Here is a 114,635-nt window from a genome sequence, read left to right on the forward strand (position 1 = left end):
GTCGCCGTACTGGTCACCGAGACAGTGCCGTCGTCGATCGTGGTCCAGGTGGCGGTGACGGTGCGGGCGGTGTTCACCACGACGCGGACCCGTCCGTTGCCCAGGGCATCGTTGATGACGAGGATCGGGGCAGCCGCGCCGGTCGGTGCGGTGTCGAGACGGAGCCAGCCGGAGATGGCGAGCCGGTCGCAATCGGGGAAGTTGATCGTCCCAGTCGCGCCGGCCGCTGTCGCCGCGGAGACCAGCGCCCGTCCGTACAGGCCGGTGGTGAAACTCGCCGATGGAGCGACTGCGAGGTCTCTACCGTACGTGCCGAAGTCGTCGGCGGTGTCGTGGTCGAACGGGTAGATCGCCAACTGGTGGTCGATCTGCTCGGCGGCGATCAGAGTCGGCCAGTACGTCTCCTCGACCGGGTCGTTCCACCAGCGCAGGTCGTCGATGATCCCGTTCAGTGCCTCGGTGCCGGTGAGCGTGTTCCGCCCGGCCTCCATGACGACCTCGGTCGCGGAGTAGGTGAACGCGGCCGTGGCGTTGACCGACAGGACCTCGACACCGTCGACGGCGATCGTCACGGTGTCGGTGGCCGGCGTCGCGTCGTACACGACCAGGACGTGATGCTCCAGACCGTCGCGGATGCTCGTGCTCGTGCTGTACGTCGCGCCCGCGATCCTCGCCTCCACGTTGCCGCTGGAGTTGGACGCGTAGACGGCCCAGTTGAGGGTGCTGCTGCTGGTCGCGGACGCGATGCAGCGGGGTGCGGCGGTGGTGTCGTTGAGTTGGATCCACGCGGCGACCGACAGCCCGCCGTCGGTGTTGAGTGGGTAGAAGTCCTCTCCGGCCCTTGGCGGCCGGACCACCACATGCAGTGCGCCGCCGGTGCAGTTGAGGCCGTTGCCGTACCTGGCCGCTACGAGGGCCGCCGATCCGACGATCGTGCCGGGCAGGAAGTAGCCGGCGACGTCTCGCACCGTCGTCCCGTCGACCGTGTCCGCGTTGAACGTGTAGCCCGCTGCCTGCGCCACGGTCTACCCGGCCCGGCGGACCCGGACGGTCACCGTCAGATCGGCACCCGAGGCCGTCGATCCGACCTGGTCGACATCGACGGTGAGATAGTCGCCGGCGGTCAGCGCGGTGACGTCCGGCGGGTCGCCGGCGTCGGTGTTCGTCCCGGCCGCGATCGTCGGCCGCTTCCCCTGATCGGTGTAGATCGTGGTGCCGTTCTTGTTCACGTCGACGACCAGCGCGGCGCCGGTCGGTGCGGTGTTCACGGCGGCCCGGACGGTCTCGACGACGTATGCGTCTTCGAGGTAGATCCGCGACTTGCCGGTCGCGACGGCGACGGCTCCGGTCACCGAGAACGTGTACGCCTCGATCGGTACTGCCAGGACGCCGTCGATGGTCAGACTTCCCTGGACGTGCATCAATACTCCCCCCACCGGCGGCCCCCTGCCGTCCGGACGCACGAGCGTACGGGATCAGTGAGGGCTGTAGCCAGGCCAACGGGGCGCACCTAGTCTGGAAAAGTTGCTGAGCGGGCCGGGGAGGGGCGGGCGATGCCGGTGGTGAAGGACGAGGGTGCGTCCTTCTGGGGAGGGCCAGACAGACTGCGCGGTCGCCGCTCCGAGTGCGCAACGCTGGATGAACTGATTTCCGCTGTTCGCTCGGGCGAGGGGCGTTCGCTGGTACTGCGCGGTGAGGCCGGGGTCGGCAAGTCGGCGCTCCTGGGCCATGCGATGACGAGAGCCTCGGACCTGCGGGTGCTCCAGGTGGTCGGCGTCGAGTCGGAGATGGAACTGGCGTTCGCGGCGTTGCACCAGTTGTGTACGCCGATGCTGGATCGACTGGACCGGCTTCCGGCTCCACAGCGTGATGCGCTGACCACGGTCTTCGGCCTGAGCAACGCCGGGCCACCGGATCGGTTCTTCGTCGGACTCGCCGTACTGAGCCTGCTCTCCGAGCTCGCGGAGGAGAGGCCGCTGCTGTGCGTGGTGGACGACGCGCAGTGGCTGGACCGGGCGTCGGCGCAGGTCCTGGGGGTCGTGGCGCGGCGGCTGATGGCCGAGCCGATCGGCCTCTTGTTCGCAACGCGTCAGTCCGGGGTGGAGCTGCGGGCCCTGCGGGAGCTGGAGATCGCCGGACTGCGGACCGACGAGGCGCGGGCACTGCTGGAGTCGGCCGTTCGGTTCGGGCTCGATACGAGTATCCGGGACCGGCTCGTGGCCGAGACCGGCGGGAATCCACTGGCGTTGCTGGAGCTGCCGCGAGGGCTGACCGTGGCGCAGTTGGCGGGTGGCTTCGGGCTGCTCGGCGCACAGGCGCTGTCCGGGCGGATCGAGGACAGCTTCCTGGCGCGGATCGCCGCGCTGCCCGAGCCGACCCGGTTGCTGCTCCTGGTCGCCGCAGCGGAGCCGGTCGGCGACCCGCTGCTGGTCTGGCGAGCGGCCGAGCGGCTAGGGGTAGGGGGCTCGGCGGCGGCCGATGCCGAGGCCGAAGAGTTGCTCGTGATCGGCGAGCGGGTGGCCTTCCGGCATCCGCTCGTGCGCTCAGCCGTCTACCGATCGGCGACACCAAAGGATCGCCGGGCCGTGCATTCCGCGCTGGCCGAGGTGACCGACGCGCGGATCGACGCCGACCGCCGGGCCTGGCATCTGGGTACTGCGGCAGCCGGACCGGACGAGAGAGTCGCTGCAGAGCTCGAACGGTCGTCGGGTCGTGCGCAGGCCCGCGGTGGGCTTGCCGCCGCGGCCGCGTTCCTGCAGCGGTCGGTCGCGCTGACAGCAGAGCTCGAACGCCGTGCGGAGCGTGCACTGACAGCCGCGCAGGTCAGCCTCCAGGCCGGAGAGCTCGATGCGGCGCTCGGGCTGTTGACGACAGCGGAGACCGGGGTACTCGACGAGTTCCAGCGTGCGCGCGCCGACCTGTTGCGCGGCCAGATCGCGTTCGCCTCGGGTCACGGCAGCGACGCGCCTCCGCTGCTGCTGAAGGCTGCGAAGCAACTGGAGCCGTTCAATCTTGACCTCGCCCGCGAGACCTACCTCGACGCCTGGGGAGCGGCGCTGTTCGCCGGCCGGTTGGCCACGGCCGGCAGTCTGCTCGAGGCGTCACGCGCCGCCAGAGCACTCCCGCCCGCCGACGCCCCGCGTCCGTCCGATCTGCTGCTGGACGGGCTGGCGCAACTGGTCACCGAAGGGCGCACGGCCGCAGCGCCGATGCTCCGGCGCGCCACGGACGCGTTCGCTGCCAAGGACCTGTCCGCGGCGGACAACTTCCGCTGGGGATGGTTGACCACGGTGCCGTCCAACGTGCTGTGGGACGACGAGAGTTGGCACACGATCAACGCTCGCCAACTGCGGCTGGCCCGCGATGCCGGCGCGTTGGCGCGGCTGCCGATCGACCTGACCGCACACGCGATCCAGGTCACCTGGCGCGGTGACTTCACCGAAGCCGATGCGGTGATCGCGGAGATCGATGCCGTCACCGATGCGACCGAGACCCGCATCGCGCCGTACGGCGCCATGCTGCTCGCTGCCCTGCGCGGACGGGAGAGCGAGGCGACGGCGCTGATCACGTCGGCCGCTCAGGATGCGGCCGATGGTGGGCAGGGGATTGGCGTCCAGTACTCGCAATGGGCCTCGTCGATCCTGTTCAACGGACTCGGTCGCTACCCGCGGGCGCTGGCTGCGGCGCGTCAGGCCGGTGCGGACACGCCGGAGCTCTTCCTCTCCGCGTGGGCACTGCCCGAGCTCATCGAGGCCGGTGCCCGGAGCGGTGAACAGCACCTCGCGGCCGGCGCTCTCGACCGACTGGTCGATGCGACCGCTGCGGCGGGCACGGACTGGGCGCTCGGACTCGCGGCGCGCTCGCGGGCCCTGCTGAGCGAGGGCTCCGTCGCCGAAGGCCTGTACCAGGAGGCGATCGATCGCTTGAAGCGAACGCTCCTGCGCCCGGAGCTCGCCCGCGCGCATCTGCTGTACGGCGAGTGGCTGCGCCGCCATCGCCGCCGCGTCGACGCGCGACGTGAGCTACGGACCGCGCATGAACTGCTCACCGCGATCGGCATGGAGGCCTTCGCCGAACGGGCCCGGCGCGAACTGCTGTCGACCGGCGAGACGGTCCGCAAACGGTGGGTCGGGACGAAGCGCGACGAGCTGACGCCCCAGGAGAAGCAGATCGCCCTGCTGGCCCGTGACGGCCTGTCCAATCCGGAGGTCGGTGCCCGCCTGTTCCTGAGCCCGCGCACAGTGGAGTGGCACCTCCGCAAGGTCTTCGCGAAGCTCGCGATCAGCTCCCGCCGAGAACTTCGCGACGCACTTCGCGGCGCCGAGTCCTGAGGCCCGCACAGAGGCCCGCACAGATGGAGGAACGATGACGGACAAGACCTTGGACGGGCAGACAGTCGTGGTGATCGGCGGGAGCCTGGGCATCGGCTTCGAGACCGCGCGGCTCGCGCGGGCGGAGGGCGCCAGCGCGATCATCACGGCGCGCTCGCTCGAACGTCTGCAGCAGGCCGGCAAGGAGCTCGGGGCGGATGTCGCCGCGTTCGACGCGACCGACTTCGACCAGTTGGAGACCTTCTTCGGCGACCTGCCCACCCCGATCGACCACGTCCTGGTCACCGGCCCCGGTCCGTACTACGGGCTGCTCGCCGACATGGACTTCGATGAGGTACGCCGTGACCTCGAAGCCCACCTGCTGCTACCGATGCACGTCGCCCGCCTCGCGGCCACCCGGGTCCGTCCAGGCGGGTCGCTGCTCTTCATGGGCGGCACCGGCGGCCGTCGTACGGCGCCCGGCCTCGCATCCATCGGGTCGCTGACAGCCGCGGGGCCGGCTCTGACGAGGAACCTGGCCGTCGAGGTGGCACCGGTCCGGGTGAACCTGATCGCGGCCGGCTTCGTCGACACCCCGCTGTCCGCGACGATCCTCGGCGACCAGCTGGAAGCCCGTCGTGAGCAGCTCCGGACCACACTCCCGATCCGTCGCGTCGTCGGGCCCGTGGACATCGCCAACCTGGCGATCCACCTGATGGTCAACACGGCCATCACCGGCGCCACCATCGACATCGACGGCGGCCAGCAACTCGTCGAAGGCTGATTCGGCTATCCGAAGGTGAACACGTACGCCTCGACGCCGGCTTCGTCGAACCTGATCTCCACGGTCCGCTCGAGGACGGCGTCGTACTGGCGCACGAGCTGGTACATGCGGCCCTCGCGCAGTACGCCGTTCCCGTCCTCGTCGACGTCGACGCCGTGGGATCGGCCCGGCGGCTCGCCGTCGAGCAGCACGCGGAACGGGACCGCGTCCGATGCACCAGGAGCCAGCACCAGGTGGGCATCCCGCGCCTGGAACCGGAAGGCGATCCTCCCGCCGGGCTCCTCCAGTACGACGAACTCCGGCCGAACCGTCCACCGGCCGCCGAGCGCCCAGCTGTTGAAGGCGAGCCGCTCCGGCAGTTGGTGGTCGTGGCGGTCGTCGAGCCCGGCACCGCCCGGCAACTGCCCGCCGCGCGCGTAGCCGAGGTAGGTCTCCGGCGTGCGCAGTTGGTTCCAGTCCGCCGGCGCCTCGACGCCGGTGCCGACCACGGACGCCGGTTCGCGCTCGATGCCGAGAAGTCGCTGGATGCTGCGCTCCGACTCGACGTAGCGTCCTTCGCCGAAGTGATGATCGCGGATCATGCCGCGATCGTCGGCGAAGTACAGCGCCGGCCAGTAGTGGTTGTCGAAGGCGCTCCAGACCCCGTAGTCGTTGTCGAGGGCAACTGGGTGGTCGAGTCCCCGCTCCTTGACCGCCTGCCGCACCAGATCGGTCTCGTGCTCGAACTCGAACTCCGGCGTGTGCACACCGATCACGATCAGCCCGTCGCCGGCGTACGCCTGGGACCAGGACCGCAGGTACGGCACGGTGCGGAGCCAGTTGATGCACGTCAGCGTCCAGAAATCGACGAGAACGACGTGCCCCTTCAGCTCGGCGGGACCGAGCGGCTCGGAGTTGATCCACCCGGTGGCCCCGCCGAACGAGGGCAGTTTCTGACCGCGGAACATGACGACCTACGACACCACGCCGACGCGCGCCGCGTCACGATACGGGGCCAGGAACGTGGTCAGCGCCGCGAGCAGTTGCTCGGGAGCCTGCTCGGCGGCCCAGTGGCCGGAGCCGGGGATGACCACGCTCTGTACGTCGTTCGCGGCCGGCCCCATTCCCTCCGCGACGTGCCGACCCCAGCTGTTCTCGCCGCCGATCCCGAGCACGGGGATCGTCAGCTTGTGCTCCTTGCGCTTCGCGTTCTGTCCCATTGTCACCTGCCACGCGCGGTAGAACCCGAAGCTGGCGCGCAGTACGTCCCGGTCGCGGTTGTAGAGGCCGACGTAGTACTCGATGGCGTGCTCGGGCGGCGTCGTCCCGCCGCCCTGGATGGTGAACTCGTAGCGGTAGTAGGCATCCGCGTTCGCACCGACCATGTCGATGATCAGCTCGTCGTCGACGCGGTTGAACGGGATGTGCCACAGCTTGTCGTTGAGCAGGTCGGGGACGAAGAGGGGCGGACTGTCGGCGACTCCGGGTGGTCCAGGCACCTCGACGACGGCGAGGGACTCGACCCGGTCGCGGTAGTCGGCGGCCAGCGCGTAGCCGATGATCATTCCGGTGTCGTGGCCGGCCACGGCGAACCGGTCATGTCCGAGCGCATCCATCAGCGCGGCCAGGTCGGCGGCCAGTGTGGCGGCGTCGTAGCCGGTCTTGGTCTTCTCGGTCAGCCCGATGCCGCGCTGGTCGACGGCGATGACGGTGAAGTCCCGGGCCAGCGCCGGCATCACCTCACGCCACGCGTACCAGTTCTCCGGCCAGCCGTGCACCAGCAGTAACGGCGGACCATTGCCGCCGACGACCACGTGCTGGCGGAGTCCGCCGGCATCGATGATGCGGCTGGTGAACGTGTCGGTGAAGCCTTCCGGCAGTTGCGGAGCCGCGGACACCGATCCAGGATCTGTCGTCGTAATCGATTCGGGTGCACTCATGGAAGTCCCCTTCGCAGGCGAGGTCTGGTGACGACGTGGATCACCAGCGTCGCCGTTGTCCGCGCCTGCTCGCGCCGGTCGAACACCCTGGTATGCCCGTGATCGTGAAGACCAGGGACTCTTCCTCCGAAACAGGCGCATGATCAGCGGTATGGATGATCTGCAGGAGATGGTGACGGGCTTCCGGGTCTCTGCGGCGCTCAGTGTGGCGGCGGAGCTCGGAGTGTCCGACGTGCTGGCGGGGGAGAGCCGCACGGTCGCGGAGCTGGCGGCCGTCGTCCAGGCCGACGAGGAAACGCTGGGGCGGCTGATGCGCGCGCTGGTGGCCGTCGGGGTGTACGCCGAGCAGGACGGGACGTACTCCAACACCGCGATGGGTGACCGGCTGCGGTCCGACGTACCGGGGACGTTGCGGCCGTTGGCCCGGATGCAGCAGGACCCGGCGCTCTGGGCGGCCTGGGGCCACCTCGCTCACAGCGTGCGCACGGGTGAGAACGCATTCGAGGACCTGCAGGGTGTCGACGTGTGGGCTCACCGGCAGAAGCATCCCGAGTACAACGCGATCTTCAACGACAACATGACGGCGTTGAGCTGGTACGTCGGGAAGTCGGTCGCGTCGGCGTACGACTTCTCCGGGGTCAGCAAGGTCGTCGACGTCGGGGGAGGGCAGGGGATCCTGCTGGACGCCGTACTGAACCAGCACGAGCACCTGCAGGGTGTCGTGTTCGACCTGCCTCATGTTGTGGCGAAGGAGCCACGATCCGAAGCAGTCGCATCGCGGTGGTCGGCCATGGCGGGCAGCTTCTTCGAGGCGGTTCCGCCGGCGGACGCCTACCTGATCAAGTCGATCCTGCACGACTGGCCGGACGACCGCTGCGTGGAGATCCTCCGAACTTGCGCCGCAGCGCTCAACCCCGGCGGCGTCGTCCTCGTCGTCGAGCTCGTCCTGGACCGGCCGGGCCACGAGGTGGTGGCCGCGTTCTCAGACCTCAACATGCTGGTCCTTCCCGGCGGTCGCGAACGCACCGAAGCCGAGTACGCCGCCTTGTTCGCAGCCTCCGGCCTCCACCTCAACCAGGTCATCGACACCGGCACCCGCATGTGCATCCTCGAAGCGGTCCTCAGGTGACGTCGACCTCCTGGACCTGAGCGAGTGGTGTGCTCAGGACCGCCAGCGAGCGCGCGAACAGATTGCAGACCGCGAACGGGACAAGGAGGGCGGCGTAGCAGAGCACGCCGACGGTGGCACCCAGGTGGTCCACCAGCAAGCCGACGAGCAACAGGCCGAGCCAGACCAGGGACTGCGCGGCGAAGTTGGCCACCGATCCGACCCGGCCGACGAACTCGTCTGGCACGAGACTGGCGAGGTACGCCTCCCACACCGAGACAGTCGGCACCGACGCGAATACGAAGAGCGCGGCGACGAGTGCGATCTGCCACTGCTGCGGCGACACAGCTGCCAAGGCGAGGGTGACGACGTACACCCACCCGCCGATCAGGAACACCCGCCGGGACCCGACGCGTTCGAGGATCCGACCGGCCAGGACGGCTCCGAGCAGGCCGCCCACCAGGACCATCGAGTTGATGACGCCGATCGTCCGTGGTCCGGCGCCGCGTTCCTTCAGCAGGACGATCAGCAGGAGCAGGAACGAGTTCCCGACCATGTTGGTCACCGCGACCCACACCATCGTGTACCGCAGGAACGGCGTACGACGGACTACCCGGAGACCACCGCGCACGTCGGCCAGGAAGCTGGGCCTGCGCCCGGATTCGTCCGACCGCGGCTCAGGCCCGAGCGGTCGGCGGACGAGTGCGGAGAACAGCGAGCCGAGCAGGAACGTGACCGCGTCGAGAGCGAACGGCAGCCAGCGCGCGAGCGTGTAGAGCAGTGCGGCGAGGGGCGAGGCGATGAGTTGGGCCGCTTGGTGGAGGCCCTGTTCCTGGGCGGCCCGGGCGGCGAATTGCTCACGCGGCACGATCCTGCGCAGCGCCGGCAGTTCCGCACCCGAGGCCACCCCGACGAGGAGGCCGGCGACCAGCCCGATGGCGCCGAGCACGGGGATCCAGACGTGCCCGGTCCAGATGGTGATGGTGACGCCGGCCATCAGGACGGCTTGCACCAATGGAACGCCGACGAGGATCAGGCGGCGGCTGACCCGGTCGGCCAGCGCGCCGCCCCACAGCGTCGTGATCAGCAGACCGATCCGCCCGGCGGCGGCGATGACACCGGCACCGAACACAGAGCCGGTCCCGAAGACCACGAGCAACGGGAACGCGACCACAGACACGTTGCTTCCGAGGACCGAGAACGCTGTCCCGGTCCACCAGCTCAGGTAGTCCCGGTTACGCCAGAGCGAGGGACTCGTCCGGTCGGCCACCCGCGCGACGGTACAACTCTTCGGGTTCAGGCCAGGCCGAAGGAGAGCAGCGTGATGCTGTGGGGTGGGAAGTCGTAGCCGGCGTTGGTCAGGTCGAGTACGCCGCGGTCCCTCAGGGCGACGTTGTCCGGGCTGCTCAGGCTGTTCGAGGCCAGTACGTCGTCCACGTCGACGCCCAGATCCCGGACGGCAACCCGAGCCGGCAAGCCCTCGGCGCGACCGTCGAGCATGAGGTCGGCGCGGATGGTCGCCGTACGGTGGCGGTTGATCACAGCCAGCCGCAGCGAGCGGCCGTCCTCGGTCTGCGTCGCCGAGACGTCGAGGTCGGGCACGGTGCCGCTGCGAGTGCGGAACTCACCGGCCGCGTCGCGTGCATCACCCTGCCGTACGGCGGCCAGCCGGCCGGATGACCGCACGTCGGCGGTGAGAGCGACTGGGCCGAGGTGGTTCTGGTACAGGTCCCACACGTGGTACGTCGTGGCCCGTATGGCGCCACCCGGCCGGGCGACGATGACCCCGTTGGCGTTGAGCAGGTTCACCGTGTTCGCCATCGTCACGGGTACGTCGTGCGCGCTGGCGCGATGCAGTGCGTGGAAGACGCCCGCATAGAAGAGCGCATCCGCCAGGGCGCGTGGGCTCCACCGATTGACCCGGTGACAGCGCTCGGTCGAGAGCCCGTCCACGTCGCGCTCGATCGTGCCACCGTCGTCCGAGGCCTGTGGCTCAGGCCAGGTGTCCGGCTCGACGTGACGGATGTTCCACTCGTCCAGCGCGAGGCCCAGCGGCCGTTCGATTCCGTGCTGCGCGGCCAGGCCGGCGACGAGATCGGCGTACGTCTGGATCTGCTGCTCGAAGTACTGCGCCTGGGCGACGATCGCGTCGTACTCGGTGTCGCCGTCGACCAGTTGGGTGGTCGCGCCGTAGAGGTGGAAGGACAGGTAGTCGATCTGGTTCCCGACCGCCTTCAGGACGGTGTCGGTCCAGCCGCGCCGGTCGTCGGTGAGTCCGACGCCGATGAACTTGAGCGACGGGTCGACGGCGCGCATGAAGCGGGCGTGCTCGGTGGCGTCGGCGGCATAGGCCTCGGCGGAGCGATGACCCATCTGCCAGCGGCCGTAGACCTCGTTGCCGAGACCCCAGTACTTGACCTTGTACGGATCCGGGTGCCCGTTGGCGGCCCGCTTCCGTGCGTACGTCGTGTCGCCGCCGTAGTTGGTGTACTCGACCCAGCGGACCGCATCGTCGACATCACGGCAGCTGTGGGCGAGATACGGCTCGGTGCCGACTTCGGCGCACCAGGCGAGGAACTCGTCGGTGCCGAAGTGGTTGTCCTCCTCCTCTCCCCATGCGAGCTCGAGCCGCCGCGGCCGCTCGGCGCGCGGCCCGATCCCGTCCTCCCAGTGGTACGGCGAGGTGAAGTTGCCGCCCGGCCAGCGGACCACCGGGAGGCCGAGCTCGCGGCACAGCTTCACCACGTCCCGGCGCAGGCCGTTGCGCGCGTCCGGATCGTCGTACGCCAGGGATGAGCCTTCGTCGAAGACGCCGCCGTCGATGTTGCCGAAGAACGCCGACTCCAGGAAGTGGCCGTAGATCAGCGGGTCGATCGTGCTGCGCCGGTCGGTGCGGATGTCGATGGTCGCTGTGGTCGTCACGGGTGCGGGTTCTCCTCGTCCAGGGAGCTGAGGGCGGTGTCGTAGGTCTTCGCGCCGACTTCGAACATCGACGTCATCCAGTGGTAGAAGTTGTCGCCGCGATCCCGCAGCGTCGCGTACAGCCGGCCCATCAGCTCACGCCGTACGCCGGCCAGCTCAGGGTGCTCGTAGCGGTTCTGCAATTCGTGCGGATCGGTCGCCAGGTCGTAGAGCTCGTTGCCGTCGGCGGGATTGACGATCAGCTTGTAGCGGTCGGTGCGGATCATCCGCTGCGGGTACGGGAAGTGGTGGCCGTGGAACTCCGCGACCACGGCATCCGGCCAGTCTGCCGGTCGGTCGCCCGCGATCAATGGCAGCAACGACCGGCCCTGGTAGTAGTCCGGGACAGCGAGTCCAGCGAGCTCGAGGAACGTCGGGGTGAGGTCGGTGAGGGTGGCGAAACCGTCCTCGGTCCGAGCGGGCGGGTTCCCCGGAATCCTTGCCAGCAAGGGGATCCGGTAGATGTCGTCGTACATCGCCGGACCCTTGTCGTGCAGCCGGTGCGACCCGGTGAACTCGCCGTGGTCCGCGGTGAAGAACACAGCCGTGTCATCACTGAGCCCGAGCTCGTCGAGTACGGCGAGGATCCGGCCGACCTGCTCGTCGATCAACGTCACATAACCCCAGTACGCCGCGATCAGCTCCCGCCAGGTCTCCGGCGAGAGGCTGTCGAACGTCCAGTGCGAGGAGTAGTGCTGCTGCACTCGGGGTTTGTTGGCGAAGGTCTCCGCGATCGAGACCGGCAGCTCGACATTCTTCGGGTCGTAGCGGTGGTAATACGCCTCAGGCAACAAATACGGGAGGTGCGGGCCGAACCAGTTGCAGCCGAGGTAGAACGGTCGTCCGTCCTCGGCGTACCGGCGGAGCTGCTGAATGGTGCGCTCGGCAAGGAAGTACTCGAAAGTGGCTTCCACTGGCTGGTCGAGGATGCCGGCGAGAAGGTTACCTGGCTCGCCGTTCGCGAAGGTGCCGCGGACGGGGGAGTGCACCGCGAAAGGGGGATAGCCGTTCTCTGTCAGGTACTGCAGGTAGTCGGGGTGCTGGACGGCGTTGCCCCAGCCGGCGTAGTGCTCACCGTCGTACCCGAAGTCCTTCGGCCCCTTCACCTTGCCGACGTGCCACTTCCCGACGTGCCCGAGCTGATAGCCGGCCTCGCCGAGCAGCGACGAGAACGGCGGGAACATGTCGTCGTCGAGCTCCTCGCGGTAGCCGACGTTGCGCTCGTAGTTCGCCAGCAGCGTGTGCTTGTAGGGGAGTACCCCGGTCTGAAGCGTGGCCCTGGCCGGGGTGCAGATCGCGGTCGGGGTGAAGCCGTTGGTGAACAGCGTGCCGGCGGCCGCGAGCCCGTCCAGGGCGGGGGTCTCGCACACCCGGTTGCCGTAGCAGCCGAGGGTGTCCAGGCGGTGCTGGTCGGTCATCAGGAGCAGGATGTTCGACGGCACTCGGTCTCCAGAGCTAGGGGTCATTGCTTCACCGCGCCGGCCAGACTCTCGACGAACTGCCGCTGCAGTACGACGAACACGGCCACCACCGGTGCCAGCGACAGTACGGCGGCCGCGGCCATCCCGGCCCAATCCGTGTCGTTCTCGCCGACGAACGCGGACATACCGACCGCCAGCGTGCGTAGCTCGGGATGACTGAGGGTGAACACCAGCGGCAGCAGGTAGGCGTTCCAGGCGGCAAGGAACTGCAGGATGAACACGCTCACCGTGATCGGCTTGGCCAGCGGCAGCATGATCCGGAAGAACACCGTGAGCGGTCCGGCGCCGTCCATCCGGGCCGACTCCTCCAGGTCCTTCGGGATGGTCCGGAAGAACCCGGCGTACAGCAGCGTCGCGGCCGCGTGACCGCCGGCGCCGAGTCCGAGGACAACGCCGAGGTGTGAGTTGAGCAGACCGAGTTGGTCGGTCAGCTGCGTGACCGGGATGATCGTGTAGCCCTCCGGCAGGAAGAACGTGACCAGGAAGACGCCGATCAGGACCTTCTTGCCGACGAAGTCGTACCGCCCGAGCACGTAGCCCGCCAGCGCGCTGCGCATGATGACCAGGGCAACCGTGCCCAAGGTGATCAGCACGGTGTTGAGCATGTACGACGAGAACCCGACCTCCGACCAGGCCCGGCTGTAGTTCTCCCACACCGGTGCCTCGGGCAACAGATTCAGGCCCTTGCCGAAGATCTCCGGATTCGTCTTCAGCGAGCCGGAGACCAGCCAGAGGAACGGGTAGATCCAGACCGCGCACAGCAGCGCGAGACCGGTGCCGATCAGCCAGCGAGAGCTTCTGGTCGTGGTCATGCCATCGCCCGCCGTGCCGCCCGGATCCCCAGCGCCTGGGCGATCGCGAGTGCCATCGTGAGCAACCCGAACAGGACGGCCGCGGCCGATGCGTAGCCGAGCTGCGGGACCGTGGCGCCGAACGCGGTCCGGTAGATGTAGACCTCGACCACCTCCGAGGAGAACGCGGGACCGCCGCCGGTCAGCGTCATCACCAGATCGAAGACGTTCAGGGCACCGACCATGTCGATCAGCGTGATCACCACGAGGAACGGCAGGAGCAGCGGCAGGGTGACGTACCGGAATTCCTTCCAGTTGCCGGCGCCATCGATCCGCGCGGCCTCGTAGAGCTCGTTCGGGATCGTCTGCAACGCGGCCAGCCAATAGATCAACGTGATGCCGAGCCACTTCCACACCCAGACACCGATCACGCTGTACAGCGACATCCCGGACGAGCCGAGGAAGTCGACCGGGCTGTCGACCAGGGCCGACTTCACCAGCGCCAGGTTGACCGGCCCGCCGGCGTCCAGGATCAGCGTGAACACGACGCCGACGATCGCTCCGGTGGTCACCACCGGCAGGAACAGCAGGGTCCGGAAGAGTCCGCGGAACGGCGTAGTCCGCCGGTTCAGCACGATCGCGAGGAGCAGCGCCAGACCGACCCGCAGCGGGACCGCGATCGCGAGGAAGACGAGCGAGTTGCGGAACGAGTTCCAGAACAGGTCGTCGGCCCAGAGCAGCTCGAAGTTCGCGAAGCCGATGAACGTGCCGACGTCGGCGAACCCGGGCCAGTCGAGGAACGCGTACCACCAGCTGGCGACGAGTGGATAGACCGTGTAGAGGCCGTACCCGACCACCGTCGGCAGCAGGAACAGGTAGATCCACCAATCGTCCCGCATCCGCCGCCAGACGGTACGCCGCTTCGGCGCCGGAGTCGGCGGCTTCCGTCGTACCGGTGCCCGCGTGGTGACGGTCACTTGTAGCTGGCCTGGGTGTAGTCCTGACCGGGCTGCCAGTTGCCGAAGACCCAGTCGTCCTCGCTGACCTCCGCGCCCTTCTTCTTGGCCGCGTCGATCGCGCGCTTGCGTTCCTTGGTGGCCTTGTCGGCGTACTGCTGGAGCGCAGTCTTGTAGTCCTTGGTCGAGCCGGTCAGCACGGCCTGGACGATCTCACCGGGGCTCGGGTGCACGTCGCGCATCTCGGCCAGTGCCTTCGCCACACCGCCGTTGCGGACCTCCGGCACGGGCCCGATCCGCACGTCCTGCTGGAAGAACGAGACGTTCTTCTTGTACGCCGGGTGGACGTCGGCCTTGTCCACCGAGTCGAGCAGGATCGGCGGCTGGTCCATGCGAGTGGCCAACTGGGCGGCGAAGTCGGCCGTGGTCATCTGGAACAGCACGTCGGCGGCGACCTTCGGGTTCTTGGCCTGGTCCGAGACGAAGAACGAGCCGGACGCGGGCGCGACGTACACCGTGCCGCGTTGCGTCGACGGCGCCGGGATCTGCCAGGCGCTGATGCCTCGCTTGACGGCCGGCGACTCTTCGACCATCAGACCACCGATGAACCACGGGCCCCACGGGAACAGAGCGGCCTCGCCGGCGGCCCAGCGGGCGCGGGCGTCGCGCGGACCGAGTGAGGACGACGCCGGATGCAGTACTCCGTCGGCCTTCAAGGCGAGCAGGAACTCCATCGCCTGGATGAAGGGCTCGCTCGCGACGGCGATCTCGCCGGTCTTCCAGTCGGTCTGGCCGGGTGCGCCCGCCATCTGGGCGAAGGCGGTCAGCTTCCCACCCAGGTAGTCGGTGTCCTTCATCGGCAGCAGGAGGCCGTGCACGGAGTCGGGCGTCTTCTGGTCGAGTGTGCGGACCGTGGCGCGGTACTCGTCCCAGGTGGCCGGCGACTGCTCGGGATCCAGACCGGCCTGCTTGGCCAGCGCGCTGTTCACCCACGTCGTCGAGTCGTGCCATCGGCCGCTGAAGACCGGGAACGTGTACACCTTCCCGTCGAAGCGATGGATCCCGTCGTACAGGTAGTCCTTCATGGGACTGTTGCCGAGATCAACGAAGTCGCCGATCGGGTGGAACCAGCCGTTGGTGACCAGCGCCGCGACGCTGCCGCTCAGGCCGGCCGTCGAATGGACGTCCGGCAACTGCTTGCTGCGCCGCGCGAGTTGCAGCGCCTGGCCGAGGTCGGCGGGATCGAGCTGACGGCGTTTCACCGTGACGTTGTCGTGTTTCTGGTGGTACTCGACGAACAGCTTCTTCTCGAACAGTTCGGTCAACGGCCTGAAGTGGTCCCACCAGTTGACGGTGATCGGGCCGGTGGCGTCGGTCGGATCGGCGCCGGCGTTCTGGGCGCTCTGGCCGCCGCCGGTGCAGGCATTGAGCAGGGGAAGGCCGAGGGCGAGGCCGCCGGCGGTGCGCAGCAGTTGGCGTCGGGACGGACGGGACGGTCGGGGCGTGGTCGAGGTGCTCATGGCGAGTGCCTCCTCAGGGCAGGGCTCAGCCGAGGTCGGGGATCCGGTCCCGCGTGGCCGCAGCCTCGTCGGGATCGGCGGGGGCGGCCGGATAGCCGGCCAGAAGCGCGGAGCGCCGGAGTACGAGGGCGATACCGCCGCGCGCCGCATCGTCGTGGCCTAGCGCGGCGGGAGCGATCTGCAGCCCATGCCGTACCTGGTTGTGGGTGTGCTTGCGGACGGCATCACGGATCGGGTCGAGCAGTGACGCACCAGCCGCGGCCAGTTCGCCGCCGATGACCACTGTCTCGGGGTTGACGGTGTTGCACGCCGCCGCCAGGACCTCACCGATCCTGGTGCCGGCCGTCGAGATCACCGTGCGTACTGCGCGATCGCCGTCGGCCAACCGGCGCAGTACCTCGTCGAAACGGCGTACGCCGCACTCCTCGAGAATCGCGGCGAGTGAGACGTAGCGCTCGAGGCAGCCTCGACCGCCGCACACGCACTTCGGACCCCGGGGATCGACGGTGATGTGGCCGAGTTCGCCGGCCGCGCCGCCGGCGCCGGAGAACAGATGGCCGCCGAGGACCAAGCCGCCGCCGACGCCGTACGAGAGCCGCAGATACAGGACGTTCTGCAGACCTGCGCCGGCGCCCCAGATCGCCTCGCCGAGCGCGGCCAGCCGGGTGTTGTTGTCGACGTACACAGGTACACCGAAGCGTTCGGTCAGGCCGTCGCGGACGAGATGGATGCGGGTGGCTCGGCTCGGCTGCCGGTGTCCGCCGGTCTCGGACACCGGACCGACCACCCCGACGCCGACACCGGCGAGGGCGGACAGCGAGATTCCGTTGTCGGAGGCAAGCGTGTCGGCCAGGTCGAGTGCGAGTTCGAGCCGCTTGGACCACGGCGTGCGTTCGGAACAGTCGGTGCCGGCAGAGCCGACGACCTCGTGCGCGACGTTCGCGATCGTCACCTGGATGAAGCGATGACCGAGGTCCATGCCGAGCGCGAGCCCGCCGGAGGCATTCAGTGTCAGCTGCGTAACCGGGCGCCCGCGGCCGCGACTGGTGGTGTCATCGATCGCGGTCTCGGTCAGTGCGTCGGCCGCCAGCAGCTCCTGGACGATCGACGACAGTGTCGCCCGGGACAGGCCGGTTCGCTCCGCCAGCTGGGCGCGGGTCATCGCGCCCTGCGTGCGCAACACCGTCAGCACCCGATCCTCGTGGGTCTCCCGGAGCAGGCGCAACGGTCCGGCGGTGTCCTTGGCCATGGGGAGGACTCTGGGCCGTGTCCACGTTTTCTGTCAAGACCTCGGAATTAATCCCCGCAGATTAATTCCGAGGTCTTGACGTAAAAACTCCACCGGCCCCAGACTGACTGCTGGCCTAGCTGTCGGGGTTGCGAGTGACGAAGCCGGTTTCGTAGGCGACGACGACGGCCTGGACGCGGTCGCGGATGCCCAGCTTGGTGAGGAGCCGGGCGACGTGGGTCTTCACCGTCGTCTCGGCCACCACCAGTTCGGCGGCGATCTCCGCGTTGGACAGTCCACGCGCGATCAGCCGCAGTACGTCGAGTTCGCGGTCCGTCAGGGCGGCGAGTCGCTCGGGAAGCCCGTCCGGCTCGACCGGTTCGACGAAGCGCTCGACCAGTCGTTGGGTGATCGACGGCTCGATCAGCGAGTCACCTGTCGCGGCGGCACGCACGGCCGCGACCAGCCGGCTCGACGGGGAGTCCTTGAGCAGGAACCCGGCCGCACCGGCGCGTAGGGCTCGGTAGACGTACTCGTTCTGGTCGAACGTGGTGAGCACGACGATCGTGGGCGGGTCGGGACGCCGGCGGATCTGCTCGGTCGCGGACAGCCCGTCGAGCTCGGGCATCCGGATGTCCATCAGGATCACGTCGGGCCGGACCAGTTCGGCCTGCCGGATCGCCTCGGTGCCGGTGTCGGCCTCGGCGACGACCTCGATGTCTCCCTCGGCCTCCAGGATGACCCGGAAGCCGGTGCGGACGAGCGTCTGGTCGTCGGCGACGAGGACGCGGATCTTGTCGGACACACCGCGATTGTGCCCTGCCGGGTCATCCCTGCGGAGGACCTCGCCCGCGAACAATCGTCCTCGCGGCAGACGTGGGCGACGTGGCCCGCCTCCTAACGTCACGGTCATCAGGGTCGGTCCGGCCGGCCCACGGGAGGGAAGGAAAGACCGATGAACGGAATCTTCAAGGGGGTCCGGCCCCTCGACTACGTGCTCGCAGTACTGATGACCGTGGCCGGCGCGTTGCTGATGTACGGGAACATCGAGGCAGTCTCGGACGACCTGCCGCACGCGCAGTCGTCGACGACGTGGGCGATGCTGCCTGCCTTCGTCCTCGTCACGCTGCCGATCCTGTGGCGCCGGCGCAACATCGTCGCGGTGGTGGTCGTCACCGCGCTGGCCACGATCGGGCATGTCCTGGCGTTCGGCTGGATCACGCGCTGCGGCGTCGTACTCCCGCTGGCGTTCGCCCTCGCGTACGCCGTGGCCCGGTTCGCCGGTGCCTGGACGAATCACGTGATCGCCCTCGCCGGCATCGTCGTCCTGCAGGTCGCGATGCTGGCCAGGGACGCGTCGATCGACACGATCCTCAGCGGCCTGGCGCTGGCACTGCCGATCACCGGGGTCTTCTACGGACTCGGCCTGCTCGTGCAGAATCGAGTCGAGAAGCAGTCCGCGGGGATGGCGCCGGTCACCGAGCGTGCGGCCGTCTGAGCGGGTCTGCGACGGGGGAGGGGATCGGCGATGAGTGAGGTCTTCCGCGGGATCAAGGGCCGTGACTGGCTCCTTGCGGGAGGCCTCACCGCGCTCGGATCCCTGCTGATGTGGTTCAACATCCATCTGACCGAGGCCGAGGCCGCCAGGTCCATCGCGGAGGGGTCGATGGCCCATCCGGTGAGTTCTCACTCGTTCTGGATGCTTCCGGCGTTCGCCGCCGCCACGATTCCGGTGCTCTGGTGGCGGCGCAACCTCGTCGTCGTCACCGCCGTCTCGCTGGTGGCGATGGCGCTGCACGACATCGTCTTCGGCTGGGTGACGCGTTGCGGTGCCGGGCTTCCGCTCGCGTTCGTGCTGGCATTCCTCGGTGCGTTGGCGGTGGACCGTACGACGGCCCGGATCGTCTGCGCGCTCTCGGCCTTGCTGACCGTGGCCGTGCTGATCGTCGATGCAACCACCGGTCCCGGCGCCGTGGCCATCGGCCTGCCTGTCCTCCTCATCGTCTTCGGGATCGGCAGGGCCGCCCGTCACCGAGCAGTCCTGAACGAAGAACTCGAGATCCGCGAGGGGGAGTTGCGGCGGTTGCGCGACGAGCGGGCGGCGCTGCACGTCGCGGACGATCGAGCCCGGCTCTCGCGGCAGCTCGACGGACTGCTCCAGGAGCGCCTGGCCGACCTGACGACGGCTGCTGAGTCCGCGAGCAGCCTCGAACCGGCGCAGGCAAAGGTGGTGCTGGAGTCGATCGAGTCCGTCAGCCGGCAGACGCTGGACGACATGCGCGAGATCGTCGGCCTGCTCCGCGGCGGCGACGTCGCGCTGGCGCCCGCCCCGACGGTTGCCCACCTCGACGCACTCCTCGCCAGGCTGCGTACGGCGTACTCGCGGCTGACCGTGACGGGGGATCCGAGGGTGCTGCCGGCAACGGTCGAGCTGTCGGCGTACCGCATCGTCGAGCACTTGGTCGCGGCGCTGGCTGACCACGCGGACTCTCCGATCGATGTCGCGGTGCGGTTCGAGGCGGACGCCCTCGTGATCCGTGTGAGCGGGCTGGTGGACAAGCCCGGCGAGCTGAAGGCGGCGACGGTGCGCGCCCGGGAGCGCGCCAAACTGCTCGGCGGCTCGGTCGAGGTCAAGGTTGCCCGAGGCCGCGCCGGCGCGGTGGCACAGCTGCCCGTCCTCGGCTGACTCGGGAGGTGAACATGCGCAGGCTCGAGCAGGCGGCGGTCGTGGCCCTCGTACTCGCTGTGGTTGTTGTGCCGACTGCGATCCACGGCTGGCCGACCACCGTCCTGGGGAACGTGTTCACTGCCCTTCTGGTGGTGGGCGGACTCGCGCTGGTGTGGTGGCGGACTCACCCCCGTGCGGTCGCCGTCGTTGGTGGCCTGGTCTACCTGCTGACTGCCGTACTCGGCGACTACGGCTGGTTCCCTGATCCTTCGTTCGCGGTCCTGGCGTTGCTGACGGCAGTGACTGCGTTGGGCTGGTCCGGCCGGGCGGCGTCAGTGGCGGCGCTGGGGCTGGCGGCGTACCTGTTCGTCTTGTGGCTGGTGCTCGGCGACACCAGTGGGACCGCCTTGGTGATGTTCAGCGCGCCAGGGTTCCTCGCCGGCACCGTCCTGCGGCTGCGCCGGGAGACCGCGGATCGGCTCGCCGAGCGCGGCCGCGAGCTCGAGGAGGAGCGGGAGCTGTACGCCGAACTCGCGCTGCGCCACGAGCGTGCGCGGATCGCCTCGGAGCTGCACGACATCGTCGGGCACGCGATCAGCGTCATGGTCATCCAGGCCGCGGCCGGTCAGCGGCTGCTCGACCACGACCCGGTCCGGGCCAAGGAGGTCTTCGCCGCGATCGCCGAGTCGGCACGGCAGGGACGCGACGACCTGCGGCGGCTCGTTGATTTGCTCGGCGGCACCGAGGTGTCCGGACCGGATCTGTCACTGATCGAGGAGGTCGTGACCCGGGCCGCGCACGGAGGACTCGACGTGTCCTGCCGGTTCGAGGGGGAGTACGACGGGTTGGCCGCTCCCACCGCGCATATCGCGTTCCGCGTCGTACAGGAGAGTCTGACGAACGCACTGCGCCACGCGCCTGGTGCCGCCGTACGAGTCCTGGTCAACGGCTCGGATCGGGCTCTGACCGTGTCCGTCGAGAACGACCACTCGACCCAGGAACCACCAGGACTGTCCGGCACCGGCCACGGCCTCGTCGGTCTCCGGGAACGCGTGCAGGACCTCGACGGCCACCTGCTCGCCGGCCCAACCTCCTGCGGCGGCTGGCAGGTCCAGGCCACCCTGCCGAACTGAGCCGGCTCTGACGGAGCGGTTCGGGCGGCTGATGCGTCAGACGGTCCTGCGGCTGGACCCGGCCGTGTGGTTGGGTTCTGGGCTGAAGGAGGTGGACGTGGCGGGGTCAGGGGTCTTCTTGCTGTCCGTCGTGATCGTCGGTGCGGCCGGCATCATCTGGGCAATCGTCGCGCTCGTACGGCGGCAGCAGTACATCAAGTCGTTGCGGAGTCGCGGCTGGACGTTCGTGAACAGTCCGGCGTTCGATGCCGTGGGCCGGCTCGGCAATCCGCCGTTCGGGATGGGCTTCCGGCGCAAGCCGGACGATCAGATCACCGGCCAGACAAGCTCCGGCCGGGCGTTCCAGGTCATCGAGTACGACACGGAGTACTGGTCGGGCTGGGTCGGGATGGTCACGCTGTCCCGCCGGCTGCCGGAGTTGTGGATCACCGGAGGTCAGACGCAGCCACGGTCCGGCGTCGAAGCAACCGTCATGCAGACGCCGGCGCACCTCGGGCAGGGCTGGCAGGTCGGTGCACTGGATCCGGCGTTCGCGGCAGCGGTGATGACGCCGCAGCTGTGTGAGCGGCTGACCGCGCTGGCCGCGGGCCGGCCGGGCGTGAACCTCAGCATCGACGCCGACCAATTGGTTGTCCTGGATCCGCCGCGCAAGGACGTCGAGCTGCTCGGTCCCTGGCTGGAGCAACTCGCCACCGTCGCCGCGACGATCGATGCCACCCCACTGGACCAGTGGATCCAGCCGGAACAGCCACCGCGGCTGACCTTCTACCACCACCCGGAGTGGTACTGGATCGGCGTCGACGACAGCCTGCTGCAGGTCACTCCGGTGAATCGCTCCGGCCACGATCACAGCACCAGCGAGGTGATCCGCGGCCGTGACGGCGACGGTCCGCCGTTCGTCGCGTTCACACACCACTGGAAGACCACCCGTACCGAGACGTCCACCGACAGCGAGGGCCGGACCCATACCCGGACCGTGGTCGAGAACCACAGCGAACCGATCCTCGGCTTCCAGTTGCCGGCCCGGATGCCGTGGATCCAGGTCGCCCGGCGGGGCTTCGGCCGCGGCATCAGCTTCGAGAGCGAAGACTTCAACAACCAGTTCGCGGTCATCGCCCAGGACACCAAGTTCGCGTACGACGTCATCCACCCCCGCCAGATGGAATACCTGATGGCCAACCCACCGGCGTCGTTCCGGATCACCGACGATTGGGCCTGGTTCGCGCCAGGCACCCACAGCCATGGGGCCATCGCCCACAGCTCCGCCTTCCTCCGCGGCTTCCTGGCCCGCGTCCCGCGCTTCGTCTGGCGGAACCTCGGCCTCGCGGACTCGCCGTACCCGCCGCTCGACCCGGCTCCGACGCACAGCAGCCGCTGACAGACCGCCTTCATCACGGTTGGGTCACGACGGATCAACACGTGTTGCTCGCGATGTGACCGGCGCGACATGCTGGCGGCTCCATCCACGCAACTCGTGTTGATCGGAGGCGCGGTGACGGTGCGGCGCTCGGACGTGGCCCGGTTGGCGGGGACGTCGCCCTCGGTCGTGAGCTACGTGCTCAACGGCGGACCTCGTGGGGTCGCGGAGGAGACGCGGCAGCGGGTGCTGGCCGCGATCGAGCAGCTCGGCTACCGGCCGAACGGGATCGCCCGCTCACTGCGGATGGCCCGGACGATGACGCTCGGCCTGGTCGTCCCGGACAACGCCAACCCCTACTTCGCCGAACTCGCCCGCGCGATCGAGGAGGAGTCGTTCGCCGAGGGATACACGTTGCTGATCGGCAACTCGTCCGAGGACGACGACCGGCAGACGACGTACGTGCAGACCTTCCTGGCTCGTCAGGTCGACGGGTTGTTCCTGGTTCCGGCGCACGGTCCGCTGGGTTGCCTGGAGGATCTGCAGCGCGCGAAGACGCCGTGGGTCACGCTCGACCGTGCGGTGGAAGGGATCGCGCCGGCGGTGCTCGTCGACAACCACGGCGGTGCGTACGCCGCGACCCGGCATCTGCTCGAACACGGCCGGCGGCGGATCGCCTGCCTGGCCGGCCCGCAGGACGTGATGCCCGCGATGGACCGGGTCGCCGGCTGGCGTTCGGCGCTGGCGGACGGCGGCATACAGCCGGATGCGATGACGCTGTGGCATGCGCCGTTCGGCCGGCAGGCCGGGTACAGCGCCGCCCGCACGATGCTCGCCGCGGACGAGCGGCCGGACGCGATCTTCGTGGCCAGCGACGAGCAGGCGATGGGTGTACTGCGTGCCGTCGCCGAACTCGGCCTGGTCTGTCCGGACGAGCTCGCGATCGCGTCGTTCGACGGTGTGGCCGCGGCCATGTACTCGACGCCGGGCCTGACCACGGTCCAGCAGCCGTTCCGCCTGCTGGCGCGGGCGGCGGTGAGCCACCTCGTGCAGCAACTCGGCCCGGGCGAGGTCGACGCGGACGAGGCGAGGACCGAGGTTCTGCCGGTGCAGCTGGTCCGTCGCGGGTCGTGCGGCTGCATCGACCCGACGGGCGGAGACGCACCCGAAACGGAGGACTGAGATGCGTCGATCAGGACTGTGGCACCCGCGGCTGGCCGCGGTGGTGGCCGGTCTGCGACATACCGAGACGATCGTGCTCGCCGATCCCGGGCTGCCGGTGCCACCGGAGGTCGAGACGATCGACCTGGTCTGGGCCCGCGACGAGCCCGCGCTGCTGCCGGTGCTGGCCGCACTCACCGCCGAACTGGTGGTCGAGCAGGCGCTCATAGCCCAGGAGCTGACGGACTCGCGGTTGTTGCGAGGCCTCGACGAACACCTCGGCTCGGTCCCGCTGAAGCGGACCAGCCACGAAGACTTCAAAGTCGTCTGCCGGACCTCGCGGGCTGTCGTCCGCACCGGCGAGACCACGCCGTACGCCAATGTGATCCTGACCGCGGGAGTGCCGTTCTGATGATTCCGGCTGACTACGAAGACCGGGTGTACGCCGGTGTGCTCGGCAAGGTGATCGCCGTCTACCTGGGCCGGCCGTTCGAGGGCTGGCGGTACCAGCGGATCGTCGACGAACTCGGCGACATCACCTACTACGTCAACGACCGTGCGGATCTGCCGCTGAAGAACCACCTGCTGGTGGTCACCGACGACGACATCAGCGGGACGCTGGTGTTCCCGCGGGCGCTGCGCGACCACGGCATCGAGCCGACCTCCGAGCAGGTCGGCCGGACCTGGCTCGACCAGATCGTCGAGGAACAGACGGTGCTGTGGTGGGGCGGGCTCGGCAACTCGACCGAGCACACGGCGTACCTGCGGATGAAGGCCGGCATCCTTCCGCCGGAGAGCGGTGCGATGGCGCGCAACGGTCAGGTGGTGGCCGAGCAGGTCGGTGCGCAGATCTTCGTCGAAGGTTTTGCGATGACGCGGCCGGGCGATCCGCAGGCCGCGGCCGACCTGGCCGAGCGAGCGGCAAGAGTCAGCCACGACGGCGAGGCGATCCATGCCGCGCGGGTGGTCGCGGCCCTGGTCGCACAGTCGTTCGTGGAGCCGGACATGGATCGCTTGCTCGACACCGCCGTCACGCTGATTCCGAAGGACAGCCTGATCTACCGCGTCGTGGCCGACGTGCGCGAGTGGACGGCCGGCGGTGACTGGAAGGCGACCCGGGAACGGATCGAGGAGCGGTACGGCTATCACCTGTACGGCGGCAACTGTCACGTCATCCCGAACCACGCGACGATCATCAACGCCCTCGCGCACAGTGGCGGCGAGTTCGCCCAGGCGATGACGGTGGTCAACACATCCGGCTGGGACACCGACTCCAACGCCGGCAACGTCGGCGCGATCTGTGGCGTCCGAGCTGGATTGGCCGGACTCGACGCCCGACGCGACTGGCGCGGTCCGATCGCCGACCGGCTCTACCTGCCGGCCGCCGACGGCGGATCCTGCATCACCGACGCGGCGCGCGAGGCGTTGACCCTCGCCGGACACGGCCGGACCTGGGCCGGCGAGCAACCGGTGGTCCCGAAGGACGGCGCCCGCTTCCATTTCACCTTCCCCGGCTCGGTCCAAGGCTTCACCGTTGCTGAAGGCAACGGCCAGATCGTGAACCAGGACGCCCGGCTGACAGTGCCGGGTGGAACGACGGTCAGCACACCCACCTTCATCCCACCCGAGGCTCTGGACATGCCGATCTACGGCCTGCTCGCGAGTCCCACTCTCTACACCGGGCAGACCGTCACCGCCCACGTCGACGCGACGGACGACGCCGAGGTCGCGCTGACGATCACGGCGTACGACGAGAACGACGAGCTGAGCACTGTGTCCGGCCCCGCCACCGTGGTGTCGGCCGGTGCGTCGGCGGAGCTGGCCTACACCGTTCCGGACCTCGGAGGCAGGCCGGTCGCAGCTGTCGGTCTGTCTTCCTCGGGCACCGTGCGGTTGGACCGCCTGACCTGGGAGGGTGCGCCCGATCTCACCCTGACACGGCCGGAAGGCGGGACAGTCTGGCGCCGGGCGTGGGTCTGCGCGGTCGACCGCTGGGACCCTCACTGGCCGGAGCCTTTCCGCATCGTGCAGAACCGGGGCACCGGCCTGCTCAGCCAGGGATCACGGGACTGGCAGAACTACACCGTCACCGCTGACGTGACTCCACACTTGGCGGCGTCAGCCGGCATCGCGGCTCGGGTCCAGGGGCTGCAGCGGTACTACGCGCTCGAACTGGCCGACCGGAACACGGTCCGCCTCGTCCGGCACCACACCGTGCTCGCCAGCCGCGCGTACGACTGGGAGTACGGCCACACCTATCAGCTCGCCCTGACAGCGGACGGCGACCGCCTCGTCGCCGCCGTCGACGGCGAGGCTCTGTTCGACCTCACCGACCCCACGTACGACTGCGGCGGCGTCGCGCTGGTGGTCACCGAAGGCCGGACAGCGACTCAGCAAGTCCGCATCACCCCCATCTCCCGCGAGGAGGAATCATGACCGCACGTTCGTTCAGCCGCCGCCGCTTCCTGACCGGTGCGAGCCTGAGCGCGGCTGCCATCGCCGCGCCCGGTGTCCTCACCGCTTGTGGAGGCAGCGACGACAGTGGGGCCGGCTCGGGCAGCGGCAAGGTCGACCTGTGGCTCGACATCCAGGGCGACGCGAACCAGAAGTACTTCAACGAGCAGGTCGCCGCCCTGTTCGAGAAGGCCAACCCGTCGGTCGATCTGAACACGACCTACTACAAGGGTGACGACCTGCGCCGGCTCGTGCAGACCGCGCTGCAGGCCAGGTCCGGGCCTGATGTGGTCCGCGGCCCGTCGGCCACCCAGACCCTGGCCTGGAGCAAGGCGCATGCGCTCGCGGACCTCACGCCGTACGCGGACAAGTACGGCTGGAAGGACAAGCTGTCGGCCTGGGCGATGAACGCGTTCACGACCGACGACAAGCTGTTCGCGCTGCCCATGCGGGTGGACACGATGATGCTCTACTTCAACAAGACGCTGTTCGCGTCGAAGGGCTGGAAGCAGCCCACGAACCGCGACGAACTCGAGGCACTGGCGGCCGAGGCGCATGGTCAAGGCATCACCGCCTTCGGCTCGTCGAACGTGGACTGGAAGGCCGCGGGCGAGTGGCTGATGACGGTGTTCTGGAACCACTACTCGGGTCCGGACGCCTTGCACCAGGCACTGTCCGGCGACATCAAGTTCACCGACCCGGTCTTCGTCGAGGCGGTCGAACTCGTGCAGAGCTACTTCGACAAGGGCTGGCTGGCCGGCGGCGTCGACAAGTACTTCGCCGTTCCCTCGCAGGAGATCGGTGCGAACTTCGGCAAGGGCAAGGTCGCGATGATCCCGCAGGGCGGCTGGTTCATGAGCCAGGTCGGCCAGTACTTCGGTGCCAAGGCGAAGAACGACAACGAGTGGGACTGGATGCCGATCCCGGCGCTGCGGTCCGAGGTCAAGTACCCGTTGTTCGAACTGGGCATCGGCGGGTCGCTCGGGATCAACGAGGCCAGCAAGAACAAGGACGCCGCCGCCACGTTCATGAACTGGTACTACGGTGACCGCGGCGCGGCCCTGAAGCGGATGGCCGACGTACCGGCGACGTACAACATCCCGATCGACTTCGCCGACGCCGACATCCCGAAGAAGATCGACCCTCGCTCGGCCCGCGTGCTGACCTCGCTGAACAAGGCGGTCTCGACGGGTGACTACGGGTACGTCACGTGGACCTGGTGGCCGCCGAAGACGGACGTGTACGTCTACGAGGGGCTCGAGCAGGTGCTGACCAAGAAGATCAAGGCGGCCGACTACTGCAATGAACTCGACCGGCTCTTCACCAAGGAGAAGGCCGACGGCACCATCCCCGCCCTGCCCGCCCAGGGCCCGGCCAAATGACGACCGCCGTCGCCGGCACCGCCGTACGGGCGCCCGGCGCCGCTCGTGCGCGGCGCCGGTCGGCGGTGATCGGCTGGGCCTTCCTGGCACCGCTGCTGCTGCTCAACCTGGTGGTGGTGCTCGGTCCGTCGATCGCGACGGTGTACTACTCGCTCACCGACTGGTCCGGGCTCGGGCCGGCCGAGTTCATCGGCCTGGAGAACTACACCAAGGCGTTCACCGACCCCGATGTCCATCAGGCCCTGCTGCACAACGTGATCTGGTTCGTGCTGTTCGGTTCGGTGCCGATGGCAATGGGTCTGCTGGGCGCCTACCTGCTCAGCCAGGTCCGTCGCCTCCAGGTCCTGTTCCGTGCGCTCTACTTCATTCCGTACGTCGTGGCCAGCGTGGTCAACGCAGCGGTCTGGAAGATGTTGCTGTCGCCAACGAGTGGGATCGGCCACCAGTTCGGGATCGATCATTCGTGGCTCGGTGACACCGCGACGTCGCTGGTCAGTGTGAACTTCGTCGTCGACTGGCACTTCTGGGGTTTCCTCGCGGTGATCTTCCTGGCCGCGATGCAGGGCATCGACCCGCAGTTGTACGACGCGGCCAGTGTGGACGGCGCCGGCAAGTGGCAGCAGTTCCTCTCGGTCACGCTGCCCGGCATCCGCCCGACGATGATCTTCGTGATCCTGATGACGGTGATCTGGACGCTCAAGGCGTTCGACTACATCTTCATCATGACCCAGGGCGGTCCGGCCGGGTCCAGCGAAGTGGTCTCGACGCTGATGTACAAGCAGGCCTTCAACGAGTACTCCGCCGGGTACGCCGCCGCACTCGGACTGTCGATGACCGCCATCACCGCCGTGATCCTGGCCGTCTACCAGTACCTGCGCAAGAAGGGATGGGAGGACGAGTGACCACCACCGTCATCGACCCGGCGACCACCACCCGCGAACCCGGCCCGTCACCCGCCGGCCCCAGGCGATCCCGCCGGCGTGGCTCCGGCGGAGGAGCCGGTGCGTACGTCGTACTGATCGTGCTGGCACTGTTCGCGATCGGCCCACTGGTCGCGGTGGTGTTCAACGCGTTCAAGAACAACGCCGAGATCGGCACCAATCCACTGGCACCGCCGACCTCGCTCAGCCTGGACAACTTCACCGAGGCGTGGACCCGCGGCGACTTCGCCACCACCATGCGCAACAGCGCGATCATCTGTCTCGGCGCCGTCCTCGGCACCTGCCTGATCGCCGGCCTCGCGGCGTACGCGCTCAGTCATCTGCAGGTGCCGGGGAGCGGGATCGTGGTCGGGTACCTGTTCCTCGGCAGTGCGCTGCCGGTGCAGCTGTTCCTGGTGCCGCTGTTCTTCCTCTGGACCCAGTTGCACCTGGTCGACAATCTGTTCGGGCTCATCGTCATCTACTGGGCCACGGACGCGCCGTTCGCCACCTTGCTGCTGAGATCGTTCCTGCTGAAGATCCCGAAGGACTACACCGAGGCGGCCCGGCTGGACGGCGCGTCCGACCTGCAGATCGCCCGCCGGGTGGTGCTGCCGCTGGCCTGGCCGGGCTTCCTGACCGTCGCGCTGATCGTGGCGCTGTGGTCCTGGAACGAGTTCTTCTGGGCGATCACCTTCATCCACGACCCGAAGCTGCGCCCGGTGGCGACCAGCTTCCTCGCCTTCCAGGACCAGCACTCGACCGACTGGGGGATGACGAGCGCCGCGGCGATCTTCATGCTCGGCCCGGTTGTCCTGCTGTTCCTCGTACTGCAACGCCGATTCGTCAGCGGTCTCACCGCAGGAGGACTCAAGTGACGTCACCCGACACCCGTCCGAACCTCGTCCTGATCGTCGCCGACCAGTTGCGCCGCCAGGCCCTCGGCGCGTACGGCGACCCGAACGTCGCCACGCCGAACATTGACGCGCTGGCGGCCGCCGGGACTCGTTTCGACGCCGCGTGCTCGACGTACCCGGTCTGTGTCCCGTACCGGTTCTCGCTGATGACGGGGGAGTACGCGCACACCCGGTTCATCCCGTCGATCGAGTGGCGGATGTCGCCGGCCGAACGCACGCTGGCCGACGAGCTGAACGGGGCCGGCTACCGGACCGCGCTCTACGGGAAGTGGCATCTGTACGGGAACTTCGGCCACTACCCGGGTCACACCGTGGTGAAGACGTCGCGGACGCAGGTGCCGCGGCCGTACCAGGGCCGGTTCCAGCGGTTCGCAGGCTTCGACATCTGCAACGACCCGTGGGACACCTATTACTGGAACGAGGACGATCCGCAGGCCCACAAGATCGACGGGTTCCAGACCGACGGCCTGTTCGACCTCGCCATCTCCGACCTGCACAAGCCATCGGACAAGCCGTGGGCGACTGTGCTGTCGGTGGAGCCGCCGCACCCGATCTTCACCGCGCCACCGGAGTACGTCGAGCGCTGGAAGGACCGCGAGATCATCCTGCGGGAGAACGTTGACACCGGCAAGGACTACAACAAGCGTGGACCGCACGGCCGGGACCTGATCGACGACCTGCGGGTGTACTACGCGATGATCGAGAATCTCGACGACAACGTCGGACGCCTGGTGAGTGCGCTGCGTGAGACTGGTCAGCTGGAGAACACCGTGATCGGGCTGACCGCGGACCACGGTGAGCTGCTCGGCTGCCACGGCCTGCTGGCGAAGCAGCGTCCGTGGGAGGAATCGCTCGGGATCCCGCTGATCCTGTCCGGTGCGGGCATCGCGTCGACGGTGGTGGCAGATCCGGTCAGTACGGAGGACCTGTTCCCGACCCTGCTCGGACTGGCCGGCGTCGTACCGCGTGATCCGAAGCCCGGGCTGGACCTGTCGCCGCTTGCCCGCGGTGACGAGACCGGGCTCGACCGCGAGGGCGTGCTGCTCGAGTTCGTCGCGGAGATGCGGCCGGGGATGCCGTTCCATGAAGAGACGTGGCGCGGCTTCCGGACCAGTCGCTACAAGTACACGGTGCTTGGGGACGCCCATGGCGGAAGGCCTTGGCAGTTCTTCGACCTCGAGGAAGACCCGTACGAAATGACCAATCTGGTCGACAGCGAGAAGCACGTGGACGAGCTCCGGCGCCATCACACGCTGCTGCGGGATCGGCTGGTGGAGACCTACGACCACTACGTGCTCGCGCCCGCGTTCGGTTGCCCGGGTCTGAACGAGTGGGACCCCGAAGCCAAGTTCCAGCGCCGTTTCGGCTGACAGCGTCGCCCTGGCTGACAGCGTCGCTCTGGCTGACAGCGTCGCTTCGGCTGACATCGTCGAGAGGTGAGGCATGATGAAGCTCGCACGTGTGGTCGCCGCGCTCGTCTCGGTCGCGGGGTTGATCGCGGCCGCGCCCGCCGGCGCCGCCAATCCCGGTCCGCAGTACGTCGGAACGGAGTACGACCAAGGTGGTGGCACCCAGGCGATCGACGGCCCGCTGCCGCAGGTCGAACAGCTCGCGGATCAGATCACTCGGACCACCGACGACATGCTGCGCGACCTGGCCCGCGAACGCGCCAAGCTGCCTTATGGGTCGATCGAGTCCGACCACCACGCACCGCCGCAGCTGACGACGTACCCGCCGGCGCCCGGCAGTCCGGTCTCGGATCAGTACTCCGTCACGCTCGGCCAGCGGGGGCGGAGTACGAGCTCGTTCGTCTACCAGGTCGCGGCGCGGAAGACCGACACCAACCTGGAGAAGGACACGTCCTGGACGTCGTTCTCGTTCGCCGGGCCGGTGGCGGTGCGAGTGCACAAGCTGTCCGGCACGGCGACTGGTTGCCTCGTGCGGCCTGAGTCGGCTCGGATCCGCACGCACTTCGCTGATGGGACCTGCTCCTTTGCCCTCACCGCGGCCGCCAACGTCTCGGTGGAGTTCACCCCGAACACGACCAACCCGGTGCTGCATCCGATGCTGGTGTTCGCGAACCCGCCGGAGGTCGACGTACCACCGGCCAGCGACCCGAACGTGTTGTACCTCGGTCCCGGACTGCATCAGCTCGGCACGGTGCAGTTGCACTCGAACCAGACCGTGTACATCGCGGGCGGAGCATGGGTGCAGGGGACGTTCAAGGGTCTAGGCGTTCACAACGTGGTGATCCGTGGCCGTGGCGTCATCGACGGGACGTACCTCGACACCGGTGACCAGGACTCGAACAAGAGCCGGCCCGGGTTGATCGACATCGACTGTCACGATCCTGGCCAGCCTCCACACGCGGCCTGCTCGACGGGGTCATCGAACTCGAGCAACGTGGTGGTCGACGGACTGACCTTCGTCAACGGCCCGCGCTTCAACGTGCGAGTGCTGGGCGACCACATCACCGTGCACAACTTGAAGGTGATGAGCTGGTGGTACAGCACCGACTGCATCTGGGCAGGTACGGCGAGCCTGGTGGAAGGCAACTTCTGCAAGGTGAACGACGACGCGCTGAAGCCGATGACCGGCGACTCGGTGATCCGGGACAACGTGGTGTGGCAGCTCGAGAACGGTGCGCCGTTCATGATCAGCTGGAACATCCTCACCGACCAGGCCGACTTCCATGTCTACGACAATGACGTCATTCACGCCGAGCACTACTGGCTCTCGCCGCAGGCGATCTTCCGCGCCCGGCACGCCACTCCCGGGCACCTGCAGAGGTTCCTGTTCGAGGACATCCGGGTCGAGGACGCGAACTGGCGGCTGTTCTACATCATCTTGGAGAAGCACCCGAAGTGGTACGACCCGGCGCTCGGCTTCGGGCAGATCTCCGGCCTGGTGTTCCGCGACATCACCGCCCAGACGCCGTTCACGATGCCGAACGTCTTCACCGGCGGCGATCCGGATCACCGGGTCTCTGACGTGACGCTGATGAACGTGGCCATGAACGGCACGTGTGTGGCGAACGCTGCCGACGGCAACTTCCAGATCGATCCGGCGACGACCGATCAGGTCCGGATCGTGAAGAGCGCGCACGCCCCCTGCTCGCATCGATGAGAGGAACTCCGTGAGACCGAACGTGGTCGTCGTACTGGCCGATGACATGGGGTGGGGAGACCTGGGCTGCTACGGGTCGGCCATCCCGACGCCGAACATCGACCGGCTCGCTGCCGGGGGCGCTCGGCTCACCGACTGTCACTCGGCATCCGCGGTCTGTACGCCGAGTCGGTACGCGCTGATGACCGGGCGCTATGCGTGGCGTGGGCCGCTGAAGAACTTCGTACTGATGGGACACGGTCCCGCACTGATCGAACCGGATCGGCCGACGATGGCCAGTGTTCTGCGCGATGCCGGTTACACGACTGGTGCCTTCGGCAAGTGGCACCTGGGGCTCGGCTGGCGACATCGTGACGGGTCGGTCCGGGATGCGTTCGCGCCCGGTGCGGTGTTGCATGACGACGTCGAGACCGACTTCGGACGCGATATCGACTACACGGCTGCGGTGACTGGCGGACCGACCGAGCTCGGGTTCGACCGGTTCTTCGGGATCGCGGGGTCGCTGGACATGCCGCCGTACGCCTTCATCTCCGACGATCGGACGGTCGGGGTGCCCGATCGGGAGAAGGAGGTCTATCTGACTGAGCAGCGGCCCGGGCTGCAGGTTGACGGCTGGCGCGAGGACGAGGCCGACGTACGATTCGTGGGCGAGGCTGTTGATTGGCTGCGGGGGATTGAGCCTGGTACGCCGTACTTGTGCTATCTCGCGCCCTCGGCACCGCACCGGCCGTGTGTGCCACCGGACTTCATCCGTGGTCGTTCCGGTTTGGGGGATCGGGCGGATGCTGTCTGTTTGGTCGACTGGGCTGTTGGTGAAGTCCTGCAGGCGATCGCCGAGCGCGGCGAGACCGAGAACACGCTGGTCGTCGTCACCAGCGACAACGGCGCCCCGATGATCTTCGACGACGACGGCGACATGTCGCAGCACCGTCCCAACGGTGACTGGCGCGGCCAGAAGGGCGATCTGTGGGACGGCGGGCATCGCGAGCCGTTCATCGCCTTCTGGCCGGGGCAGATCGCTGCGGGTTCGTTGCTCGAGGCCCCGATCTGCCTGACCGATGTCCTGCCGACCGTCGCGAGCGCAGCCGGCACGCCGCTGCCGGACGGAGCTGCCGAGGACGGTCAGGACCTGCTCGGCGCACTGACCCGAGGCGAGTCGCTGCCGATGGACCGGCCGGTGGTCCACCACAGCCTCGGCGGCCGCTTCGCGATCCGCTCCGGCCGATGGAAGGCGATCTTCGCACCAGGCTCCGGCGGCGGCTTCTCGGAGCCGTCGATCAGCGCCCTGTTCAGCGCCGGCTCCGGCAAGGCCCACGCCAACCCCGCCTGGGACGCCGACCACCCCGACGGCCAGCTCTACGACCTCTCCACCGACCCCACCGAATCCACCAACCTCTGGTCCACCCAACCCGAGACAGTCACCACCCTCTACACCCAACTCCAATCCATCTGCCAATCCGATTCCAGCGGCCTCCCCTTCGACGTACTGCCCGGCCTTCAGGTGCGGGGATGATCCTGGGTGACGAGGCCGCTGCGGTAGGCGAAGACTACGGCTTGGGCTCGGTCTCGGGCGCCGATCTTGGCGAGGATTCGTTTGACGTGGGTCTTGGTGGTGGATTCGGCGATCACCAGCAGGTCGGCGATCTCGTCGTTGGAGAGACCGTCGGCGACCAAGGCGAGGACCTGTTGTTCTCGGTCGGTCAGGACTGTGAGGACTTCAGCCTCGGCAGAGGTCCCGGGTTCGCCTGAGACGAAGCGGTGAATGAGGTCTCGGGTGACGGCGGGGTCGAGGAGGGCCTCGCCGGCGGCGATGGTGCGGACGGCGTCGATGAGGCGTTCCGGCGAGGTGCGTTTGAGCAGGAAGCCGCTGGCTCCGGCGCGCAGTGCGCCCCACACGTATTCGTCGTACTGGAAGGTCGTCAGGATCAGGATCCGGGAGTCAGGCCTGGTCGCGACCAGGCGTCGGGTGGCCTCGATGCCGTCGATGCCGGGCATGCGGACGTCCATCAGTACGACGTCCGGTGCGTGCTCGCGGCAGAGTTCGACTGCCTGTAACCCGTCCTCGGCCTCGGCGATCACGTCAAGGTCCGGCGCGGTTCCCAGTACGACGGCCAGTCCCGCGCGGAGCAGCGCATCGTCGTCGGCGAGCAGTACCCGGATCGTCATGGCAGCGGAAGCACCGCCCTCAAGGCGAACCCGCGCCCCGGACCGCGGCCCTGTTCGAGCACGCCGCCGCAGAGCGAGACCCGCTCCGCAATCCCCAGGAGGCCGCGCCCCGGCACATGCTGGTCGGGTGGCCCCGGCCCGTCGTCCGCGATCTCGACCACCACGGCGTCACCGTCCCGATGGACGTCGACGGTCGCGGCGCACGGGGCAGCGTGCTTGAGGACGTTCGTCAGTCCCTCCTGGACGATCCGGTAGGCCGACAGATCCAGCGTGCGGGGGAGTTGCAACGCTGGGTCGAGACTCAGAACCACCCGGACCCGGGCGTCGGTGAGCCGGTGCACCAGCTCGGGGATCTGTGCCAGACCGGGGGCAGGATGCGACGCCGGGCGCAGGTTGCCGAGCGCCTGGTCCAGATCCGCGAGCGACTCCCGGCCGGTCTGCTCCATCCCGGTCAGGAGTTCGCGGGCCTTGGCCGGGTCGGTGTCCAGCAGCAGCCTGGCCGCGCCGGCTTGGACGATGAGCAGGTTCACCGTGTGGCCAACCACGTCGTGGAGTTCCCGCGCCACCCGGATCTGTTCCTCGGCGATCGCCTGCTGCCGGGTCGCACGCCGGGCACGCTCCTGCTCCTCACGCCGCCGGGCATTGCTGTAGCCGACCGCCCAGGTAGCGATCCAGGAGAACAGCACGCCCAGTCCTTCAAGAGCCGCGGCATCACGGTTGCCGGCGAAGTAGAGCGCCGTACCGACCAGAGCCATCGGAGGTCCGAGGAGGGCGCGCCGCTTCGTGGCGTACAGGCCGAGCGAGTAGATCCCGATCAGATTGGCGTACGGCGACACCGCGCTGCTGATGCCGGCCAGCGCCTCGACCGACAACCCCACCGTGCCGGCGACGAACCCGGCCAGCGGGAAGGAACGTCGTACGACGAGACCGCCCGCGATCATCAGCGTGAGGACGACGGACAGCACAACCATGGCCGCCCCGCCGTCGACAGGTTCCTGGGTCCGATCGACCACGACCACCGCGAGGAAGACGATGGCGATGGCCGCGTCGACGGCCGGCGCCGGGACCGCACGGGGGCGGGCGAGACGCCGGACCATCGATCGAGAGGGGTTCATGGCACCCCTCGGCTAGCTGATCACCATGGGCAGCAACACCACCAGGAAGAACACCGACTCTACCGAGTGGATGGCGATTCCCATCAGTGCGCTGCGATATCTCTTGGTCGGTCCCGCGGTGAGGAACCCGGTTGCGATGGCGTTCGGGATGACCCACGGCTCGTGCAGGTGGTAGAAGCCGAACAGCACGCTGTTGACGATCCAGTCCGCCCGCCCGAACGCCTTGCCCATTCTCGGCAGGAGGAGCCCGCGGAACAGCAACTCCTCGCCGATGACCGTGTTCAGGAACAGTTCGAACGCGACCAGTGCGTACAGCCACCACGCGTGATGGAACGTCGCCTGCCCGGCATCGGACTCGAGGAAGTGACCGAAGTTCCGCCCGACAGGCCCGCTCGGCCCGAACGGCAGCATGTCCAACGCTGCGAGGGCCAGGGTGAAGACCACGACCCACCACCACAGCCGGCCGCCGCGCCTCGATGCTGTCTGTGGTGGGCGTAGCCACAGGCGGTCACGGACGTTGGTCCACGACGGGTCACGTCGTTCGCGCATCACCAGGATCACGACGAGAACTGCTTGCCACAGCAGTCCGACCGTCAGTGCCGACAGCAGCGTGATGAAGAACCGCCTGGAGGACGCGCCGTCGCCCGCGATCGACGGTGCCACCACCCAGGCCAGGGCGGCCATCGGTACCGCGGCCGCGGCCCAGACGGCCAGCACCATGCCGCGTGAGTACTGCGGGATCGCGGGCACCCGGGTCTGTGTCGTGCTTGTCGTTGTCTGCATGGCCCCTCCTTGCGTCTGATGCAAGGACGGTAGGCGTGCAGCGGTACGGCGTACGTCCTCCCAACGGGGTCAGTTGGCACACCCCTCAGGGGGTACGACCATGGGCTTCCAGGGCGAGGTCTTGCCAGGCGGACCAGGTCTTGAGGCGGTCGGCGTAGAGCTGTTGGGCGATCGGGTGGCCCTGGTTGCCGAAGAAGACGCGTAGGGGCGGGTTGTCGGCGTCGGCGAGTTTGAGGATTGCCTGGCCGGCGGCTGCGGGGTCGCCGAGGTCGAGGGTCTTCGCGTACGCCGCGAAGGTGTCGCGCAGATCGTCGTACCGCGGATCGGGCTGGGCGTGGTCGGCGCCGGCGTTGCCTTCGGTGGCGTAGCCGCCGGGCTCGACCAGGGTCACCTTGATGCCGAAGCCGGCGACTTCCTGGGCGAGGGATTCGCTCAGGCCTTCGAGCGCCCACTTGGAGGCGCAGTACGCCGCGCCGAGCGGGAAGCCGGAGACGCCGGCGACCGAGGAGATCTGGATGAGGTGTCCGCCGCCTTGCTCGCGCAGGTGGGGGATCGCGGCCTGGACGACCCACACCGCGCCGAAGAAGTTGGTCTCGAACTGGTCGCGCAGCTGTTGCTCGGTCAGTTCCTCGACGGCACCGGACAAGCCGTAGCCCGCATTGTTGACAATCACGTCGAGCCGGCCGAAGTGCTGCCGTGTCTGCTCCACGCTCTCGACGGCCGCGGCCTTGCTGGTCACGTCCAGCTCGAGTGGGAGTACTGCGTCGCCGTACTTGACGACCAGGTCATGGAGCGCTTCGACCTTCCGCGCGGTCGCGGCCACCTTGTCGCCACGGGACAGCGCGGCTTCGACGAAGCTGCGGCCCAGGCCGCGCGACGAACCGGTGACGAACCAAACCTTGCTCATGGTGAGTTCCGTTCCTTCGGGGTTCTGAACGACCACCAGATGCCGACGGCATCGATCCCTGTGACAGCTCGGGGGACGTGACGAGCGCCACGCCACGCGGCATGTCACAGGCGGCCGGACTGTCTCGTCTCGGGCTCGTAGGAACAGTCTTGAAAGCGGAAAGGTGATGATCATGCGGGTGTTCGTGGCAGGTGGAACCGGAGTGCTCGGGCGGCGGCTGGTGCCGCAGTTGCTGGCGCGGGGACACCAGGTGACGGCTACCACCACGAGCTCCAGCAAGTTGGACCTGCTGGAGAAGCTCGGCGCCGAGGCCGTCGTGATGGATGGGCTGGACGCCGCGTCGGTCGGAGAGGCGGTGGCCAAAGCTCGGCCCGAGGCGATCGTGCATCAGATGACCGCCATCTCCGTGGCCCACGCGGGCAAGCCGGACATGAAGCACATGGATCGGTGGTTCGCCGGTACGAACCGGCTGCGGACCGAGGGGACGGATCACCTGCTCGCGGCCGCCGAGGCGACTGGCGTGACCAACTTCGTGGCGCAGGGGTACGGCGCCTGGAACGGCATCCGTACCGGCGGCTGGGTCAAGACCGAGCAGGACCCGGTGGACCCGATGACGGGCACGCCGGCCGAGCCCGGAATGGCGGCGATCGGTCACGTCGAGGAGGTCGTGGTCAAGGCGGGCGGCGCGGTACTGCGGTATGGCTGGTTCTACGGGCCTGGTGCTATGGAGGATCTGGTCGAGCCCGTGCGCAAGCGGCAGTTCCCGGTCGTCGGGGGAGGCGACGGGTATTGCTCGTGGGTGCATCTCGACGACGCGGCGAGCGCTACAGTCCTGGCTGTGGAGCAGCAGGCCAAAGGTGTGTTCGACATCGTCGACGACGAACCGGCGCCGGCCAACGTGTGGCTGCCCTACCTGGCCGAGTCCGCGGGAGCGAAGCGGCCGATGCGGTTCCCCAGCTGGCTCGCCCGCCCGCTGGCCGGGGACGTGGCGGTCATGATGATGACCGAGGGCCGGGGGTTCTCCAACGCCAAGGCCAAGCGGGAGCTCGGTTGGGAACTGCGCTACCCGTCCTGGCGGCAGGGCTTCAAGGCAGAGCTGGCATGACGCGTGCCGAGGAGTTCGAAGAGCTGCGACCGTTGCTGTTCTCGATCGCCTACCGGCTCCTCGGCAGCGTGAGCGAGGCAGAGGACGCGGTCCAGGAGACCTGGCTGCGGTGGGAATCCTCGCCGACAACGCCCGCCTCGACCAAGGCGTTCCTGTCCGCGATCGTGACTCGCATCTCGATCGACGTACTGCGGTCGGCCCGCGTCCGGCGGGAGACGTACGTCGGGCCGTGGTTCCCCGAGCCCTTGCTGGCGGACCCGTACCAGGATCCGGAGCGTGCGGCGGAGTTGGCCGACTCGCTGTCGATGGCGGCTTTGCTCTTGCTGGAACGGCTGAGTCCGCTCGAGCGTGCGGTCTTCGTACTGCGGGATGTGTTCGGGTTCGGCTTCCCGGAAATCGCGTCGGCGGTGGAGCGGTCGGAGGCGGCGTGCCGTCAGCTCGCGGTGCGGGCGCGGCGTCATATGGATGCGGGCCGGCCGCGGTTCGAGGCGGACCGCGCCGAGCGCGACGTACTCGCCTCGCGATTCTTCGACGCGTTCAGCGAAGGGGATGTCGACAGTCTGCAGGAGTTGCTCGCAGCCGACGTACGCATGGTCAGCGACAGCGGCGGCAAGGCCCCGCAGTGGGGCACCGGCATCAACGGCGCCGGCAAGGTGGCCCGCCTCCTCGTCTCCCTGGTCGCGCCGTTCACCCAGATCGGCGGCACGGTCGAACCTCACGCCCTGAACGGCCAACCCGGCGCCATCCTGCGCGACCGCGACGGCAAGGTCATCAACACCTGGACCCTGGACATCCAAGCCGGCCGGATCCAGACCATCCGCACCGTCATCAACCCCGACAAGCTCACCCACGTAGGACCGGTAGCCGACTCCTGGTCAGTACTCCGGCAAGCCACGCAGACGCGTCGCCCGCCCACCTCTTAGCCGACACGTCACCCGATCGATGGAAGCCGATCCCTCTGGCGGGTGATCTCGCGCGGCCGTGGTGAGGCAATGCTGCAAGGCATGATCGGACGTTTTCGCCGATGGCCGGAGTGGGGCGGCACGGCCGCGCGGGCATGGGCCGTGGTGTACGGCGCCATGGCCTGCTACTGGATCGCCGGTGGACGCCAAGGCCTTCCGATCGCGAACGTCGAGGGCGACCCGGCGTACGGCGTACCTGCTCCTGGTCCTCCTGTTGCCCTGGGCAACCGTGAAGTCCATCTGGATGCTCGGCGGATCCGCGCTCGGCGTGACTGCAACCGAGTGGACCGCCACGACATCGACGAGCGACCAGTCCTGGCTGAGCCGCGAACTGGCCCGAGCCGGCATCACACCCCCCGACGCCGATCCCGCGCCCTTCACACCCAACGGCCTAGGCGCCATGATCCTGTTCGGCGGCACCGCCTTCACCGCCCTGGGAGCCGCCCTGGCCACCGCCGCCCACTCCTACCACCAACGAACCCGCCCCACCTGCACCTGACGAACCCAACCAGTTTCCCGCGGCGTCACCTTCGTCAGTCCGGCTCGAGGTTGTCGGGGAGTTCTGGTTCGGGGAGTTCGGGGTCTTCGGGGTCGAGGTTGTCGGACCATTGGTCTTGGGGTGGTACCTCGTCGGGTTGCCAGGACTCTGATTCCTTGGTGCCGGTGGGGGTTGGGCGGTAGACCCAGTGCCAGGCCTCGGTGGGGTAGGGGTGGAAGTCGAAGCGGGCGGCGTTGTTGACCAGCCATTCGTGGAACCAGGCAGCGGTGTTGATCTTCTTGAGGGGGCGGCCTTTCTGGGCGATGCCTAGGTCGAAGGCCAGGCCGTCCTGGTGGTTGCTGTAGCCGGGTGCGGCGATGTACTTCTTCATCAGCTTGGCGAGCAGGAGTACGGCGGCCGGGCTGTGTTCGCCGCCGGCCGTGGCCTGCCGGGCCTTCGCGGATTCGCGGTAGTAGTAGGGAAAGCCTCGCTTGCCGCCCTGGCCCTTGCCCTGCCAGATGGCGTACTGCTCGGCGGCCGAGCGGTAGGCGCTGGTGATGCCGACGACGAGGTCGGTGCGGCCCTCCTTCTCCAGGTCGGCGCGGGCCGCCGCGAGCATGCTGATCGCAGCATCGGCGGCTGCTGCGAGCGCCCGATGCCCGCCCTCGACCCGCTTCACGGCGGACTCGGGCAGCGTGTCGACGAACGGTCCCTGCGACAGCGCGACCTGCTTGTCGTAGACGGCTCGCATGAAGGCCAGGAGTTCGGGCGTCGCTTCGTCGGTTCCGTACCAGCGCAAGCCGGCCGAGGAGATCGAGATGCGTCCCGGGGTGTCTGGCGTGGTCGATGGAGTCGTACGGCGCTGCAGGATGGGCCGCACGATGGTGTTCCTGATCTGGAGCCAATCGCGCTGCAAGTCCCGCTCATGCGGGAGGATCTTGCGTCCCAGCACCTCCGGATGCCGGAAGTAGAAGATCACGTTGGTGAGGTCGTTCTCGCTGCGATGACCGGCGGTCCCCAGCAGTGCGACGGCCGCGGCGTACGAACCCTTGCCCAGGGCATCGATCGCGTCGATCGGCAGCCGGAAGAACCTGGCCACCGGATTCTCGGCCTCGCCGAGAGCAGGCTCCTCGTACTCCGGATCGTCAAGCTCGTACTCCGCAGCCTCCGGATCGTCAAGCTCGTACGCCGCAGCCTCCGGATCCTCGTACTCCCGCCCCTCGTCGTACTCGAGGGCTTCCGGTTCGTCGCCGGCTTCCGACTCGAGATGGGCCTGCAACAACTCGAAGAGCTCCAGCTCACGGTCCGGTACCTCGGCCTCGGCATAGCCGCCGAATTCCTCGCCAGCCACGCTGCCCACCCGGAACGGCGAGCCAGCCGCGGGCGTCGGGTCCTCGAAAGCGAACGTCTGGCTCATCCTCATCGCCCCAACCAGCTACGGACCAGGGCCATCAGATCCTTGTCGAGGAAGACCCCACGGTTGGCGGTGACAGTGACCACGCCGGTGGTGGCGTCGGTGACCCGCTGGGCGTCGACGTGTACGCCGACCAGTGACCGCCGCCCGCTCGTGAAGCGGATCCACACCGGTGACCCGCTCTGGCCCGGAGACGTGTCCGCTGTGTAGAGGATGATCCCGGGCCGGGCAGCACTGAAGCTGGCGCTGCCGTAGTGCGACCACATCGTGTTGGCCTGTTGCTCGCGGGTCCACCCTCGCGCCGGATCACACGGATCGCCGTCGCACTTGTCGCCGGGGAACCCGCACACCGTCACCGGCCGGCCGCTGAGGAAGCCACTGTCCAGGGGTGAGAGGTCGGTGAGAGCGCCGTTGTCCGAGCTTCCCCAGTGACCGAGCTGAGCGCCGGAGAGCGCGCGGGACCGGATCGCGGAGGCGTCGCGTTCCAGAGAGACGAGCGCTACGTCGAACCTGCTACCGGGCCGCGGTTGCCGGAGGTAGCGGCTGCTCACCGTGAAGCCGGAGGCCTTGAACCGGCCGAAGGGTAGGTCGGCGCCGTTGCGGGCCGGTGCGACGTACACGGTGTCCGGCCTTTCACCGCGGGCGTTGTAGATGTTGTGCGCCGCGGTCAGCACGTGGCGTGGCCCGACCAGGAGACCCGACCCACGGAACAGCGTGCTCCCGCGGGTGACGTCGAGCGAGCACACCCAGCGGAATGGGACCTGGAGCGTGTCCCGGATCCGGACCCGCTCGTCCGGAGGGATCACCTCGTACTCCGGCGGACCGGCCGCTGGGGTGAACCATTCGGTGACGAACGGCGAGCGCATGGTTGCTACCCCTGACCGTTCTGCGCCGCGAGGGCCGGCGCGGGGGCACCACCGGATGGCACGACGCCCGAGGACGGCGCGGGTGGGACGCCGGGGGAGGCGGGACTCGGGAGCCGCAGTGGCTGCGGCCGGGTCCCGGACGGACGGTCCTTCACCCGATCACCGGTGGCCGACTGCCACAGGTCGATGATGCGGTTCACGTCCTGCAGCAACGCCGCGTTGGTGCCGAGGTTGAGGTACAGCAACTCGGCCTGGGCGCCGGTGGAGAAGACGTTGAGCTCGATCGCGCGCAACAGACCGGACATCAGGTCGGCCAGGTCGAAGAGTTCGCGCGACCTGGCCGCGGGCGTCATCCCGACCTTCGCGGCGATCTTCTCCAGTCGCTCGGCGGGTCCCGGCCCGCGGGCGTCGAGGTCGATGACGATCGGGGTGTCGGAGTCCAGCGTGGTGTGGAAGTAGCTGAGGTACGACACGTAGGCGAACTCCTCGCGCGCCAGCATCCCGCCACGTCGCCGCATCGCCATCATGTCCCGCAATGCGGTGCACAGGAACGCAACGTACTCCCGGTCGGTGGCGTTGGGACCGACGCCGTTGTTGGCGTTCTCGATGCCGAGCCAGACCTGACGCAGCAGCTCGGTCCACTTCTCCCGGAAGCTGCTGTTGACGCCGCCTCCGACGTCCTGCTTCCACACCTCCGGCGTCATGCCCGGCCGGGTCCAGCGGGACGGGATCGGGTGCGGCGGCTCGAGACCGAACATCCGCCAGTACGCGTTGCGCCGGTTCACCCGCTGGTCGGGACGCATCTCGCTGACGATGCCCTGGATCGAGTACAGCGGCGGTTCGCGGAAGAAGAGTTCTTCTGTGGTCCGCAGCCATCGGGTCGAGGCGAGCGTGGCCGGATTGAGCGTCTCGCCGACGGCGAAACGACGTACGACCTCGGCCATGATCTCGAGCATCCCCGTGCATTCCAGGAGGTAGGCGTAGATCAGGTGGTCGGCGATCAGACCGGGTGCGGACGCTGACGGCGGAGCCGGGAACGGGAACGGCACCCCGGAGAACGTGTCGATCGAGCCGGTGGTGATGCCCGACGGAACCGGGAACGGCGCGCCGGTCGGTGAGGGGAGCGGCAGGTCGATCGCGGCGATGATGCCCGGGTCGCCCAGGGCAGGTGTCGAGGGTGACGGCGGGTCGATGCCGATGTCCGGCACGGTCGAGCCCGCCGCCCAGGCCTCGTCGAGCCACCGGCTCAGCTGGAGTGGATGGATGTCGAACAGTTGCTCGGGTGCGGGCAGGAGACGGGCCAGATTGCGGAACATGATCGTCCTCTCGAATTCCTCAGATCGGGCCCAGGCGTGGACCCAGGCGGACGGGGTAGCCGTCGTCGCGGCGCAGTTCCAGGCGGACGATGGGCTGGTCGTTGGTCACCTGACCCAGGTTCACGTCGACGGAGTTGCCGCCATAACCACCGCCGCTTCCACCGCCGCTTCCACCGCCGCTTCCACCGCCGCTTCCACCGCCGCTTCCACCGCCGCTTCCACCGCCGCTTCCACCGCCGCTTCCACCGCCACTGCCGCCACCAATGCCGCCGCCGCTGCCACCACTACCGCCGCTTCCACCGCCGCTTCCACCGCCGCTTCCACCGCCACTGCCGCCACCAATGCCGCCGCCGCTGCCACCACTACCGCCGCTTCCACCGCCGCTTCCACCGCCGCTTCCACCGCCACTGCCGCCACCAATGCCGCCGCCGCTGCCACCACTACCGCCTCGCCGTCCGCTCCGCCGGTCGACGACGGCCGGGAGGTTCACCACCTCGGGGGCCGCCACGGCCGACGTGAAGACGGCCAGCTTGTCGGCGATTGCCGGCGGGTCGAAGATCGTGATGACGGAGTTCGGGCTGTTGGCCCGGCTGGACCGGCTGGCCGTGAACACGAAGGTGTTCGCGGGATCGGGCGGCCGGCGGTCGCGGCCCATCAGTTCCCGGATCGCCTGGTAATCGAGGTGGCTGGAGGCGACGTCGAGCGGCACCTCGGTGGCGAGGGCTCGCGACTTCGGATCCTTGAGGGCCTGCTCGATCGCCCGGAGCGCGGCGAGCAGGTCGTCGAACGGGGGCGTTGTCCCGCCGGTTGTGGCCACGATGATTTCCCTTCCGCACTAAGCGATCAGACGGCCCTCGGCAGCGGCAGTGGGGCCAGACGGGCGAGCCAGTCGTGCAGGCGCGCCGTACGGGCCGTTGCCGCGGCCGGGTCGAGAGGCTGGTCGGAGGTGAGCAGAGCGAGGATCCGCAACGACTCGTTCCGGGCCAGGAATGTCGAGGTGAGGAGCGAGTCGGCCGACGTACGGCGCAGCTCCTGCAGTGCTGAGGGCGACACGCGATTCGGGTCGGCGATGGCACTGAGCGGCCGGCCGCCGAAGGACTTGTAGCTTCGCCGGGTGCAGGCGTCGGCGATCGAGGCGAGGAGCGGGATGCTGGCAGCGGCGATCTGGGCGTCGGGGTCGTTCAAGGTGCGCGGATCGTGCCGGGCCTGCCAGGCTTCGGCCAGGTCGCTCCATGGTCCCGACGGACCGAACCAGCTCCGGCACAGCTGCACGTTGAACATCACCCGGATCCAGGACGGCGGGTGCGGGTCGCCCGGCCTGACGCGGTGCACCGCGGCCGTCGTACCGTCCACCACGTTGGCCAGCGCCGGTACGGGCGACCAACCGGCCAGGGCGAAGGCGCCGACATCGGCGGCGATCTCACTGGCCCAGGTGCTCCACATGCTTGCCAGTACGACGGATTGCGGCGCGACGACCGACCGCAGGACGTCGCGCAGCTCGGCGTTCCAGCCGCACAGGTGCGCGACCTGATGGGTGGTCTCGTGCACGAGGGCGGTCGGGTGCGCGAGGTTGTGCCGGGTGATCTTGATCGCCGCGACCGGAGACAGGCCGCCACGGTCCCAGAGCCGGATACCGGCTCGGAGGACGGCTGCGCCGAGGCCCTTGTCGGGATACGTCAGCGCCGGTGGCGTCTCGATACCGAGCGGCCGCAGGATTGCCTCCATCGCGTCGACCGCGATCGTGTCCAACCCCCGCAGTACCGCTCCCAGGCGTGGAGTGGTGCGTTGCTGTACGGCGTCGCCGTACCACTCGACCGTGGCCTCCACCGCGAGGTAGCGCTGGCGCAGCTGCAAGAGTGCCGTCCGGGCTTGCTCCGGCCGCTCGCTGCTGTCGACGTGCACGGCCAAGGCAGCGCCTTCGGCTTCGAGAGTCCGGATGGAGGAGAGCAGCCGCTCGCGCAGCCGGAACCGCAGGTAGTCCTCGAGCTCGGCCCACGCCTGCGGAGCTGCGACGGCGTCGAGGTCGGCGAGCTGGGCGATCGCGCCGCGCCAGTGAGCCAGCTCCGACTGCAGCTGCCGGCGTGATGCCGTCTCAGTCATTGTGGGCACCTGGCCTGATGGTCAGGGTGGGAGGGCCGGGCTCGCCCGAGGTCAGCGCCGCGGCATCGGCGAACGAGAACGCGAACGTCAGAGTGAGCCCTGCCGCCGGATCTTTCGCTGCCGTGCTCAGCGCCTCCTGGGAAGCCGGCAGCTCCTTCGCCAAGTGTGTCTTGATCTGCTCCAGCACGGCGGTCGCAAGTTGCCGGCCACGAGCTGCGGCGGCTGCCGGCGCGGTACGGCGCAGCAGTACGGCCAGCCGCTTGGCGACCTGCTCCTGCACCCTCGGGCCGAGCAGGCGCCCGATCAGAGCGACGACCTCGGCCTGGTTGTTGCGAGCGAGCATCGTCGCGACCTGCGCGGCGAGCCGTTCGCCGAGTCGCACGTGGACGCGGAGCTCGGGCTGAGCCTGCTGGGCCCGGAGCCGCAGGTACACGCGATGACGGCGGCGGACGACCTTCCGGCCCGGCACGACCAGCCGGAAGTAGCGTCGCGTCACCGGTCCACCGAAGACAGCGCGCGTACCGAGCGCGGGTCGGCCGAGCAGCAGCGCGGCGTTTCGCGGACTCAGTTCCTCGAACTCGGCGGTGCCGGCGTCGTCGCCTGCGCCGGCCGCGAGGTAGCCGACCTGGGTGCCGACCATGGATTCGAAGAGTTCGACCTCAGCCGACACCGGCCAGGCGGACACGCCGGCGTCGAGGAGACGGTCCTCGAGAGTCTCCGGACCAGGCAGTTCGACACTGCTCGCCTGCGGCCGGGTGATTTGTACGTCGTACCGGCGTGCGGATCGACGGTAGCGGCGGTGCTTCGTCCGGCGGGGCATCGAGATCCACGGCCCCGTGCCGGCATCGGTCTCGTAGCCGGGCAGGTCGTCCCGCAGCAGTTCCTGAGGGAGGTGATGAACAGCGGCAGACGCCAGCGCTTCCTGGATTTCCGCCTCGAACCTGAGCGGTTCCTCCAGTGCCTCCGGCGGCAGACTGAGGACCTGCGTGACGGTCTCCTCGAGCGTGCTCACGAGAGCTTCCGTGCCGAGCTGTTCGGGTGATTCCGCCTCGAGCGAGAGCAGCCGCAGGCCCGCGTCCGCAATCCGTGGCGCCAGCGCCTTCGCCGCCTCCGGGCCGATGTAGCCCTGGATGAGACCGGCGAGCTGACGCGCCAGGAAGTTCTTGATCCGGTCACGACCGACGATGCGTACGCCGGTCCGGATCAACGGCATCGCGGCCATGACCGCCGGAATGAACTGCTCGAGCTGAGCCGTCGGCGGCTGTCCGGGCTCGGCGCGGGCGAGCTGGTACGCCAGCGTCTCGCGTGCGTCGTCGAGCGCGGTGATCTCCGCGGGACCTGGCAGCTCCTGGTCGTACTCGAAGAGCATCTCGGTTTGATCAGCGTCGCCGGGTGCGAACAGCAACTCGGCGTACTGGCGGTCGAATTCCTCGCTCAGGTCCGGCTCGGCCTCTGCTTCGGCTCCTGCTTCCGCGATGCCGAGTTTGCTGGCGAGCAGACTGGCCGGAGCCCGGAGTACGACGGGAAGCCGGTTGATCGCCTTGCCCAGCACTCGCTTCAGCAGTGGCTGCACGAGCTTGCGCAGTACGGCGAAGACCGGGCCCATCGGGATGAGTTTGGTCAATCCCTTGACCGCGCCTTTGGCGACCGACTTGGCGACGTTGAACGCCTTCTTGATCAGGCCACCGAAGAGTTGCTCGCTGAGTGAGTCCGGGTCGCGGGAGTACTCGCCGAGCACCGCGTCGATCTCGTCATCGGTGATCGAGTCGACCCGCCGATGCTCGTAGCGCGCTTCGAGTTCGCCGAGGCCGCGGTCGAGGGTGTCGGCCAGCGTCTGTACGAATGTTCCGGCCTCGGCCTCCGCCACGGCTTCGCTCTGCTGGTCGTCGGGCCAGCGCGCGGCGGTCGTGAGGTACCGGCCGGCCACCTCGTCGACGAGCGACTCGACCGCCTCGCGGAATCCTTCGTCGTCGAGTTCGCCGACGAGCGCCTCGAGGTCGCCGCGTCCGGCGTCGTACTCGCCGGCGGCCGCGACGCCGCCGGAGAACGGCGACACCAAGGCGGTACCGGCGGTCTCCATCGCGGCCGGTTCCTGCCAGCTCAGTCCACCGCCGGTGAAGGGTCCGGCCGCTGTGTCGGTCATGGACATTGGGGACTCCGATCACTCGTCCTCTGCGACCCTAGGGAGCGGGTGTCTGCCCGCCCGTCTCCTGTCCGTCGTCGTGCTGTGTACGTCGTCGTCGTACCGGATCGGGCACCACGTCGGGCCGGCTCGAAGTGACGGTCTCCAGCCAGGTATGGAAGCGTTCACACGCCGCTTCGACGGAACCTTCGACGGCGACCGGACGCGGTGGCTGATGGCGATCCTCGGCGGTGAAACGGATCTTGAGTCCGTCGCGGTCACGCCAGACGCGGACGATCATCGTGTGCCAGAGCTGCTCGGTCATCGCGGACCAACAGTGCATGGTCGCCGTACGCCGGAATGTCGTCGCGGCGTCTGCGCAGAGGTCGTTCGGCCGTCAATCGCCGGAAGTCGTCGGCGACAGAACATTGACGGTCCGGAGACGGGCGACTGATATGGACAGAAGGTCGGAAACTCCGGGGGGTCGGTATGACGACGTCAATTGTGTATGCGCCGACGGGCGCCGCACCACCCAGCATCAGACTGCTGGGCGCATTCGCAGTACGGGTGAACAATCGTTCGGTCGCCCTGCCCAGCAATGGTCAGCGGGTCCTGGGCTTCCTTGCGGTCACCGGTCTCGAGCAGCGCCGGGACACGGTCGCGACGCACCTGTGGCCGGCGGCCGCACCGGAGCGTGCCATGTCCAACCTGCGGACCGCGTTGTGGCGGGTACGGCGGGTCCATCCGGGCATCGTCCGCGCGTGCCGGGACTCGGTGCGCCTCGACGATGCCGTCGAGGTCGACTACGACCAGATGTCGACGCAGGCGCGTCAACTCATCGCCGACGACGTACGCCACGACGTCGTCACTGCACTCGAACCGGATCGTCTCGAGGCCGACCTGCTGCCGGGATGGGACGAGGAGTGGTTGCTGATCGAGCGCGAGCGGTACCGCCAGTTGCGGATCCATGCCCTGGAGACGTTGAGCGCCCTGCTCACGGCCCGCGGCCTGTTCGCCCGCGCGATCGATGTGGCGTGTGCGGCCATCCGGGTCGAACCGCTCCACGAGACGGCGCACGCGGCCTTGATCAGCGCCCACATGGCCGAAGGTAACCGCACCGAGGCGATCAGGCATTTCCACACCTACACCCGACAGCTGGCCGCCGAAACCGGCCTCTCACCCTCCACCCACCTCGCCGGCCTCATCCCCCGGGACTGACCCGTAAGCACGCCATAAGCGGCGAGATCTGTTCACGGCGGACCGTCTGGGCCATCGTCGAAAATGATTCTTTCCCGATCGAGGGGGGCCGGAACATGGCCGTTCACAGCAAGTCGTTCGACGAACCCGATGAGCAAAGGACGCCGGACAAGACCGTCGTCAACGTGGTGAAGTTTCCCGGCGCCAGCGTCGCGAAGATCACCTTCCAGCCGGGCTGGCGCTGGTCGGAGTGCATTCGTCCGGTCGTCGGCGGCGAGTCGTGCCAGGTCCGGCACGTCGGCACCCTTGTCTCGGGCGAGATCGAGGTCGTGCACGACGACGGCAGCAAGGCGCGGCTCGCGGCCGGCAGCGCGTACCTGATCGAACCTGGGCACGACGCCTGGGTTGTCGGTGACGAGCCCGCGATCGGCCTGGAGTTCGAGTCCCACGCGGCCGAGACGTACGCCAAGTCCTGACCCTGTTCGATCCCTGTGGTGACTTCTTGCAATTGGTTGTGGGCGGGAGGACGCTCGACGCAAGGGGAGATCTTCAGGGGGAATCATGGGTCCTGCGTCGGCACCCGACGAGGTGCACGTTTCTGGTGAGCCGGTCCGGCGGATTCCGGGGGATGGCGCCGGGAAACCTCAGCCGGGAATGGCCTTGTGCCTTTCGGGCGGTGGTTATCGGGCGATGGTGTTCCATGTCGGTGTTCTGTGGCGTCTCAACGAAGCCGGGATGCTGGCTGAGTTGGATCGTGTCTCGAGTGTGTCCGGCGGTTCGATCACGGCCGGCGTACTCGGGATGAATTGGAACGAACTGCAGTTCGATCAGGCCGGCGTGGCCAAGCAGTTCGTGTATCAGGTCGTTGATCCGATCCGTGAGATGGCGAGCACGCATGTGGATCTTCCGGCCGTGCTCACCGGGATCGGGCTTCCGTTCACCTCGGTGGCCGACCGGGTCGTCCGTGCGTTTCGTAAGCAGTTGTTCGGCCCGAAGACGCTGCAGGATCTTCCGGACAAACCGACGTTCGTGATCAACGCGACGAACGTGGAGTCCGGCGTACTGATGCGCTTCGGCAAGCAGTATCTGGCCGACTACCGCGTCGGTCGCATCAACAATCCGGAGTTGCCGCTGGCTGTCGCAGTGGCGGCCTCGTCGGCGTTCCCGCCGATCCTGTCGCCCTGCACGGTCGACCTCGATCGGGAGGAGTGGGTGACGCAGCCGGGCAACGACCTGACGTCGCCGGAGTTCCGCAACGAGATCCGGCTGACCGACGGCGGTGTGTACGACAACCTCGGGCTGGAGACCGCCTGGAAGCGGTACGAGACGGTCCTGGTCAGCGACGCGGGCGGGCACCTCGGTGCGGTCGCAGATCCGCCGGTGGACTGGGCCCAGCACACGATCCGCGTTCTCAAGGTCATCGACAACCAGGTCCGGTCGCTGCGCAAACGGCAGGTCATCGATGCCTTCCGCAACAAACGCCCCGGCATGTACGTCGGCATCCGCAGCCACGTGGACGACTTCCCACTCGCCGACCCACTGCCGTCGGATCCCGCTGTAGCAGCGAAGCTCGCCGGGATCTCGACCCGCCTGAACACGATGGACGACACCGTCCAGGAACAGCTGATCAACTGGGGCTACATCATCTGCGACACCGGCCTCCGCGCCCACCTCGGCAAGCCCCCCGGCGACGGCACGCTGCCCTATCCCGACAACCCACTCACCAAGCTCTGACAACCCACCGCCGGGAACTCACTCGCTCTCCAGCCGTCGTTGCCTGTCACAACCTAGCGTGATGGGCGGCTCGTGCTGGAATGGGTGGGGAGGAGGTGCGGATGCGACTCGATGGGCGGATTGCGCTGGTGACCGGTGCGTCCGCGGGCATTGGTACGGCGGTTGCGGAGCAGTTGGCCGCGGCCGGTGCCCGGGTGATCGCGCATGGCCGGGACGAGCAGCGGACCGAGGCAGTCGCCGAGCGGACCGGGGGAGCGGCGCTCCTCGGTGATCTCGCCGTTCCCGGCGCGGCCGCGAAGCTCGCCGACGCCGCGCTCGACGTTCACGGCCAGGTCGACATCATCGTGGCGAACGCCGGCCTGGGCTGGTCGGGCCCGTTCGCCGAGATGACCGCCACCGAGATCGACCGCCTGGTAGCGCTCGATCTCCTCGCGCCTCTTCAGCTCGTACGCCGCCTCCTACCACCGATGCTCGATCGCGGAGCCGGCCACGTCGCGCTCGTGGGCTCGATCGCCGGGCGCACCGGTGTCGCCGGTGAGGCGGTATACGCCGCGACCAAGGCCGCCCTCGACGTGTTCGCCGAGAGCCTGCGCCCGGAGCTCCGAGGCACCGGCGTTGCCGTGAGCCTCACGATTCCAGGCGTCGTGGACACCGGCTTCTTCGCCGCCCGCGGCAGACCCTACGACCGCGGCCGCCCACGCCCAGTCCCTGCCGAGGACGTCGCAAAGGCAATCGTCGACGCCATCGCCCGTGACCGCGCCGAGGCGTGGGTGCCCGGCTGGCTCCGCGTCGCTCCCGTCGTACGGGCACTGACCCCAGGCCTCTACCGACGCCTGGCGGCCCGGTTCGGCGAGCAGGTGATCTCCCGCTCCGGTGAAGCGCGTCAGTGAGCAAGGAGGCTGGCACTGTCCTGCTCGGACTCCGGGTGGGATTACCGTGTCGTCGTGGTGGCGACGGCGAATCACTATCTGCTCGGTGCCGTGGCGGTGGCGATCCCGGTCGCCGTCGGCATCCGCATCGCCACGTGGCTGAACGACACGCCGGGCACCGTCGTACCGTCCAGCGACGCGTTCTTCCTCCACATCGAGGGCACCGGGGCCGCGCAGCACGTCGGCGGCCTGGTGATGCTGGAGGCAACTGACGACCGGCCGTCGATCGACGACGTACGGGCCCTGGTCCGCGACAGCTTCGCCCGCCTGCCACGGATGCACCAGCGCCTCGCACCGACGTCACGGTGGCGACGCCCACGCTGGATCGAGGCCGAGTACGTCGATCTGGACTGGCACGTCACCGAGCTCCAGTCGGTGGACGGGAAGACCGGGCTGATGCGGATCCTCGGGGAGCTCGCCGAGAGCCCGATGCCCCGGGATCGGCCGATGTGGCAGGTGGCGATCGTTCGCGATGTCGGGCCGGGCGGGGCCGACGCACTGGTCGTGCTCGTCCACCACTCGATCGCCGACGGCATCGGGACGGTGCTGCAGGCCCTCAGTTTGTTCGAGCCCCGAGCCACGCTCCCCGTGCCATCTGGACGGGCCCCGAGCCGGGTCCGGCGCGCCGCCGCAGTGGCCGTCGGACTAGCTCAACTGGCCACCGACGGAACCGCCGCGTCCCTGCCAGAGAGTTCCCCACAACGCGGGTTCGGCGTCGCGAACGTCGAGCTCGAGGTGGTACGTCGTACCGCTGCCGCTCACGGAGTGCGCGTGACCGACGTCGTGATCGCTCTGCTCGCCGACGCGGTGTACGCCGTGGCACCCGAACTCGCGCGATCGGTGGACGGCCGGATGCGGTTCTCCGTGACGACGATGGTGCGCACACCCGACAGCGCGGCGGAGGGCAACGCGACGGCCGCGGTGATCGTCGACGTACCGGTCGATGGCCGGCCCTTCGGCGATCTGCTCGTCGAGGTGGCCACACGGACCCGGCGACTCCGCAGGCCCACTCGGGCGATGGCGTCACGCTTCGTCATGGCCACTGGGTTGCGGCTGGTTCCTGAGCCGTTCGCACGATGGTTCGCACAGACCGTGTACGGGCCGCGCTTCCTGCACGCGGTCGTGTCCAACATGCCGGGGCCGACGATCGCGCTGACGTTCGCAGGGGTCGGCACGGGACCGACGTACCCGATCCTGCCGTTGGTGCCGGAGACTCCGCTCGCCGTTGGCGCGCTGAGCTGGGACGGAGTGCTGGGCATCGGGCTGGCGACCGATCCGCAACTGCTCGACTCCGCGGCCGTCGCCCGGCACCTCTGCGCCACCTTGGCGCGGCTGCAGGAGGGCAGTCCGGTCTCAGGGAGCCGGCCACTCAAGGGCGAGGAAGAGCCGAGCGCGTGACTCCGGGTCGTCCAAGCGGTCGCCGAACAGTGCCCGGAGTCGGGCCATGCGATACCGCACGGTCTGTGGGTGGATCCGCAGCTCCTCGGCGATCGCGTGGCGGTCCCCGAACTGACGCAGCCAACTGGCCAGCGTCTCGGTGAGCCGCGCTCTGGCGGCCTCGGTCTCACCCTGCAGCGGAGCCAGCATCTCCTCGCGCAGCGCCGCGACCAGCGACTCGTCACGCCAGACAATCAGCGCATCGAGGTGCTCGTCGGCGAACACCGGGTCGTCGGTCAGCACTCCCGTCTTACGCAGCCGAGCCGCGATCCGGGCGATCTCGAGACTGCGGGGCAACTCCGCCAGTGGCACCGGATTGCCGACCACGGCGCCCAGACCCGTGAGCTCCCGGCTCAGCTGAAGCCGTCGGCCCGGACCGGACGGTTCGGGGATGATCGCGCCGAAGACCACGCCGTTGCGCCGGATCGGGAGCGCGCCGGGCTCGAGCCGGCTGACCATCGTGCGGGCCAGCTCGTGGTCGCCGTCGATGTAGATCACCACCGCAGCCGTCTCCGGGATCCGCCACGCCGCCTGCAAGGCCGCAGTCCGGATCGCCTCGGCGCTGGCCCGATCGGACAGCAACAAGTTCGCGAGCTCCTCCCGGCGGCGCTCGCGGGCGAGCGCGTCGTCGAGCTGCTCCTGCACATAGCCGTTGGCCGCCGAGAACGAGAGTTGGTTGACGAAGACAAATACCGAGTCGGCCAGCGCGGCCAGGTTGTCCGGTGCGAAATCCAGCCGCAGGGCGGTCGCCGCGACGTGCCGCCAGGCGATGCGGGCACCGAGCTGGAAGGCGGTGAGCAGCCGGGTGAGGTCGTTGCCGACCTGCTGTTGCCGGCGACCGATCTCCTCGAAGACCAGGCGGACTGTTTCATCGGCTCGATCGAGGCTGGCCCGCTCCGGGCTGGACAGGTCGGCGATCGACATATCGAGCAGCCGATGCACGAACAAGGCGGCCGGTTCAACGACCGCGTCCCGCTCGGCATCCAGGAACGCGGCGTAGTCCGGCCAGTGCTCCGCGAGCCGGTCACGAACCTCGGAGAGCAGGCCAGGTAGCCCCTCGAGCAAGGCCTCCTCGAGGCGGGCACGATCGAATGTGGCGACGGTCATGTGAAGACTCCCACGCGTTCCTTGCCGAACGCCGGCGAGACAGGTGTCCTACGGATACGTCATCCCACGGGTAACTGTATCCCCGTGACAAATTCTTGCCGTCCGAATGTGGTCCAGCGGGGCAGAGTTGGCATGAAACCGCTTCCCATCATGGGAACGTGCATCCTGAAGGAGTGCAGAAGGTCCCATCGGACCGGGTCGCTGAACAGTCGTTGGTCAGGAAGGAGCAGGGCGAGAATTTCCCGGTGGCGCTGAGGTTGCTTCCGGCGCGGCATCGGGTGGCGCTGCACGCCGTCTACGGGTTCGCCCGCACCGTCGACGAACTGGGTGACAGCTGGGCGGGAGACCGGACGGTCGCGCTGCGCGCCTTCGCGGCCGACCTCGACCACATCTGGGCCGGTACCGAGCCCGATCACCCGGTACTGCGCCGATTGCGCCCGATCGTCCTCGATCACGCCATCGCCGCCGAGCCCTTCCACCAGTTGGTGCAGGCCAACCTGCAGGACCAGACGGTCGCGCGGTACCAGACCTTTGCGGACCTGCAGGGCTACTGCCGGTTGTCGGCCGATCCGGTCGGCCGCATGGTGCTCGGCGTCTTCGACGTACACGACTCCGAGACCGAGCGGCTGTCCGACCGGGTCTGCACCGCGCTGCAACTGCTGGAGCACTGGCAGGACGTGGCCGAGGACCGGCGGGCCGGCCGGATCTACCTGCCGCAGCAGGATCTCCAGACGTACGCCGTCGCCGAGGCCGATCTGGACAAGGGCGAGGCGACACCGCAGCTGCGAGCGTTGATGAACTTCGAGATCGAGCGCGCCGCCGCGCTGCTCGAGGAGGGGGCCGCGATAGTGACCAGGCTCGATGGATGGGCTCGAGTGAGTGTGGCGGGATTCGTTGCCGGGGGTCAGTCCACAGTCCGCGCGCTGCGACGTACCGGCGGCGACGTCCTGGCCAGGTCTGCTCGTCCGTCCAAGCTGGATACCGCCGCCCGCGCCCTACGACTGATCGCCGGGGCGGTTGCTCGATGACGATGACGGGGAGCCCCACGATCCTGGACGCGTACGTCGCCTGTGCGGAGATCACCCGAACCGAAGCCCGCAATTTCTACTACGGAATCAGGCTGCTGCCCCCGCAGAAGCGCAACGCGCTGTGTGCGCTCTATGCGCTGGCCCGGCGGATCGACGACATCGGCGACGGCGACCTACGGCTGGAGGAGAAGCGAACAGCGCTGCATCGGATCCGGAAGAACCTCGGGCGACTCGACGACGTGCACGAGCCCGTCTACGTGGCGGTTGCCGACGCCGTACGCCGGTTCCCGGTGCCCATCGGTGCCTTCGAGGAGCTCGTCGACGGAGTCGAGACCGACCTGTCGCAGGTCCGCATCGCCGACTTCGACGAGCTGGTTGTCTACTGCCGCCGCGTCGCCGGCTCGGTCGGCCGGCTCTGCCTGTCGATCTTCGGTCCAACGGAAGCCGATGCCGATCTCGACACCCTCGCGCTGTACGCCGACCAACTCGGCATCGCGCTGCAGCAGACCAACATCCTGCGCGACATCCGCGAGGACCTCGGCAGCGACCGGATCTATCTGCCCGCCGACGAGCTCGAACGCTTCGGAGTCCGGCTGACCTTCGACGAGCGCGGCAATCTCGACGATCCGCAAGGTCGCCTGGCCGCGTACATCCGGTTCGCCGCCGGACGGGCGCAGGACTGGTACTCCCTAGGCTGGCGGCTGCTGCCGTCCCTGGACTGGCGAAGCGGCGCGTCCTGCCGGGCAATGTCGGGGATCTATCACCATCTGCTGCGACGGATCGCGGCCAACCCGGTGCTCGTGTACGACCGCCGGCTGTCGTTGTCGGCGGGGGAGAAGGCGCAGGTCGCGCTGGCGTCGCTGGCGGGAGCACGTTCATGAGCCGGGTGGCCGTCGTCGGCGGCGGGCTCGCCGGCATCACCACGGCTCTCGCGCTGGCCGACGCGGGTCGCGAGGTGCACCTGGTGGAGGCCCGGCCGAAGCTCGGCGGGCTGACGCACTCGTTCGAACGTGACAGCCGGTGGATCGACAACGGCCAGCATGTCTTCCTCCGCTGCTGTACGTCGTACCTCGGGTTGCTCGATCGGCTCGGCGTCCGCGACCACGTGCAGCTGCAGCCGCGTCTCGACGTACCGGTGCGCAGTGGTCGGCATGCCGGTGTTGGCCGGATCCGGCGTACGAAGATGCCGGCACCGTTGCACCTCGGTCCGGCGTTGGCGACGTACCGCTGGCTCAGCTGGTCGGAGCGGATCCAGGCGGTGCGTGCCGCGCTCGCGTTGGGGCGGGTGGACCGGGAGAACGCTGCGACTGATGCCCAGTCGTTCGGCGCGTGGCTGGCCGCGCATGGTCAGGACGCCCGCTTAGTGGAGGCGCTCTGGGAGCTGATCGGTGTCGCCACCCTCAACGCGCGCGCCGACGATGCCTCGCTCGCGGTCGCGGCCACTGTCTTCCAGGTCGGGCTGCTCGAGCAGAGCGATGCTGCCGACATCGGTTGGCCGCTGATCCCGCTGCAACAACTCCATGGTGATGCCGCCGCTCGGGCGCTCGCCGCAGCAGGTGTCGATGTCCGCCTGCATGCGCGGGTGAAGTCGCTCGACAACGTGGACGGCGGCTGGCAGCTCGACGCCGAGAGGTACGACGACGTCGTACTCGCAGTGCCGCCCTCGGAGGCAGAGCGGCTGCTTCCCGAGGACGCGGTCGACCTGCCGACCGGGTGGGCGGAGGCGCTGGGCAGTTCGCCGATCGTCAACGCACACGTGGTTCTCGACCGAGTGGTGCTCGACGACCCGTTCGTCGCAGGCGTGGACAGCCCGTTGCAGTGGGTCTTCGACCGGACGCCGCAGAGTCTCACAAGCCACGCCGACAGCGAGCAGTACCTCGCGATTTCGCTGTCGGCCGCGGATGACTTCATCGACACGCCAGTTGCCGAGCTGCGCGAGGTGCTGGTGCCCGCCCTCCGGCAGCTGCTTCCCGCGGCTGCAGACGCACGTGTGAAGGAGTTCTTCGTGACCCGAGAACGACATGCCACCTTCCGGCCGGCACCGGGTTCCGGTCGCTTCCGGCCCACCGCGACCACAGCACGTCCGGGCCTGCATCTGGCCGGTGCATGGACTGCCACCGGTTGGCCGGCCACCATGGAGGGCGCCGTACGCAGCGGAGAGTCGGCCGCGGCCTCGGTACTGCGGGCGCCGCTTCGCCCATCGCTGCCGTCCGAGGACGTGTTGTCGTGACGGCGGTCCAGCCCTCGACCATGCCGGCGGAGAGCAACGTCCTGGAGCTTCTGGCCCGCAGCCGGGACCTGGTCGAGCCCCAACTGCGTGAGGCCGTGGCTCGTCTCGACGACCACACCCGGCTCGTCGCGTCGTACCACCTCGGATGGTGCGACGAGGAAGGGAGACCGACCAGCGGCAGCTCCGGCAAGGCGATTCGGCCCGGCCTTGTGCTGCTTGTGGCCGAGGCGGTCTGCGGGTCGCCCGGGCCGGGGGTCCCAGGCGGTGTTGCGGTCGAGCTGGTGCACAACTTCTCGCTGATCCACGACGACCTGATGGACCGGGACACGCAGCGACGGCACCGGCGTACTGTCTGGGCGATCTGGGGTGATGCCACGGCGGTCCTGGTCGGGGATGCGCTCGCCTGCCTGGCCGACGAGGTACTGGCCGAGTGCGACGCCCCGCCCGCACGCCGCGCCGGTCGTGCGCTCGCCGTGGCCACTCGCGAGTTGATCCGTGGGCAGGTCCTCGATGTTGCCTTCGAACGGCGGGACGATGTCGGGCTGGCCGAGTGTCTCGACATGGCCGGTGGTAAGACGGGCGCGCTGTTGGGTGCCTCGGCGCAGTTGGGCGCGATCCTGGGCGGTGCCGATGAGACGACCTCTGACGCGTTCCAGACCTACGGGTGGGAGCTCGGGTTGGCGTTCCAGCTCGTCGATGATCTCCTCGGCGTGTGGGGAGCACCGGAGCGGACTGGCAAGCCGGTCTTCTCGGACCTGCGCGCACACAAGAAGACGCTGCCGGTGGTGTGGTCGCTCGAGTACGGCGGTGCGGTCGGTCGCGAGCTCGCGGACTGGTTCGCGGATCCAGCTACACCGACCGAGGACAGCCTGCGGCAGGCCGCCGTACTGATCGAACGGGCTGGTGGTCGGGAGTGGGCCTTGGCCGAGGCGGACGAACGGGTTCGCAAGGCAGGCAAGGCACTCGACGCCGCGGGTGTCGCACCGGCCAACCGGGATCAGCTTGATCAACTGGCGCAGTTCGTTGCGGAGCGACAGCTGTGACGGCGGAGAGGCTTGCTCAGGACGAGAAGGCCGACGTCCGCGTTGAGAACTGTCTGGACGCGGCGGTGGAGTATCTGCGGTCTCTGCAGCACGAGGATGGCTGGTGGAAGGGGGATCTCGCAACCAACGTGACCATGGACGCTGAGGATCTGATGCTGCGGCGATTCCTCGGAGTTGCTACTGCTCAGACCGATGCGGAGACGGCGCGGTGGATTCGGTCGCAGCAACGCGACGATGGGACGTGGGCGACGTTCCCCGGCGGGCCGGGTGATCTGTCCACCACGGTCGAGGCATGGGTGGCGCTGCGGATCGCCGGCGACGATCCTGCCGAGTCGTACATGGCCAAGGCTGCGGAGTTCATCCGCGGCGCGGGTGGAGTCGAGAAGGCGCGGGTCTTCACGCACCTGTGGCTGGCGCTGTTCGGTCTGTGGGAGTGGGACGACTGCCCGGACCTGCCCCCGGAGTTGATCTTCTTGCCCAGTTGGGCTCCGTTGAATGTCTACAACTGGGCTTGTTGGGCGCGGCAGACGATCGTGCCACTGACAATCGTCAGTGCGCTCCGTCCGGTCCGGCCGGTCGACTTCGGTGTCGACCAACTTCGGGCGGGTACGCCGGTCGCGCGAAAGGCCGGGTTGTGGACTCTTGACGGTGCCTTCCAACGGCTGGACGTCGTACTGAACGCCTACACGCGCTGGGGACCTCGCGGTCCGCTCGGTGGGATCCGCCGGCTGGCGATGCAACGTTCGGTCGAGTGGATCGTCGCTCGGCAGGAGGCCGACGGTGGTTGGGGCGGCATCCAGCCACCGTGGGTGTACTCGCTGATCGCACTGCACCTGATGGGCTACGCGACGGATCATCCGGTGATGGCTGCTGGGCTGCGCGGGCTTGAGGGCTTCACGGTCCACGCGGACACTGCTGACGGTCCGGTGCGCTGGCTGGAGGCCTGTCAGTCGCCGGTCTGGGACACCGGGCTGGTGGTGGGCGCCCTGCTCGACGCGGGCGTCGCACCGGACGACAAGGCCGTGCTCAGGGCCACCGACTGGCTGCTCGACGAGCAGATCGACGCACCTGGCGACTGGCAAGTGCGGCGGCCGACGCTGACGACGGGCGGGTGGGCTTTCGAGTTCGCCAACGACGGCTATCCGGACACCGATGACACCGCGGAGATCGTGCTCGCGCTGCGTCGGGTGGTGCACCCGGAGCCGCAGGTGCTGCGTGCGGCCCTGGACGATGCGGTTGAGTGGACGACCGGCATGCAGTCCGCCGATGGTGGCTGGGGTGCGTTCGATGCTGACAACACCGACACGACGCCGTTGCGGCTGCCCTTCTGTGACTTCGGCGCCGTCATCGATCCGCCGTCGGCCGACGTCACTGCTCACGTCGTGGAGATGCTCGCGGCCGAGGGCAAGACCGGAACCGATGAGTGCCGCCGCGGCGTTCGGTGGCTGCTCGACTCGCAGGAAGAGGATGGGTCCTGGTTCGGTCGCTGGGGTACGAACCATGTCTATGGCACCGGAGCCGTCGTACCGGCATTGATCGCGGCTGGCACCTCCGCTGAGGATCCGGTCATCCGCCGTGCCGTCCGGTGGCTGGCTGACCACCAGAATCCTGACGGTGGCTGGGGTGAGGACCTGCGCTCGTACGTCGATCCCAGCTGGATCGGCCGTGGTGACTCGACTCCGTCGCAGACGGCGTGGGCACTGCTCGCTCTGCTGGCCGCCGACGAGCGAGACGAGACGGTACGCCGTGGCGTCGGCTTCCTCGTCGACACCCAGCGGCCTGACGGCGGGTGGGACGAGCACCGCTACACCGGCACCGGCTTCCCCGGCGACTTCTACATCGGCTACCACCTGTACCGCCTGGTGTTCCCGATCTGGGCCCTCGGCCGCTATCTCGGCAAAGACCGCCCGCATCACGAGGGGACGGTCTCGCGATGACCTTGGGAACGGTCTGCACGCCCTTGTACGTCGAGTGGCTCGCGCTGCGCGACAAGCTGACTGCGCCCCTGGTCCGCACCGGCCGAGCCACCGGCACGATCCGCGACGATCCCGTTCTCGTCGCCGGCGTCGCCGGTGCCCTGACCGATCAAATCGCCCCTGGCGACCTGGTCGTAGCAACCGAGATCCGCCACGAACCCCGGATCATCCCAAGCCGGACCGTGCCGAGTTGTGCGGCTGAGGTGGTTGCGGGGGAGCTTCGGCGGGCTGGGTTCACGGTGCATACCGGGCCGTTGGTCACCACCGATCACGTTGTCGACTCGGCTGAGGAGCGTAGGGCGCTGGCTGCATCTGGGGCGATTGCGGTCGACACCGAATCGGCTCTGATCGCGGGAGATGAGGGCCGGTGCATTGTTGTCCGTGCGATTGTCGACAATCTCGAGCAACCGCTGGCGCGCGCCGGGATGCCGTTGCGTGGGATCAAGGCCCTCGCCTCGCTGCGCCGGGCGGCGCCCGTCCTGGATGCGTGGGCCGCCGCGACCGGCGACCGCGAGTTGTTGCTCGCCCAACCACGGTCGTTCTGCGCCGGTGTCGAACGAGCGATCGAGATCGTCGAGCGCGCCCTCGACCGCTTCGGCGCACCCGTCTACGTACGCCGTCAGATTGTCCACAATCTCCATGTCGTCCGCGGCCTGGAGCAACGCGGCGCCGTCTTCGTCGAGGAGGTCGACGAGATCCCCGACGGCAGCGTGGTGGTGCTCGCCGCCCACGGAGTCGCGCCGGCCGTGCGTACGCAGGCCGCCGAACGACGGCTGCAGGTGGTCGACGCCACCTGCCCCCTGGTGTCGAAGGTGCACCACGAAGTCCGCAGGTACGCCGTACGCGACAGCACCGTGCTCCTGATCGGCCATCCCGACCACGAGGAAGTCATCGGTACGACGGGTGAGGCTCCGGACAACGTGATCGTCGTCCCAGGCCCAGCCGAGGCGGAGACCGTCCAGGTGCCAGATCCCGCCCGAGTCGCCTACGCGATGCAGACCACGCTCGCGGTCGAGGAAGCCGCCGAGACCGCGGCAATCCTCCGGCGCAGATTCCCTGCGCTCGCCGGTCCGCGCAAGGACGACATCTGCTACGCGACCAGCAACCGTCAGGCGGCAGTCCGCGAGATCGCCCGCCAATCGGACCTGGTGATCGTGATCGGTTCGCAGAACTCCTCCAACTCCTTGCGGCTCGCCGAGGTCGCCGAAGCTGAAGGCACGCGCGCCGTACTCGTCGACGACGCCGCAGAGGTGCGGCTGGACTGGCTGATCGGCGCGAAGCGGATCGGCATCTCGGCGGGTGCCTCGGCACCGCCGGCGCTTGTCGACAATCTGGTCCGCAATCTGTCCGGACTCGGGTCCGTGACTGTGACCGAGAGCGGGGCGGTCACCGAAGACGTCCGGTTCTCACTACCGAAAGAGGTGACCCAGCAGTGAGCATGCCGCTGCGGCAGTCCGTCCGTCTGGGCGGGTACTTGATGAAGCAGAAGCTGCTCCGGCGGGAGAAGTTCCCGATCTTGCTGGAGCTCGAGCCGTTGTACGCCTGCAACCTGAAGTGCGCCGGTTGCGGCAAGATCCAGCAGACCCACGACTGGCTGAAGAAGCGGATGTCGGTCGAACAGGCGGTCGCCGCGGTCGAGGAGTGCGGCGCGCCGATGGTCTCGATCGCCGGCGGCGAACCGCTGATGCACAAGGAGATCGACGAGATCGTCCGGCAACTACTGGCGCGTAACAAGATCGTCTTCCTCTGCACGAACGCTGTACTGATGCCCAAGCATCTGCACAAGTTCAAGCCGCACAAGAACTTCGCGTGGATGGTGCACATCGACGGACTCCGCGAGCGGCACGACCAGTCGGTCTGCAAGGACGGCGTCTTCGACGAGGCGGTCGCGGCGATCAAGCAGGCGCAGGAGGCCGGCTTCCGGGTGATGACGAACACCACGTTCTTCGACACCGACAGTCCGCAGGACGTCATCGACGTACTCGACTATCTGAACGACGATCTGCACATCGACAACATGCAGATCTCGCCGGGGTTCGCCTACGAGAAGGCGCCCGACCAGGAGCACTGGCTCGGTCCGGAGGAGACCCGGCAGCTGTTCCGCAAGGCGTTCGCCGACGGGCGGCGGAAGAAGTGGCGCCTCAACCACTCGCCGTTGTTCCTCGACTTCCTCGAAGGCCGGGTCGATTTCGACTGTACGGCGTGGGCGATCCCGCTCTACTCGCTGAAGGGCTGGCAGCGGCCGTGCTACCTGATGGACGACGGGTACGTCGCGACGTACCGGGAGCTGCTCGACGACACGGATTGGGACTCCTACGGGCGCGGCAAGGATCCGCGCTGCGCCAACTGCATGGCGCACTGCGGCTACGAGCCGACCGCTGTCGTGGCCACGATGGGCTCGCTGCGACAGTCGCTCCGCGCCGCGGTCGGGGCGTGACGATGTCCTTCAGCGCGGGATGGCAAGAATGAGCACAGTGCTCGGTGCCGACGCGGCGGCACGGTTCCTCCCCGGTCTGCGCGGTCCCGAGGATCTGCGCGGCTTGCCGGCCGATGCCCTGCCCACCCTCGCCGAGGAGATCCGTGCGGAGCTGATCCGGCAGGTCTGCCGCACCGGCGGACACCTCGGACCGAATCTCGGCGTGGTCGAACTGACGATCGCGGTGCACCGAATCTTCCAGTCACCCGCCGACGCGATCGTCTGGGACACTGGGCACCAGGCCTACGTGCACAAGATGCTCACAGGCCGCTGGGATTCGTTCGACACCCTCCGGCAGGCCGGCGGACTATCGGGCTATCCCAACCGCGTCGAGAGTACGCACGACCTGGTCGAGAACTCCCATGCGTCCACGGCGCTCGGCCACGCCGACGGCATCGCGAAGGCCTTCGAGCTGGCCGGGAACCGTGGCCGGCGCGTCGTCGCGATCGTCGGCGACGGCGCCCTCACCGGCGGCATGTGCTGGGAAGCATTGAACAACCTCGCCGCCGCCCCGAGCCGACCGGTCGTGGTGGTGCTGAACGACAACGGGCGTTCGTACGAACCCACGGCCGGTTACCTGCCACGGCACTTGCGGCAACTGCGCGACAATGTGGCCCGCGGCAACCTTTTCGAAGATCTCGGCTTCGCGTACGTCGGGCCTGTCGACGGACATGATCTCGCCGCGATGGAAGGCGCGCTGCGGGCGGCCGCCGTACTGCGTCGCCCAGTCGTGGTGCACTGCGTAACCACCAAGGGCAAGGGCTATCGAGCCGCGGAGGACGACGAGGCGGATCGGATGCACACCGTGTCGCCGGCCGCATCGTCGGCGGCTTCGGGCCCCTCCTGGACGAGTGTGTTCGGTGACGTGATGCTCGAGATCGGCCGGCAGCGGCCGGACGTCGTCGCGATCACCGCGGCGATGCTGCGACCGACTGGCCTGCACCCGTTCGCGCTGGAGTTCCCCGATCGCATCTTCGACGTCGGCATCGCCGAGCAGCATGCGGTCGTGTCGGCGGCCGGGCTCGCGGGCGCGGGCATGCACCCGGTCGTGGCGATCTACTCGACGTTCCTGAACCGCGCCTTCGACCAGGTGCTGATGGACACGGCACTGCACCACGCCCCGGTCACGTTCGTCCTCGACCGCGCAGGCATCACCGGTCCGGACGGGCCGTCGCACCACGGCATGTGGGACGTCGGCCTCTTCGGGCTGGTGCCGGGCGCCCGCGTGGCGGCTCCGCGCGATCCCGAGCAGCTGAGAATCCTTCTGCGTGAATGCGTCGCGTGCGACGACGGACCGACCGTACTGCGCTTCCCGCGAGGCGACAGCGGAAGGACGCTGGCCTCGGTCGGACGCTGGGGGAGTGCGTCCGTACTGCGCGCCGAGCCGGATGCCCAAATCCTGCTGCTGCCGGTGGGACCGCTAGCGGAGGCGGCTGTCGACGCGGCCGACCAGTTGCGGCGGCACGGCGTACCGGTGGTTGTTGCCGACCCGCGCTGGTTGCAACCGCTCGACCCCGCGCTGGTGCAGGCCGCCGGCCGCTTCCGCACTGTGTTCACCATCGAGGACAACGCACCGTCCGGCAGCTTCGGCGACGCGTTGGCCAGAGAACTACGCCAAGCCGGCGCCACCACCCACCTACACAGCCTGACTCTGCCGGCCGACTTCGTCCCAGCCAGTTCCCGCAAGGACCTCCTGCACACCTACGGCCTGGACGCCGACGGCCTCGCCCAAACCGTACTCACGACCGCGCGAGGCTGACAGCCACCCGGGCCGCGACGCCCGCGTTGTTTCGGGCCAGAGCAAGGTTCGCAGGAATGCTCTCGCCGTCCGTCTCCTTCTCGATCCGCTCGAGGACGTACGGCGTGACGGCCGGCCCGGTGACTCCTGCGCTCGCACTTGCCGCCAGAGCAGCCGCGAGTACGTCGGTGATCCGTGACTCCGGGATCTCGTCCTCGACGGGAATCGGGACGGTCAGCAGAACGCCGGTATTCGGTCGCGATCGGAACCGGAGTACGTCGCAGACCACCCGCTCGTCGTCGACCCGGTGCGGAACCGGCAGACCGCTCGAGCGGGTGTAGAACGCCGGGAACCAGTCGTGCTGCCAGCCCAGGACCGGGACGCCGACGGTCTCGAGGTACTCGAGTGTTCGCGGCAGATCGAGGAACGCCTTCGCACCGGCGCACACGGTGATGACCGGGTGGTTGGCGATCGCGTCGAGATCGGCCGAGACGTCGCCGCTGACTTCCGATCCGCGGTGCACACCACCGATGCCGCCGGTGGCGAACACCGAAATCCCCGCCGCGTGAGCCAAAGTGACCGTGGCCGAGACGGTGGTGACCCCGACATCCCATCCTTGGGCCTGCGCCACGGCAAGATCGCGCTCGGCGACCTTCCGCGTGCCCTGCAGCACCCGCTTCTCCTCGTCCGGCGTGAGCCCGACGTGTGGCCGGCCGTCGAGGATCGCGGTCACGGCCGGGGTGGCGCCTTGGTCGAGGACCGCCTGCTTGCAGAGCTCGAGGGCTTCCGCGTTCGCGGGGGCAGGCAGCCCGAGGTTCGAGAAGATGGTCGACTCCAGGGCGACGACCGCACGGCCCTCGTCGAGAGCCTGCGCTACGTCGTCGGCCACGCTGGGCTGGAAGGTCTGCACCCTGCCATTGTCAGTCACGAGCAACTCCCTCTGCGGTCAAGGTGGCGCCGGGTTCGGTGAGAACCCGCCGGGCGAGCCGGTGGCCGGCCTCCACCGCGTCCACGACCTCGGCGTGCTTCAGCACCGCGGACAGGAAGCCCGCCGCGAACGCATCCCCGGCGCCGGTGGTGTCGCGTACTTCGTCGATCGCCGGCACCCGGACGGTCGCCGATTGGTTGCCGCCGGCATGCACCTCGGTGGGCTCCACGCCGTTCTTGACGACAACCGTCGTACCGGAACTGGCGAGCTCTCGCAGCGAGCCGAGGTCGGCTTCGATGCCGTTGGCAAAGATGTACGCCGGCTGGAGCGCTTCGAGCAGCGAGCGGAACGTGTCGGGTCCGATCGAGTCGATGAGAGCCACCGACGACGCATCAATCGTGAGGATCGCGCTCTCGGCCCGAGCGATCTCCGCAGCCCGGCGGAGGACCGGCAAGGACAATCCAGTCAGCGAGTACGCCGAGAGATGGACCGCCGCAGCACCGGAGATCCAGGAGTCCGGAACGTCGGCCAGCTCGGCCGCGGCCCCTCGATCGGGGAACATCGTTCGCTCTCCGGCAGTATCCACGAGGATGACGATGGTGCCCGTTCGTCCCTGTCGCTGGACCTTGGCATCAACGCCCGCCAGCGCCAGATCCCGTACGAGTGCCTCGCCGACGGCATCGTCCCCGACCCGGCCGATGAACCGGACCGGCGTACCGAGGCTGCTCGCGAACACGGCGACGTTCGACGCTCCACCTCCCCGCCCGCGCCGGATCCGCGCCGAGTTGTCCGTCCCGGTCCGCAGCGCACCCTCCGACCAGACCACGACGTCCTCAACCAGATCGCCGATACACACCAGGCGACCCTCGGCGCTCGTCACAGGCTCCTACCTCCAGTCCGGGTGGTACGACGCTACCCGCCGCGGAACTGCCTAGAGGTCCCGCACATAGGTGGCGCCTGCTGCGCGCCGCCCCGCGGGCACTGGGCGGCGTTGTCGTCGGTCGACGGGACTCCGTCCCGCCTCCCTCCTCCGCCTTGCCCAGCACTCCGCGGGACGACGCTCGCGACGGCACCACCTATATGCGGGACCTCTATAGTTATCAGGGAGTCCATCCGAACTCCGGGGGTCGCGATGACCGATGAGCCGAGCGGCGGCGATCTGTCCCGGCTGCGGCAGCTCAACGCACTGAGCGTGCTGCGAGCCCTGCGCGACGAGAAGCCGTTGACGCTGACTGAGCTGGCGAAGCGGACCGGCCTGTCCAGGGCTTCGACCGAGGACGTCGCCCGCGAGTTGCTGGCGCGTGGCTGGGTGAGCGAGCTGGCGCCGGCTGTGGGCACCGTCGGCCGGCCCGCCCGTCGCTACCGGTTCCGCGCCGACGCGGGCCGGATCCTCGGCGTCGACATCGGCGGCCACAAGATCCTTGCCATGGTCACCGATCTCGAGGGCGTGGTGCTGAACCAGACCCGCGTCGCGGTGAGCCCGCGGATCGGACGCCGGGAACGCCTCGCAATGCTCGACGACTGCGTCACCACCACCCTCGCCGGAGCCGGCGTCATCCCCGATCAGATCTGGTCGACCGGAGTCGCCTCCACCGGACTCGTCGACGGCACCGGCAAGGTGATGCTGTCCGACTCCGTGCCCGAGTGGACCGGTGTCGACCTGGCCGCGCACTTTCGCCGACTCGTGCCCGGACCCGTCCGAGTCGAGAACGACTGCAAGTTGGCCGCGCTCGCGGAGTCCTGGCGCGGCGTCGCCCGGTACGCCGGGAACGTCGTCTTCCTGCTCGCCGGTCTCCGCACCGGCGCCGGCCTGATCATCGACGGCAAGCTGCACCGAGGGTTCGGCAACGCGGCGGGGGAGATCGGTGCGTTGCCGGCGGCCGGTTGGCTGAAAGCCCCGCAGCACCTGTACGACTGGCTGGGTGGGGCCGATGATGTGGAAGACGTCTTCCTCGCCGCCAGGGACGGGGACCGGACGGCGATCAGGGCTGTCCGCTCGTACATTCGCGACATCGCGGTCGGCGCGTCGGCGCTGGTCCTCACCCTCGACCCGGAACTCGTAGTGATTGGCGGCGGCTTCTCCCGGTCGGCCGACGTACTGGTCGAGCCGCTGCGCCGCGAACTCGACCGCTGGTGCCTGCGGACCCCGGAGATCAGGGTGTCCGAATTCGGTGCCGAGGGAGTCGCGTTCGGCGCCGTCCGGATTGCCCTCGAGCAGGTCGAGGCCGCCCGCTACGACGGGAAATTGCCCGTCTCGGCGATCTGACCACGCCGAGCTCTTGACATAGTTTTCCTGGACTCCATGATTATTCCCAGGTCGCAGCTGCGTCAGGGAGGCCCTGCCCATGAGACGGTTCGTCACGATCATCGCCCTCGTCAGTCTGGTCTTCGCGCCACAGGCCGCCGCCGCGGCCCACGGAACCGGGTCGGTCACGACCCGCGACTATGCGCAGACCGACGCCGTGATCTCCAACCAGGAGCGCGGCTTCTACCACCACACCGAGACGCACTACCGAGCCGACGGCTCGGGCTACGTGCCGCTCAACGTGACAACGCTGCGCAACTTCCGGACCCAGGAGAACGTCACCCAGATCCTCCGGGTGTTCTACCTGGAGAAGTTCGCTAGCCTGGACACGCTCGACCCGGCGTATCTCGACCTGGTCCGCGCCGACTTCCAGACGATCCGCGCGGCCGGCATCAAAGCGATCGTCCGCTTCGCGTACGCCCAGCCGCCCGGCTGGCCGCCGACCATCCCGTACGGCGACGCACCGCTGGCGCGCGTCCAGAAGCACATCGCCCAACTGACGCCGATCCTCCGGGAGAACGCCGACGTGATCGCGGTGGTCCAGTCCGGCTTCGTCGGGCTGTGGGGTGAGGGGTACTACACCGACTACTTCGCCGACCCGCAGGACCCGAGCCAGGTCTCGGACCAGAACTGGGCGGACCGTCGCGCGGTGATCATGGCTCTGCTCAAGGCCCTTCCGAAGGACCGGATGATCCAGGTGCGTACGCCGTACATGAAGCAGCGAATGCTCGGCGTACCGACCGGGGCTGAAGGCGGTCTCACCGCGGAGCAGGCGTACAACGGCACGCCGGTGGCGCGGGTCGGTCATCACAACGACTGCTTCCTGGCCAGTCCGGACGACTTCGGAACCTATCTGAGTGATCCGATCGAGCTCGACAAGGAATTCGTTGCCCAGGACACCAAGTACGTGCCCGAGGGCGGTGAGACCTGCGGAGTGAACTCGCCGCGATCCGACTGGCCGTCGGCGTCGGAGGAGATGGCCAGGCTGCACTTCTCCTTCCTGAACACCGACTACCACCCGGGCGTGCTGGCGAGCTGGGGTGACAACATCACGATCGCCAAGCAACGGCTCGGCTACCGGTTCGCACTCGAGCAGAGCACGGTCACGAGCACCACCCTGCCACGCGGCACCGTCGACGTCGGCCTGAAGATCCGCAACGACGGGTGGGCGGCGCCGTACAACCCGCGGCAGGTCCAGTTGATCTTCCAGGGTCACAAGCACAGCTACCGCGTGGACCTGCCCGCCGACCCGCGGCGCTGGCCGGCCGGAACGACCACGACGCTCGACAAGCAGGTCTGTGCACCGGCCGTGCCAGGCGAGTACCGCCTGCTGCTCAACCTCGCCGACCCGGCGCCCCGGCTGCAGTCCCAGGACCGTTTGCCGGGTTCCACCCAGACGTACAACTCGGCGTACGCCATCCAGTTGGCCAACGCCGGCACCTGGCAGGCGGCGACTGGTTACAACGACCTCAAGCAGACCGTGACGGTCACCGCTCAGCACGACGCCGCCGGCGCCTGCGGCACGCTCCCGAAACCGGAGCTGATCCGCTGACGCCGGCGAACAGTGATCGTCAGTTCTTCTTCAGCAGTGCGACCGCCGCGATGGTCAGAGTCGTCGGTCGCCCGGATCGGGCGCAGGTGATGTCCGGTCGTCAGCGGCACCCGCACCGGGTGGCTCCACCCCCCCGGGAGCCATGCGATTGTTGTCATGGCTCCAGCCTCGGCCTCCGGCACGCCACAGACCACGGGCAGGACTCGCACAGTGCTCGTACAGTTCGGCGGCTGCCCGACTTATGCTGAGTCGCATGCCGGGGGCCAGCACCGACACGCGATTCGGTGTCCTGCTGCGCACACCGGCCGATCACTGGATCCGTCCGCGGTTGCTGAGCTCGCGCTGTAGTGGTTCAGGATTCGGATTTGAGTAGGTGGTTGTGAATCATGAAGGCGGTGCGGAGTTCCTTGTAGCCGACTCGATCGAAGAGGACCGTCATGGCGTTGCCGGTGTAGTGCTCGACCTGGCCGGGACCGAAGGTGGGGTGGGTCACTCTGCTGCCTACCGGGAAGGGTTGGTCGTCGGCTGGGGCTGCGGTGCGTCCGGCGAGGTCGTTGTCGCAGTTGCCGCACGGGCCGTCGTACTGCTCGCCGAAGTAGCTGAGCAGCCATTCGCGCCGGCAGCCGCCGTACTCCGCGTACGCGGCCATCATCTCGACGCGGGAGCGGGCGGCCTCGCGGCGATCGTGCTCGACCGCCGAGGCAGCGGCGACCGCGCGATCGACGTCCACGTGGGCGGCCAGGTGGAAACGGTGGCTGATGGCAACCACTCGTGCGTCCGTCAGCCGGCCGAGAGCGCGTTCGACCCGGGCCGGACTGAGGCCGCTCGCGGCGGCCAATTCGGGAATGTCCGCCGGGCGGTGCTCGTCGATCGCCGTGGCGACGGCGAGGAGGTCGGCGTCGGTCACCCCGCCTGAGGCGAAGAACCGGTTGAGGCCGAGGTTTGCGTGGCGATAGAAGAGCTCGATGTCGGCCGGTTCGCCGTCGCGGCCGGCGCGTCCGATCTCCTGGTAGTACGCGTCGATCGAGCCCGGTGCCTCGGCATGGCTGACCCAGCGGATGCCCGGTTTGTCGATGCCCATCCCGAAGGCGATCGTGGCGACGACGACCCGGCAGTGGTCGGCGAGGAAGCTGTCCTGGACCTCGCGGCGCTGCTTGGCCGAGAGACCCGCGTGGTACGCCTGCGCCGGTACACCCGCGATCGCCAACTCGTGCGCCAGATCCTCGGCGTGGCGATGGGTCGCGACGTACACGATGCCCGGTCCGCGCGAGGACCGGACATGGCTCAGCAGCCGGCGGTTCTTGGTCTCGTCGTCGGCGAAGGTGAACACCGCGAGGTTGAGGTTCGGCCGGTCGAAGCCGCCGACCACCACGGCCGGGTCGCGCATCTCCAGCCGATGGATGATCTCCTTGCGCACCGGTGGGGCGGCGGTCGCGGTCAACGCGAGGACCGGAGGCCGTTGCATCGCGCGGATGGCGGCGGAGAGCCGAAGGTAGTCGGGGCGGAAGTCCTGGCCCCACTCGCTCACCAGGTGGGCCTCGTCGACGGCCACCAGCCGCGGCCGGGATGCGGCCAGCAGGTCGAGTACGTCGGGATGCGTGAGTTGCTCCGGCGACAGCAGCACGAATCCAGGCCGGTCGTTGGACAGCATGTCGTGGGCCATCCGGCGACCGGCCGAGTCGCTCGCATTCAACTCGGCGACCTCGACACCCGCGGGGTGCTCGGACAACGCCCGCAGCTGATCGCGCTGGAGAGCCACCAACGGGCTCACCACGACCGTCACTCCACCCAACGCGAGCCCGGCCAGCTGGTAGATCGCGGTCTTCCCGGTCCCGGTGGCCAGAACGGCGAGCGTGTCCTTCCCCTCGAGCACCGCCCGGACCGACTCCTCCTGCCCCGGCCGCAACGAGTCGAACGCCAACCGCTCCCGAGCCAACCCGGCAACATCAACAGACACCCGCACATCATCCATCACTGTGTCGGGACTGCCCGAGAGCGTTCCCGGGTACATGTCTGGGGTGGGCGGTCAGTGGCTCGCAGTGATCGCCATGCCCAGGAGGTGTGACCATGAACCAGCACCGGATGGTTCTCGAGGCCCTCCGCTTGCTCCCCGACTGGATGCAGAGGGTGCCGATCCTGATACGCATTCACATACTTGAAACCCGAACCGGACTCTCATCGGCCCCGGGCGGCTCGAAGTCGGCCAGGTGCTGTTCCAGGACCGCGTCCGCCACGTCGCCCCGGGCCAGGCTGCGTCGGTTGCCGGCCTGGCGACGGCGAATCGTGGGGTGGTCAACGTCCAGGTAGACGAGCACGAAGCCGGCGCCGGCGGCCAGGGAACGCCAGCCGTCGCGCAGGGAGCGCAGCGAGCTGGTGTCGTCGACGATTACGGTCCGACCGGCGGCAAGTTGGGCGCGGACTTCGGTGCGGGCGAGTTCGTGGGTGCGGATCCACTCTTCGACCGGGATCCCGTCACCGCCCCACAGTCCACGGCGTTCGTTGATCTCGTCGAGGCTGACCACCACCGCGTCCACCCTCGCCGCGAGTGCCTGCGCGTAGGTGCTCTTGCCGGAGTACGCCGTACCGCACATGAGCACCAGCAGGCCTTGGTCTGCGGGGTTCGACATGTCAGTGGCGGCCCTCAAGGCCGATGGCGTCGCGGAGTTTCTGGGTGGCTTCTTCGAGGTCCGGGTCGGTGCGGGACCGTGATGCCATCAACGCCGCCAGTGCCTCGGCGATCACGTTGAGCTTCTCCTGGGATGCTTCCTCGGCGCGGCGGGCGGCGTTCTCGAGCAGAACCAGGAGGAGCAGGGTGACGACACTGGCGACTGTGTGGATGGCGACCTGCCAGGCCTTCAGATCCACCCACAGCGGCAGGCTCACCAGCCAGACAATGACGACCCCGGCACAGAGAAAGAAGAACGGTGCTTGGCTGACGCGTAGATACGCCGTCTGCACGAACCGGTCGAACAACGACCGCCGGTCGCCTCGCTCGCGAGTCTCGGCCGCGTCACTCCGCTCCATCGTCGGAGCGTAGTGCCCGCCGCTGCGTGCTGCCACTGCCCGGCGGTGCGTCGGCCTGTTGCCACAGGTCGAGCAAGAGCTGGTTCACCTCGTCGGGGCGTTGCTGGTGCGGGGAGTGGTCAGCACCCTCGACCTGGATGAAGGTGGCGCCGGTCTGCGCGGCGATGAACTTCGAGGTGGCGATGAGCGCCTCGCCGGCCGCGGCGCGGTAGTCAGCCGGGGCCGTCTCCCAGGTGCCGGCCAGGACCAGCTTCGGATACGTCGCGGAGCGGATGGGCTCCAGCGGTACATCGGCGTTCCAGCACGGCCGCTCGTGGAGCGCCGAACCAGCGGCGCGCAGGGACCATTCGTACGGCTCGGGAACCGGCTGGTCACCCCAGACGACCTTGAGATACTCCTCCGCCGTCATCGACTGAGTGCTCGGCCAGTAGCGACGGTTGCCTTCGAGTGACTTGGCAACCACCGGATCCGAAGTCGCGACAGCCAGCGCCGCCGGCTCTATCAAAGCCAGCGAGGCAACCAGCTCGGGTCGGCGCCCGGCAGCGAGCATCGCGACCACGCCGCCGTACGAATGCCCGACCAAGTGACTCGGTTTGTCCATCAGCCCGATGACGTCATCCGCGTCGACGTCGTAGTCACTCATCTCCGTGTCCGGACTCTCCCCGAACCCTCGCCGATCCACCACCAGAATCCGCCGATCCCGCCCCAGCCCCCGCTGCCCCACGAACGACGCCTGCCCCCAAGACAACGTGCCGTGAACCAGAATCACCTGCCCACCCAGAGATCCCCCGTCGTCCCATACCGTCACGTGAATCGGCAGCATCCCCAAACCCTAGGCGCCGAGCCGGTCAACCTGGGGTGGCAACAGCTCAGGAACTGGCCATTGACCGGAGCTGTCGGTGGGGGGATTTTGGAGAGGGGGGATGTGCGGATGTCCGTGGTTTCTGGGCGGGCGGAGAGCGCCCGCGTTGTTGACGAGGTGCGTCGGGTGGGGTGGGGGTTCATCCTGCTGTACACATTGGCGTACCTGAGTACTTGTCTGGTGTTGATTGCGCCGTTGCTGGTCACCTTGGCGTTGAAGGTGAACTCGCTGGTGGGGATCGAGCAGGCGCCGCGCAGCCTGGCGCTGGTTGCCGGGATCGGTGGCCTGGTGGCGATGGTCTGCAATCCGTTCTTCGGCAAGCTGAGTGACCGTACGACGTCGCGGCTGGGAATGCGGCGGCCTTGGATGGTCATTGGCCTGGTGGGTGGTTCGCTGGGCATTCTCGTCGTCGCGGTGGCGCCGAACATCCTGGTTGTGCTCATCGGGTGGTGCACTGCCCAGCTGTTCTTCAACGCGCTGCTCGCCGTGCAAGTGGCGGTCCTGCCGGATCAGGTTCCGGCGACGCAACGCGGTGTGGTCGCCGGCGTACTGGGCGTGTGTCTGCCGATCGCCTCGATCAGCGGGACCTTCTTCGTCAAGCTGTTCACCGGGAACCAGCTCGCCATGTTCTTGGCCCCGTGCCTGATCGGCGGATTCTTCATCCTTCTGTTCGCGGCGGTCCTCGACGATCGCCGGCTGGCCAAGGCGGACCGGCCGCCGTGGTCGCTGCGAGAGTTCGCCGGCACGTTCTACGTCTCACCGCGCAAGAACCCGGACTTCGCGTGGGCCTTCGTCAGCCGGTTCCTGTTCGTGCTGGCGTACGCGTTCCTGTTCACCTACCAGGCCTATTACCTGCTGGAGAAGATCGGGAGTGCCGAGGCCGATGTACCGCGACAGATCTTCCTCGGCACGCTCATCCAGTCCAGCGTCATCGTTGTTGCTTCGCTCGTCGGTGGCCGGCTCTCGGACTGGACGGGGAGGCGGAAGGTGTTCGTCCTCAGTGCGTCGATTGTCTACGGGCTGGCGATGCTCGTCATCGGCCTCGCGGTCAACGTCAACGGCTATCTCATCGGGATGGCGATCGGCGGACTTGGATTCGGCATGTACATGGCCGTCGATCTGGCGCTCGTTGTCGACGTACTGCCGGACAAGGCCAACGCCGCCAAGGACCTCGGCGTACTCAACATCGCGGGCGCACTCCCCGGATCCGTCGCGGCGGCAATCGCTCCGGCCATCCTCGCGGTCGGCGGCGGCAGCTACGGCGTGCTGTACGGCGTTGCCGGAGTGTGCGCGATCGTAGGCGCGTTCGCCATCCTCCCTGTGAGGAGCGCCCGCTGACTCCAGCAATTCGCTGTCCCGGATCTCCAGCAGGGCGGCTCTGGCCTGATCCGCGGTGGGCCGGCGTTCCGGACCGAGCGTTGGTGGACTCGCCCGAGAACGACGCGATGACGAAGCCGGTGAGGACGACTCTGCCGTGCAATGCCTGATGGCGACTCGGCGCGGGTCGTCGGTGCCAGCGGGGGCCTGCTTCTTCCTGCTGGCTGCAATGCGCGTCGGGTGCTGGCTGCGACGACACGTGGGGAGGGGCGGGTCAGTCTGGCTGGTATTACCTGTCCCGCGGTGAAAGGAGCCGCACGATGAGTCTCTCGATGGACCTGCCCGCAGCCGGGGCGACGTCCGGGAGCTGGATGTTCAGCGCTGCGTGTGCGGGGCTGGACCCAGAGTTGTTCTTCCCGATCGGGACCACGGGGCCTGCGATTCTGCAGATCGAACAGGCGAAGCAGGTCTGCTGCGGCTGCGGTGTGATCGAGGAGTGCCGTCGTTGGGCTCTGAACACCCGGCAAGAAGCGGGGGTCTGGGGCGGCCTGTCCGAGGAGGAGCGCCGCGCCATGAGGCAACGCAGAATCGAAATCCAGCGGCGCGACCTCCGTCAATTGTTCGATTGAATCGGAACGGCGTATTTGTTATTGACCAACTTTGCCCTCCTCGGGTGCATCCAACTGGTGTCCAAGGGGGCATCGTGAAATGTATTCACACAATTTTCCACATCCGCAAACCGATCCACACCGCGTTCGCCGTACCGGCGGGAGCCGTCGCTGTATGTACCTTCGCCGGCACCAACACACCGACGACCACCAACGCTGCCGCCGCTTGTCCCACCGCCTGGGCCTGATTGCCTGAGGCAAATAACAGCCAGGCCCCACCTGCGCAACGTGAACGTCGTATTGCCGGACGGCATACCGTCCGGACTCCTGAGCCGACCGATGCTGCGGGGAGTTTCGGCTCATGGCCGCCGGCCGGACGGGCACGATCCAGCACGTCGACACCAACAACCCGACCCCGGCCCTCGGCCTCTACCTCTCGGTCGGGATGACGCCGACCATGGTCTTCGACGGCTGGCGCCGCGTCATCCGACTCGACACCTGAGGTCGGCGCGCGGCGAAAGGCGCGCTGCGGTTCTACGATGGCGACACGATGACGCCTACTCAGCTTCGTGCGTTCTCCGCGGTCGTGCGCCTCGGTTCGGTGAAGGCCGCCGCCGGTGAACTCGAGGTCACCGAGGCGGCCATCTCCCTGCACGTTGCCCAACTGCGCAAGGAACTCGGGGACCAGTTGTTCACCCGGACTGCGTCGGGGCTGGCGTTCACACCCGGCGGGTTGCGGCTGGCCAGTCGGGCCGTGGAGTTGCTCGGACTGCAGAACCGGACGATCCAGGAGGTCAGCCAGGCCGGGCGCGGCCGGAGACTGATGCGGATCGCGGCCTCGACGCTGTTCGCCGAGTACGCCGCCCCGGGCCTGATCGAACTGTTCGCCGGCCGCGCCGATGACCTGGACGTCGAGCTGAGCGTGCATCATCCGCGCCAGTTCGCGGCGCTGCTGTCCGAGCGATCGGTCGATGTTGCCCTCGGCCCGGTCCCGGCCGGTCTGCCCGAGTCGATCCGCCGCGTTCCCTTCCTCAACTACCGGCTCGTCGTGGTCGCGGACAGCGGGCATCCGGCCGCGATCGGTCCGGCCCGACCGGCGATGCTGCGTGAGCAGACCTGGTTGCTCGGTCCCTCGGCGGTCACCGACGGCGCGGTCGCGGCGATGTTGCGCAAGCTGGAGGTGCCGGAGTCGAAGCAACGGATCTTCCAGAGTCATGCCGCGGCGATCGAGGAGGCCAAGCGTGATGGGGGAGTCGCGGTGGCGTTGTCGTCCGCGGTCGCCGGCGATGTGTCGAACGGCCGGTTGACGATCGTCACCGGTCGGGGACTGACGATGGGCGGGGTCTGGTCGGCGATGACGTTGCCGGCGCATGCCGTCGTACCGGCCGCCGCCGAGTTGACGCGCTTCATCACCACGCCGCGCGCCACCCAAGCGATGTTGCGGGGATCAGGGGTGACGATCGGGCACTTCCGGCCGTCGATCCACGTCACCTTGTGGAGTTGACGACCTCGGCGAGTGCGTCGAGGGTGTTGCCCGGGAGCAAGGCGTCGCAGTACGGCAGGGCCGCGACGAGCGCGCCGGTGAGCGGCTGGTAGCCGGGAGCCGCGACGCGCGGATTCATCCAGATCACTCGATGGGCGCGCCGGGACAGTCGCGCCATCGTCCGGGCCAACTGGTCGGGGTCGTCGCTGTCCCAGCCGTCGGAGGCGATGATCACCACGGCGCCGCGAACGAGTGCGCCATACCTCGACTTGAGCAGGCCGGCCACGTTGGTGGCGATGCGGGTCCCGCCGAAGCGGTCCGCGACCAGGTTGGACGCCTGATCAACAGCGACCGCGACATCGCGATGGGCGAGTACGGCGGTCAGCCGGGTCAACGTCGTTCCGAAGGCGAACACCTCCGCCCCTGCGCTGATCGTTGCCGCCCGCATCAGATGCAGGTACGGCGTGATGAACGCCTGCATCGATTGGCTGACGTCACACAGCATCACCAGCCGCCGCGGCTTGTGCACCGGGCCGGTGCGAACCAGTTCTGTCGGCTCCCAGCCTGTACTGCGTGATCGCGCCATGGTGGCCCGGAGGTCGATCATCGTCCCGCGGCTGCGGGTTGCGAAGCGGCGGGTACGACGGGTCGGCCAGTGCTCGCGCGCACTCTCCAGCCAGGCACCCACCTCCGCGAGTTGCACCGGGTCGAGCGCGTCGAACGGCGTGTCGCGCAGACCGGTGAGAGCGCTCGGCAGCCGTTCGGGCGCAGCAAGTCCGGTGTTCGCGTCTTCGGCGCGGCCGGTGGCGGCGGTGGGCATGGTGATCCAGGGCAGGCCTGCGCCGTCTTCAACCATCGCCGATGGTGGGATCCCGTGGCCGGTGGCGCGGTCGGGGGCGGAGTCGAGCGGCCGGCGTCGGGACTGTGGATCGACTGCGACGACCGTGTCCGCGAAGACGGCGGCGAACACTGCGTCGTACTTGTCCAGGTCCTGTCTGCGGCGTACCAAGGTGACTCGGCCGAGCCAGTACAGCCGGCGTTGGTTGTCCGCTTGCTGCACGGTCAGCGCCTCGGTGAAGAGTTCCGTCGCGGTCAGGTCGACGGAGATGCCCGCGGTTCGCAGTCGCTCGGAGAACGCCACGGCGAACGCCGCGCGGTCGACGGCACGGAACAGGACAGCGTCATCGGACAAGGAAGTAGATCACCACCGCCACGATCACGACGACGACCAGCGCCGGCAGCACCCGCCGTGCCACCGAGCCGCCGGCGAGGTGCATCAGGTCGAGCGGAGCCGGCTCGGTGCTCTCGGACGAGGCGGACGCCGAGTCCACATGGTCTGCCAGCGTATCGACGGCCTGTCCATCTCCGTCGACTCGGCTAGGCGCGGACTCGGCTGCAGCTACCTGCTGGGCGCCCAGTTCGCCCGCCGCCAGCTTGGCTTCCAAGCAGGTGGTGAACTCTCCGAGCAGCTTCTCCGAGACCTGCTTGATCATGCTGCTGCCGAACTGCGCGACCTTGCCGGAGATGCTCAGGTCGGTGTCGACGCTCACCCGGGTGCCGGCCGGGTCTGGAGCGAGGTCCGCGGTGATCCGCGCGGAGGCGTTCCCGGACCCGCGCAAATCCTTGCCCTTGGCATCGATCACCGCATGGTACGTCGCGTCGTCCTTGGTCTCGAACCGCGCCGTACCACCGAAGTCACTCACCACCGGACCGAGCTTGACCCGGACCTTGCCCTGGTAGGTCTCCCCGTCGAACCCGGTCAGCTGTGCGCCCGGCATACACGGCGCGATCGCCTCGAGGTCGGTCAGCACCGCCCACGCTGGGGCCGGCGGCACGCTCACCGTGAACTCGTGGGTGATCCTCATGCTGTCCCCTCGCTCGGTTCGAACAGTTCGGTCATGGCGTCCACGTCATCGGGCGACTTGGCGATCGCCGACAGCGTTCGGAGCGCATCGTCGCGGCCGACCGAGGTCACCCCGAGCGCGCTCAACGCGGCGACCCAGTCGATCGTCTCGGCCAGCCCGGGCGGCTTGTCCAGGTCCAGTTCCCGCGCCCGGCCGACGAAGTCGGTGACGCTGCGCACCAGCGGTTCGGAGGCCGCCGGGATCCGGCGCCGGACGATGCGTACCGCGCGGTCGGGCGAGGGGAACTCGATCCAGTGGTAAAGGCAACGGCGTCGCAGTGCATCGTGGAGCTCGCGGCTCCGGTTCGACGTGAGGACGACGTACGGCGGCCGGGCGGAGGCGAACGTGCCCAGCTCGGGGATCGTCACCGACGCTTCGCCGAGGAACTCCAGCAGCAGCGCCTCGAACTCGTCGTCGGCCCGATCGATCTCGTCGAGCAACAGGACCGGTGGCACCGGGCCGGTGGCCGTGACACTGCGCAGGATCGGACGCTCGATCAGAAACTCGGAGGTGAACAGATCAGCGTCCTCGAGTCTGTCGTGCCTGGATTCGGCCAGCCGGATCGCGAGCAGTTGGCGCTGGTAGTTCCACTCGTACAGGGCTTCGCGCGCGGTCAGCCCTTCGTAGCACTGCAGCCGGATCAGGGACGTCCCGAGAACGTTCGCGAGAGTGAGCGCCGACGCGGTCTTGCCGACACCTGGTTCACCTTCGAGCAGCAACGGGCGGGGGAGTGTGCAAGCGAGGTAGAGCGCCGTGGCGGTGCCCTCGTCGAGCAGATGCCCGGCCTCGTCGAAGCGGCTGATGACCTGCTCGATGTCCCGGAACGGCGCCGTCATCGCTCGATCCCTTGTGCCAGCAGGCTTTCGTAGTCGTCCCAGGTGTCCACGTCCGCCGGCACCTCCGTGTCCACCGGTACTTCGACGACCGCGTGACGGCCCGACTCGATCAGCTTCCAGACCCCTTTGTCCCCGTGCAGATTCGCGAGCTCGGGGAACACCGAGCGGGCGAACCAGAACGGATGGCCGATCCCGTCGCGATACCGGCAGACGGCGATCGGCGCTTCCGACTGGATCACCGACCGCGCCGATCGGACTCGGACCCCGGGCTGGTCGCCGAGCATCAGCACAATGCCAACAGTCCGATTGTCGACAACCTCGAGTGCCGAGACGATCGAGGACGAGCACCCGGTGCCGTACGACGGGTTCAGCACCACAGTCGTCGCACTCAGATCGACCGTCTCGCGGACTTCCTCGGCCGCCCCGCCCAGCGTGACGAGCAGTTGGTCGAACGCACATTCCCGAGCGGCTCGCAGTACGGCGTCCAGCAGCGTCGTATCGCCGTACGGAAGAAGCTGCTTCGGCTGACCCAGTCGGTGCGACCCACCCGCGGCGAGCACCAGTCCGGTCACGAACATGCCGGTCAACCCGCGACCTGCGCAGCGTAGGCGTCGCGGCACCCCTGGCTGCAGAACCAGTACGTTGTGCCGTCGACCTCGAGGTACGGCGTATCGGACTTGATCAGCACCGACATCCCACAGACCGGATCCACGACCTGTACGGCGATGTCCTCCGCCGGAGGCTGGGCCGGGCGGAGACCGTTCTGTCTCATCGAGCGCACAACATCGGCGAGCACGGCAAGTGCGATCTCCCCAGGCGTCTCCGCGCCGAGGTCCAGGCCGACCGGTGTCCGGACCCGGGCCGCCTCCTCGTCGGTCAGGCCGAGCTCGGCCAGCACCGCCCGACCACGCTTGCCGCTGGCAACCAATCCGACGAAGCCGACACCGGCGTCCAGCGCTGCCCGGAGCGGACCGGTCTCGTCCCGGCCCAGGCCCGCCACGACCACCGCGAGAGTGCCTGGCGACGGCCGCCGGATCCCGTCCAGTCGCTCGATGGCGAAGCCGGCCGCGGTTCCGACCGCGACGATCGCCTCGGCGATCGGGGTCGCGCCCGAGACGCCGAGCAGCGGCGGCGGGATCTGTGGCTGCAGGAAGATCTCCAGCGACCCACCACTCAGGCAGGGATTGGTCGCCACCACGGCACCGGGAACCTCCGGGAACGCATCCGCCGCCGTCGGCACGACACGCAGCAGCACAGCTCTTCCCTCGCTGAGGGCCGCGAGTGACGCCGACACGACCGAACCCTCGGCGCAGATGCCACCCACGAATCCCTCCAGCGATCCGTTCGCGAGCACGACCGCGTCGTCGCCCGGCCGCGCGGAGGTCGGGTGCTCCGCGCGGACGACGGTCGCGTGCACGAACGGCACCCGCGCGCCGGTGAGTTCGGCGATCCGTTCGGTGACGGTTGTGTTCATGCGCACCTCACACCGGCGGCCGGGGCCGGCCCTGCATGGCGTCCCAGACCCTGGACGGTGTCAGTGGCATGTCGGCGTGCCGGATGCCGAACGGCTTCAGTGCGTCCACGACGGCGTTGACGACGGCGGCCGGTGATCCGACCGTGGCGGACTCGCCGATACCCTTCGCGCCGATCGGGTGATGCGGTGAAGGGGTGACGGTGTAGCCGGTCTCCCAGTCGGGGACCTCCAGCGCGGTCGGGATCAGGTAGTCCATCAGCGATCCGCCGAGGCAGTTGCCGTCCTCGTCGAAGGCGATCATCTCCATCAGGGCCATCCCGACCCCATCGGTAAGTCCGCCGTGCACCTGGCCCTCGATGATCATCGGGTTGATCCGCGTCCCGCAGTCGTCCACCGCGACGAAGCGCCGTACCTTGACCACCGCGGTGCCGGGATCGACGTCGACGACGCAGATGTAGGCGCCGTACGGATAGGTGAGGTTCTCCGGGTTGTAGCAGATCTGGGCTTCCAGACCGCCCTCGATGCCTTCTGGAAGGTCGCCGGCGCCGTGCGCCCGCATCGCGATGTCCTGGATGGTGACCGCGGTGCCCGGGTCGCCCTTGACGTGGAACGAGCCCTTGGTCCACTCCAGGTCCGCGACCGAGACCTCGAGCATTCCGGAGGCGATGATGCGCGCCTTGTCGCGGACCTTGCGGGCGACCAGCGCGGCGGCCGCGCCGGACACTGGAGTCGAGCGACTGCCATACGTGCCGAGGCCGAACGGCGTGTTGTCGGTGTCGCCGTGCACCACCTCGATGTCGTCCGGTGGGATGCCGATCTCCTCGGCGACGATCTGCGCGAATGTCGTCTCGTGCCCCTGGCCCTGCGTCTTCACCGACAGCCGGACCACAGCCTTGCCGGTCGGATGGACCCGCAGTTCACAACCGTCGGCCATGCCGAGGCCGAGGATGTCCATGTCCTTACGGGGACCGGCACCGACCGCCTCGGTGAAGAACGAGACGCCGATGCCCATGAGTTCGCCCCGGGCCCGGCGTTCGGCCTGCTCGCGGCGGAGTTCGTCGTACCCGGCGAGCTCCATCGACAGGCGCATCGTCTTCTCGTACTCGCCCGAGTCGTACATCCAGCCGGTCTTGCTCTGGTACGGGAACTGGTCGGGCCGGATGAAGTTCCGCAGCCGCAGCTCGGCCGGATCCATCTTGAGTTCGTACGCGAGACAGTCGACCAACCGCTCGACCAGGTAGACCGCTTCGGTGATCCGGAACGAGCAGGCGTACGCGACACCACCCGGTGCCTTGTTGGTGTAGACGGCGGTCATCTTGCAGTACGCCGCTTCGAGGTCGTAGCTGCCGGTGAACACGCCGAAGAAGCCGGCCGGGTACTTCACCGGAGCCGCCGTACCGTTGAACGCGCCGTGGTCGGCCAGCACGTTGGTCCGGATCGCCAGGATCTTGCCCTCCCGGGTCGCCGCGATCTCGCCGCGCATGATGTAGTCCCGGGCGAAGCCGGTGCTGGTCAGGTTCTCGGACCGGTCCTCCATCCACTTGACCGGCTTGCCGAGGACGAGCGACGCGACGATCGCGCACACGTAGCCGGGATAGATCGGGACCTTGTTGCCGAAGCCGCCGCCGAGGTCGGGGGCGATCACCCGGATCTTGTGCTCAGGCAGGCCGGACACGAGCGCGTAGACGGTCCGGTGTGCGTGCGGTGCCTGACTCGTGGTCCAGAGCGTGAGCTTGCCGTCGACGCGGTCGTAGTCCGCGACGCACCCGCACGTCTCCATCGGGGCCGGGTGGACGCGCGGGTAGACGATGTCCTCCTTCACCACGACATCGGCCCGCGACATCACGTCCTCGGTCGCGGCGGCGTCGCCGGTCTCCCAGTCGAAGCAATGGTTGTCCGTCTTGCCTTCCAGGTCGTCGCGGATGACCGCTGCATCCGTCGCCAGCGCGGTCCGCGCGTCCACGACCGGGGGCAGCGGGTCGTAGTCGACGTCGATCAGTTCGAGCGCGTCCCGGGCGGCGTACCGGTCCTCGGCGACGACGACCGCGACCTCCTGGCCCTGGAACCGGACCTTGTCGGTGGCCAGCACAGCCTGTACGTCGTTCGACAGCGTCGGCATCCAGGCCAGGCCCTGAGCGGCGAGGTCAGCGCCGGTGATGACCGCCTTCACCTTCGGATGGGCCTGGGCGGCGGTGACGTCGATGCTGGCGATCCGCGCGTGCGCCATCGGTGAGCGCAGTACCGCGAGGTGCAGCATGCCGGGCAGTTGGATGTCGTCGACGTACTTGCCGAGGCCGCGGATGAAGCGCGGGTCCTCCTTGCGCAGCATCCGGCCGTGGCCGAGCGGCTTCTGGTCGTTGTTCTCGAACGTCTCGGTCGGACGGGTCGGTGTGGCAGTCATGCTGGGCTCCCCGCAGTCTCTGGCTCGGACGCGGGTTGCGCGCCGTCGGGGTGAGTGGCGGCCCACCGGATCGACCGGACGATGGTCGAGTAACCGGTGCAGCGGCAGATCTGGCCCGAGATCGCTTCCCGGATCTCCTGCTCGGACGGGTCCGGGTTGCGGTCGAGCAGCGCGCGGGCGGTCATCATCATCCCCGGCGTACAGAAGCCGCACTGCAGTCCGTGGCACTGCATGAAGCCCTGCTGGATCGGGTCCAGGCCGTCCTCGGTCTCGAGGCCTTCAACCGTGCGTACGTCGTGGCCGCCGGCCATCGCGGCCAGGACGGTGCACGACTTGACCGGCTCGTCGTCCATCCAGACCACGCAGGTCCCGCAGTTGCTGGTGTCGCAGCCCCAGTGGGTCCCGGTCAGCCGTAGGTGATCGCGGAGGAAGTGCACGAGCAGCGTGCGGCCCTCGATCTCGGCCGAGACCTCTTCGCCGTTGACGGTCATCGTCACCTGCATGGTCATGCCCTCCCTTGTCCGGAGCGTTCGTCGTACCGCTGGACCGCCGTCCGGAAGGCTCGGGCGGTCAGCTCGGCGGCGAGGTGCCGCTTGTACTCGGCGCTGCCGCGCATGTCGGTCACGGGTTCGCTCGCCGCCGCGGCCAGTGCGCCCGCTTGCCGGAACAGCTCTTCGGACGGCGGGTTGCCGCGCAGGGCCTCGGAGATCGCCGGGATACCGGTCGTATTCGGTCCGACCGCGGCGAGCCCGGCTCGGGCGTCGGCGATCACGCCGTCGCGGATCCAGACCGCGGCGCCCGCGGACACGACCGCCCAGTCACCGGCTCGCCGTTCGACCTTGTAGTACGCGCTGGAGCCGCCCGGCCGGATCGGGAACCGCACCTCGGTGAGGATCTCGTCATCACCGACAGCCGTCTCGTAGGGACCGCGGTAGAACTCGTCCATGGTGACCACCCGCGTTCCGGACGGTCCCCGGATCACACAGCTCGCATCGAGCGTCGTACACACCGCGGACAGGTCCTCGGACGGATCGGCCTGGCAGAGCGATCCGCCGATCGTGCCGCGATTGCGGACGACGGGATCGGCGATCACGCGTTCGGCGTCGGCGAAGATCGGGAACAGCGCCGCAAGCTCGGCCGACTCCAGCAGCTCGCGGTGCCGGGTCATCGCGCCGACCCGCACTTCGTCGGGCGTCACCGTGATCCGGCCGAGCTCGTCGTGCAGTTCGTTGATGTCGATCAGGTACTCGAAGTTGGCCAGCCGGAGCTTCATCATCGGCAGCAGGCTGTGCCCGCCGGCGATCAGGCGGGCCGAGCTGCCGAGCCGGTCGAGCAGCTCGACGGCGTTGTCGACACTGGTGGCGCGTTCGTACTCGAATGGTGCTGGAACCTGCATGCCGGGCTCCTTCGTCGACGCGGATACCTCGATGTCACCGCGCCGGCACCCCACTGTCAACGGCCACCTAAGACATCCCTTAAGTGCGCAGGCGGGAACCGCACTGACCAATCGATCGAGGGCTCCGACGGGGTCGATCTGGGCTAGTTTCGACGTACCGGAAGGGAGGCGGTGAATGCGCGATCTGCTCGACGACATCGACCGGTGGCGAGCCGACGGCCGGGCCGTCGTACTCGCCCGCGTCGTGGACCTGGAGGGCTCCGGGCCGCGCGGTCCGGGCGCCGCGATGGCCGTCAACGATGGGCTGGAGGTGACCGGTTCGGTGTCCGGCGGCTGCATCGAGGGTGCTTTGGTCACCGCCGCCGAGGAGGTGTTCAAGACCGGTGAGCGGTCGGTCCACACCTTCGGGTACTCCGACGGCGAGGCATTCGCGGTCGGTCTGACCTGTGGCGGCACGATCCACGTCTTCGTCGAGCCGCTCGACTGGTGACGGTCGTGTACGCCGAACTCGCCGAGGCGCTGCGGACCAGGCAGCCCGTCGTCCTCGTCACCGTGGTCGACGGCCCGGGGACCGGTGCCAAGCTGCTGATCACGGCGGCCGGGGAGCGGACCGGAAGCCTCGGCGATGCTGCGCTGGACGAACGGGTCGGCCGAGATGCACTGGCTGCGTTGGCCGCGGGGCAGACCGCCATCCGGCACTATGGCCGGCACGGCGAGCCGGAGCGGCCCGACCTCACTGTCTTCATCGAGTCGTTCACGGCGCCGCGACGGATGATCATCTTCGGTGCGGTCGATTTCGCCGCCGCGCTGACCCAGGCAGCCAAGCTGCTCAAGTACGTCGTGACCGTCTGCGACGCACGTCCGATCTTCGCCACCCGGGCGCGATTCCCGCAGGCCGACGAGGTGATCGTCGACTGGCCGCAGCGGTTGCTCAGCCGGATCGGTCCGAGCCTGACTCCGCGCGATGCGGTGTGTGTCCTCACGCATGATCCGAAGTTCGACGTACCAGCGATCGTCGCGGCGCTGGGCACCGAGGTCGGCTATCTGGGTGTGATGGGTAGCCGCAACACCCACCGCGATCGGCTGGAACGCCTTCGTTCCGAAGGCGTCCCGTCGGCGGCTCTGGCCCGTCTGCACGCCCCGATCGGCCTCGATATCGGCGCCCTGACTCCGGAGGAGACCGCCGTCTCCATCTGCGCGGAGATCATCGCCGAGCGCGCCGGCCTGGAAGTCGTCCGCCCACTAGGGCAGGTGAAGACACCGATCCACCACTGATCTCAGACTGCGTCGGGGTGGACGTGGACCAGGCGCACACCGGTAGGCAGTCGTGCGCTGCCGGCGAGCAACCCGCCGTCCAGCCAGGCCTCGATCACCTGCGCCAGTTCCTCGGGGTGGTTGAAGTTCACCGCGTGCGCCGCCCGATCGACGAGCACGACCGACAGGTGCTGGGCAGCGAGCCGGCCGACCTCGCGGACGCGGGACGGAGGCGGCATCAGCGGGTCCCGGCCACCGAGGACCGCCAACGTCGGTACGGGCGTGTGCAGCAACCGCTCCAGGGACGGGTAGAGGGTCAGCTCGTGGAACAGGCGCAGGCCGTTGACCGGGCCGAACCTCAGATAGTCCGGCAGCGCGATCGGGGCCATCCTTGGGCTCTCGCGCACCACGTCCAGCGCCAGCTGCCGGATCGCGCGCGGCAGCGGCCGGTTCTGAATGCCGCCGGCGGGCGAGACCAGCACCAGTCGGTGGACGCGCTCGGGTGCCTCGTGCGCCACCTCGAGCCCGATCGGACAGCCCATCGAGTTCCCGACCAGCACAGCCCGGTCGATGTCCAGCGCGTCGAGGACCGCCAGCAGAGCGCCGGCGAGCGCGGGAACGTTCAGGACGTAGTCGCGCTTCTCACTGCGGCCGTAGCCCGGCAGGTCCGGCACCACATTGGTCCATCGGCCGGCCAGAAGGCGCGCCGTGGGCATCAGGTACGACCCGGAGATCGCGAAGCCGTGGATGTGTACGACGGGCACGCCACTCCCGCCGATGCTGCGCCGGTAGTACACCGACCTGCCCTCGACCTGCACGTGCTCGGCGACCCACCCGTGGTCGGTGCCCATGCCGAATCTTCTCCCACCGGGCCCGACCAACGGTTCATGCACACCGGATGAGGTTCGGCGGGTGCGGCAGGGACAGGCTGTGAACGGCGACCGCAGTCGCTGGACACCAATCCCAAGGAGAAGCCATGTCGACACCCTCAGCATCAGACACGCCCGTGCTCGACCTTCTGGCGAACATGACCGCGGACTCCGTGCAGGCCTCCAGCCTTGACCCGCAGACGCTCATGGTTGCCCGGCTCGCGGCGCTGGTGGCCAGCGATGCGCCTCCCGCGTCGTACGCGCTGAACCTGGCCGTCGGAAGCGATGTTGGCCTGGACGCCGACGGTGTTCGTGGTGTCCTGACTGCGATCGCCCCCATCGTCGGCACCTCACGGGTGGTGGCGGCGACCGGACGCATCGTGGAAGTGATCGACGTCGCCATCGAGGTGGCCACGGCAGAGCTGGCCGCCGAGGCAGCGGCCGAGGCCAGCGGCACCGCCTAGTCGGATCTGCGGAACGGGCCGACCATGCGGGGGCCGGAGAGCCGGGTCTCCAGGCGGCGCGCCTCGCGTTTGAGCGGTTGCGCGGCGTACTGGCCGAGGATCACGCCGGCCGCCAAGGCGAGGGCGGTGGCCAGTGCGGACGCCAGTTGGAGTACGCCGTCCTTGCCCTCGGCAAGGAGCGCGAGCCCTCGGTAGATGTCCAGTCCCGGAAGCAGGGGCACGATCGCGGGAACCACCACGGCCAGCGGCGGGACACGGAATCGGCCGGCGACCAGGTAGCAGATCGCGCCGATCGTGACAGCGGCTGCCGTGGCGGCCCAGGTCCCGCCGAGGGCGCCGTCGACGGCGACCTGGACGGCTTGTCCGACTGCGCCCACGAAGGCCACGGCCGCCAGGCACCGACGTGGCGCGTACGACGCGAACGCGTACGCCGCCGCTGCAAGAGCGGCCCCGAACACCGTGATTCCCGCCTCCGCCAGACCTGCGTCGCCCGGAGTGAAGGTGGTCGGTCCGACTCCGATCAGTCCGCCAAGGGTGAGGCCGGCACCGACCCCGGCGATGATGCCCGCGGTGTTCAGGACGACATCGAGCAGCCGGGCGCTGCCCGTCAGCGGGAACCCGGTGAGGGCATCCTGGGTGGCGCCCATCAGGCCGACACCGGCCAGGAGCATGACGATGCCCGCGGTGACGACCCGCGACGGGTTCACGTCCAGCGGCGTTGCCGCCGCGGCGACCGCGATGAGTGTGACGACGAAGCCCCCGGCCGCCTGCTGGTAGAACATCGGGATGCGCCGGTGCGACATCAGGTGCTGGGTCCGGTCGATGGCGCAGGCGGCCAGGAACGCCAGCGTGCAGACGACCAGCCGGCCGCCGAGGGTGAGCGCGACACCGGTCCCCATCAGGCCCCACCCCAGAGTCACGGCCCAGCGTCGTCTGCGGTGCCCGGTCGACACGATCCGCGCGAGCTCGTCCCGAGCCTCGATGCGGGTGAGATGACCGGCGATCAGTTCGTTCACCAGGTGGTCGACCTCGGTCAGGTCCGTGTAGTCGACCTCGCGCCGGGTCACCCTCCGTACCTGGATCGCGGCGGGCTCATCGCTGGACGGCTGGTGGCGCAGTGTCAGGTCGACGAAGGTCACGTCCGCGGTCACGTTGTGCACCCCGCAGGCACGCGTCACCTCGAGCATCGCGGCGGTGACATCGGCCGCACCGGCACCGGAGGAGAGCAGCACCTCTCCGATCCGCAGCGCCAGATCGAGGGTTTGGTAGACCTCGCCTCGTTCGCTCATGTCAGGCTGCGCTCAACCACGCTGTGGACAGTCAGTTCGCCGGCGACGTCGCGTTGCATGATCTCTGCGACGGTGGCGGTGTCGAGTCCTTGGCCGAGTAGGACCGCGAGCTTGGTGAGGGCGGCTTCGCAGGTCATGTCGAACCCGGGTACGGCGCCTGCGTGCATGAGCGCCGATCCGGTCACATAGGCGCCCGGCTGCACGGACCCGCGGACGCACTGCGTGACGACGACCACGACCATGCCCTGCGAGGTGGCAGCCTCGATCGCGGCGAGGAACTCCTTGTCGTGCGAGGGTCCGTTGCCCGCGCCGTACGCCTCCAGCACGAGGCCTTGCAGCGGTGGCCGGCACAGGTTGGTGAGGATCGACGCCGAGAATCCGGGGAAGAGCCGCACCGCCGCGACATTCCCGAGCCGGCCGGCGGTCAGCCCTGGCTCGCCGTCCAGGGGACGTCCGAGGGAGTGATTGACGACGATGTCGATGCCGATCTCGGCCAGCGGCGGGAACCTCGGCGAGTCGAAGGCGTCGAGTCCCGACGCGTCGACCTTCGTGGCGCGGTTGCCCCGGAGCAGCACCTCTCCGAAGAGCAGCGTCACCTCCCCGACGTCGGGCCGGCCGGCGACCTGGAGCGCGCCGATCAGATTCTGCCGTCCGTCGCTCCGGGTGCGGGTGATGGGAATCTGCGAGCCGGTCACGATCACCGGCTTGCCGAAGTTGGGCAACAGGAACGAGAGCGCCGAGGAGGTGTAGGCCATCGTGTCGGTGCCGTGCAGTACGACGAAGCCGTGGTGATCCGCGCGACGCTCGTACAGGATCCTCGCGATCGTGCACCAACTCTCGGGCGTGGCGTTGGCCGAGTCGATCAACTCGTCGAGCTCAGTGAACGCGATCGGCGGCAGCTCACCGCGCGAGTTCTCCACGATCCAATCCAGGAACGGCCCCAGCGCACCGGCCACCGGAGCCTGGCCATCGCCGGTGTCGACCATCCCGATCGTCCCGCCCGTATGCAACACCAGCACGCTGTCGCTCACAGCCCGCCCCCTCCCACGCCCGGCTACGTCCGGCGCGCATCTCGTTGTAGCACGCCGTCACCGCCCAGAGGAGTCGACGCATGACGACGTTCGTGGCACCGGGTCGTCAGCGCCAGTTGGTTCGGTCGGCGGGGCCTTTGGGGACTGGGTCGAAGGTTACGTTTTCGGGGGGTACGGGGGTGCCGTCGGGGGTGGTGAAGGTGACGTTGACCAGGTCGTTGGAGCCCTTGTCTCGGCGTAGGACGGTGGGGCCGGCTTTGCGGGGGACGTGGGTGTCGCCCCATTGCTGGAGGGCAGCGAGGACCAGTTTGAGGTCCTCGCCGGCCGGGGTCAGGTGGTAGGACGAACGGGTTCGCTCGCCGTCGGCGCGGTACTCGTGCTTCTCCAGCAGGCCGGAGTCGACCATCGCGGCTAAGCGGTTCGCCAGGATGTTTGGCGCGATGCCGAGGTAGTCGCGGAAGTCGGCGAACCGGGTGGTGCCGAGATGCGCCTCGCGCAGGATGAGGAAGGTCCAGCGATCGCTGACCAGTTCGAGTGTCCGTGCGATCGAGCAGTTCGGCTGGGTGTCTGTCATCAGGCCTCCTTCGCTGGTCCGCGGCTGCGCGCGGCGAGCAGGCCGGCGGCCAGGATCACCAGCAGCGCCAGCGTACCGATCACGGTGATGCCGAGCAGGAGCGCCGTACTCAACCCCGAGGCGGTCGCCACAAGCCCGAGCGTCAGCGCGATCGCACCCTGCAGGAGGTAGGCCACCAGATAGACGGCCGCGACAGTGCCGCCGCGGTGGTGGGTGGGCGCGTGGGTGGCGATCAGCCCGAGTCCACCGGAGAAGAGCAGCGCGTACGCCGTACCTCCGACGACCGTCGTGGCGACGAAGAACGGCAGGGAGTGCTGGGTCGAAGCCAGTTCGAGCAGTCCGAGATCGACGAGCGTGAGAACGGCGCCGACCGGCACCAGCCGGCTCGCTGGGAACCGACGGCCGGCGATCGCCGTCACGCCCGTCGCGGCGGAGAAGATCGCCAGCAGCAGACCGATGACGAAGATGTTGCCGGTGCCAACCAGATCACGGATGATCTCGGCACCGAGCGCCAGGAACACCGAGCCGAACGCGTAGGCGGAAGTGACTGCGAGGGCCGCCGCGAGGTACAGCACTCGGATGCCTTTGGCAACGGTGATCCGGCGCGGCCGCCAGCGCGCCTGGCTCTCGTCCTTGATGTGCCGAGGCATCCGCCAGATCGCGGCGAACACCACCGCGATCACTCCCAGCAGCACCCAGAAGTCCAGGTGCAGCGGTGCCGGCGCGTACTCGATCAGCCCGCCGCCGACGATCGTCGCCAGAGCCAATCCGACCGCAGTCGCTGCCGTCGTGATGGACGACGCCCGGCTCGCCTTCCCGCGCGCGCTCAACTCGACCGCTGCGGCGGTCGCCGGGGTCAGCGCCAGACCGACACCGGCCCCCATCAACGCGCGACCGGCGTACACCCAGCCGACCGACGGGGCGACTGCGAAGAGGAGTACGCCGGCCAGCAGCGCGCCGACGCCGTACAGCATCGTCTCCCGGCGGCCGATGTAGTCAGACAGCTGTCCGAAGATCAGCAGGAAGGCGACCAGCACGACCGGATACACCGCGAAGATCGCCGTGGTCGCGGTCGGAGTGAGGTGCCAGGTCGAGGCGTAGAGCGGGTACGTCGTGGTCGGCGCGGCGCTCGTCCACAGACTGATGGCCGCGACCGCGGCGGCGACCCAGAAACTGGCCCGCCGGCTGAGGGTACGGCGGGCTGGTGCGGAGGTGGTCGCGGGGAGATCAAGAGCCGTCATGCCGAGGTCCTTCGCAAGGTAGCTGAGTTGCGCATTGAAACCCAGAACACCTGAGTTGCTCACGACAATCCAGCCCGGCGCATGACCTCGGTCACATCGGCTGCAACCCGTCCGGTCGCGTGGTGTGGCCGGACGGGCTCAGGCTGGGTTCACCGTGCGGGTGACGACCCAGCGATGAGGGGAGATCGGTCGCGTGCGCGTGAATCCGTGGTTCTCGAACGCGGCCATCGGCCCGGTATGCAGGAACGACCCCGATACCTTCCGGTCGTCGGTCTCCTCGGGGTAGCCCTCGACGGTGCCGCCGCCGAGGCGGGCGATCTCGGCCAGCGCCCCGCCGAGCGCCGCGTCGGCGACCCCGCGCCCGCGTAGACCCTTGCCGGTGAAGAAGCAGGTGATACGCCACTCCGGCAGGCTGGTCAGCCCCTTCTCGTACAGCCGTCGGCTCTTGACCTCCGGCAGCTCCTCGGGCGAGCCGAACTGGCACCAGCCGAGGCATTCGTCGTCGGCGAACACCAGCGCCGCGTGGGTGCGACCTTCGCGAACGCGCTGCTCCTTCTCGTCCCGGTTCTGCGCCGCGGTCCGATCCTTGCCCAACTTGACGTGGAACCCCATACACCAGCACCCGCCCCACACGCCGTTGTTCGCCTCAACCAACCGCGCAAACGCCGGCCAGGTATCCACATCCAAAGGCCGAACCGACAGCGCAACGTCCGACTTGCTCACGAATCCTCCTTCCCCTGACTATTCGCGCCAGCCGGTGAGGTCCACTGATTTGCCGGTGTCGACCCGGAAGGCGAGGTTGATCTTGGATTCCTGACCGGCGGCCAGGTTGAGCTTCCAGGTGATGACGCCGAGGTCTGTGGTCTCGGCCGGCTCCGGTTCGGTGGTGGTTGGCTTGACGGTGATCTCGTGGTCGCGTGCTACCGGCAACTGGTCCAGCACCGTGATCCGGGCTGCGCGTGGAGTGTGGTTCTCGATCCGGGTTTCGTACTCGACCTCGCGCCGGCGCGCCGATCCGAGCGTCACCTTGGTCGCAGTACGGCGTACCAGCTTCCGCTCGACGCGGATCCGGTCGTCGAGGCCGAGTGCGAGCTCGACGTCCTCGCCGGGCGCCCACATCGGCAACGCGGCCGAGCCGACGAAGTCCGCCTCGTGGAAGACGGCGGCCTTCCCGGCGGGCAACGTGTGCGTGGACGAGTTCACGACTGTGGCTCGCAGATGTACGTCGGCCGACCGGACCGGCGCCGTGACGTAGTCCAGCTCGGCCTCGAGACCGATCGAGGCGATCGTGGCGCGGTGCGAAGCGCCGTCCGCGGGTACGGCGACCGGCCGAGGCGGGGTGTACGTCGCGGCAGTGACGCCCTGCTCGACGGTCGCGGCGAGATCGGCGAGGACGGGCGCGGCCGACTGGAGCTGCTCGGTGAATGCGGCCGACTGCTGCTCGACGAGCGCGGCCGGCCTAGCTCCGCGACTCAACGGGGCGGCGGCCGGGACCGGCGGGTGGAAGCGGTCGAGGTACCACGGATCGAGCTCAGGCACCTTCACGGCCGTCGTCGGCCGGGCCGTCGACAGCGCGAGGTCGCACTCCGGCCAGTCCTCACCGGTGTGCTGGGTGATCAGGCCGTACCAGCTCAGCGTGAGCTGATCGCCCGTGAGGCGTACGTCGTACGAGCTCGTCCAGCCGGCGCCGGGCACGACGTACGAGAGCTCGATCTCCACCTCTGCCTCGGCGTCCAGAGCCAACGCGATGGCTGCGGAACGGCGGTCGGGAGTGCGTTGCTGTGCGACCTCGGCGAGCCGACGATCGGCGGCGGCGAGGCGTTCCTCAGCTTCGCGCCGTTGCATGGCGAGCTCCCTGCGCGTCGTCCGTACGGCGGTCAGCCGGGCGGCGAGCGACTCGGCGAACCCGCTCAGCTCGGCGCCCGTCTCACCGGAGGCCAGCGTCTTCGCGAAGCTGCCGCCGGCTCGCCGGGCCAGCTGTGCCAGGAACGTGTCGAGCTGGGCCTGGACGTCGTCGGCGTCGTTCAGTTCCGAAACCTCCGCCTGAGCCTCGCGGCGTTGCCGCTCCAGCTCGGCCACAGTCTCGTCCGGCGCCTGCGGATGGTGACGCATCGCCAGATCCACGCCGAGCACAGTGGCCGGTCCGCGGCCGGAGACCCGGACCGAGTCCTCCTGCAACGCGAGCGGCAGCGGCTCGACGTACACCGTCTGATCGCCCGCGGGCACAGTGATCGTGCCGCGCCGAGTGACCCGCGCCCGGTCACGATAGACAGTGACGGCAGCGATCGGAGCATCCACCACAAGTTCAACCATGCCCCGACCCTAACCGCCTGCTACGACATTCAAGCCTGACCAAGAGCCAAGGTCCCGGTACAGACTGCCCAATAAGTGTTTGACGGTCGGGCTGGTGTTGCGGCATCGTTCTCCCCAAGAGTTGTTGGGGAGTGAGATGACCGAGGACGATGTCAAGGAGTTGCGGGCCGTGGCTCATCCGGTCCGGCTGCGGATGCTGTCGCTGCTGACCGGTACGGCGATGAGTGCTGCCGAGGTTGCCCGGGAGCTCGACCTGACGCATGCGAACGCGTCGTACCATCTGCGGATCCTGCTGGAGTCGGGCACGATCGTGGAGGCGGGGGAGGAGCGGATCCGCGGTGGGGTCGCGAAGCGGTACCGCTACCCGCACGAGGCCCCGGGCGAGCGTCGGTCCGGGATCACCACGGAGAGCCGGATCGCCGAGGTGCGTGCGCTGGCTCGCGAGTTGGAGCGGCGGATGACCCAGCGCAAGCCGAGTGCGCCGAACCATTTCAGCGACCTCGACGGATGGGTGCCGCCCGAGGTCTGGGAGCGGGTGCGCGAACTGCTGATGGAGGCGTCCGGCTTGATGCACGACCACAACCAGCCGCCGCGGACGCCGGGCACGGTGCATGTCAGCGCCACGTCCTGGACGTTCCAGATGACCAAGAAGGCGCGGTCATGAAGGACGGGTCCGCGCTCGCCCCGCTACGCGAGCCCAACTTCCGGTACTACTGGCTGTCCCGGCTCATCGACGGCGCCGGTACGACGATGGCCGGCGTCGCCCTCGCATTCGCGGTGCTCGAGGTCAGCGATTCGGCGACCGCTCTCGGCGCGGTCCTGGCGGCCTACAGCATCCCGATGGTCGTATTCCTGCTGGCCGGCGGCGTACTGGCCGACCGGGTCGGCCGGACCTTGGTGATTCAGCTGAGCAATCTCCTGTCCGGCCTGAGCCAGCTGGCGACGGCCGCGCTGGTGATCACCGGTACTGCCGAGGTCTGGCAACTGGCGGCGCTGGCCGTGGTCAACGGCACAGCCACGGCTGCGGGGATGCCGGCACTGGCAGGCGTGCTGCCTCAACTGGTTCCACGCGACCAACTCAAGGCGGCGAACCTCGTACTCGCGGTGCCCGACAACGCACTGATGGTGCTCGGTCCGGCCGTGAGTGGTGTGCTTGTGGCCGTCGTCGGACCGGGGTGGGCGCTGGCCGTGGACGGTACGACGTACCTGCTCGCCATGCTTGTCCTTACGCGGGTTCGCATCCCGCGTCCGATGGACGGGCAGCCACGCGGAGGCGCCATCGCCGACCTGCGCGAGGGCTGGACCTACTTCCGCAGCACCACCTGGCTCTGGGTGGTCGTCGCCTCGTTCTCCTTGCTCAACGCGATCAGCAGCGGCGGGTTGAGCACCCTCGGTCCGGTGCTCGCCGCCCAGACCGACATCGGCGAGGCCGGCTGGGGACTGATCCGGTCGGCCCAGGCGGTCGGCTTCCTGGTGTGCTCGCTGATCCTGATCCGCATCTCCTTCCGCAGGCCGCTGCTGTGGGGGATGGCCGCGGTGGCTCTGAACGGAATCCCGATGCTGGTCCTCGGCCTGCAGCCGGTGCTGGTGGCAGCCATGATCGGCGCCTTCCTGGCCGGCCTCGGCAGCCAGGTCTTCGGTCTGGGCTGGGACCTCGCCATGCAGGAACACGTGCCGGTCGAGATGCTCTCGCGCGCCTACTCCTACGACATGCTCGGCTCGTTCGTCGCGATCCCGGTCGGCCAGTTGCTGTTCGGCCCGATCGGGCTGGCCTTCGGCGTCCAGCGGGTCATGGTCATCGCCGGAGTGGCGTACGTCGTGGTCGCCCTGGTGACGCTGGCGTCACGGTCGGTGCGCGACCTGCCCCGAGCGACGACGACAGTGAGTGCAACGTCACTTCCACAAGATAGTTAGTGCACTAATCATTCGCGTACACTTGAGGCATGTCGACCAGGCGTACCAGGACTCGCAGAGCTCCGATGAACATCGAGACGGTCCAGCGATGGGTCGCCTCGGCCATCCTCTTCCACGTGGGCAGCGTCCCCGCCGTCACACTCGCCGTGTACAGCATCGGCGTCGCGGACAGCGACTACGGCAAGGGCGTCGGCTTGTGGATCATGTCCGGCGTCATCGGCCTGCTGACCGCTGCCGGCATCCTGGCGATCTTTCGGCGCTCGTTGCTGTCGCTCTGGCTGATCGTCGGCCTCCTCCCGACCGTTGTCACCGGCTTCTACGTGCTGTGAACCGTCGGCCGGTAGTGGCGAGCGGCATCCAGTCGTAGGGTCGAAGAAGGGGCGGCCGACGTCGTCCCGGGTCTGCGGACTGGGAGGGCACGGCAATGGTTGACTCGGTCGCACCGCACGGACTGCATCACGTCACCGCGATCGCAGAGGATCCACAGCGGAACGTCGACTTCTACACGACGGTGCTGGGCCTCCGCCTGGTCAAGCGGACCGTGAACTTCGACGCCCCGGACACCTACCACCTGTACTACGGCGACTCCTCGGGCCGGCCGTCGACGCTCCTGACGTTCTTCCCGTGGCCGGGAGCGCCGTTCGGCAGGCAGGGCACCGGCCTCACCACGGCGACCGCGTTCAGCGTCCCGCCGGAGTCACTCGGCTGGTGGCAGCAGCGGCTGCAGAGCCTCGGCGTCGACGCCGACGCGCCGGTCGCCCGCTCCGACGAAGAGGTACTGCGACTGCGCGATCCCGACGGGCTCGTGATCGAGTTGGTCGCCTCCGAGGGTGACACCCGGTCCGGCTGGGACGGCGTCGCCGCCATCCCGTTCGACAACGCCGTTCGCGGTCTGTTTTCGGTCACCATGACGGAGCAGTTGCTCGACCCGACCGCGGAGATGCTCGCGGGCATGCTGGGGATGCAGCACGGTCAGGACTCCGCCGATGGCTCCCGGTTCGTGATGTCCGGGGGAGCCGAGGGTACGGCGGTCGACGTTCAGCCGAGTACGTCGTCACGCGGTGTGCAAGCGGCCGGAACGGTCCACCACATCGCCTTCCGGGCGCCGGACGGCGAGACCCAGGCGAAGTGGCGCCTCGAGCTGCTCGAGGCGGGCGTACAGGTCACCGAGATCCTCGACCGGCAGTACTTCACCTCGATCTACTTCCGCGAACCGGGCGGGGTCCTGCTCGAGATCGCGACCGACCAGCCGGGCTTCACCGTCGACGAACCGCTGCTGGAGCTCGGCCAGCACCTGAAGCTCCCGCCCTGGCTCGAACCGAACCGCGAGCAGATCCAGGCCTCGCTGCCGTCGCTGCGCGTCCCGCCGGCTCCGGACGAAGTCGACCGATGAGCGAGGACCCGCTCGAGCGGCCGCACGTCTGGCAACCGGGTACGTCCGCGCCGCCGCTGCTGTTGCTGCACGGCACCGGCGGGGACGAGTACGACCTGCTCGTACTGCGGCAGTACCTGGCGCCCGACGCACCTGTGCTGTCGCCGCGGGGAACGGTGTCTGAGCAAGGGATGACTCGATTCTTCCGCAGACTCCGCGAGGGTGTCTTCGACGAGGACGATCTGCGACTGCGCGCCGACGAGCTGGCCGCTTTCCTCACGGCTGCCGAGCAGAAGTACGACGTACGTGCCGGGTCCTGGGTCGCGGTCGGGTTCTCCAATGGGGCCAACATGGCATCCGCGATGCTCCTGCGTCACCCCGGGTCCCTCGCCGGCGCAGTACTGCTGGCCGCCATGGTCCCGTTCGCCGCCGATGGGCCCGCGGACGACGCCCTCGTCAGCAAACGAGTCCTCATCGTCAATGGGGACATCGACCCGATGGCCACCGCCGAACAAACCACCCGACTGACCGCCCAGCTCCGCCGCCGAGGCGCCGACGTGGAGTTGCTGCCCTTCCGCGGCGGCCACACCATCGATCCGGAGCAATTGCCGCGCATCAAACAGTTCGTCGACACCTTCAACTCGCCGTGAGAAGGGCGAGATCACGCAGCGAGCTGTCCGCTGACGCGTGATGGCGGTTGGGTGCGTTGGACGGAGGCGTTGAGGGCGGCCAGTTGGGCGCAGGCGGCGGCGAGGGCGTCTTGGAGGGTGGGCCATTGGTCGACGCACCAGAACGGGTCGTCGGGCTGACGGTCGTGGTCGTCGTCGATGTCGGCGCACCAACCGCCGGTGAAGGCTTGGTGGATGTGGATTCTGAGGTTCATGGTGGTGACTCCCTGCGGGCTTCATCGGGATTCCGCCATCGTTCGTAGCGATGCGGGAGCCGGATGGTCGCGTCGTACCGGGGCGGCCGGCGTCCGCCGTATGACGGACGCCGGGGTGGTGCGATCAAAGGATGCTGAGTGAGATGGTGCCCGGCGCGAGGCGTCGGGTGTTCACGTCGTCGCGGCCGGCCAGCGTGTCGATCCTCAACTGGTCCGTCGGTTCCGCGTCCTTCAGCCGTACGTCGGCCTTCAGCCCGGACACCCGCACGTCCCCACTGGAGCCGGACACCCGGATGTGGTCCCTTCCGGCAGTGCCCGTGACGGTGACTGCGTCGACCGCTGAGTCACCGCCGCTCGCGTTGAGCTGCGCACCCAGGTCGACATCGACATTCTTGACATCGGTCCCGCGCAGGTCGCCGACGGCGACCGTGTCGGCGCCACCGAGCGCGTTCAGCGAGACCCGCTCGACGTTGTCGGTGTCCATCACGATGTTGCCCACGTCCCGGGTGAACCGCAGTCGCGGACCGTTGGCGGCGGCAACGAACTTCTCCGCCGCGGCCGAACCGTTGAACACTATCGTGTCCTGGTCGCGACCGCCCTGGATCACGTCGCTGCCGTCTCCCGGATCCCAGGTGAACGAATCGCGGCCACTGCCGAGCAGCGCCGTGTCGGTGCCACGGTTGCCGTCGACGCTGTCGTTGCCGGCGCCCATCCGGAACAGTTCGTTGCCGCTGCCCCCGAACGCGGAGTCGTTGCCGTCGCCGGTGTCGATGATCGTGAACGGCTGTACCTCGGCGCCGTAGTCGATCCGTACGACGTCGTTGCCGCCCCGGCTGCTGACGAGGATCTGGGTGAAGTCGGCGCGATTGACCGTGCGCTTCGTCGTACCAGGACCGAAGTCGACTTCGAGAACCGCCGTGTTGGTGGCCGGCACCGTCAGCGTGATGGTGTCCGCGTGGTTCGTGCCGGTGACGATCAGCTGGCCGGTGTCGATGACGACGCCACTCGACGGAGTCGCGGATGCCGTGCCTGCCAGAGTCACGGCGATGCCGGTGCTGATGGCCGCGGCGGCTGCCGCGCTCAGACCTCGCCGGAGACGCCTTGTCGCACTACTCATGATCTTGTCCCTCCCAATGGGTACGGCGGTCTCGAGTCGACACGCCGTGCTGTCTATGGAGGGCTACACGCGCGCCGTCCCCGGCCGGTTCAAACATTTCTGCCGTATTCCTGGCACCACGGCAGTTGGTTGCCTGGAGCATCTAAAACCAGTCAGGGTGTGGTGAGTGTCAACCCGGGGTTCGATTCGGGGTCATCCACAATGTGCTGCGCACGTTCGACGAGGAGGATCAAGAAGCGTCGAACCGAATGGGCTCGGGGTCCGTATAGGGAGCACGGAAGGCCGGCAGAGGGAGGCGATCATGACCACAGTCGAGGTGCAGTCAGCACCGACGGTCGTCGGCCCGGATCGCCTGGTGACTGGTCGATACCGCTTGAAGATGTTGCTCGGCCGCGGCGGCATGGGGCGGGTCTGGCTCGCCGATGACGAGTTGCTGGGGCGGCCCGTCGCGATCAAGCAGGTGGTGCTTCCCGGCCATGCGTCCGAGCAGGTTCGTGCCAGTGCGCTGGCCGAGGCGCGCGCGGTGGCACGAGTGGATCACCGCAATGTGGTCAAGGTGTACGACGTTGTCGAGGACGCCGGCGATCACTGGATCGTGCTGGAACCGCTGTCAGGGCGGACCATGGCGGACGCACTGGCGTCGGACGGTCCGCTCCCGATTGCCGACGTACGGCGGATCGCGCTGCACCTGGCCGACGCACTAGGGGCCGTTCACCAGGCCGGTCTGGTGCACTCCGACGTCAAACCCGCGAACGTCCAACTGTGTGACGACGGACGAATTGTCCTGATGGACTTCGGCATCGCAACGGTAGTCGACGACGAGCAGACGCTGTCGAGCGAGGCCATGGCCGGCAGTCCGGCGTACATGTCACCGGAGCGAGCCCGCGGTGACGCGGTCGGCCCGGCATCCGACCTGTTCTCGCTGGGCGCGACATTGTTCGCGGCCGTCGAGGGGAAGTCACCGTTCGGCGCCGGCGACCCGTTCAGCACTCTGGTTGCTGTGGTCGAGGCCCGGCCCGCCGCGTTCGTGAACGCCGGCACGCTGCGCCCGATCATCGAAGGCCTACTGGCCAAGGACCCCACCGATCGCTTGACCGTCGCGCAAACCATCACCGCTCTGCACGCCAACTGAGGTCCTGCGCTCGTGCGATCCTGAGCCGATGACAGATGGCATGACGGCCGGTGCGTGGGCCGATCAGCAGGTGGCCGCGGTTCGCGACGATCCGTCCGGCCGTCTTGCCCTGATGCAGCGGTGCTACTACGGCCCGTTCGGCAAGGCGCCTCGTCATCTTCCGTATCGTCGTGCGGCGATGTCCGCGATGCAGTGGGAGCTGCAGCGCGGCGTCCTGCAGCCGTTGTTCGGTGACCGTCCTGGCAGTCCGTGGTGGCGGGCGGTGAACGAGCGCGTACTGCGGGACGGTTGTGAAGCCGTGGCTTTGAGCGGAGATCTGTCCGGGGCCGCCTCGTCGCGGACGGTCGACTACTGGCTGTCGTTCGCGCAGTACCCGACCGCTCGGGCTTGGTGGCGTGCGCACAACGGGAGCATCGTGGCCGGTTACCTCGAGCATCGCGAGTTGGCCGAGGCCGAGACTGCGGCCGAGCGCTTCTTCATGAACGTCGTCCTGTGCCGGGTGCTGTACTCGCACACGCTCGTCGCGGCTCCTCGGATCGCGCTGGGCTGGCTGCGTCCGCTCGCTCCGTTGCTGGGCGATCCGAGGCTCGGCATGGCCGGGATCTTCCTTCAGCTGTCGCGCGTCCTGCCGGACGAGTACCCGCTCCGCGAGAGTGTGCAGTCCTACCTGAAGGACGAGCTCGGGCTCGGCCGGTTGCTGGATTTCGGCGTGATCCTGCCGCGGCTGCGGCAGATCTACGAGTGGTCGGCGTACGAACTCGCGGCCCCGGCGCTGCTGGACTGCATCGAAGCCGGAGCCCTGACCTACGCCTGGTCACTAGACGACCGGAGTGTCTGGGAGGCCCCGGAGTCGTTCATTCTCCGTTTGGCCCACCGCCTGCTGCCCGCCGACCGTCAGCTCAGGGGATGAGGTTCCGCGAGAGCATCGGTGAGTGTGTGGATGGCCGCCAGAGCGGCCGTGGTTTCCATTGGCAGGCCGTGGCGTTCGCTGATGGCCTCGGGGGAGTAGTAGGCGAGCCGCGTCATACCGTCGTCGTCCCAGATGAGCAGCTTCAGCGGCAGGTCGAGGGCGCTCAGGGGTGCGGCCTGCATGACCGGGGTGCCGGCGGCCGGATTGCCGAAGATGACCAGGACCGTGTCGCGCAGGGTGAGACCAGCCGTGCGGGCGGCGGCGGCCTGGTCAATGACGGCGAAGATCGTGACTCCCTTGGCGCTGAGGAGGTCGCGGAATCTCGCGGTCACCTCGGCGACCGTGCCGGCCGCCGCCTTCGTGATCACCCGATCGTGATCGTCCATCACTGCGCTCTCCGGGGTCAGTCGACCACCGCGGGTGGCACATCGGTTGTGGCGAGGTCCGATTCCGAGCGTTTGCGGGGGAGCATCAGGGCCGGGATCAGGGTGAGGACGACCAGCACCCAGGCGACCCAGTAGGTATGGGCGAAGGCCGCGGCGGCGTCGACCAGTCCGCGAACGATGGCGGCGGGGTCGATGTGGAGCGGGATCAGGCTCTCCGGGCGGGTGTTGGCCAGGATGGCCGCCTGGGTCTCCTTCAGTCCTCCGCCCAGGCCGGGAATGTTCTGCGTCCCGGGGATGATCGGCGAGTCGTTGAGCTGGTTGGTGAGGATGACCGACATCGTCGCGACCCCGCAGGACGAGGCGATCTGCTGGGTGATGTTGAGCAGGGTCGAACCGCGCGCGACCTGGGGACCGCGCAGCGTCCGCAGCGCCGTGGTGAACAGCGGCATCATCGTGCCGCCCATCCCGAAGCCCATCACGACCAGATAGGCGATGATCTGGGGGTACGGCGTCGTTGCCGTGAGCTGGGTCAGTCCGAACATGCCGATGACGATCAACCCGAGGCCGACGGGCACGATCCGGCCGACCGGGATCTTGTCCACCAGCCGACCGGCGATCGGCATGGTCACCATGGCGCCGAGCCCCTGTGGAGCCACCAGGAGACCCGCAGCAAGGGTGGACTCGCCGCGAATCTGCTGGAAGTACGTCGGCACCAGGAGCAGCCCACCGAAGAACGCCGCGGCGAACAGGAACATCGTGATGATCGAGACGGTGAGGTTGCGGTCGCGGAACAGCCGCAGGTCGAGCAGCGGGTGCTCCGGCTTGAACGAATGCCAGACGAAGGCCGCCATCAACAGCACACCGATCAGGATCGAGACCCACACCCGGGGCGCGGTGACGTCACCGCCCTCGGCGGGCAGTGAGGAGATGCCGAACAGGAACAGGGCGAGTCCGGGAGACATCAGCGCCACACCGACGAAGTCGAGCGACTCGGACGGCTCAGCGTGGTCCTTGGCCAGGGCGAACCAGGCGTAGACCAGCGCGATCGCGCCGAGCGGGACGTTGATGAGGAAGATCCAGTGCCAGCTCGCGACCTGGATCAGCCAGCCACCCAGGATCGGGCCCAGGATCGGCCCGAGCAGCATGGGTACGCCGAGGATGGCCATCAGCCGGCCCATCCGGTGCGGTCCCGCGGCCTGGGTCATGATCGTCATGCCGAGCGGCATCAGCATGCCGCCACCCAGCCCCTGCAGGACCCGGAAGGCGATCAGCATGTCGATGCTCGTCGCGGTGGCGCACAGGGCGGACCCGGCGGTGAAGAGGAAGATCGCGGCCATGTAGAGCCGCTTGGTGCCGAACCGGTTGGCCGCCCATCCGGTCAGCGGAATCACGGTCGCGAGGGCGAGCGTGTACGCCGTGACCGTCCACGCCACGTGGGAGTAGGTCACCGGATTCTCGGGCGTACCGAACTCGTCCTGGAAGGTCGGCAACGCGACGTTGACCACCGTGATGTCGAGGATCGACATGATGGCGCCCAGCACCACGACTCCGGCGATCTTCAGAACAGCGGCATCAATGTTGTCCGGGTAGTCGGACTGGGTCGCTGGCTGGCTCAACGTCATCCCCCCTGAGCACAAGGTCTCCTTGCCGCGAGCCTACGCGCGAACCCGGCCCGGACACGAGCAAATTCGTGATCAAAACCGACGATCTCCGAGTGTCAGTCGGCGACTACGGACAGTGCATGGACGTCTGGCCGCGGTGGCGGGGAATTGCCACTGGCGGGTTTCGGTCAATTGGTGTGGTGGGTCGCCGTGGGTGGTGCGTAATTGTCCAGCACTCCTCCTACCGCCACGGAGAAAGGGGCCGTCGTGCCCTCCGCCCTTCCGCACCGTCGTCTGCTCGTCTGCCTCCTGACCGCTGTGACCTTGGCCGGTTCGCTTGTCGCCGGACCAGCCGCGGCTGCACCGCCAGGAGCCGCCGCGGCACCGCCAGGAACCGGTCCGTCCCGGCAGGTGTCGATGCCGGACGGCGGTCACATCGCCCTCGGCCCCGACGGCGCAGCTATCCGCACCGATGCTCACGGCAACGTTCTCGCCCGTACGACGATCCTGGTCCCGGATGGTACGTCGGCAGTCGGCGGCGACTGGGCTCCCACGGACGAGACCGTGCGCGCCACCTTCGCACAGCAGACCGCGCCACCCGGGAAGCGTGTCTCGGCGATGTCCACCGGCCCGAAGCCCGTGCCGGCGGACGCGGTCAGCGCAGCTCGCAAGGCGACCCCGAAGGCAGCCAAGACGCCGGCATCGGCCCTGCCGACGAACTACGGCCTGACCTCTTCCGCGCAGAGCTTCCTCAACGCCGGCGGCACGAACGCGATCGGCGCCTTCAGCACGCTGCAGGAGCGGTTCGGCCAACTGCCCGGCGCCGGCCAGATCATCACGAACGTCTCGATCGGCGATCTCACCGACCAGGCGATGGCCGACGCGGGCGACAACTACGTCCGTTCCCACGGCCCGACCACGATCGTCCGCGACGGACAGCGGTACCTGGACCTGCCGGCGATGCCGCTGATTCCGACGTACACCGCAGGCCCGGACGGCAAGCTGGACCCGGTCGGCTCGACCGAGGGGCAGGATGCCCAACTCGGTGAGGTGCTGCTCGACTTCGGGGTAATGGCGCCGCTGCCGCATGACAAGCAGCGCTCGGAGGCGACCGGCGACGGTCTGACCGATCTGCTCGGCATCGCGCCGGGTGCGCAGTACCGGCTCGTCGTCCCGAAGGAGCCGACGTTCGACCAGATCGCCGTGGCGTTGCTGGCCGCGGCCCGCCAGACGCCACGGCCGGACGTGATCACGGCGAGCCTCGGCTTCGGCACCGACACCCAGGGCTTCCCGGGCCGGTACCTCGAGGACGACCCGGTCATCCGGAACGTGGTCAGCACGATCGTGCACCAGTACCACATCGTGGTGACCATCTCGTCGAACGACGGCACCCGGCTCTACACGCCGACCGCGGTCGGTCCGGACGGCGGCAGCACGCCCACCGATCTGGTCTCGCACCACGAGGCCGCGACCGACATCGACGACGTCGCGCAGTCCACCACCCCGACGCGAGTCCCGGACAGCGGTGCGATCGCCGTTGGCGGCACCACCCTCGACGACATCGCTTCGGAGCCGTCGTCGCACAACCCGACCTTCGCGGCCACGCGCACCAACGGCGGCACGACGTTCTCGTCCGGCTTCGGCACGCGTCTCAACGTGTCCGCACCCAGTGACGGCATCCTGGTGTACGAGCACACCGGCGGGGGGAACGCGCAGGACGTCACGCCTGTGTTGAACGGCGGTACGTCGGCGTCCGCTCCGATGGTCGCCGCGGCCGCTGCCGTCGTACTGCAGGCTTCAGAACTGACCGGACACCGGCTCAGCCCGACGGATGTCCGAGCCGTGCTGGAGCGCACCGGTCGAGCGGTCGCAAGCCCGCCGCAGATGGACCGGAAGGTCTCCGTCGGACCGCAGGTCGACGTCACCGCCGCAGTCAATGATGTGTTGGGCGGTCACCAGGGACAGCCTCGGATCGCGCGGCTGTCGGTGGCCCACCGCGTCGTCACCGGCGGCCTCGGTACCTCGTTCCTCGAGTCCAGCGACCCGGACCGGATCGACCTGCAGACCGGCGGCACCGGCGAAGGTCTTGTCGGACCGGTCACCATCGGCGCCGACATCGTTGGCCCGACCACCGGCAACACCGACTACGTGCTGACCGTCAACGACCGCGAGTTCCACTCGTCCGTACCGGCGGTCCGGCTGACGCCGACCGAGTTGCTCGGCGCCGCGGGTCTGCCCGTCGTGTCCGACCAGAACCGCAACGTCGGCGTGACGTTCGAAGTACGCAACGGCAAGCACGTGGTCGCGTCGGCGGCCAAGACGCTCACGGTCGGGCCGACGGACGGGACGTACGCCGAGGCGCTGGCACCCATCGCGCCGCCGACTGTCCGCGCGGGCAACGCGGTCACGGTCCACTACGACGTGACCGGCGTACGGAACCTGTCCAACCCGCAGCTCGTGGTGTCCACGCTCGGGCACTGGAATCCGCTCACGGCACCACTGTTCGGCACCGGGTTCGTTGCTCCGCTCAACGATATGAGTGGCGACGTCGTGATCCCGGCAAGCGCGTTCGTCGGCGGGGGTGGCGTCTACGGCATCGGGATCGTCCAGCGGTCCGTCACGGGCTCGGCCGGCTCACCGACGTACGGCGAGTTCACGGCGATCCGGGTCGACGGCGGTACGGCCGCCCACCGGCCGCCGGCGCCGACCCTCGGTACGCAGGCCGACCACACGCTGGAGATCCGGCGCGCCGAGCCGCGCTTCTCGCTCCGGTACGACGTCCGCTCGATCCCTGGCGCGACCGGAGCGGCGGTCGAGTTCTCCGCTCCCGCGCCGACGCTCTACAACGCGCTCAACACGTTCACCAACGCCAATGGTGACTCGCGCGACCAGAACGGAGTCAACGCGGGATCCGTTGCGTATCAACGCCTTCCGGCCCGCTCGGGTGTCGCGTCTCTGAATGCGGTCGAGCTCGGCCTCGGCGGCTCGGTGGCTTACAACGTCCGGGTCTTCGGGACCGATCGATCCGGCCGGATCCTCGGCCAGGCGTCGGCGTCCTCGCTGCTGACGGTCGACGACGGCCTCGCGCCGGGCGACGGGAGAGTGACCAGCTTCGCGGCGCAGCCCGGAGGCACGTCGTACGCCGCGCTCCGGACGCCCGGCGGGGGAGAGTCGGTGCTGGAGTACGACGCCGCAGCCGGCACCTTCGGAGACACGATCACGACTGATCCGTCGCCGGACGGTGGCTACCAGGTCCTCGGCGCGGATCCGCAGGCGCATCGCGTCGTACTCCTGCACTTCTCGCCGACCGGCTCGGCGCTGGAGACCTACGACACCACCACCAGGAAGGTTGTCGCCACGGCGTCGGCCGATGGCTACACCGTTCGGGGCGGACGCGTCGACGGAGTCCGGCATCGCGCAGCGATCCTTGCCCTGCGCATCGAAGATGGTGCTGATGTCGTTCTTCCGCTCGCCCTCGCGACCGGCACGCTGGCGCCGGCGATCGCGGCTGATCCGCCGGGTGCGGTGCGGGGTGGGTTCAAGATGATCGAGCTCGACCGGCAAACCGGGACGGTGTACCTGTCCCGGACCAGCAGCAGCCTGATCTGCATCGGCGGCGGGGTCGGCTCGGCGGTGAGCCTCGACCTCGACACGAGCGCTCTGCGGCTGTCGGACTCGGGCAGCGTCTGCGCCAACGGCCTCGCGCTGGACGAGGGTGCAGACCGGCTCTACCAGTTGTCGTACCGCTCGGTCAGCCTGAACATCGTCGGGACGACCAGCATGAGCGTGCTGGCCGGCGACACGATGACCACCGCCGCGCCGACGATCCCGGTCCGGCAGCAGCAGGCGGCGTACCTCGCGATCGACAGTGTGCACCACCTCGGACTGGTTGCCTTCCGCACTCCGCCGGTGCTGTCACAGTTCGGCCGCGTCGGGGGTGTCGTCACCGACAGCAACGCAACCAGCCAGTTCGCGGTCATCGACCTGGCCACTGGTCAGCAGGTCTCGGTGGTGTCCGGCCTGAACTTCGTCAGCAGTCCGTTCGGGGGCGAGTACAACTCGCAGACCGAACGTGCGGTTCAGCTGGATCCGAGCACCCGCACCGGGTGGGTGCCGTCCGTCGATGGCCGGCAGTTGCAACAGTTCCGCTACTGACCCACCGCTCAGCCCGGCCGGAGGGGTGGCCGGGCTGAGCGGCATTGGGGGAGGGGTCAGTTGTCGTCTTCGTAGGCCACGGTCAGGTGGCTGTCGGAGCGGCGTACTCGCACTGCGCTCAGGACGCCGAGCAGAACGATCACCACGCCGACCATCTCCGCGGCCTCCTCGACCGCCATCGCCAGATGCCGCCACAGGTATCGGGCGCCGGCCTCGGTCCACTTGGCGCCGCGTTCGTGCAGCGAGACAACCTCATCGATGGACAGCAGCGCGAACACCACGGCCAGCACCATCCAGGGTCGCTTGGCCAGACCGGTGCGAGTCTCGGCCCCGGCCAGTCGGGCAACGGCGACGGCCACCAGGCAGCAAGTCACCAACAGCGCCGACGTCCACCAACTCGCCAGCGAGCGTTCCTGTGCGGCATTCAGCAGGCTCAGCACATCCGCCGGTCCGCCGCCGCCCGGACGCAGGAGGATCCGCACCGTGACCGCCACGAGGTGCAGCGTCATGATCGCCGCACAGATCGTGAACAGCACCCGCCCGACCGCGTAGCGGGCATCCACCCGAGCAACCACTGGAGCAGTGATCACGTCATGGGGCTTCGATAGCTGCATGGTGGTCCGCACGGTCTTCCGTCTCTGCCGATGGTGATCGGAAGCTAGCAACGGAAGTACGCGCCGAACCTTAAGCGAGCATTAGAGCTCTCTCACTGACGTCGTCTCTCGGGGTCAGCGGTTGAGGAGGTCGGCGGCTTGGAGTTGTTGCCAGATCTCGGATTGGTCGACGACGGTGACGCCGAGTTTTTCGGCCTTGGTGAGCTTGGCGGCGCCGACGTCGGCGCCGGTGATGAGGAAGTCGGTGCTGGCCGAGACCGAGGAGGCGATGGTGGCGCCGGCCTTCTCGCAGAGTCGCTGGAAGGCCGGGCGGGCGACCTTCTCGCCGGAGCGCGGGTCGCTGATGGAACCGGTGACGACCACTGTCTTGCCCGCCAGCGGCGCGCCGGCTGCGACGACCGGTGGGAGATCCTCTTCGCGTACGTCGAGCGAGACGCCGGCCGCGCGGAGCCGCTCGAGCTCGGGTCGCAACCGGATGAGGTGCTCGCTCAGCGAGGCAGCGACCTTCGGACCGATGTCGTCGACGGCGACCAGCCCGTCGACGCCTGCGTCGGCAACTTCTTCCAGGGAAGCGAATCCGGCGCGGCACAGCCTGGCCGCCGTGCCTTCGGACGCCATCGGGATCGCGAGGCCGATCATGGCCCGGCGCAAGCCGACCTGGCGGCTGGCGTCGATCGACTCGATCATGCGAGCGGCCGAGATGTCGCCGATGCGGTCGAACTCCAGCAGCCGCTCAGCGGTCAGCTGGTAGAAGTCCGACGGGTGTTCGAGGATCCCGGCCTCGGCCAGTCGCTCGATCCAGACCCCGCCGATGGCGTCAATGTCGGCGGCCGCGCGGGACGCCCAGTGGATCAACCGCCGTACCGTCTGGGCGGGGCAAGCGACGTTGGTGCAGAACAGCTCGCGGCTGTTGCCCTGCTCGATCAGGGGCTGCTCACACGACGGGCACACGGACGGCGGCACGATATCCCGCTCCGCGCCGGTGCGCTTGGACTCGTCGAGTACGCCGGCGACGAACGGGATCACGTCACCGGCACGGCGCACCAGGACCGTGTCGCCGATCTTGATGCCGCGGGCGCGGATGACTTCCTGGTTGGCCAGCGTCGCGCGGGTGACCGTCGTACCGCCGACGAAGACGGGCTCCAGCCAGGCGACCGGCGCGATCTTACCGGTCTTGCCGACGTCCCAGACCACGTCAGCCAGCACGGTGGTCTTCTCCTCGGCGGCGAACTTGTATGCCAGAGCGCCACGGGGCGAGCTCGAACGGGTGCCGGCCGCGGCGAAGGCGTCGCGATCGGCCAACCGCAGTACGGCGCCGTCCAGGTCGTAGTCGAGCTCGTTGCGTTGCTCCTCGATCGTGGCGATCACCGCCTGCGCGGCAGGTGCGTCGTCGCAGTGCCGCATGTCGGCGACGGTGAATCCCATCGTCTGCAGTGCGCTCTCGAGATCGGCATCGGCGTCGTTGGAGTCGCTGAGCAGGTCGAAGGCGAGGAACTGCAGGCGTCGTTCGGCGACGGTGGCCGGGTCCTTGGCGCGGAGAGTGCCGGCGGCGGCGTTTCTCGGATTGATCAGGGGTTTGTCGGGGTGGGCGGTGTTGTAGGCGGTGAAGGTCGAGCGCAACATGACCGCCTCACCGCGGACCTCCGTGCGGTCCTGTACGTCGAGCCGGTCCGGGACGCCGTCCGCGAGAGCCCGCACGAGCGGAGTCACGTCGTCGCCGGTCGTCCCGTCGCCGCGGGTGATCGCTCGCGCCAGGCGCCCGTTCTCATAGACGAGGGCCAGGGACAGGCCGTCCAGCTTCGGCATGACCACCACCGACTGGCCGGGGAAGCGGCTGAAGAAGGCCTCGACCTGTTCGGGCCGGGTCGCCTTCTCCAGCGAGAGCATCGGCCGCGAGTGCCGGATCGGCGCGTGCAGGATCGCGGGCGCACCCACCTGGTCCAGCGGGTTCGGGTCGGGCGCCAGCTCCGGGTTGGCGTCGATCAGTGTCCGCAGCTCGTCCTCGATCGCGTCGTACTCCGCGTCGGCCACCGACGGCGATCCGCGGTAGTAGGCGTCCCGCAGTACGACGATCTGATCGGCAAGTTCCTGAATACGCTCCCCAACGTCCACGGGCAGGACATTACCGGCGCGCTCCGACAAACCGTCGGATCAGTCCGTGGTCACCTGGATGATCGTTCGGCCGCGTTCGGTGAAGGCCTTGGGAGCGTCGGCCAGAGGACGGACGGCGCTGACGAGGGGGACGAGCCGGCCCTCATGGAGGCGGGTGGCCAGTTGGGCCAGCTGTTCGCGGTGGGGCTCGACGACGAAGAAGATGGCCCGGCCGTCCTGCGGATGGATGCTGGGTGGATCGGCGATGGTGACGAGGGTGCCGCCGGGGCGCAGCAGCGCGGTGGAGCGGTCGCGGATGTCGCCGCCGATCACATCCAGTACGACGTCGACCGCGCCGGTGTCCTCGAGGCGTTCGCCATCGAGGTCGAGGAAGGCGTGAACGCCGAGATCGGAGGCCATGGTCTGGTCGGAGTGGCGGCCGGTGCCGATGATGTGGGCACCTGCATCGCGGGCCAGCTGTGCCGCGACGGAGCCGACGGCGCCACCGACTCCGTGAATGAGGACGGTTTGGCCGGCTTTCAGCTGGGCGTGGTCGAACAGCGCCTGCCAAGCCGTCAGACCGGAGATCGGGAGAGCAGCCGCGGTGACGTGGTCGACGTTTGTGGGGAGCGGCGCCAGATTGCGGGCCTCCACGGCGGTGTACTCCGCGAGGGTGCCGTTGCGGCTCCAGTCAGTCAGTCCGAAGACCCGCTGGCCGACCGTCAGCCCGGTGGTGCCGTAGCCGAGTTCGGCGACGACACCCGACAGTTCGTGGCCGGGGACCGTTGGCGTGCGGTCGTGACCGGCGCGGTCGGTCCACGTCCCTGGCCAGTCCAGCTCGCCACGGGTGAAGCCGGCGGCGTGCACCTGCACGATGACGTCGTTCTCCGCAGCGTGCGGATGGGGGAGATCGGTCAGGGTCAGTCCGCCGACGCCGGCCGCGCGGTCCTGGGCTGTGATGGCACGCATGACGATCCTTGCGGTAGTCGTTGTGATGGTCCGACATCGACCGTACGCGCTCTCGGTCTGCCATCGGTGGGCCATTTGACGGCGTAGGTGATGGGCCGTTTCTGCGGTGGATGGCCCATGAGCGTGGTGCCGGAGTGGACCAGTGGTGCGGGCCTCTCCCGCCGTACCGTCGAAGCATGATCATTCCTGATACGGCCGCGTCATCGGCGGCTTTGGAGGTCGCCTCCGCGTATCTGTCACCAGCCATGCTGAGCCATTCGCACCGCGTCTACGTGTGGGCCGCTACGTACGGCACCCAGCAGGGCATCGAGTACGACGCTGAGTTGTTGTTCGCGGCCGCGATGTTCCACGACATCAGCCTTGGCCCGGAGTTCGACAGCCACACCGTCTCCTTCGAGGAGGCCAGCGGCCACGTCGCCTGGGTGTTCGCCGCGGGCGCCGGTTGGCCGAGCGAACGCCGCGACCGCCTCGCCGAAGTCATCGTCAGGCACATGTGGCCCGACGTCGACCCGGCCGACGACCCCGAAGGCCACCTGATGTCGCGCGCCGCAGCCGTGGACATCGTCGGAAAGAACATCGACGACTTCACTCCCGCCTTCCGCGCCGAAGTACTCCAGCAATACCCCCGCCTCGACCTCACCCCCGAGTTCCTCACCTGCTTCCAGGCCCAAGCCGCCCGAAAGCCCACCAGCTCCGCCGCCCGCGCCATCCAGTCCGGCCTCACCACCAGAATCGCCGGCAACCCTCTCGATGCTCACTGATCGGGGGTGTTGGTGCGGTGGGCAACTGACCAGGTTTCGGCTTCGTGGAGGGCCTTTTCGGTGGATTCGCCGACCAGTTCGCTGGCCTCGAAGACGGTGACCGGGCCGGACACGTCGACGCGGTCGGTACGGCGTAGCAGTTCGGCCAGGCCATGGTCAACGCCGCTGAGGTAGAGGCGGCCGCCTACGGTGTGCAGGGCGGCGGCGTAGTCGGCCAGGACCTTGACGAACGTCGCGCCGACGGACGTCCGGCCACGGAGCCGGAGTATGACGGCGGGTGCTTCGGAGCCGGCCGGATCGGGCAACTTGGCGCCGAGGGTGCGTGATCCGGCGTACAGCAGGCTGCCGTACACGTCGAGCACGATCGTCTGATGGCTCGGCAGCTGCTTGGGGGCCGGGTGCTCGGTCCACCGGCCTTCGCCGGCGGGCTTCAGTTCGACGACCTTGAGATCCATCGCCTCCTGGTTGAGTTGCAGCAGCAGCGACAAGGTGACGCCGAGCCCGACGGCGGCGGCGATCGGGAGGAACAGGGTCGCGAGGAACGTCGAGACGATCGCGATCTGTGAGGTCGGGCCGGTGCGCATGATCGTCTTCAGCTCACCCAGCCGGAGCGAACCGATGGCCGCGAAGATGAGTACGGCGGCCAGCGTCGGCATCGCGACGACTCCGACCACGCCGGAGAAGGCCGCGAGGATCACCAGCATCCACAGACCTGCACAGATCGGAGCCCATCGGGTGCGGCCGCCGACGGCCTGGTTCAGAGCGGTCTGGCCGACCGAACCGCCGACCGGTTGACCGCGGAAGAAGCCGGCCGCGAGATTGCCCACGCCCTGGGCGATGAAGTCCTGGTTCGCGTTCGAGACGGTTCCGTCCCGGTTGGGTGCGGCCTCGGCGACCCCACTGCCCTGGACGAGGACGATGGCCGCGACCGCCAGCGCACCGGTCACCAGCGAGAACGACAGCAGGCTGAGGTTCGGCAGGTCCGGCACCGGAATACCGGGCGGAATCTCCCCGACATCCTCCACCCGTGCCACCGAATCGGCACCGGCGAGGATCACCACCGCGGTCGGCACGACCAGCGCGACCAATGCGCCGACCGGAGCCAGCCGGGTCCGGGACAGGCCGGCCAGGATGCCGAGCGCCGCCAGGCCCGTCAGCAGGGACGGGATGTCGATCCGCGACGGATGGATCACGACGTCGACCGCCTTGGCCAGCGCGAATCCGCCACTGGCCTCCGCGCCGGTCAGGGCGGAGATCTGGCCGCAGAAGATGTTGACCGAGATCCCGGTCAGGAAGCCGATCATGACGGAGTACGACACGAACCGCGTGTACCGCCCGAGCTTCGCGATCCCCGCCAGGATCATCGCCACACCGGCAATGAGCGTCAACAGGATCAAGGCATCCGGCCGGTCCGCGGGGTCCACCCCCGACAATGCCGACCCGGCCGCCAACGCTGCCGCCGTGGTCGTGGTGATCACCATCAGCCGCGTGCTCGACGCCAGCCCTCCTGCGACCGGACCGGCGAAACACGCATACAGGCCGTGGATCGGGTTCACGCCGACGAGTACCGCGGCTGCCATCCCGTCCGGCACACTGCTGATCGCGCCCGGCAACCCGGCGACCACATCGGCGCGCACGTTCGGCCGCTCCGACCGCAGCCAACGGCGTACGGGATGTGCGCCCACGTCGGGTCGCCTCCTTCAGACGAGCCTAATCCAGACGAGCCTTGTCCGGACGAGCCTTGTCCAGAAGGGGGCCTCATCCTGTCCCGGCGCTGTCGAGCCTAGGGACCGGCGACCGCCGCGACCTCATCCCGGCCGGACGATCCGGGGGTGCTATTCCGCTGTGCCGCTTCGTTCCGGAGAGAAGTCGCCGGACTGAGGCGGTTCGTCGCGTGCGACTGCCGTGCGCAGTACCTCGGCGGCCAATGCGTCCACCGAGCAGTCAAGATACTCGGCCAGCACGATCAGCAGCATGCCTGCCTCGGCCAGCTCGATCTGGTGATACTCGGCCAGTATGCCGGTGGCCTGCTCTCTGAGCGCGGCCGTCTCGGGGTCGTCGCTCCGCGGCCGATCAGTTCCGTCGCCGGGCGGGAAGCCCATGTTTTCAGACTTTCTGCTTCGCAAGCGGCATGCTGGTAACCGGATTCCAGCAGGCCGACTATAACCCGCCACAGGCGCACCCGACACCCGGCCCGTGTCGTAGTCACGGCTGGTCGCTGCGAAGGGCGTCGGGGCTGCGGAGACCTCTCGTCGTACGGCGTGATCGGGGTCCGCCGCGCTGGTCCTCGTCGGCCTGCTCGAGGTGCACATAGCGGCGTCCGAGCGGACCGGCCGTGACACCGTGGAGTACGACGCTCAGGAACACAGTCAGCGCAACGACCGCGACGACCCGCTCGACCACGGGGACCTCGCCGAGCTGCTCGACTGCCAGCAACGCGAACACGACCGATGCGAGGCCGCGCGGCCCGAACCATCCCACGAACCCAACGGTCCTGCGGTCCAGACCCGCGCCCAGCAGGGACAGGGCGACCGGAACGATCCGGACCACAGTCAGACTCAGTACGGCGTACGCCAGAAGCGTGAGGTCGAAGTTGTGAAGGGCGATCGGCACCAGCGCGGCTCCGAAGGCGAACCAGACGGCGAAGGCCAGCACCTCACCGAGCAACTCCGGTAGTTCGACGGCGGTGTCCGCGTCGATCGTCTGCTCGTCGAGCGTTGCTCTGAAGGCGATGCCGGCCACGAACGCCGCGATGAATCCGTTGCCGTCGAACGTGACGGCGAGGGCGAAGCTGCTGAGTGCGGCCGCTAGCGTTCCCAGCCGCCGCGCGCCTGTCGTCATCCAGTGCCGCCGTGAGCCGACCGTCAAGAGCCAGGCACCCACTGTCCCGACCGCAAGGCCGGCGATGAGACCGACGGCGAGTTCGAGCAGCGCGCCACCGCCGTGGTCGGCGGCGCCGTCGTGGCTTTCGATCCCGAGTTGGCCGGCGGCGATTGCGAGCGTGAACGTGACGACGGGTGTGACGATGCCGTCGTTGAGTCCACTTTCCACGTTGAGCGCACGACGCAGGCGCACGGGGATGAGGCGATCGTTGATCACCTGGGCGCTGAGAGCAGCGTCGGTCGGAGCGAGCGTGGCGCCGACGAAGCCCGCGAGTGCCCAGGTGAAATCGTCGAAGAACCAGGCGGCCAGGAGAGCGC

105 protein-coding genes (2 of these 105 only partly in view) are annotated in these 114,635 nt (G+C 68.5%); 50 read left to right on the forward strand and 55 right to left on the reverse strand.

The window, feature by feature from the left end; translation table 11 throughout:
- Both E0H73_RS12485 and E0H73_RS12490 read right to left on the reverse strand, forming a co-directional pair.
- Window positions 1–1,022, reverse strand: partial view of a LamG-like jellyroll fold domain-containing protein gene (locus E0H73_RS12485; protein WP_131354121.1) — the 5' portion only. 943 nt of this gene lie to the left of the window's left edge; the window shows 1,022 of its 1,965 coding nt (coding positions 1–1,022); the start codon lies at window positions 1,020–1,022; the stop codon falls past the left edge of the window.
- Window positions 1,023–1,025: 3 nt separating this feature from the next.
- Window positions 1,026–1,421 carry a hypothetical protein gene (locus E0H73_RS12490; RefSeq protein WP_131354123.1) on the reverse strand — a complete coding sequence of 132 codons (396 nt, stop codon included), beginning with the start codon at window positions 1,419–1,421 and terminating at the stop codon, window positions 1,026–1,028.
- Window positions 1,422–1,553: 132 nt separating this feature from the next.
- Between E0H73_RS12490 and E0H73_RS12495 the strand changes: the two genes are divergently transcribed.
- Window positions 1,554–4,331, forward strand: coding sequence for a helix-turn-helix transcriptional regulator (locus tag E0H73_RS12495; RefSeq protein ID WP_131354125.1), 2,778 nt, complete (start codon window positions 1,554–1,556; stop codon window positions 4,329–4,331).
- A 34-nt stretch (window positions 4,332–4,365) separates the two neighbouring features.
- The gene (locus E0H73_RS12500) at window positions 4,366–5,094 is read left to right on the forward strand and encodes an SDR family oxidoreductase (RefSeq protein ID WP_131354127.1); all 729 of its coding nucleotides are present in this window, start codon (window positions 4,366–4,368) and stop codon (window positions 5,092–5,094) included.
- A 5-nt stretch (window positions 5,095–5,099) separates the two neighbouring features.
- On the opposite strand, the gene E0H73_RS12505 is transcribed toward E0H73_RS12500, so the two are convergent.
- Window positions 5,100–6,041 (reverse strand): thioredoxin family protein, encoded by a 942-nt coding sequence (locus E0H73_RS12505; protein ID WP_131354129.1) that lies wholly within the window; start codon window positions 6,039–6,041, stop codon window positions 5,100–5,102.
- Between the two features lie 6 nt (window positions 6,042–6,047).
- Window positions 6,048–7,013, reverse strand: coding sequence for an alpha/beta fold hydrolase (locus E0H73_RS12510; protein ID WP_131354131.1), 966 nt, complete (start codon window positions 7,011–7,013; stop codon window positions 6,048–6,050).
- Window positions 7,014–7,164: 151 nt separating this feature from the next.
- On the opposite strand from E0H73_RS12510, the gene E0H73_RS12515 reads away from it, so the two are divergent.
- Window positions 7,165–8,142, forward strand: a complete 978-nt coding sequence (locus E0H73_RS12515; RefSeq protein ID WP_165555614.1) for a methyltransferase — start codon at window positions 7,165–7,167, stop codon at window positions 8,140–8,142.
- On the opposite strand, the gene E0H73_RS12520 is transcribed toward E0H73_RS12515, so the two are convergent.
- The 8 genes from E0H73_RS12520 to E0H73_RS12555 form a co-directional block, all read right to left on the reverse strand.
- Window positions 8,135–9,391, reverse strand: coding sequence for an MFS transporter (locus E0H73_RS12520; RefSeq protein ID WP_165555615.1), 1,257 nt, complete (start codon window positions 9,389–9,391; stop codon window positions 8,135–8,137). The two genes, E0H73_RS12515 and E0H73_RS12520, sit on opposite strands and share 8 nt — an antisense overlap.
- Before the next feature lie 26 nt (window positions 9,392–9,417).
- Window positions 9,418–11,043, reverse strand: a complete 1,626-nt coding sequence (locus tag E0H73_RS12525) for an alpha-L-arabinofuranosidase C-terminal domain-containing protein (RefSeq protein ID WP_131354137.1) — start codon at window positions 11,041–11,043, stop codon at window positions 9,418–9,420.
- Window positions 11,040–12,548, reverse strand: coding sequence for a sulfatase family protein (locus E0H73_RS12530; protein ID WP_131354139.1), 1,509 nt, complete (start codon window positions 12,546–12,548; stop codon window positions 11,040–11,042). Before E0H73_RS12530 ends, E0H73_RS12525 begins: the two co-directional genes overlap by 4 nt.
- The gene (locus E0H73_RS12535; protein WP_131354141.1) at window positions 12,545–13,375 is read right to left on the reverse strand and encodes a carbohydrate ABC transporter permease; all 831 of its coding nucleotides are present in this window, start codon (window positions 13,373–13,375) and stop codon (window positions 12,545–12,547) included. Before E0H73_RS12535 ends, E0H73_RS12530 begins: the two co-directional genes overlap by 4 nt.
- Window positions 13,372–14,331, reverse strand: a complete 960-nt coding sequence (locus E0H73_RS12540; protein WP_202867340.1) for a carbohydrate ABC transporter permease — start codon at window positions 14,329–14,331, stop codon at window positions 13,372–13,374. The genes E0H73_RS12535 and E0H73_RS12540 overlap by 4 nt, the downstream gene beginning before the upstream one ends.
- Complete coding sequence (locus E0H73_RS12545) at window positions 14,328–15,830, reverse strand: ABC transporter substrate-binding protein (RefSeq protein WP_165555617.1); 1,503 nt, start codon at window positions 15,828–15,830, stop codon at window positions 14,328–14,330. Before E0H73_RS12545 ends, E0H73_RS12540 begins: the two co-directional genes overlap by 4 nt.
- A gap of 25 nt (window positions 15,831–15,855) precedes the next feature.
- Window positions 15,856–17,079, reverse strand: a complete 1,224-nt coding sequence (locus tag E0H73_RS12550; RefSeq protein ID WP_131354145.1) for an ROK family protein — start codon at window positions 17,077–17,079, stop codon at window positions 15,856–15,858.
- A gap of 115 nt (window positions 17,080–17,194) precedes the next feature.
- A complete protein-coding gene (locus E0H73_RS12555; protein ID WP_238163965.1) occupies window positions 17,195–17,863 on the reverse strand; it encodes a response regulator in 669 nt (222 codons plus the stop codon).
- Window positions 17,864–18,013: 150 nt separating this feature from the next.
- Between E0H73_RS12555 and E0H73_RS12560 the strand changes: the two genes are divergently transcribed.
- The 13 genes from E0H73_RS12560 to E0H73_RS12620 all read left to right on the forward strand — a co-directional run bounded on the left by E0H73_RS12560 (window position 18,014) and on the right by E0H73_RS12620 (window position 33,689).
- Entirely contained in the window at window positions 18,014–18,556 is a 543-nt protein-coding gene (locus tag E0H73_RS12560; protein ID WP_131354150.1) for a hypothetical protein, read from the forward strand.
- 30 nt (window positions 18,557–18,586) lie between these two features.
- Complete coding sequence (locus E0H73_RS12565; protein WP_131354152.1) at window positions 18,587–19,744, forward strand: sensor histidine kinase; 1,158 nt, start codon at window positions 18,587–18,589, stop codon at window positions 19,742–19,744.
- Window positions 19,745–19,758: 14 nt separating this feature from the next.
- Window positions 19,759–20,859, forward strand: a complete 1,101-nt coding sequence (locus tag E0H73_RS12570; protein ID WP_131354154.1) for a sensor histidine kinase — start codon at window positions 19,759–19,761, stop codon at window positions 20,857–20,859.
- A gap of 97 nt (window positions 20,860–20,956) precedes the next feature.
- Window positions 20,957–22,237 carry a hypothetical protein gene (locus E0H73_RS12575; RefSeq protein WP_238163966.1) on the forward strand — a complete coding sequence of 427 codons (1,281 nt, stop codon included), beginning with the start codon at window positions 20,957–20,959 and terminating at the stop codon, window positions 22,235–22,237.
- 114 nt (window positions 22,238–22,351) lie between these two features.
- On the forward strand, window positions 22,352–23,398 hold the full coding sequence (locus E0H73_RS12580) for a LacI family DNA-binding transcriptional regulator (RefSeq protein WP_202867341.1): 1,047 nt from the start codon (window positions 22,352–22,354) through the stop codon (window positions 23,396–23,398).
- A gap of 1 nt (window position 23,399) precedes the next feature.
- Complete coding sequence (gene rbsD / locus E0H73_RS12585; RefSeq protein ID WP_131354158.1) at window positions 23,400–23,789, forward strand: D-ribose pyranase; 390 nt, start codon at window positions 23,400–23,402, stop codon at window positions 23,787–23,789.
- Window positions 23,789–25,813, forward strand: a complete 2,025-nt coding sequence (locus tag E0H73_RS12590) for an ADP-ribosylglycohydrolase family protein (RefSeq protein ID WP_202867342.1) — start codon at window positions 23,789–23,791, stop codon at window positions 25,811–25,813. Before rbsD ends, E0H73_RS12590 begins: the two co-directional genes overlap by 1 nt.
- Window positions 25,810–27,213 (forward strand): ABC transporter substrate-binding protein, encoded by a 1,404-nt coding sequence (locus tag E0H73_RS12595; RefSeq protein WP_131354160.1) that lies wholly within the window; start codon window positions 25,810–25,812, stop codon window positions 27,211–27,213. The genes E0H73_RS12590 and E0H73_RS12595 overlap by 4 nt, the downstream gene beginning before the upstream one ends.
- Window positions 27,210–28,115 carry a carbohydrate ABC transporter permease gene (locus E0H73_RS12600; RefSeq protein WP_202867343.1) on the forward strand — a complete coding sequence of 302 codons (906 nt, stop codon included), beginning with the start codon at window positions 27,210–27,212 and terminating at the stop codon, window positions 28,113–28,115. The genes E0H73_RS12595 and E0H73_RS12600 overlap by 4 nt, the downstream gene beginning before the upstream one ends.
- Complete coding sequence (locus tag E0H73_RS12605; RefSeq protein WP_202867344.1) at window positions 28,112–29,011, forward strand: carbohydrate ABC transporter permease; 900 nt, start codon at window positions 28,112–28,114, stop codon at window positions 29,009–29,011. Before E0H73_RS12600 ends, E0H73_RS12605 begins: the two co-directional genes overlap by 4 nt.
- On the forward strand, window positions 29,008–30,420 hold the full coding sequence (locus tag E0H73_RS12610; protein WP_165555618.1) for a sulfatase family protein: 1,413 nt from the start codon (window positions 29,008–29,010) through the stop codon (window positions 30,418–30,420). Before E0H73_RS12605 ends, E0H73_RS12610 begins: the two co-directional genes overlap by 4 nt.
- A 76-nt stretch (window positions 30,421–30,496) precedes the next feature.
- Window positions 30,497–32,176: a glycoside hydrolase family protein gene (locus tag E0H73_RS12615; protein WP_165555620.1), complete on the forward strand. Its 1,680-nt coding sequence runs from the start codon at window positions 30,497–30,499 to the stop codon at window positions 32,174–32,176.
- A gap of 10 nt (window positions 32,177–32,186) precedes the next feature.
- Window positions 32,187–33,689: a sulfatase family protein gene (locus E0H73_RS12620; protein WP_131354168.1), complete on the forward strand. Its 1,503-nt coding sequence runs from the start codon at window positions 32,187–32,189 to the stop codon at window positions 33,687–33,689.
- Here the strand turns inward: E0H73_RS12620 and E0H73_RS12625 are convergent.
- The 4 genes from E0H73_RS12625 to E0H73_RS12640 all read right to left on the reverse strand — a co-directional run bounded on the left by E0H73_RS12625 (window position 33,674) and on the right by E0H73_RS12640 (window position 37,147).
- Entirely contained in the window at window positions 33,674–34,342 is a 669-nt protein-coding gene (locus E0H73_RS12625) for a response regulator (RefSeq protein ID WP_131354170.1), read from the reverse strand. The genes E0H73_RS12620 and E0H73_RS12625 overlap by 16 nt on opposite strands.
- Window positions 34,339–35,457: a sensor histidine kinase gene (locus E0H73_RS12630; protein ID WP_131354172.1), complete on the reverse strand. Its 1,119-nt coding sequence runs from the start codon at window positions 35,455–35,457 to the stop codon at window positions 34,339–34,341. The genes E0H73_RS12625 and E0H73_RS12630 overlap by 4 nt, the downstream gene beginning before the upstream one ends.
- Window positions 35,458–35,469: 12 nt before the next feature.
- Window positions 35,470–36,240, reverse strand: coding sequence for a CPBP family intramembrane glutamic endopeptidase (locus E0H73_RS12635; RefSeq protein WP_131354174.1), 771 nt, complete (start codon window positions 36,238–36,240; stop codon window positions 35,470–35,472).
- Between the two features lie 85 nt (window positions 36,241–36,325).
- Window positions 36,326–37,147 carry an SDR family NAD(P)-dependent oxidoreductase gene (locus E0H73_RS12640; RefSeq protein WP_131354176.1) on the reverse strand — a complete coding sequence of 274 codons (822 nt, stop codon included), beginning with the start codon at window positions 37,145–37,147 and terminating at the stop codon, window positions 36,326–36,328.
- A 172-nt stretch (window positions 37,148–37,319) separates the two neighbouring features.
- On the opposite strand from E0H73_RS12640, the gene E0H73_RS12645 reads away from it, so the two are divergent.
- The 3 genes from E0H73_RS12645 (at window position 37,320) to E0H73_RS12655 (ending at window position 39,713) form a co-directional block, all read left to right on the forward strand.
- Window positions 37,320–38,252 carry an NAD-dependent epimerase/dehydratase family protein gene (locus E0H73_RS12645; protein WP_131354178.1) on the forward strand — a complete coding sequence of 311 codons (933 nt, stop codon included), beginning with the start codon at window positions 37,320–37,322 and terminating at the stop codon, window positions 38,250–38,252.
- On the forward strand, window positions 38,249–39,175 hold the full coding sequence (locus E0H73_RS12650; RefSeq protein WP_131354180.1) for an RNA polymerase sigma-70 factor: 927 nt from the start codon (window positions 38,249–38,251) through the stop codon (window positions 39,173–39,175). Before E0H73_RS12645 ends, E0H73_RS12650 begins: the two co-directional genes overlap by 4 nt.
- A 178-nt stretch (window positions 39,176–39,353) precedes the next feature.
- A complete protein-coding gene (locus tag E0H73_RS12655) occupies window positions 39,354–39,713 on the forward strand; it encodes a hypothetical protein (RefSeq protein WP_131354182.1) in 360 nt (119 codons plus the stop codon).
- A 34-nt stretch (window positions 39,714–39,747) separates the two neighbouring features.
- On the opposite strand, the gene E0H73_RS47940 is transcribed toward E0H73_RS12655, so the two are convergent.
- Genes E0H73_RS47940 through E0H73_RS12690 form a run of 7 tightly spaced genes read right to left on the reverse strand, consistent with a single transcriptional unit; the run spans window position 39,748 to window position 47,835 of the window.
- Window positions 39,748–41,109 carry a M15 family metallopeptidase gene (locus E0H73_RS47940; RefSeq protein ID WP_131354184.1) on the reverse strand — a complete coding sequence of 454 codons (1,362 nt, stop codon included), beginning with the start codon at window positions 41,107–41,109 and terminating at the stop codon, window positions 39,748–39,750.
- A gap of 2 nt (window positions 41,110–41,111) precedes the next feature.
- Window positions 41,112–41,972 carry a trypsin-like serine peptidase gene (locus tag E0H73_RS12665; protein ID WP_131354186.1) on the reverse strand — a complete coding sequence of 287 codons (861 nt, stop codon included), beginning with the start codon at window positions 41,970–41,972 and terminating at the stop codon, window positions 41,112–41,114.
- Window positions 41,973–41,977: 5 nt separating this feature from the next.
- The gene (locus E0H73_RS12670; RefSeq protein WP_131354188.1) at window positions 41,978–43,288 is read right to left on the reverse strand and encodes a hypothetical protein; all 1,311 of its coding nucleotides are present in this window, start codon (window positions 43,286–43,288) and stop codon (window positions 41,978–41,980) included.
- A 19-nt stretch (window positions 43,289–43,307) separates the two neighbouring features.
- Window positions 43,308–44,105 (reverse strand): hypothetical protein, encoded by a 798-nt coding sequence (locus tag E0H73_RS46555; RefSeq protein WP_131354190.1) that lies wholly within the window; start codon window positions 44,103–44,105, stop codon window positions 43,308–43,310.
- A gap of 26 nt (window positions 44,106–44,131) precedes the next feature.
- Window positions 44,132–45,388, reverse strand: a complete 1,257-nt coding sequence (locus tag E0H73_RS12680; protein ID WP_131354192.1) for a hypothetical protein — start codon at window positions 45,386–45,388, stop codon at window positions 44,132–44,134.
- On the reverse strand, window positions 45,381–47,531 hold the full coding sequence (locus E0H73_RS12685; protein ID WP_165555622.1) for a hypothetical protein: 2,151 nt from the start codon (window positions 47,529–47,531) through the stop codon (window positions 45,381–45,383). The genes E0H73_RS12680 and E0H73_RS12685 overlap by 8 nt, the downstream gene beginning before the upstream one ends.
- A 37-nt stretch (window positions 47,532–47,568) precedes the next feature.
- A complete protein-coding gene (locus E0H73_RS12690) occupies window positions 47,569–47,835 on the reverse strand; it encodes a hypothetical protein (RefSeq protein ID WP_131354196.1) in 267 nt (88 codons plus the stop codon).
- A 164-nt stretch (window positions 47,836–47,999) separates the two neighbouring features.
- On the opposite strand from E0H73_RS12690, the gene E0H73_RS12695 reads away from it, so the two are divergent.
- From E0H73_RS12695 to E0H73_RS12715, 5 genes are all read left to right on the forward strand, one after another.
- The gene (locus E0H73_RS12695) at window positions 48,000–48,728 is read left to right on the forward strand and encodes an AfsR/SARP family transcriptional regulator (protein ID WP_131354198.1); all 729 of its coding nucleotides are present in this window, start codon (window positions 48,000–48,002) and stop codon (window positions 48,726–48,728) included.
- A gap of 95 nt (window positions 48,729–48,823) precedes the next feature.
- Window positions 48,824–49,183, forward strand: coding sequence for a cupin domain-containing protein (locus tag E0H73_RS12700; RefSeq protein WP_131354200.1), 360 nt, complete (start codon window positions 48,824–48,826; stop codon window positions 49,181–49,183).
- A 178-nt stretch (window positions 49,184–49,361) separates the two neighbouring features.
- On the forward strand, window positions 49,362–50,441 hold the full coding sequence (locus tag E0H73_RS12705; RefSeq protein ID WP_272949127.1) for a patatin-like phospholipase family protein: 1,080 nt from the start codon (window positions 49,362–49,364) through the stop codon (window positions 50,439–50,441).
- A gap of 101 nt (window positions 50,442–50,542) precedes the next feature.
- Complete coding sequence (locus tag E0H73_RS12710; protein WP_131354204.1) at window positions 50,543–51,331, forward strand: SDR family NAD(P)-dependent oxidoreductase; 789 nt, start codon at window positions 50,543–50,545, stop codon at window positions 51,329–51,331.
- A gap of 54 nt (window positions 51,332–51,385) precedes the next feature.
- Window positions 51,386–52,768, forward strand: coding sequence for a wax ester/triacylglycerol synthase domain-containing protein (locus E0H73_RS12715; RefSeq protein ID WP_131354206.1), 1,383 nt, complete (start codon window positions 51,386–51,388; stop codon window positions 52,766–52,768).
- On the opposite strand, the gene E0H73_RS12720 is transcribed toward E0H73_RS12715, so the two are convergent.
- A complete protein-coding gene (locus tag E0H73_RS12720; RefSeq protein WP_131354208.1) occupies window positions 52,724–53,914 on the reverse strand; it encodes a PucR family transcriptional regulator in 1,191 nt (396 codons plus the stop codon). The genes E0H73_RS12715 and E0H73_RS12720 overlap by 45 nt on opposite strands.
- Before the next feature lie 173 nt (window positions 53,915–54,087).
- Here E0H73_RS12720 and hpnC point away from each other — a divergent pair, with 173 nt between their 5' ends.
- From hpnC to E0H73_RS12760, 8 genes are read left to right on the forward strand one after another with little or no spacing between them, the layout of a single operon-like run.
- A complete protein-coding gene (gene hpnC, locus E0H73_RS12725; RefSeq protein WP_272949128.1) occupies window positions 54,088–54,942 on the forward strand; it encodes a squalene synthase HpnC in 855 nt (284 codons plus the stop codon).
- On the forward strand, window positions 54,939–55,823 hold the full coding sequence (hpnD, locus tag E0H73_RS12730; protein WP_131354210.1) for a presqualene diphosphate synthase HpnD: 885 nt from the start codon (window positions 54,939–54,941) through the stop codon (window positions 55,821–55,823). Before hpnC ends, hpnD begins: the two co-directional genes overlap by 4 nt.
- Window positions 55,820–57,172, forward strand: a complete 1,353-nt coding sequence (gene hpnE, locus E0H73_RS12735; RefSeq protein ID WP_131354212.1) for a hydroxysqualene dehydroxylase HpnE — start codon at window positions 55,820–55,822, stop codon at window positions 57,170–57,172. Before hpnD ends, hpnE begins: the two co-directional genes overlap by 4 nt.
- Window positions 57,169–58,215: a polyprenyl synthetase family protein gene (locus E0H73_RS12740; RefSeq protein ID WP_238163968.1), complete on the forward strand. Its 1,047-nt coding sequence runs from the start codon at window positions 57,169–57,171 to the stop codon at window positions 58,213–58,215. The genes hpnE and E0H73_RS12740 overlap by 4 nt, the downstream gene beginning before the upstream one ends.
- On the forward strand, window positions 58,212–60,152 hold the full coding sequence (gene shc / locus E0H73_RS12745; RefSeq protein WP_131354214.1) for a squalene--hopene cyclase: 1,941 nt from the start codon (window positions 58,212–58,214) through the stop codon (window positions 60,150–60,152). Before E0H73_RS12740 ends, shc begins: the two co-directional genes overlap by 4 nt.
- The gene (ispH, locus tag E0H73_RS12750; protein WP_131354216.1) at window positions 60,149–61,627 is read left to right on the forward strand and encodes a 4-hydroxy-3-methylbut-2-enyl diphosphate reductase; all 1,479 of its coding nucleotides are present in this window, start codon (window positions 60,149–60,151) and stop codon (window positions 61,625–61,627) included. Before shc ends, ispH begins: the two co-directional genes overlap by 4 nt.
- Before the next feature lie 2 nt (window positions 61,628–61,629).
- Window positions 61,630–62,628 (forward strand): adenosyl-hopene transferase HpnH, encoded by a 999-nt coding sequence (gene hpnH / locus E0H73_RS12755; RefSeq protein WP_238163982.1) that lies wholly within the window; start codon window positions 61,630–61,632, stop codon window positions 62,626–62,628.
- Between the two features lie 28 nt (window positions 62,629–62,656).
- The gene (locus E0H73_RS12760) at window positions 62,657–64,426 is read left to right on the forward strand and encodes a 1-deoxy-D-xylulose-5-phosphate synthase (protein ID WP_131354220.1); all 1,770 of its coding nucleotides are present in this window, start codon (window positions 62,657–62,659) and stop codon (window positions 64,424–64,426) included.
- Here the strand turns inward: E0H73_RS12760 and E0H73_RS12765 are convergent.
- Together E0H73_RS12765 and E0H73_RS12770 are read right to left on the reverse strand one after the other, a co-directional pair.
- On the reverse strand, window positions 64,407–65,333 hold the full coding sequence (locus tag E0H73_RS12765; protein ID WP_238163969.1) for a pseudouridine-5'-phosphate glycosidase: 927 nt from the start codon (window positions 65,331–65,333) through the stop codon (window positions 64,407–64,409). The genes E0H73_RS12760 and E0H73_RS12765 overlap by 20 nt on opposite strands.
- Window positions 65,326–66,213, reverse strand: a complete 888-nt coding sequence (locus tag E0H73_RS12770) for a carbohydrate kinase family protein (protein ID WP_131354222.1) — start codon at window positions 66,211–66,213, stop codon at window positions 65,326–65,328. Before E0H73_RS12770 ends, E0H73_RS12765 begins: the two co-directional genes overlap by 8 nt.
- Window positions 66,214–66,465: 252 nt before the next feature.
- Between E0H73_RS12770 and E0H73_RS12775 the strand changes: the two genes are divergently transcribed.
- Both E0H73_RS12775 and E0H73_RS12780 read left to right on the forward strand, forming a co-directional pair.
- Complete coding sequence (locus E0H73_RS12775; RefSeq protein WP_131354224.1) at window positions 66,466–67,599, forward strand: ROK family transcriptional regulator; 1,134 nt, start codon at window positions 66,466–66,468, stop codon at window positions 67,597–67,599.
- A gap of 79 nt (window positions 67,600–67,678) precedes the next feature.
- Window positions 67,679–69,190: a DUF4832 domain-containing protein gene (locus E0H73_RS12780; RefSeq protein WP_131354226.1), complete on the forward strand. Its 1,512-nt coding sequence runs from the start codon at window positions 67,679–67,681 to the stop codon at window positions 69,188–69,190.
- A 352-nt stretch (window positions 69,191–69,542) separates the two neighbouring features.
- Here the strand turns inward: E0H73_RS12780 and E0H73_RS12790 are convergent, their stop codons facing one another.
- From E0H73_RS12790 to E0H73_RS12805, 4 genes are all read right to left on the reverse strand, one after another.
- Complete coding sequence (locus E0H73_RS12790) at window positions 69,543–71,147, reverse strand: RecQ family ATP-dependent DNA helicase (protein ID WP_202867346.1); 1,605 nt, start codon at window positions 71,145–71,147, stop codon at window positions 69,543–69,545.
- A 190-nt stretch (window positions 71,148–71,337) separates the two neighbouring features.
- A complete protein-coding gene (locus E0H73_RS12795) occupies window positions 71,338–71,817 on the reverse strand; it encodes a P-loop nucleotide/nucleoside kinase family protein (protein ID WP_131354230.1) in 480 nt (159 codons plus the stop codon).
- A 1-nt stretch (window position 71,818) separates the two neighbouring features.
- Window positions 71,819–72,214, reverse strand: a complete 396-nt coding sequence (locus E0H73_RS12800) for a low affinity iron permease family protein (protein ID WP_131354232.1) — start codon at window positions 72,212–72,214, stop codon at window positions 71,819–71,821.
- Window positions 72,201–73,037 (reverse strand): alpha/beta fold hydrolase, encoded by an 837-nt coding sequence (locus E0H73_RS12805; protein ID WP_202867347.1) that lies wholly within the window; start codon window positions 73,035–73,037, stop codon window positions 72,201–72,203. Before E0H73_RS12805 ends, E0H73_RS12800 begins: the two co-directional genes overlap by 14 nt.
- Window positions 73,038–73,145: 108 nt before the next feature.
- Between E0H73_RS12805 and E0H73_RS12810 the strand changes: the two genes are divergently transcribed.
- The 4 genes from E0H73_RS12810 (at window position 73,146) to E0H73_RS12825 (ending at window position 76,505) form a co-directional block, all read left to right on the forward strand.
- Window positions 73,146–74,414 (forward strand): MFS transporter, encoded by a 1,269-nt coding sequence (locus E0H73_RS12810; protein WP_131354234.1) that lies wholly within the window; start codon window positions 73,146–73,148, stop codon window positions 74,412–74,414.
- 299 nt (window positions 74,415–74,713) lie between these two features.
- A complete protein-coding gene (locus tag E0H73_RS12815) occupies window positions 74,714–75,022 on the forward strand; it encodes a WhiB family transcriptional regulator (protein WP_420323425.1) in 309 nt (102 codons plus the stop codon).
- A gap of 340 nt (window positions 75,023–75,362) precedes the next feature.
- The gene (locus tag E0H73_RS12820; RefSeq protein ID WP_202867348.1) at window positions 75,363–75,503 is read left to right on the forward strand and encodes a hypothetical protein; all 141 of its coding nucleotides are present in this window, start codon (window positions 75,363–75,365) and stop codon (window positions 75,501–75,503) included.
- Window positions 75,504–75,551: 48 nt separating this feature from the next.
- Window positions 75,552–76,505 (forward strand): LysR family transcriptional regulator, encoded by a 954-nt coding sequence (locus E0H73_RS12825; RefSeq protein ID WP_131354236.1) that lies wholly within the window; start codon window positions 75,552–75,554, stop codon window positions 76,503–76,505.
- Here the strand turns inward: E0H73_RS12825 and E0H73_RS12830 are convergent.
- Genes E0H73_RS12830 through E0H73_RS12865 form a run of 8 tightly spaced genes read right to left on the reverse strand, consistent with a single transcriptional unit; the run spans window position 76,489 to window position 84,495 of the window.
- Window positions 76,489–77,676 carry a vWA domain-containing protein gene (locus E0H73_RS12830; RefSeq protein ID WP_131354238.1) on the reverse strand — a complete coding sequence of 396 codons (1,188 nt, stop codon included), beginning with the start codon at window positions 77,674–77,676 and terminating at the stop codon, window positions 76,489–76,491. The two genes, E0H73_RS12825 and E0H73_RS12830, sit on opposite strands and share 17 nt — an antisense overlap.
- Window positions 77,666–78,349, reverse strand: coding sequence for an SRPBCC family protein (locus tag E0H73_RS12835; protein WP_131354240.1), 684 nt, complete (start codon window positions 78,347–78,349; stop codon window positions 77,666–77,668). The genes E0H73_RS12830 and E0H73_RS12835 overlap by 11 nt, the downstream gene beginning before the upstream one ends.
- The gene (locus E0H73_RS12840; RefSeq protein ID WP_131354242.1) at window positions 78,346–79,224 is read right to left on the reverse strand and encodes an AAA family ATPase; all 879 of its coding nucleotides are present in this window, start codon (window positions 79,222–79,224) and stop codon (window positions 78,346–78,348) included. Before E0H73_RS12840 ends, E0H73_RS12835 begins: the two co-directional genes overlap by 4 nt.
- Window positions 79,221–79,802: a nucleotidyltransferase family protein gene (locus tag E0H73_RS12845; RefSeq protein ID WP_131354244.1), complete on the reverse strand. Its 582-nt coding sequence runs from the start codon at window positions 79,800–79,802 to the stop codon at window positions 79,221–79,223. Before E0H73_RS12845 ends, E0H73_RS12840 begins: the two co-directional genes overlap by 4 nt.
- A gap of 5 nt (window positions 79,803–79,807) precedes the next feature.
- Entirely contained in the window at window positions 79,808–80,698 is an 891-nt protein-coding gene (locus E0H73_RS12850; protein WP_131354246.1) for an XdhC family protein, read from the reverse strand.
- Window positions 80,699–80,705: 7 nt separating this feature from the next.
- Entirely contained in the window at window positions 80,706–83,099 is a 2,394-nt protein-coding gene (locus E0H73_RS12855) for an aerobic carbon-monoxide dehydrogenase large subunit (RefSeq protein ID WP_131354248.1), read from the reverse strand.
- Window positions 83,096–83,608 carry a (2Fe-2S)-binding protein gene (locus E0H73_RS12860; RefSeq protein ID WP_337590317.1) on the reverse strand — a complete coding sequence of 171 codons (513 nt, stop codon included), beginning with the start codon at window positions 83,606–83,608 and terminating at the stop codon, window positions 83,096–83,098. The genes E0H73_RS12855 and E0H73_RS12860 overlap by 4 nt, the downstream gene beginning before the upstream one ends.
- Window positions 83,605–84,495: an FAD binding domain-containing protein gene (locus tag E0H73_RS12865; protein WP_131354250.1), complete on the reverse strand. Its 891-nt coding sequence runs from the start codon at window positions 84,493–84,495 to the stop codon at window positions 83,605–83,607. Before E0H73_RS12865 ends, E0H73_RS12860 begins: the two co-directional genes overlap by 4 nt.
- Window positions 84,496–84,670: 175 nt before the next feature.
- Between E0H73_RS12865 and E0H73_RS46560 the strand changes: the two genes are divergently transcribed.
- Together E0H73_RS46560 and E0H73_RS12870 are read left to right on the forward strand one after the other, a co-directional pair.
- The gene (locus tag E0H73_RS46560) at window positions 84,671–84,985 is read left to right on the forward strand and encodes an XdhC family protein (protein WP_202867349.1); all 315 of its coding nucleotides are present in this window, start codon (window positions 84,671–84,673) and stop codon (window positions 84,983–84,985) included.
- Window positions 84,982–85,770 carry an XdhC family protein gene (locus E0H73_RS12870; protein ID WP_202867350.1) on the forward strand — a complete coding sequence of 263 codons (789 nt, stop codon included), beginning with the start codon at window positions 84,982–84,984 and terminating at the stop codon, window positions 85,768–85,770. The genes E0H73_RS46560 and E0H73_RS12870 overlap by 4 nt, the downstream gene beginning before the upstream one ends.
- Window positions 85,771–85,772: 2 nt before the next feature.
- Here E0H73_RS12870 and E0H73_RS12875 read toward each other — a convergent pair whose 3' ends face one another.
- Window positions 85,773–86,600 carry an alpha/beta fold hydrolase gene (locus E0H73_RS12875; protein WP_131354252.1) on the reverse strand — a complete coding sequence of 276 codons (828 nt, stop codon included), beginning with the start codon at window positions 86,598–86,600 and terminating at the stop codon, window positions 85,773–85,775.
- Between the two features lie 125 nt (window positions 86,601–86,725).
- On the opposite strand from E0H73_RS12875, the gene E0H73_RS12880 reads away from it, so the two are divergent.
- Window positions 86,726–87,082 (forward strand): carboxymuconolactone decarboxylase, encoded by a 357-nt coding sequence (locus E0H73_RS12880; protein WP_131354254.1) that lies wholly within the window; start codon window positions 86,726–86,728, stop codon window positions 87,080–87,082.
- Here the strand turns inward: E0H73_RS12880 and E0H73_RS12885 are convergent.
- From E0H73_RS12885 to E0H73_RS12910, 6 genes are all read right to left on the reverse strand, one after another.
- Entirely contained in the window at window positions 87,079–88,371 is a 1,293-nt protein-coding gene (locus tag E0H73_RS12885) for a threonine/serine exporter family protein (RefSeq protein WP_131354255.1), read from the reverse strand. The genes E0H73_RS12880 and E0H73_RS12885 overlap by 4 nt on opposite strands.
- Window positions 88,368–89,402, reverse strand: a complete 1,035-nt coding sequence (locus E0H73_RS12890; protein WP_202867351.1) for a type I asparaginase — start codon at window positions 89,400–89,402, stop codon at window positions 88,368–88,370. The genes E0H73_RS12885 and E0H73_RS12890 overlap by 4 nt, the downstream gene beginning before the upstream one ends.
- Window positions 89,403–89,508: 106 nt before the next feature.
- Window positions 89,509–89,976: a winged helix-turn-helix transcriptional regulator gene (locus E0H73_RS12895; RefSeq protein WP_131354257.1), complete on the reverse strand. Its 468-nt coding sequence runs from the start codon at window positions 89,974–89,976 to the stop codon at window positions 89,509–89,511.
- Window positions 89,976–91,217 (reverse strand): MFS transporter, encoded by a 1,242-nt coding sequence (locus E0H73_RS12900; RefSeq protein WP_131354259.1) that lies wholly within the window; start codon window positions 91,215–91,217, stop codon window positions 89,976–89,978. The genes E0H73_RS12895 and E0H73_RS12900 overlap by 1 nt, the downstream gene beginning before the upstream one ends.
- A 138-nt stretch (window positions 91,218–91,355) precedes the next feature.
- The gene (locus E0H73_RS12905; RefSeq protein WP_131354261.1) at window positions 91,356–91,940 is read right to left on the reverse strand and encodes a GNAT family N-acetyltransferase; all 585 of its coding nucleotides are present in this window, start codon (window positions 91,938–91,940) and stop codon (window positions 91,356–91,358) included.
- 18 nt (window positions 91,941–91,958) lie between these two features.
- Window positions 91,959–93,530: a mucoidy inhibitor MuiA family protein gene (locus tag E0H73_RS12910; protein WP_131354263.1), complete on the reverse strand. Its 1,572-nt coding sequence runs from the start codon at window positions 93,528–93,530 to the stop codon at window positions 91,959–91,961.
- 136 nt (window positions 93,531–93,666) lie between these two features.
- Here E0H73_RS12910 and E0H73_RS12915 point away from each other — a divergent pair, with 136 nt between their 5' ends.
- From E0H73_RS12915 to E0H73_RS12935, 5 genes are all read left to right on the forward strand, one after another.
- The gene (locus E0H73_RS12915; protein WP_131354265.1) at window positions 93,667–94,194 is read left to right on the forward strand and encodes an ArsR/SmtB family transcription factor; all 528 of its coding nucleotides are present in this window, start codon (window positions 93,667–93,669) and stop codon (window positions 94,192–94,194) included.
- A complete protein-coding gene (locus tag E0H73_RS12920; RefSeq protein WP_131354267.1) occupies window positions 94,191–95,444 on the forward strand; it encodes an MFS transporter in 1,254 nt (417 codons plus the stop codon). Before E0H73_RS12915 ends, E0H73_RS12920 begins: the two co-directional genes overlap by 4 nt.
- A gap of 29 nt (window positions 95,445–95,473) precedes the next feature.
- Window positions 95,474–95,773: a hypothetical protein gene (locus E0H73_RS12925; protein ID WP_131354269.1), complete on the forward strand. Its 300-nt coding sequence runs from the start codon at window positions 95,474–95,476 to the stop codon at window positions 95,771–95,773.
- Window positions 95,774–95,868: 95 nt separating this feature from the next.
- Window positions 95,869–96,837, forward strand: a complete 969-nt coding sequence (locus E0H73_RS12930; protein WP_131354271.1) for a ring-cleaving dioxygenase — start codon at window positions 95,869–95,871, stop codon at window positions 96,835–96,837.
- On the forward strand, window positions 96,834–97,466 hold the full coding sequence (locus E0H73_RS12935) for an alpha/beta hydrolase (RefSeq protein WP_131354273.1): 633 nt from the start codon (window positions 96,834–96,836) through the stop codon (window positions 97,464–97,466). Before E0H73_RS12930 ends, E0H73_RS12935 begins: the two co-directional genes overlap by 4 nt.
- An 11-nt stretch (window positions 97,467–97,477) precedes the next feature.
- On the opposite strand, the gene E0H73_RS12940 is transcribed toward E0H73_RS12935, so the two are convergent.
- Both E0H73_RS12940 and E0H73_RS45830 read right to left on the reverse strand, forming a co-directional pair.
- A complete protein-coding gene (locus E0H73_RS12940) occupies window positions 97,478–97,699 on the reverse strand; it encodes a hypothetical protein (RefSeq protein ID WP_131354275.1) in 222 nt (73 codons plus the stop codon).
- Between the two features lie 124 nt (window positions 97,700–97,823).
- Window positions 97,824–98,816, reverse strand: a complete 993-nt coding sequence (locus E0H73_RS45830; RefSeq protein ID WP_165555624.1) for a calcium-binding protein — start codon at window positions 98,814–98,816, stop codon at window positions 97,824–97,826.
- Between the two features lie 301 nt (window positions 98,817–99,117).
- On the opposite strand from E0H73_RS45830, the gene E0H73_RS12955 reads away from it, so the two are divergent.
- A complete protein-coding gene (locus E0H73_RS12955) occupies window positions 99,118–99,948 on the forward strand; it encodes a serine/threonine-protein kinase (protein WP_131354281.1) in 831 nt (276 codons plus the stop codon).
- 28 nt (window positions 99,949–99,976) lie between these two features.
- Window positions 99,977–100,858, forward strand: coding sequence for a hypothetical protein (locus E0H73_RS12960; RefSeq protein WP_131354283.1), 882 nt, complete (start codon window positions 99,977–99,979; stop codon window positions 100,856–100,858).
- On the opposite strand, the gene E0H73_RS12965 is transcribed toward E0H73_RS12960, so the two are convergent.
- Window positions 100,843–101,244: a DUF302 domain-containing protein gene (locus E0H73_RS12965; RefSeq protein WP_131354285.1), complete on the reverse strand. Its 402-nt coding sequence runs from the start codon at window positions 101,242–101,244 to the stop codon at window positions 100,843–100,845. The genes E0H73_RS12960 and E0H73_RS12965 overlap by 16 nt on opposite strands.
- A gap of 17 nt (window positions 101,245–101,261) precedes the next feature.
- Entirely contained in the window at window positions 101,262–102,866 is a 1,605-nt protein-coding gene (locus tag E0H73_RS12970; RefSeq protein WP_131354287.1) for a DHA2 family efflux MFS transporter permease subunit, read from the reverse strand.
- Window positions 102,867–103,112: 246 nt separating this feature from the next.
- On the opposite strand from E0H73_RS12970, the gene E0H73_RS12975 reads away from it, so the two are divergent.
- Window positions 103,113–107,000 (forward strand): S8 family serine peptidase, encoded by a 3,888-nt coding sequence (locus tag E0H73_RS12975; protein WP_131354289.1) that lies wholly within the window; start codon window positions 103,113–103,115, stop codon window positions 106,998–107,000.
- A gap of 56 nt (window positions 107,001–107,056) precedes the next feature.
- Here the strand turns inward: E0H73_RS12975 and E0H73_RS12980 are convergent, their stop codons facing one another.
- The 3 genes from E0H73_RS12980 to E0H73_RS12990 form a co-directional block, all read right to left on the reverse strand.
- Window positions 107,057–107,590 carry a hypothetical protein gene (locus E0H73_RS12980; protein ID WP_131354291.1) on the reverse strand — a complete coding sequence of 178 codons (534 nt, stop codon included), beginning with the start codon at window positions 107,588–107,590 and terminating at the stop codon, window positions 107,057–107,059.
- A gap of 138 nt (window positions 107,591–107,728) precedes the next feature.
- Window positions 107,729–109,726 (reverse strand): NAD-dependent DNA ligase LigA, encoded by a 1,998-nt coding sequence (ligA, locus tag E0H73_RS12985; RefSeq protein WP_131354293.1) that lies wholly within the window; start codon window positions 109,724–109,726, stop codon window positions 107,729–107,731.
- 39 nt (window positions 109,727–109,765) lie between these two features.
- Window positions 109,766–110,674: an NADP-dependent oxidoreductase gene (locus E0H73_RS12990; protein WP_131354295.1), complete on the reverse strand. Its 909-nt coding sequence runs from the start codon at window positions 110,672–110,674 to the stop codon at window positions 109,766–109,768.
- A gap of 176 nt (window positions 110,675–110,850) precedes the next feature.
- On the opposite strand from E0H73_RS12990, the gene E0H73_RS12995 reads away from it, so the two are divergent.
- Window positions 110,851–111,435, forward strand: coding sequence for an HD domain-containing protein (locus tag E0H73_RS12995; protein WP_131354297.1), 585 nt, complete (start codon window positions 110,851–110,853; stop codon window positions 111,433–111,435).
- Here the strand turns inward: E0H73_RS12995 and E0H73_RS13000 are convergent.
- From E0H73_RS13000 to E0H73_RS13010, 3 genes are all read right to left on the reverse strand, one after another.
- Window positions 111,429–113,120: a SulP family inorganic anion transporter gene (locus E0H73_RS13000; protein ID WP_131354299.1), complete on the reverse strand. Its 1,692-nt coding sequence runs from the start codon at window positions 113,118–113,120 to the stop codon at window positions 111,429–111,431. The genes E0H73_RS12995 and E0H73_RS13000 overlap by 7 nt on opposite strands.
- Window positions 113,121–113,270: 150 nt before the next feature.
- Complete coding sequence (locus tag E0H73_RS13005) at window positions 113,271–113,537, reverse strand: hypothetical protein (protein ID WP_131354301.1); 267 nt, start codon at window positions 113,535–113,537, stop codon at window positions 113,271–113,273.
- Between the two features lie 103 nt (window positions 113,538–113,640).
- Window positions 113,641–114,635, reverse strand: partial view of a cation:proton antiporter domain-containing protein gene (locus E0H73_RS13010; protein WP_165555625.1) — the 3' portion only. The gene runs 310 nt beyond the window's last position; the window shows 995 of its 1,305 coding nt (coding positions 311–1,305); its start codon lies beyond the right edge, outside the window; its stop codon occupies window positions 113,641–113,643.

The sequence above is a fragment of the Kribbella pittospori genome (assembly GCF_004331465.1).
GTDB classification, from domain to species: domain Bacteria; phylum Actinomycetota; class Actinomycetes; order Propionibacteriales; family Kribbellaceae; genus Kribbella; species Kribbella pittospori.

Coding starts and splice junctions, on each gene's coding strand:
- E0H73_RS12720 (WP_131354208.1), bottom strand. CDS start 53,914: ATGACCGTCGCCACATTCGATCGTGCCCGCCTCGAGGAGGCCTTGCTC.
- E0H73_RS12965 (WP_131354285.1), bottom strand. CDS start 101,244: ATGGACGATCACGATCGGGTGATCACGAAGGCGGCGGCCGGCACGGTC.
- E0H73_RS12960 (WP_131354283.1), top strand. CDS start 99,977: ATGACAGATGGCATGACGGCCGGTGCGTGGGCCGATCAGCAGGTGGCC.
- E0H73_RS12780 (WP_131354226.1), top strand. CDS start 67,679: ATGAGACGGTTCGTCACGATCATCGCCCTCGTCAGTCTGGTCTTCGCG.
- rbsD (WP_131354158.1), top strand. CDS start 23,400: ATGCGTCGATCAGGACTGTGGCACCCGCGGCTGGCCGCGGTGGTGGCC.
- E0H73_RS45830 (WP_165555624.1), bottom strand. CDS start 98,816: ATGAGTAGTGCGACAAGGCGTCTCCGGCGAGGTCTGAGCGCGGCAGCC.
- E0H73_RS12590 (WP_202867342.1), top strand. CDS start 23,789: ATGATTCCGGCTGACTACGAAGACCGGGTGTACGCCGGTGTGCTCGGC.
- E0H73_RS12565 (WP_131354152.1), top strand. CDS start 18,587: ATGAGTGAGGTCTTCCGCGGGATCAAGGGCCGTGACTGGCTCCTTGCG.
- E0H73_RS12825 (WP_131354236.1), top strand. CDS start 75,552: ATGACGCCTACTCAGCTTCGTGCGTTCTCCGCGGTCGTGCGCCTCGGT.
- E0H73_RS12835 (WP_131354240.1), bottom strand. CDS start 78,349: ATGAGGATCACCCACGAGTTCACGGTGAGCGTGCCGCCGGCCCCAGCG.
- E0H73_RS12515 (WP_165555614.1), top strand. CDS start 7,165: ATGGATGATCTGCAGGAGATGGTGACGGGCTTCCGGGTCTCTGCGGCG.
- E0H73_RS12805 (WP_202867347.1), bottom strand. CDS start 73,037: ATGCTGCCGATTCACGTGACGGTATGGGACGACGGGGGATCTCTGGGT.
- E0H73_RS12680 (WP_131354192.1), bottom strand. CDS start 45,388: ATGACTGAGACGGCATCACGCCGGCAGCTGCAGTCGGAGCTGGCTCAC.
- E0H73_RS12570 (WP_131354154.1), top strand. CDS start 19,759: ATGCGCAGGCTCGAGCAGGCGGCGGTCGTGGCCCTCGTACTCGCTGTG.
- E0H73_RS12860 (WP_337590317.1), bottom strand. CDS start 83,608: ATGACCATGCAGGTGACGATGACCGTCAACGGCGAAGAGGTCTCGGCC.
- E0H73_RS12500 (WP_131354127.1), top strand. CDS start 4,366: ATGACGGACAAGACCTTGGACGGGCAGACAGTCGTGGTGATCGGCGGG.
- E0H73_RS12635 (WP_131354174.1), bottom strand. CDS start 36,240: ATGCAGACAACGACAAGCACGACACAGACCCGGGTGCCCGCGATCCCG.
- E0H73_RS12775 (WP_131354224.1), top strand. CDS start 66,466: ATGACCGATGAGCCGAGCGGCGGCGATCTGTCCCGGCTGCGGCAGCTC.
- E0H73_RS12530 (WP_131354139.1), bottom strand. CDS start 12,548: ATGACCCCTAGCTCTGGAGACCGAGTGCCGTCGAACATCCTGCTCCTG.
- E0H73_RS12630 (WP_131354172.1), bottom strand. CDS start 35,457: ATGAACCCCTCTCGATCGATGGTCCGGCGTCTCGCCCGCCCCCGTGCG.
- E0H73_RS12600 (WP_202867343.1), top strand. CDS start 27,210: ATGACGACCGCCGTCGCCGGCACCGCCGTACGGGCGCCCGGCGCCGCT.
- E0H73_RS12925 (WP_131354269.1), top strand. CDS start 95,474: ATGTCGACCAGGCGTACCAGGACTCGCAGAGCTCCGATGAACATCGAG.
- E0H73_RS12875 (WP_131354252.1), bottom strand. CDS start 86,600: ATGGGCACCGACCACGGGTGGGTCGCCGAGCACGTGCAGGTCGAGGGC.
- E0H73_RS12640 (WP_131354176.1), bottom strand. CDS start 37,147: ATGAGCAAGGTTTGGTTCGTCACCGGTTCGTCGCGCGGCCTGGGCCGC.
- E0H73_RS12810 (WP_131354234.1), top strand. CDS start 73,146: ATGTCCGTGGTTTCTGGGCGGGCGGAGAGCGCCCGCGTTGTTGACGAG.
- E0H73_RS12760 (WP_131354220.1), top strand. CDS start 62,657: ATGAGCACAGTGCTCGGTGCCGACGCGGCGGCACGGTTCCTCCCCGGT.
- E0H73_RS12995 (WP_131354297.1), top strand. CDS start 110,851: ATGATCATTCCTGATACGGCCGCGTCATCGGCGGCTTTGGAGGTCGCC.
- E0H73_RS12970 (WP_131354287.1), bottom strand. CDS start 102,866: ATGACGTTGAGCCAGCCAGCGACCCAGTCCGACTACCCGGACAACATT.
- E0H73_RS12645 (WP_131354178.1), top strand. CDS start 37,320: ATGCGGGTGTTCGTGGCAGGTGGAACCGGAGTGCTCGGGCGGCGGCTG.
- E0H73_RS12695 (WP_131354198.1), top strand. CDS start 48,000: ATGACGACGTCAATTGTGTATGCGCCGACGGGCGCCGCACCACCCAGC.
- E0H73_RS12490 (WP_131354123.1), bottom strand. CDS start 1,421: ATGCACGTCCAGGGAAGTCTGACCATCGACGGCGTCCTGGCAGTACCG.
- ispH (WP_131354216.1), top strand. CDS start 60,149: ATGACCTTGGGAACGGTCTGCACGCCCTTGTACGTCGAGTGGCTCGCG.
- E0H73_RS12935 (WP_131354273.1), top strand. CDS start 96,834: ATGAGCGAGGACCCGCTCGAGCGGCCGCACGTCTGGCAACCGGGTACG.
- E0H73_RS12560 (WP_131354150.1), top strand. CDS start 18,014: ATGAACGGAATCTTCAAGGGGGTCCGGCCCCTCGACTACGTGCTCGCA.
- E0H73_RS12990 (WP_131354295.1), bottom strand. CDS start 110,674: ATGCGTGCCATCACAGCCCAGGACCGCGCGGCCGGCGTCGGCGGACTG.
- E0H73_RS12920 (WP_131354267.1), top strand. CDS start 94,191: ATGAAGGACGGGTCCGCGCTCGCCCCGCTACGCGAGCCCAACTTCCGG.
- hpnH (WP_238163982.1), top strand. CDS start 61,630: ATGCCGCTGCGGCAGTCCGTCCGTCTGGGCGGGTACTTGATGAAGCAG.
- E0H73_RS12550 (WP_131354145.1), bottom strand. CDS start 17,079: ATGGCCAAGGACACCGCCGGACCGTTGCGCCTGCTCCGGGAGACCCAC.
- E0H73_RS12915 (WP_131354265.1), top strand. CDS start 93,667: ATGACCGAGGACGATGTCAAGGAGTTGCGGGCCGTGGCTCATCCGGTC.
- E0H73_RS12880 (WP_131354254.1), top strand. CDS start 86,726: ATGTCGACACCCTCAGCATCAGACACGCCCGTGCTCGACCTTCTGGCG.
- E0H73_RS12670 (WP_131354188.1), bottom strand. CDS start 43,288: ATGTTCCGCAATCTGGCCCGTCTCCTGCCCGCACCCGAGCAACTGTTC.
- E0H73_RS12495 (WP_131354125.1), top strand. CDS start 1,554: ATGCCGGTGGTGAAGGACGAGGGTGCGTCCTTCTGGGGAGGGCCAGAC.
- E0H73_RS12545 (WP_165555617.1), bottom strand. CDS start 15,830: ATGAGCACCTCGACCACGCCCCGACCGTCCCGTCCGTCCCGACGCCAA.
- E0H73_RS12845 (WP_131354244.1), bottom strand. CDS start 79,802: ATGTTCGTGACCGGACTGGTGCTCGCCGCGGGTGGGTCGCACCGACTG.
- E0H73_RS12595 (WP_131354160.1), top strand. CDS start 25,810: ATGACCGCACGTTCGTTCAGCCGCCGCCGCTTCCTGACCGGTGCGAGC.
- E0H73_RS12800 (WP_131354232.1), bottom strand. CDS start 72,214: ATGGAGCGGAGTGACGCGGCCGAGACTCGCGAGCGAGGCGACCGGCGG.
- E0H73_RS12930 (WP_131354271.1), top strand. CDS start 95,869: ATGGTTGACTCGGTCGCACCGCACGGACTGCATCACGTCACCGCGATC.
- E0H73_RS12895 (WP_131354257.1), bottom strand. CDS start 89,976: ATGACAGACACCCAGCCGAACTGCTCGATCGCACGGACACTCGAACTG.
- E0H73_RS13005 (WP_131354301.1), bottom strand. CDS start 113,537: ATGGGCTTCCCGCCCGGCGACGGAACTGATCGGCCGCGGAGCGACGAC.
- E0H73_RS12955 (WP_131354281.1), top strand. CDS start 99,118: ATGACCACAGTCGAGGTGCAGTCAGCACCGACGGTCGTCGGCCCGGAT.
- hpnE (WP_131354212.1), top strand. CDS start 55,820: ATGAGCCGGGTGGCCGTCGTCGGCGGCGGGCTCGCCGGCATCACCACG.
- E0H73_RS12910 (WP_131354263.1), bottom strand. CDS start 93,530: ATGGTTGAACTTGTGGTGGATGCTCCGATCGCTGCCGTCACTGTCTAT.
- E0H73_RS12710 (WP_131354204.1), top strand. CDS start 50,543: ATGCGACTCGATGGGCGGATTGCGCTGGTGACCGGTGCGTCCGCGGGC.
- E0H73_RS12650 (WP_131354180.1), top strand. CDS start 38,249: ATGACGCGTGCCGAGGAGTTCGAAGAGCTGCGACCGTTGCTGTTCTCG.
- E0H73_RS12705 (WP_272949127.1), top strand. CDS start 49,362: ATGGCCTTGTGCCTTTCGGGCGGTGGTTATCGGGCGATGGTGTTCCAT.
- E0H73_RS12685 (WP_165555622.1), bottom strand. CDS start 47,531: ATGACCGACACAGCGGCCGGACCCTTCACCGGCGGTGGACTGAGCTGG.
- E0H73_RS12535 (WP_131354141.1), bottom strand. CDS start 13,375: ATGACCACGACCAGAAGCTCTCGCTGGCTGATCGGCACCGGTCTCGCG.
- E0H73_RS12820 (WP_202867348.1), top strand. CDS start 75,363: ATGGCCGCCGGCCGGACGGGCACGATCCAGCACGTCGACACCAACAAC.
- E0H73_RS12795 (WP_131354230.1), bottom strand. CDS start 71,817: ATGTCGAACCCCGCAGACCAAGGCCTGCTGGTGCTCATGTGCGGTACG.
- E0H73_RS47940 (WP_131354184.1), bottom strand. CDS start 41,109: ATGAGCCAGACGTTCGCTTTCGAGGACCCGACGCCCGCGGCTGGCTCG.
- E0H73_RS12865 (WP_131354250.1), bottom strand. CDS start 84,495: ATGCAGGTTCCAGCACCATTCGAGTACGAACGCGCCACCAGTGTCGAC.
- E0H73_RS12690 (WP_131354196.1), bottom strand. CDS start 47,835: ATGACCGAGCAGCTCTGGCACACGATGATCGTCCGCGTCTGGCGTGAC.
- E0H73_RS12505 (WP_131354129.1), bottom strand. CDS start 6,041: ATGTTCCGCGGTCAGAAACTGCCCTCGTTCGGCGGGGCCACCGGGTGG.
- E0H73_RS12900 (WP_131354259.1), bottom strand. CDS start 91,217: ATGACGGCTCTTGATCTCCCCGCGACCACCTCCGCACCAGCCCGCCGT.
- E0H73_RS12510 (WP_131354131.1), bottom strand. CDS start 7,013: ATGAGTGCACCCGAATCGATTACGACGACAGATCCTGGATCGGTGTCC.
- E0H73_RS12665 (WP_131354186.1), bottom strand. CDS start 41,972: ATGCGCTCGCCGTTCGTCACCGAATGGTTCACCCCAGCGGCCGGTCCG.
- E0H73_RS12855 (WP_131354248.1), bottom strand. CDS start 83,099: ATGACTGCCACACCGACCCGTCCGACCGAGACGTTCGAGAACAACGAC.
- E0H73_RS12700 (WP_131354200.1), top strand. CDS start 48,824: ATGGCCGTTCACAGCAAGTCGTTCGACGAACCCGATGAGCAAAGGACG.
- E0H73_RS12625 (WP_131354170.1), bottom strand. CDS start 34,342: ATGACGATCCGGGTACTGCTCGCCGACGACGATGCGCTGCTCCGCGCG.
- E0H73_RS46560 (WP_202867349.1), top strand. CDS start 84,671: ATGCGCGATCTGCTCGACGACATCGACCGGTGGCGAGCCGACGGCCGG.
- E0H73_RS12840 (WP_131354242.1), bottom strand. CDS start 79,224: ATGACGGCGCCGTTCCGGGACATCGAGCAGGTCATCAGCCGCTTCGAC.
- E0H73_RS12885 (WP_131354255.1), bottom strand. CDS start 88,371: ATGAGCGAACGAGGCGAGGTCTACCAAACCCTCGATCTGGCGCTGCGG.
- E0H73_RS12850 (WP_131354246.1), bottom strand. CDS start 80,698: ATGAACACAACCGTCACCGAACGGATCGCCGAACTCACCGGCGCGCGG.
- E0H73_RS12940 (WP_131354275.1), bottom strand. CDS start 97,699: ATGAACCTCAGAATCCACATCCACCAAGCCTTCACCGGCGGTTGGTGC.
- E0H73_RS12615 (WP_165555620.1), top strand. CDS start 30,497: ATGAAGCTCGCACGTGTGGTCGCCGCGCTCGTCTCGGTCGCGGGGTTG.
- E0H73_RS12815 (WP_420323425.1), top strand. CDS start 74,714: ATGAGTCTCTCGATGGACCTGCCCGCAGCCGGGGCGACGTCCGGGAGC.
- hpnD (WP_131354210.1), top strand. CDS start 54,939: ATGACGATGACGGGGAGCCCCACGATCCTGGACGCGTACGTCGCCTGT.